Raw genomic sequence first — 115,343 nt, 5'->3', positions numbered from 1 at the left:
TGAGCGCCTGGTCAAGCTGCTCGAAGCCAACCCTGCGCGCGAGGCAGGCATGCCGCTGCCCAAGCCGACCGGCGCCATGAGCGTCGAAGGCGTAATGGCGGCGCCGCCCGGCCAGAAAAGCCCGGTACTGCGCAACGTGAGTTTTGCCATCAATGCCGGCGATGTGCTGGGCATTATCGGCCCTAGCGGCTCGGGCAAGTCGACCCTGGCGCGCCTGCTGGTGGGCGTGTGGCCGACCATGGCCGGCAAGGTGCGCCTCGACGGCGCCGACATCTACACCTGGAACAAAGGCGAACTGGGGCCGCACCTGGGCTACCTGCCGCAGGACATCGAACTGTTCGGCGGTACCGTCAGCGAGAACATCGCCCGCTTCGGCGAAATCGACGCCGAGAAAGTCGTGCTGGCCGCCAAGCGCGCCGGTGTGCACGACATGATCCTGCATTTCCCGAACGGCTACGACACGCTGCTCGGCGACGGCGGCGCCGGCTTGTCGGGCGGCCAGAAGCAGCGCCTGGGCCTGGCCCGCGCAATGTACGGCGACCCGTCGGTGATCGTGCTCGATGAACCGAATTCCAACCTGGACGATGCCGGCGAAGCGGCGCTGACACAGGCCGTGCGCGACTTGCGCGAGCGCGGCAAGACCATCGTGCTGATCACGCACCGCACCAGCGCCATCAGCATCACCACCAAGCTGCTGTTGATGCGCGAAGGCACCGTGCACATGTTCGGGCCGACCGACAAGGTGCTGGCGGCAATGAACGAGGTCAACCAGAAGCAATTGCAGGCCCAGAAGGCCGCCCAGGCGCAGCTGGCGGCGCAGCAACCGGCGCGGGCAGGCAATGCCGGCGCCGACAGCAACCCGGCGACGACGGAACAGGGAAAATAAATGAAAGCACTTGAAGATAAATCGCAGGCGCATCAGGTCATCACGCACGACGTGACGCCGCTGACCGTCAACACCGACGCTGGCGCATACAGCAAGCTCGGCTGGATTATTGTCGTGCTCGGCTTTGGCGGATTCTTGCTGTGGGCGTTGCTGGCGCCGCTGGACAAGGGCGTGCCGCTGCCGGGGACCGTGACCAAGGAATCGCACCGCCAGGCGGTCCAGCACCAGACCGGCGGCACCGTCCAGGACATCCTCGTCAGGGACGGCGACCGGGTCAAGGCCGGTCAGACCCTGGTGCGCATGAACCCGGTCATGGCCAAGTCCGCCGCCGACATCACGCGCGGCCAGTACCTGTCCGCGCGCGCCACCGAGGCGCGACTGCTCGCTGAACGCGACGGTGCGAAACAAATCACTTTCCCTGCCGAGCTGGGCAGCGGCTTGCTCGATCCGCGCGTCGTCGAAGTCAAGAGCCTGCAGGCGCAGCTGTTCACGTCGCGCCAGATGTCGCTCCAGAGCGAACTGAGCGCTATCGATGAAAACATCGCCGGCCTGCAACTGCAGATCACCGGGCTGCAAGAAGTGCGCGACAATGAAAAGGTCCAGCTCAAGCTGCTCAAGGAACAGCTCGACGGCATGCGCGACCTGGCCAAGGAAGGCTACATCGCGCGCAATCGCCTGCTCGACGTCGAGCGCACCTACGCCCAGGTCAACGGCTCGATCGCGCAGAACATCGGCCAGATCGGCCGGTCGCAGCGCCAGGTCGCGGAATTTAAACTGCGCCGCCTCCAGCGCGTGCAGGATTACCAAAAGGAAGTGCGTACCTTGCTGGCCGACGTCCAGCGCGAAGCTGAAGCGCTGGGCAGCCGCATGGCGGCGCAGGACTACGAACTGGCCAGCGTCGAGGTCAAGTCGCCTGCCGACGGCGTGGTCGTCGGGCTGGCGGTGTTCACCAAAGGAGGGGTGGTGCCGCCCGGCTTCCGCCTGATGGACATCGTACCGAGTGGCGATCCGCTGATGGTTGATGGCCGCCTGGCGGTCAACCTGATCGACAAGGTGCAACCTGGACTGCCGGTCGAAGTGATGTTCTCGGCGTTTAACGCCAATACCACGCCGCATATTCCGGGCGAGGTGAGCCAGGTGTCGGCCGACCGTACCGTCGACGAGCGCACCGGCGAGCCGTACTATCTGGTGCGGGTCAAGGTGACGGCCGAGGGTGAAAAGCTGATCGCCAAGAACAAGCTCGATATCCAGTCCGGCATGCCGGCCGATCTGTTCGTGAAAACCGGCGAGCGCACGATGGCCAATTACCTGATCAAGCCGATCATCGATCGCGCCAAATCAACCATGAGCGAGGACTGAACGATGGCGACCAAGCATGTCACCGCCAGGCGCCTGCGCGCTGTCGCGCTGTGCGCCGGCCCGCTGCTGTGGATGCTGGCTGGCAGCGCCAGCGCCATCACGCTGCAGCAAGCCTACGCAGCGGCGCTGAAGAACGATCCGGCGTTCCGCATGAATTTCTATGAAAACGAGGCGGGTCAGGAAAACCGCATCATCGGCCGCTCGGCGCTACTGCCCAATATCATTGGCAACTACAGCTACACGCAGAACCGGACCGAGCTGACGCAAATGATCGGCCCGCGCGAAGTTGTCACCCATCCCGACTACACCAGCCGCAGTGGCGTAATCCAGTTGCGCCAGCCGCTGTTTAGCTGGGAAGCGTACGCGCGCTACCGCCGCGGCGTCGCGCAGGCCGGTGAAAGTGCCGCACGGTTCGAGTACGGCAAGGATCTGGTCGCGCTGCGCGTGGTCGGCGCTTATGTCGATGCGCTGTATGCCAGCGACCAGCTCAATCTCGCGCGCGCGCAGCGCGAGACCTTTCTCGAACAGATGAAGGTCAATGACCGATTGTTTGAAAAAGGCGAAGGCACCCGGACCGACATGCTGGAAACGCAGGCCCGGCTGGACGTGGCCGAAGCACAAGTGATCGAAGCGCAAGACAACGTGGTCGCGGCCCGCAACACGCTCGAGGGCGTGGTGGGCATGCCGGTCGATAAGCTCGAACCGCTGTCGGCCGATTTCAAGGTTGATGCAGGCGCGACCGCCTCGTTCGACGAGTGGAGCCGGATCGCGCTGCAAAACAACCCCGACCTGCAGGCCGCACGGCTGGCGATCGAGGCCGCGCAGCAGGAAGTCAACCAGGCCCGCTCGGCGCACACGCCACGGCTCGACCTGGTGGCCACTTACAGCAAAAACGATTCCGAGTCGCTGACCACGCGTGGCCAGGAAGCGCTCAACCGCGCGGTCGGCTTGCAGCTGAACGTGCCGATCTATTCCGGTGGCCAGGTCAGCGCCGTGGCGCGCCAGGCCGTGGCAGCGCGCGAGCGCGCCAAGGCCGACCTCGACCGCCGCATCAGCCTCGTTATGGTTGAGTTGCGCAAAGCGCACAGCATTGTGCTCAGCAGCGTCGCGCGGGTCAATGCGTTGGTCAAGGCCGTCGACTCGGGCTCGCTGCTGAGGACCGCCACGCAGCAGAGCATCAAGGGCGGCGTGCGCATCAACCTCGATTTGCTTAACGCCGAACAGCAGCTGGCAGCGACCCAGCGCGACCTGGCGCAGGCGCGCTATGGCTACCTGCTTGGCCTGTTGCGCCTGCGTGCAGCGGCCGGCACGCTTACTGATGAGGACGTTTACAAGGTGGCCAAATATTTCGAATAGTGTGGCTTGACGGCCTGGCCGGCATCAGCGGTGGGGGAGCCCGGCTCGTCCACCGTGATTGCGGTTAAGCCTGCTGCTGATCGGCTTGCTTTTCCTGTGCCGGCGCCACATAGCAGTGCGGGCACGACACCTCGTACACATATTCCGGCGCCAGTTGCTGGCGCGGGGTGACGATGGCGCGGCAGGCGAAGCATTGGACCGTCGTCGACGGTTCGAGTTTCGGGTTCAGCGCGGTGCGGTAGTCGAACACGAAGCAGTCGCCGTTGTAATGGTCGCCGCCCACGTCCTCGAAATATTTCAGGATGCCCCCTTCGAGCTGATATACATGCTCGTAGCCGATATTCTGCATATGGATCGCCGCCTTTTCGCAGCGGATGCCGCCAGTGCAGAACGTCACCACGGTCTTGTCGCTCAACCCGTCCTTGGCCGCCGCGATTACTTCCGGAAACTCGGTGAACTTGTCGATGCGGTAGTCGATCGTATTGTCGAAGGTGCCGACGTCCACCTCGAACGCGTTGCGGGTATCGACCATCACGACCGGGCGGCCGCTGTCATCATGCCCCTGGTCGAGCCACCGCTTGAGCGTGGTTGGCTCGACGGCAGGCGCGCGCCCAAGTTCCGGCTGAATCAGCGGCATGCGCATCGTGATGATCTCCTTCTTGATCTTCACCAACATGCGCTTGTGGGACTGCTCTTCCGACAAGCTTTCCTTCACTTCGATATCGGCGAAACGCGGATCGCTGCGCAGCCAGCCCAGGTAGGTATCGATGTTCTCGCGCGTGCCCGACAAGAACATGTTGATTCCTTCCGGCGTCAGCAGGATGGTGCCTTTCAGGCTCAGGTCAGCGCAGATGGCCTGGTATTGCGGGCGCATCTCTTCAGTATTGTCAAAAGTGACAAATTTGTAGGCGGCGATGTTTACAAAGGAGGTAGCGGCTTGCATGGTATTCACTTGCATTTGGACAGCCGACATTATAAAGCAATGGCCTGCGTAGCTTATTCTCCCACAGGATCTGGTGAGGAACCGGGGGAGGGTGGACCCCTCCGGATCGGCTCTCACGGGTGCGGCGCGCGGACTTCCATTGGTTCAGCTTATCCTGGTCTTTCAGGACGCAGCCTTCGCTGATCCCGCCCAGTCATCGACGACGCAGCCTGGTTTAGATCTTGAAATCGTCGAACGCTACGCGCTCTTCGCTCACACCCAGCTCCTGCAGCAGTGCCCGCGTTGCCTCCAGCATCGCCGGCGGCCCGCACACATAGAAGTCGCAGGCATTGAGGTTCGGGTGGCTACGAAGCAGGACGTCGCGCGCTGCTTCGTGCACGAATCCCTTCGCCGCGCCCGCGCCGCCATGTTCATCCTCCGACAGCACCAGCTGCCACTTGAAGTTCGGGTGCTTCCCGGCGAACGCCTGCATCTCATCGACATACGGCGCATCGCGATGGCTGCGCGCGCCGTACCAGAAGTGCACCGGCTCGGACGCGCCCGACTGCAGCAGCGCGCGGATCATCGCGCGTAACGGCGCCATTCCCGCACCGCCGCCGATAAACACCTTTTCGCGTCCGCCCGGCTTGATCGCGAAGTCGCCGAAGGCGCCGCTGAAGCGGACCGTATCGCCTTCCTTCAGCGTGTACATGTAGCTCGAACCTCTGCCTGGCTGCTGTCCCGGCATGAAGCGCACCAGCAGCGTCAGCTGGCCGCCCGCCTGCTCGACCGGTACCGCCAGCGAATACGAGCGCCGCAGCGGCGCCGGATTCACCAGCCTGGCCGGCAGTTCGATGTTCTTCCAATCCTCGCGGTGATGCTCGGGCGTTTCAATATGGGCCGCATCGCGCGCGTAATCGGGCACGTGGACCTGGATGTAGGCGCCCGGGCGGCAATCGAACGGTGCATTCGGGCGGATCGTCACCTCGCGCAGGAATGGCGTCACCGCATGCACGCTGGTGACGATCGCCTGGTATTCGGTGGCGATGGCGGCGGCTCCGGCCACCTCCACATCCACTGTGCCGTTGACCGGCAGATTGCAGGCAAGCCGATAGCCCGCCGCCAGTTTTTCAGCCGACAGCAGGGCGCGGTCGGCGCTGGTCGGCGCGGGCGCCTTGCCGAGGCAACGCACTTCGCACAGGCCGCAGCTTTGTCCGCCGCCGCAGTTCGATGGCAGCTGCAGGCCGCCGCGCGCCAGCGCCTGGAATACGGTGTCGCCCTGCGCTGCGTCGACAGCGCGCAGCTTGCTGCCGTCGTCACCAAAAACGTTGATGCTGCGTTTGCGGCGCCAGCGCTGCGGAATGAACTCGGCCAGGCGCAAACTGGTGAACAGCAGCCACACGCCGGTCAGCGCCATGAACAGGCCACCGATCGCGCTCGTCACGAGCAAGTTGTTGTTGAAGTTCTCGCGTTCCGCGTAATCCATAATGTGCAGCATCCAGAAGAAATCGAACAGGCGCCACGTGCTGTTGCGGTGCTCGAGGACCTTGCCGGTGCTGGCCGAGACGTACACGGTGGTCTCGTCGCTGTCATTGAAGTCGATGCCCCACGCCGGGTCCTTGTGCTTGCGGGTCTCCAGCGAATATTTGAGCAGGAGCGCACCCGCCGGCGCGCCGCTGCCCGAGTACGATGACTGCGCAATGCGCGTTGCCAGCGCGGCATCCAGCACCAGCGGGGTTCCCGTCAGCGCATCGACTATCCAGGTCGATTTGTCGTTCACCAGCTGGTAGACCGGCTGGTTCATCACCCAGGCAGACGAAATGGTCATCACCTGCGCGCTGGTTCGGGCCAGCACCGCGTCAACCGAAAGCGCGCTCGCTGGCCACGCGGCGCTGGCGGCGGGCTTGACGCGGAACTCCCTGCCAGCGACTTTGCCCGCATCGAGAAGGCTCATCATCACGCCGCTCGTCATCCACAGCACGAACTGGATGGCGATGATCACCCCCACCCATTTATGTATCTTCCTCATCCACGGCGTCATGCGCGCTTCCTCCGCGTAAAGCTGTACAGCAGCAGCCAGGCGCCGCTGAGGGCGAAGGCGAAGCCGGTGATGGTGGCGATGCGCAGCAGGGTGTTGTTGACGTTATCGCGGGTGTCGTAGTCCATGATGTGGAGCATCCAGACAAAGTCGAAGATGCGCCACAGGTTGTGGCGCCGCGCCACCAGGTCGCCGGTATGCGGCGAGAAATACAGGGTGGTGTCGCCGGCTTCATCGTAGTGGACGGCCCAGAGCGGCACTGGGCGCGCGCCCACCTCGGACGGTGCCTTGGTCACCCACTCGATGCCGCTGATGTCGCCTTCGCCGACGTGCGATTCTTCCGCCAGCGCCTTGATGGTGTCGCGCTCCAGCGGACTCAGTTTGACGCCGCTGGCGGCGTCGACCACCGAGGCTGCCGCACCTTGCCTGATTTCATAGACTTCCTTGCCGAGCATGGTTTTCAGGCGAACCGACGTGATGCCTGGGTAGAGCTGGTTCAGTGTCGCTTGCGCGACGCGGGGAGCGCCCGGCTTGAGCGGTTCGGGGAAGACGTGGGCGAGGTGATCGCCGTGGACGACGTCGAGTGGAACGACCACCATGTACAGACCGCTGATCATCCACAGCAAGGCCTGGACGCCGACGATCAATCCGATCCATTTATGGGCGCGGCGGACCCAGAACGATACTTGCATTGTGATTCCGTATTAACGTCGTTCCCGCGCAGGCGGGAACCCATACTTCGCCAGCTGAAACGCGCAGTATGGATTCCCGCTTGCGCGGGAACGACAGTGTATGTGGTGCGATTAGAAACGGTACCCGGCGCGCACATGCCAGCGGCGGCCGAGCAGATCGTAGGTCATCGTGTCGGTATTGCCATCGGTCCAGCTCTGGATGAACGGCGGCGCCTTGTCAAACAGGTTGTCCACGCCAAACGACAGCGTGATCGCTTTGCTGAACGCATACTTGACGCTGGCGTTATGGTACGCCACGCTCGGCGCGCGCGCGCCAATGTCGGCGGGCGCCGCGTTGATATCGTCGGCCGATCCGATGTACTGGATATTATACGAGCCCGACCATGGACCATTGGCCGCGGTCAGCCCGGCCGCGCCGCGCCACTCGGCATAGCTGCCGCGACCGCCGGTGATCTTGCCGGCGTATTCGATCGTATCGCCGCCCGGGAACGGGGTGACGTCGTATCGGCTCAGCCGCGACACGTCCCCGGTCAGCGCCATGTTCCAGCCGAACGCGCGGAAGTCATACATTGCGCTGAGGTCGATACCGGACACGCGCTGCTGGGCCGCGTTGGCCGGCTGCGACGACAGGAAATTGATCTCGCCCGTCGCCGGCTCGCGCGTAAAGCTCGATGGGCCGCAGAAGATATGCGCCAATCCCGGCGAGTTGTAGCACACCGCCAGCTTGGTCGACCCCGGCACCGTCTGGATCGCATTGTCGATCTCGATATTGAAGTAGTCGAGCGTCACGGTAATGGCCTTCGACGGCATCCACACCGCGCCGACGGTGAAGGTGTCGGCGTCTTCCGGCTCAAGGTTGACGTTGCCGCCGCCGGTGGTCAGGATCGACGGGCCGAACTGCCGGAAGCCGACCGGCACGCGCGAGGCCTGGCAGTTCTTGTAGATGTTCGAGTTCGGATCCTGCGTATTCCAGTTATTGCAAGGATCGGTCGTCGTCAGGTTGCCTTCGGAGACGCCGCCGAACAGCTCCGGCACGGTCGGCACGCGGAAGGCGGTCGAGCGGTTGGCACGGATCTTCAGCGCCGGGATCACTTGCCAGTCCAGCCCGGCCTTGTAGGTGCTCTTCGCGCCGAACAGGCTGTAGTCGGAATACCTCGCCGCGGTATTCAGGTTGAGCGACTGCACCAGCGGCAGTTTGGCCAGCAGCGGTATCGACAGTTCGGCGAAGACTTCGCGCGCGCTGTACTCGCCCGCGATCGGGTCCTGGCGGTTGGTGTTGGCCGCGCCGGAAACGATCAGGCTGTCCGGATCGCGCCAGCCTTTTTCGCGGCGGTACTCGAAGCCCGAGGCGAATCCGACCGCACCTGCCGGCATATTGAACAGCTCGCCGCTGACACTGGCGTTGAAGCTCTTCTGGTCATTGCCGCCGTGGTCCCGGGTGTCGAAGTGGATGTAGTCCAGCACGGCAGGCGTCAGGTTGCCATAGCCAAGGTAGTTGCCGCACGGAGCCGAGGTTGGCGTCTTGCCGCAATTGGCCGCGTCGAGGGTGGCGTCGACGCGGTCGAGATTCATGATGTTGGTCATGCCATCGACGCCGGTATTGCGGCCCCAGTTGACCGATGCCGACCAATCCCACTTGTCGTTGATCTCGCCCTTCAGTCCGCTCGCGATGCGGAAGGTGTTGGTCTCCTGGAAGAAGTTACGCGGGCCCACTTCGGCCACGCGGCGGCGTTCCAGCACCAGGTTCTGGCCGGTTGGATTGGTTGGGTGCGAGGCGGCGATATTGACCGGGCGGTTGGCGCCGATAGTGCCAGGCGTTGCCAGCTGCTCAGACTTGCGGTTGGTGAACATCAGTTCGGTGAACAGGTCGACGCTGTCGCTCAGGCGCGCGTTGCCGAACGCCGTAAAGCCGACCCGCTTGATTGGGTTGACGGCATTCAGGAGCGGGTTGCTGTTGTAGCCGTGTTTTGCCGCGGAATAGGTTTCAAAGCCGCGCGGATTGCCGCCCAGCTCCTGGTTGAAGTTGACGCGGCGGCCATCGGCCAGGCGTGCGCGTCCGCCGATGGTCGACGAGCTGCCTGAACAGACAAGTTGTCCGCCATCTTCAAACAGCGCGCATGGCGCACGCGAAGCCAGGTTGACCTCGCCGCTTTCGGAATAGTTGAGGGACGCCATCAGCGAACTGCGCTCGCCGCGCGTGCCCCAGACCAGGTCGGCGGATTGTTCGTCGCCATCGCCGCGCTCGGTCTTGCCGTAGCGAACGGACATCTCGACGCCATCGATGGCTTTTTTCGTGATGATGTTGACCACGCCGGCGACCGCGTCGGCGCCGTAGATGGCCGATGCACCGTCCTTCAGCACTTCGACCCGCTCGATCATGGCGACCGGAATCATGTTCAGGTCCACCGAACTGTTGGCGCCGGTGCCGCCGGCGACGACGCGGCGGCCATTCAGCAGCACCAGGGTGCGGTCGATGCCCAGGCCGCGCAGGTTGACCTGGGTGGTGCCGTAGCCGTTGCTGGTCCAGTAGGCGCTGCTTTGATTGCCGGCGGTGCCGGCCGATGCGGGCAGGCGCTGCAGCAAGGTTTCAATCGAGACCGCGCCCGAACGCTGGATGGTTTCGGCATCGATCACGGTGACCGGACCGACGCCTGACAGCTGTTCCTGCTTGAGATTGATGCGGCTGCCGGTAATTTGCACCCGCTCCATCGGCGCCGCGTCGAGCGTGTTGGCGCCGGCGGGTTGCTGCGCATAAGCACCATGACTGAGAAGCAAAAGGCCGAGGGCGGTTGCTGTTGGAACGTTCTTGTAAGACATCTAATCTCCGCTTTCTTGTTTCGACCGCAAACAGCGCCCCAAAAAGGTGCGCCGCGCCAGGAAATTGCTGAGTTGTGTGTGAGGTACTGCAGATAATCACGATAAACGTTGATTTGCGTCAACGCAAGTGCTCGCTGCGGCGCATGCTGTTGTGGAGATCAATAACCGGAACTGTCGCGTCTCCACAACGTCTGCACGTCGTTCCCGCGAAGGCGGGAACCCATAGCGACGGTCCGATGCTCAGACAATCTTCATTCCCGGTCGAACCCGGTATAGGTTCCCGCCTACGCGGGAACGACGAAGTGGTGCTGGTAAAATACCGTCCTTTGCACAGCAGGAAACCGGAACATGAGCATGGATGTCCTCGAAGTCGGCAATGACGCGCAGCTAGCGCCCGCCAAGCCAGTCGCGCCTGCGTTCGTCCACCTGCGCGTGCACTCGGAATACTCGATCGTCGATGGCCTGGTGCGCATCGACGACGTCGTCGCGGCGGCCGCCAAGGACAAGCAGCCGGCGCTCGCCGTTACCGACCTGGCCAACCTGTTCGGCATGGTCAAGTTCTACAAGGCCGCGCGCGGCAAGGGCATCAAGCCGCTGATCGGCGTCGACGCCTGGATCTCCAACGACGACAACCGCGATAAGCCAAGCCGCCTGCTGCTGCTGGCCAAAAACCGCATGGGTTACCTGCAGCTGTGCGACCTGCTGTCGCGCGCCTGGCTCACCAACCAGAACAAGGGCCGCGCGGAGATTCGCCCTGAATGGCTCGAAGCGCTGGCCACCAGCGAATCGACCTTGTCGCCCGGCGAAGACCAGCGCAATGGCCTGATCGTGCTGTCCGGCGCCCACTTCGGCGATGTCGGCACCGCCATCGAAAACGGTAACCTGGCGCTGGCCGAACGTTGCGCGCAGCGCTGGGCAGCGGTGTTCCCGGGCCACTTCTACATCGAAGTGCAGCGCGCCGGCCAGGCCAATCAGGAAGCCCAGGTGCGCCAGGCAGTCGCCCTGGCCGCCAAGCTTGGCCTGCCGGTGGTTGCCACCCACCCGATCCACTTCCTCTCGCGCGACGAATTCATCGCCCACGAAGCGCGCACCTGTATCGCCGAAGGCGAAATGCTGGCCAACGCCAAGCGGGTCAAGCGCTTCAACGAAGAGATGTGCTTCAAGTCGCAGGCCGACATGGCCACGCTGTTTGCCGACATGCCGGCCGCGCTGCAAAACTCGGTGGAAATCGCCAAGCGCTGCAACGTCGTGCTCACGCTCGGCAAACCGCAGCTGCCGAACTTCCCGACGCCGCCGGGCATGACCATCGACGAATTTTTGGTCGCCGAATCGAAGGCCGGCCTGGAGCAGCGCCTTGTCCACCTGTACCCGGACCCGGTCAAGCGCGAAGCCGAACGCCCGCGCTACGAAGCGCGCCTCAAGTTCGAAACCGATACCATCTGCAACATGAAGTTCCCGGGCTACTTCCTGATCGTGGCCGAGTTCATCAAGTGGGCCAAGGAAAACGGCGTGCCGGTTGGACCGGGGCGGGGTTCGGGTGCGGGTTCGCTGGTAGCGTATTCGCTGCTCATTACCGACCTCGATCCGCTGAAATACAACCTGCTGTTCGAGCGCTTCCTCAATCCAGAACGCGTCTCGATGCCCGACTTCGACATTGACTTCTGCCAGGAAGGGCGCGACCGCGTCATCCAGCACGTCAAGGACCTGTATGGCAAAGAGGCGGTTTCGCAGATCGCCACCTTCGGTACCATGGCCGCCAAGGGCGCGATCCGCGACGTCGGCCGCGTGCTCGATTTCGGCTACAACTTCTGCGATGGCGTCTCCAAGCTGATCCCGTTCAAGCCGGGCAAGCCGGTGACGATCGCCGACGCGATCGAAGAAGAACCGATGCTCAAGGAGCGCCTCGAAAACGAGGAAGAGGTCAAGCAGCTGCTCGACCTCGCGCAGCAGGTGGAAGGCATCGCCCGAAACATCGGCATGCACGCAGGTGGCGTGCTGATCGCACCGGGCAAGCTGACCGATTTCTGCCCGCTGTACACGCAGGGCGGCGATTCGGGCGTGGTCTCGCAGTACGACAAGGACGACGTCGAAGCCGTGGGCCTGGTCAAGTTCGACTTTTTGGGTTTGACGACCCTGACCATCCTCGACCGCGCGGTACGCTACATCAAGCAGCTCGACCCGGCGGCCAACGCCGACTTCGCGCTCGAGACGCTGCCGCTGAACGACAAGGCCTCGTACGACCTGCTGACCAAGGCGAAGACCGTCGCGATCTTCCAGCTGGAGTCGCGCGGCATGCAGGGCATGCTGAAAGACGCGCGTCCCGACCGCTTCGAGGACATTATCGCGCTGGTGGCGCTGTACCGCCCGGGCCCGATGGACCTGATCCCGGACTTCTGCAAGCGCAAGCACGGCGAGAAGTTCGACTATCCTGACCCGCGCACCGAGTCGATCCTGTCCGAAACCTACGGCATCATGGTGTATCAGGAGCAGGTGATGCAGATGGCGCAGATCGTCGGCGGCTACTCGCTGGGCGGCGCCGACATGCTGCGCCGCGCGATGGGTAAAAAGAAGGCCGAAGAGATGGCGGAACACCGCGAGATCTTCCGCGCCGGCGCCGCCAAGGATGGCCTGTCGACCGAAAAAGCCGACGAGATCTTCGACTTGATGGAGAAATTCGCGGGCTACGGCTTCAACAAGTCGCACGCGGCCGCGTACGCGCTGCTGTCGTACCACACCGCCTACCTGAAGGCGCACCACACCGCGGCCTTCATGGCGGCCAACTTGTCGCTGGCGATGGACGACACCGACAAGATCAAGATTTTGGTGGAAGACAGCCTGGATGTCTGTCACCTGACCTTGCTGCCGCCGGATATCAACCACTCCGACTACCGCTTCACGCCGGAAGGCCCGCCGCCATCGGTGACGGGCAAGCGCGTGACCAACATCCGCTACGGCCTCGGCGCGGTCAAGGGCTCGGGCCAGTCGGCGATTGAAGCGATCATCGCGGCGCGCACCAGCGGCGGACCGTTCAAGGACCTGTTCGACTTCTGCAAGCGGGTCGACCGCAAGCAGATCAACCGCCGCACGATCGAGTCATTGATCCGCGCCGGCGCGATGGACTGCTTCGGCGTCGATCGCGCGATTTTGCTGGCATCGGTCGGCTTTGCGGTTGAAGTGGCTGATCAGGCCCAGGCCTCGATCAACCAGGTCAGCCTGTTTGGGGGCGACGACAGCGACCTGGTCGCGCCGCCGGAATACGTCAAGGCGGTGCCCTGGACCGACAAGCAGAAGCTGTCGGAAGAAAAAATAGCGCTTGGGTTCTACCTGTCGGGGCACATGTTCGACACGTACGCGGGCGAAGTGCGGCGCTTCGCGCGCACCAAGCTGGCCGACCTGGATCCATCGCGCGAGCCGCGCATGCTGTGCGGCGTGATCACCGGGGTGCGTCCGCAGATGACGCAGCGCGGGAAGATCTTGATTGTCACGCTCGACGACAAGACCGCGGTGGTGGAAGTGACGGTGTACAGCGAAGTGTTCGAGGCGAACAAGAACATCTTCAAGGAAGATGATTTCCTGCTCGTGGTTGGCAAGGTATCGGAAGACCGCTTCAACGGCGGCCTGCGCATCACGGCGGAGAAGGTGTACGACCTGACCGCGTCGCGCATCCACTACGGCCGCCAGGTTGGGCTGTTCCTGCCGGCTGCGGTGCCGACCGCGAAGATCGCCGAGGTCCTCAAGCCGCATCGCGCACAGGAAGGCTTGCCGGTGGCGCTGAGGCTCAAGCCGGAAGGCGTCGAGTGCACCATCCAGCTGGGAGACGACTGGCTGGTGGCGCCGTCCGATGCATTGACCCTGGCGCTGGAGCAGGTGCTGGGCGCGAAGGAAGTGGCGATCGAATACTAGCGACGTCGCACGTCGTTCCCGCGAAGGCGGGAACCTATAGCAACGTCGTCGTCGTTCCCGCGAAGGCGGGAACCTATACTTTGTATGTGCTTGCTACGCATGGATTCCCGCCTGCGCGGGAATGACGTGGACGTTTGATCCGCCTCTCGTCGCTTTTGCCTGCTTGAGCAACCATTCCGACATGGAGAAGCAAAGCTACGTCTATCTGCTTGCCAGCAGGCGCTACGGGACGCTGTACATAGGCGTAACGTCCGACCTGATCAGGCGCGTCTGGCAGCACCGTGAAGGCTTGGCTGACGGGTTCACCAGGAAATACGGTGTGAAAATACTGGTGTGGTACGAAACGCACTACGACATAGTAGAGGCGATCACCCGCGAAAAGCAGATCAAGAAGTGGAATCGTAAGTGGAAGATCGAGTTGATCCAGAAAGCCAATCCGCTTTGGAGCGACCTATACCCCGGCATAGTCTGATCGGTGTCATTTCCGGCATTGCGGGAAATGACTTCCCGCGATGGCGGGAATCCATGCTTGATCGAATTGACGGCAAAGTATAGGTTCCCGCCTGCGCGGGAACGACGGGGTTTAGGGATAGGTTCCCGCCTGCGCGGGAACGACGGGTTTTGGGTTAGGTTCCAGCGCGCGGGAACGACGTCACTGCGGATGCTCCGCCAGCCCCCGCACCGCGCGCACGGTTCCATCCTTCGAGCGCGCCACCACAATTTGCTTGTTGCTCGACTCCTGGTCGCGTTTGGCCTCGTGGTGCCACAAATGAAACACCTCGGTCGCAAACGCGCCTTCCTTGCGCATCACGCCGGCGTTGAACAGCCTGACCACCAGGTCCGAGTCCTCGTGTCCCCAGCCGGTAAAGCTCTCGTCGAATCCATTCACCTTCTCCAGGTCCGACTTCCACACCGCCAGGTTGCAGCTCTTGATGCGCCGCCACGAGAAGCCCTTGCGGTGCCGCCCGATATCCGGCCAGCGCACCAGCAACTGCGCCACCTTGTTGATGTGCCCCTTGAACCGGTAGGCCAGCTTGTCGCCCGCGCCGGCCTGGTGCAGGTCGATCCGCTCGGACAGCAGGCGCGTGGTCAGCGCAGGGCTAAGCAGCACCCGGCTGCCCGACACCAGATACCCTGGCCGCGCCAGCTTGCGGTGCTGCGAAATGAAGTCGCGCTGCGGAATGCAGTCGCCGTCGATAAAGACCACGTACTGGCCGGCCGCTGCCAGCGTCCCGCGGTTGCGCGCCATCGCCGCGCGAAAGCCGTCGTCCGGCTGCCAGACATGGTGCAGAGGCACCGGCGAGCGCGCTTTCAAGGCGTCGATGCAGTCCTTCGTGTTGGCAGCCGAGCCGTCATCAGCGATAATGATTTCGAAATTTTTGTCATCTTGGCCAAAACACGCTTCCACCACCGCCTGCAGGGCGTCGGGACGGTTGTAAGTCGTGATGACGACGGAAATTGTTGTTGCTTGCTGCATGGCTGACATAGTGCTTTCAGTTGCTGAAGGTAGCAGAATATCCCACCTAAGAATGAATGAACAATAACTTGATCAAACAGGCGGACCCAAAACAGGCGGTAATTGGCGTCCTGATCTTTTTGTTCCCGTTTCTTAGCCTGGTGACCCCCTTCGGCATCGGCCTGGCCAGCTTTTCGCTGCTGATTGCCGCCTTGTTTTTCCTCAAACCCGGTTTTGCCGCCCTGCGCACGCACTGGACGGCGATCCGCTGGGTCGTGCTGTTGTTCGGATTTAATTTCCTATATACAGCTGCGTGCCTTGTGCTGCGCGACCAGTCCATCGGTGACCTCGAAAAGCCGGCCAGGATGCTGTTTGCGTTGTCTGCGCTGATGCTGGTTTTGGCCGCAAAGCCCGATCGCAAGGCATTGTGGTGGGGCGTGATCGGCGGCGCTTTCCTCGGCATGCTGCTGGTCGGCTACCAGCGCCTGGTGCTGGGCGAGGAGCGCCCAGGCGGCCTGCTTAACGCGATCACCTTCGGCGATATCGCCTTGTCACTCGGCCTGATCGCACTGGCGGCGATGGTCGACGTGCGCTCGGTGCGCAAAGTGTTCTGGCCGGCCATCGGCGCGCTCGCCGGCCTGGCCGCGTCGACCATGACCGGCACCCGTGGCGGCTGGCTTGGGCTGGTGCTCTGCGGGCTGCTGTTCATCCAGCACAGCCACGTGTTGAACAACCGCCGCGTGCGCGCGGTCGTCGCCTTCACTTTCGCGTTCATGGCTGCGATGTATTTCATCCCCGAGACCGGCGTCAAAGAGCGGGTCCGCCAGGGCGTGCTCGATATTTCAAGCTACTTCTCGGGCGGCAGCGCCTTCACCAACGTCGGCGTGCGCCTTGAGCTGTGGAAGGCGGCCGGCATCCTGATCGAGGACGCAGCGCTGCTGGGACGCGGCGAAGACGGCTACCGCGAGGTGCTCGAACCGCTGGTGCGCAAAGGCGAACTCGATCCGGTGGTGCTGGAGATGCCGCATTTTCATAATGAAGCGGTGCAGGCGATGGTGACCGGCGGCGTGATCGGCCTGGTCGCGTGGTTCGGCATGATCCTGGCGCCGTTCGTGTTCTTTACGCGCGCGATGAGCGTCAGGAACGCCAGCCGGCAGGAGTTCGCCACCGCGCTGGCCGGCATCCTGCTGGTGACCAGCTACTTCGGCTACGGCCTGACCGAGGTGATTTTCTGGTCGGTCAAGGGTGCGATGTTCTACGCCCTGATGGTGTTCCTGCTGATGGGCTTTTACCTGAACGCGAAAGAGGCAAACCACAAGCCTGGCCCGGTTTGACAGTATTGACGATAAAAAGAGATACTTGGACATGCCAAATACGATCAATGTAGTCGAGCCAACCCTGACCACCGCAGCGGGACACTGCTATAGTTTCATCACCGCGCTGTGCCGGATGGGCGACGATTCGCGCACGCTGCGCCTGTGGGCCAGCCGCAAGGTCGAGGTGACGTTCAGCGGTAACAACGTCGAAGTCAGGAAAACCTTCTTCCGCCGCATCCGCAAGGTACAAAGCTATTTCGTCTACAAGTCGCTGCTGGGCACCCCGGGTAAATTGTTCATCTCGACCGCGCGTTATGCCGACCTGCTGATGGTCGACTGGGCAGCGCGCGGCACCGTGATCCCGCCCAAGAAAGTCTTTTTGTATGTGCACTGGTTTAACGCCAGCGACAGCAAAATGGGACAGCTCAAATCGATCGCGCGCAGGCAGCCCAACCTCGAAATCTACGGCCCGACGGCGTCGGTGATCAAGGTGTTCGAGGAAGCCGGCTTCGCCAACGCGCGCGTGGTGCCGTATCCGATTTCAAAGCCATGGATCGCCGCCGCCGCGCAGGCGCAGCCGTTTCGCCATGTGCTGTTCGCTGGCGCGGCGCGCGCCGACAAGGGCTTCTCGCATGTCGTCGACCTGGTCGAGCAGATGCACAAGGACGGCGTCCGCATACCCGTTGTGCTGCAGACGTCGCCCGAGCAGGCCGGAAAATACGACCCGGCCATCCGCGCCGACCTGAAACGCTTGTCCGAGATCGGCTATCCGCACCTGCGCATCCACGGCGAGACGCTGTCGCCCGAACAGTACGCGGACTTGTTCCGCGGCGCCATCTGCCTGCAGCTATATGACGCGGCCGCATTCGCCGACCGCATCAGCGGCGTGACCCTCGACGCGTTCTCGCACGGCAGCCCGGTGATTTCAACGCCCGGTTCCTGGATTGCGCGTATGGTGGACCGCTTTGGCGCCGGCACCACAGTCGCCGATACATCCGCCGCGACGGTCCTGCTCGCGGTGCAGCAGCAGATCGCCGGCTACACCAGCTATGCGCAGCACGCCGTCGCCGCGGGCGCCGTACTGCAGGAAGAGAACAGCGCGCAGACCTTGTTTGACTTACTGACTACACGCGCTTGACGCAGGCATGAAGAATAAATGAATAACCAGACAGTGGCCTCGCGCCTGTTTAACCTCGTAAAGCCGTACCGCGCGCGCGCATTGCTGTCGCTGGTGGCGATGGCCGGCACCGCGGCCACCCAGCCGATGCTGGGCAAGGCGCTTGAACTTTTGCTCGACAAGGGCTTCGGTCCAAACAAGGTCGAATTCAGCCTGTGGCTGATCCCGGCCATCCTGATGACCATCTTCATCATGCGCGGCGTGTTCACGTTTTCGACCGCCTACCTGAACAACTGGATCATGAGCCGCGTGCTCAACGACCTGCGCCGCATGGTGTTCGACAAGCTGCTGCGCCTTCCGGTCGCGCGCTTTCACGAGGAATCGACCGGCAAGGTGATCAACACCGTCATCGGCGATGTGCGCCAGGTGGTCGACATGATCAACTCCGTGTTCCTCGCCTTCGTGCGCGATTCGCTGGTGATCATCGGCCTGTTGGTGGGGCTGCTGTACCTGAACTGGAAGCTGACCCTGATTGCGCTGGTGGTGATTCCGCTGACCGCGCTGATCGTGCGCACCACCACCAAACGCCTGCGCCGCCTGAACCGCGAAAACCAGCGCGTCACGGCTGAAATGACGCAGGTGGTGGAAGAGGCCGCGCGCGGCCACCAGGTCATCCGCGTGTTCTCGGGCGAGCGCTACGAGAGGCGCCGCTTCGAAGAGCGCAGCACCGCGCTGCGCGGCTTCACCCAGCGCGCCACCGTGGCCGCCGCCGCGACCGTGCCGATCACCCAGGTCGCCACCGCGCTGGCGGTGTCGATCGTGATCGTGATGGCGATCCGCTCGGACATGACGGTCGGCGAATTCACCAACTTCATCACCCTGATGCTGATGCTGCTGCAGCCGCTCAAGGCGCTGGTGGAAGTCAACGGCCCAATGCAGCGCGGCATGGCCGCCGCCGAAACCGTGTTCGGCATGATCGATTCCCCGGTCGAAGCGGACACCGGCACCAAGGTGCTGGGCCGCGCAAAGGGACACCTGAAGCTGGAAAACGTCTCGTTCCGCTATTCCGAGCAAAACCCGCTGGCGCTGGATAACGTCAATCTTGAGATCCTGCCGGGGCAGACGGTGGCGCTGGTGGGCGTGTCGGGCGGCGGCAAGTCGACCTTCGTCAACCTGGTCACGCGCTTCTACGCACCCAACGCGGGCCGCATCACGCTTGACGGCGTGCCCTACGACGAGATCGCGCTGGCCAGCCTGCGCGAGCAGCTGGCGATGGTAAGCCAGAACGTGGTGCTGTTCGACGACACGCTTGGCGCCAACATCGCCTACGGCGTCGAGACGGTCGACCATGAGCGGCTGGCCGCGGCGATCAAGGCCGCCCACCTGCTTGACGTCGTGGCGGCGCTGCCGGAAGGCGTCAACACCCAGATCGGCGAGAACGGCATGCGCCTGTCCGGCGGGCAGCGCCAGCGTGTGGCGATTGCGCGCGCGATCTACAAGGACGCACCGATCCTGATCCTCGATGAAGCCACGTCCGCGCTAGATAACGAATCCGAGCGCGCCGTGCAGGCCGCGCTGGATACCTTGATGTCCGGCCGCACCACGCTGGTGATTGCGCACCGCCTGTCGACGGTCGAGCGGGCCGACCGGATTGTCGTGATGGAGCAGGGCCGCGTGATCGAAGCGGGCCGCCACGACGAGCTGCTGGCCGCCAACGGCATGTACGCCAACCTGTACCGCCTGCAGTTCACCAAGGCCGACGAATGAGCAAAGAACGCACCCTGATCATTTCCCCCAACTGGATCGGCGACGCCGTGATGGCGCAGCCGCTGCTTCAACTGCTCAGTAAAAGGCATCCGTCGCGGCCGATCGATGTGCTGGCGCCGCCGTCGGTGGCGCCGGTCTGGCGCGCCATGAAGGAAGTCGACAGCGTGCTGGTAACGCCGTTCCGCCACGGCGCGCTGCAGCTGCGCGAACGCTGGAACTACGCGCAGGTGCTGCGCGCGCGCGGCTATGCCGATGCCTACGTGCTGCCCAATACGCTCAAATACGCGCTGATCCCCTGGCTGGCTGGCATTCCACACCGCGTCGGCTACAAGGGCGAGATGCGCTACGGCCTGCTCAACCAGCTGCACCACGATGACCAGCCGCCGCGCGCGATGGTGCCGTTCTACGCCGCGCTGGCCGATGCGCCGCGCGACCGGCTGCGCGCCAACCTGCCGCGCCCCGAGCTGACGGTCAGCGGCGAGCAGGCCGGCCTGGCGCGCGGCGCGCACGGGATCGCGCTCGACAAGCCGCTGGTGGTGTTCGCGCCGGGTGCGGAATTTGGCTCCGCCAAGCGCTGGCCAACCGCGCATTTCGCGGCGCTGGCGCGCGAGATCGTCACGGAGAATCCGGGCTCGCAGGTTGCGCTGCTTGGGTCGCCGAAAGACAAGGACGTGTGCGACGAGATTGTCGCGCTGGCGCTGGCGGACTCGGTAAAGGTGATCAACCTGGCCGGGGCCACCAGGCTCGATGACGCGATCGCGCTGATTGCCGGTGCGGACGCGGTGGTATCGAACGACTCGGGGCTGCTGCATGTGGCGTCGGCGCTGAACCGGCCGGTAATTGCGATCTATGGGCCGACCGACCCGGATCACGCGCCGCCGTTTTCGGACATGGCGAAATCGATGTCGCTGCGGATCGAATGCGCGCCGTGCAGGCAGCGCGAGTGCCCGCTGGGGCATCATGCCTGCATGCGCAACCTGGCCACCGGCATGGTGTGGCGCGAGTTAAGGCAGATGGTGGGGTAAGTGTGCGGAGCCCGCATCCGCGTGCGCCACGTTGGCGCCTGCCTGTTGTACGATCAAACCTCCCGACAGAAAGGAAACTGGCGATGTACATGGTGTACTGGACGGAAGTCGACGACGGCACCGACACGCCGCATTCGCAGCCCTTCGACACCTCCGACATGATCGCGGCCATGACCTTCATGGAAGGCCTGCGCAAGCGCCAGCGCGAAGGCGAGGGCGTCTGCTTCGTCACGATGGCGTCCGAGCACCCCGACTCGGTCGGCCACCCCGGCGTCGACGTCACCGGCCCCGACTACAACTGGAAGAAGCGCCGCCGCTAACTTGCCTTCGGCGATCCGAACGCTTCATCAAGCGTCAGGATGCGGCCAGTATCGGCCGCGTCATATCCGGTCAGCTTGTCCACCACCTGGTGATACTCCGGCAGCTGCAGCACGCTGATCAACTGCTGCATCAGCGGCTCCTGCAGCGCCGCTTTCGACAGCGCGAAGAAGTAGCGCTCGCGCACCAGCGGAATGAAATCCAGGTTAAACCGCTGCGCCGCCGTGCGCACACCGATGCCCACGTCTGCCATGCCGCTGGCGATATAGGCGGCGACCGCCGAATGGGTGAACTCCGCGTTGTGGAACCCGGTGATGCTCTTGCACGAGACCCCGGCCGCATTGAGCATCAACGACAGCAGCGTGCGTGTTCCCGATCCGTTCTGGCGATTGACGAAGCGCACCTCCGGCCGCGCCAGGTCTTCAACGCCCTTGATCCCAAGCGGATTGCCGGGGGCGGCAAACAAGCCCTGGTGGCGTACCGCCACGTGGATCAGGCAGTGCTGCCTGGGGTCGAGCCAGCGCATGTACACGTCCAGCATCTCCTGCTCGAATTCGCCGGTGGGCACGTGGAAGCCGGCCAGGTCGCATTCGCCGCGCGACAACGCGGCTACGGCGTCGGTGCTGTTGCGGTAGCGAAGTTCGACCGGTAGCTCGACCTTGTTCAAGTGGACCATCAGCGCCGCTACCGCAAAGCCGTGGCTGGCATCCATGCGGATCATGTGCAGCTTTTCGGCGGTGACTTTCCCAAGCTCGCTTTCAAGTTCCGAGGCCAGGCTGTCGAGTGTCGGCGACAGGCGCGCGGTAATGCGCCGGTCCGCCCACACCAGCTTCTGCGCCAGCGGCGTGAGCTGCGTCCCGCGTCCGCGTCCGGTCGTCAGCAGGCTCTCGCCGAACAGCGTCTCGGCCTCGCGCAGCACGCCCCAGGCGTAACGGTAGGACAGCTTGACGAGCTTGGCCGCCTGCGCGATCGACCCGGTTTCCTGGATGCCCAGCAACAGCCCAAGCAGTGCGGCAGTATCGAGCGCCGGTTGCGCGCCGAAACTAATTTCCCAATGAGGGCGGATGTTTACTTTGAGCATATGCTTTAAATAGCCTATTTTTATCCCCTAACCACCATGATACCCTCCGAAAACAATAAAAGTTGTACAAGGTATATGCTATTTAAAGCATATTCGAAGTCAAAATAAAACAGGAGTGAGACAATGGCTTTTCTGGATTTTCTAGACAAGAAACACACGATTGCGGGGCCGGGTTTTAACCGCTGGCTGGTCCCGCCCGCAGCACTGGCAATTCACTTGTGCATCGGCATGGCCTACGGTTTCTCCGTATTCTGGTTGCCGCTGTCGAAAGCAATCGGCATCACCGAGTCGCTGGCCTGTTCGGCCGACATGGGCTTCATGGCGCAAGTTATGTCCAGCACCTGTGACTGGAAAATCTCGATGCTCGGCTGGATGTACACGCTGTTCTTCGTTTTCCTCGGTTTGGCTGCGTGGCTGTTCGGCGGCTGGCTTGAGCACGCAGGTCCGCGCAAGGCTGGCCTGGTGTCTGCGGTCTGCTGGTGCGGCGGCTTGGTCATTTCGGCTTTCGGTATTTACACCCACCAGATCTGGCTGATGTGGCTCGGCTCGGGCGTCATCGGCGGTATCGGCCTTGGCCTCGGTTACATCTCGCCGGTCTCGACCCTGATCAAATGGTTCCCGGACCGCCGCGGCATGGCGACCGGCATGGCCATCATGGGCTTCGGCGGCGGCGCCATGATCGGCGCCCCGCTGGCCGACAAGCTGATGAAGCACTTCGCCACCGCCACCTCGGTCGGCGTGTGGGAAACCTTCCTGGCCCTGGCCGCGATCTACTTCGTATTCATGGTTGCCGGCGCGATGACCTACCGCGTGCCTGCCACCGGCTGGAAGCCGGAAGGCTGGACCGCGCCTGCGCCGACCTCCAACACCATGATCACCCAGCGCCATGTGCACGCCAGCCGGGTCTGGGGCATTCCGCAGTTCTGGCTGATCTGGGGCGTACTGTTCCTGAACGTCTCGGCCGGTATCGGCATCCTGGGCATGGCTTCGCCACTGCTGCAGGAAGTGTTCGGCGGACGCCTGATCGGCATCGACCTCGGCTTCAATGACCTCGACGCATCGCAGAAGGGCCAGATCGCCGCGATCGCCGCCGGCTTCACCGGCTTGCTGTCGCTGTTTAACATCGGCGGCCGTTTCGCGTGGGCATCATGCTCCGACTACATCGGCCGCAAGGCAACGTACTTCATCTTCCTGATCCTCGGGTTTATACTGTACGTATCGATTCCGTCGATGGCGCACGCTGGCCAGCTGGCCCTGTTCGTCGGCTTCATCTGCATCATCCTGTCGATGTATGGCGGCGGTTTCGCGACCGTTCCGGCTTACCTGGCTGACCTGTTCGGCACCCAGATGGTAGGCGCAATCCACGGCCGCCTGCTGACTGCCTGGGCCGCGGCCGGTGTACTTGGTCCGATCCTGATCAACTACATCCGCGAGTACCAGATCGCCAACGGCGTGCCGAAGGCGCAAGCCTACGACGTGACGATGTATGTGCTGGCCGGCCTGGTCGCGGTAGGCGTGCTGCTCAATGCGATGATCCGTCCGCTGGACGAAAAGCACTTCATGACCGATGACGAACTGAAGGCCGAGAAGAAGCTGGCCCAGGAACGCGAAGTGACCGCAGCCACCGGCCCGCGCGTCGATGGCGGTGGCGGCGTGGGCGTCGGCAGCAACCCTGTCGTGACGGCGTTTGCCTGGGCGGCAGTGGGCATTCCGCTGATGCTCGGCATCTGGATCACGCTGCAAAAAGCCTCGGTACTTTTCAAGTAACCGAGACGACGGCGCGGGGCGGCCACGAGCCGTTCCGCGCTGCTGATACAACCCAGGATTTCAAACATGAACCACCCCATCATCCCGATCGCAGTGCAGGGCGCCAGCCGTGAACGCAAGCGCCAGGCCCCCAAGGGCCGCCGCGTAGAGCCGCAGGCGCTGCTTGACGTGCAGGCGCTGCTTGGCGAAGAATCGCGCCAGTCCGATCTGCTGATCGAGCACCTGCATAAAATCCAGGACCACTTCGGCTGCCTGTCGGCGCAGCACCTGGCCGCGCTGGCGCAGGAAATGCGTCTTGCGCAGACCGAGGTGTATGAGGTGGCGACTTTCTATCACCACTTTGACGTCGTCAAGGAAGGCGAGGATGCTCCCGCCGCCCTGACGGTGCGCGTGTGCGACGGCCTCTCATGCGAGATGGCAGGCGCGCGTGACCTGATCGACAGGCTCCCGGCGATTCTCGGGCGCGATGTCCGCATTGTCCCGAGCCCGTGTATCGGCCGCTGCGAGCAGGCGCCTGCCGCCCTCGTAGGCCAGCATCCGGTGCCGTTCGCGACCACCGAAACCATCGCCGCCAAAGTGGCGGCTGGCGAAACCACACATATACCCGAAGGATTCATCGACCTGGCCGCCTACCGCGCCGCGGGTGGCTATGCGCTGCTGCGCGACTGCGTCGCCGGGGTGCACGACGTTGAATCTGTTATCTCCACGATGGAGGCATCGAGCCTGCGCGGCCTGGGTGGAGCAGGCTTCCCGACCGGGCGCAAATGGCGCATCGTTCGAAGCGAGCCTGCGCCGCGCCTGATGGCTATCAATATCGACGAAGGCGAGCCCGGTACCTTCAAGGACCGCTTCTACCTCGAACGCGACCCGCACCGCTTTATCGAAGGCGCCTTGATCGCCGGCTGGGCGGTCGACGTCGAGACCATTTTCATTTACCTGCGCGACGAATACCATGGCTGCCGCGCGATGCTGGAAGCCGAGCTGGAAAAGCTGCGCGCAGATCCGCCGATGCCGGGCATGCCGAAGCTGGTGCTGCGCCGCGGCGCAGGCGCCTATATCTGCGGCGAAGAATCCGCGATGATCGAATCGATCGAAGGCAAGCGCGGCATGCCACGCCTGCGTCCGCCGTATGTGGCGCAGGTTGGCCTGTTCGGCATGCCTACGCTGGAGCACAACTTCGAGACTTTGCACTGGGTGCGCGACATCCTCGAGAAGGGGTCCGACTGGTTCGGCAGCCATGGCCGCAACGGCCGCAAGGGCTTGCGTTCGTTCTCGGTATCGGGGCGGGTCAAGGAGCCCGGCGTCAAGCTGGCGCCAGCCGGCATCACGATCCAGGAACTGATCGACGAACACTGCGGCGGCATGCTCGATGGCCAGCAGTTCTACGGCTACCTGCCGGGCGGCGCGTCGGGCGGCATCCTGCCTGCCTCGCTGAACAAGATCCCGCTCGACTTCGACACCTTGCAGCAATACGGCTGCTTTATCGGCTCGGCCGCGGTAGTGGTGCTGTCGGACCGCGACACTGCGACGTCGGCCGCCATCAACACCATGAAGTTCTTCAAGCACGAGTCGTGCGGCCAGTGCACACCATGCCGCGTCGGCACCGCCAAGGCACTCGACCTGATCCAGCAGCCGGTCTGGAACGTGGCGCTGCTCGACGAGCTGTCGCACGTGATGCGCGACGCCTCGATCTGTGGCCTGGGACAAGCCGCGCCCAATCCGATCGACTGTGTCGTCCAATACTTCCCCCATGAGCTGACAACATGAACGTGACCGCCCTCAAGTTCGAAATCAACGGCCGCGAAGTCGACGCGTTTCCTAACGAAACGCTGATTGCGGTGGCCGACCGCGAAGGCATCGACATTCCGCGCCTGTGCTACAAGCCTGGCATGGAAGAAGTCGGCAACTGCCGTTCCTGCATGGTCGAAATCGACGGCGAGCGCGTGCTGGCGCCATCGTGCTGCCGCTACCCGACCGCCGGCATGAAGGTCCGCACTGACAGCACCCGGGCAGTAGCGGCCCAGAAGATGGTGCTCGAACTGCTGATGTCGGACATGCCGGAGACGGAATACACGCGCCACAACGAGCTCGATTTCTGGGCCGGCAAAATGGCGCTTGGCCGCCCGCGCTTTGCCGCGCGCGCGCAGGTAGCGCGCGACGCTTCGCACGCCGCCATCACGGTCAACCTCGACGCCTGCATCCAGTGCACCCGCTGCGTACGCGCCTGCCGCGACGAACAGGTGAACGACGTGATCGGCTTCGCCTTCCGCGGCGAGTCGAGCAAGATCGTCTTCGACATGGATGACCCGATGGGTAACTCCACCTGCGTGGCCTGCGGCGAATGCGTGCAGGCCTGCCCGACCGGCGCGCTGATGCCGGCGCGCGACGCCGCGCTGGCGGTCCCGGACAAGAAAGTCGACTCGGTTTGCCCGTACTGCGGCGTGGGCTGCCAGCTGACATATAACGTCAAGGACAACAAGATTCTGTTCGTCGAAGGACGCGATGGCCCGGCCAACCACGGCCGTTTGTGCGTCAAGGGCCGCTACGGCTTCGACTACGCGCACCACCCGCACCGCCTGACCAAGCCGCTGATCCGCCGCGCGGGCGTGCCGAAGACCGGCGACTTCACGATGGACCCGGACCGCGTGATGGACGTGTTCCGCGAGGCGACCTGGGAAGAGGCGCTGGAAGCCGCCGGCGGCAAGCTGGCGCAGATCCGCGACACCTTCGGCAAGCGCTCGCTTGCCGGCTTCGGCTCGGCCAAGGGCAGCAATGAAGAAGCCTACCTGTTCCAGAAGCTGGTTCGCACCGGCTTCGGCAGCAACAATGTCGACCACTGCACGCGGCTGTGCCACGCATCGTCGGTAGCGGCGCTGCTGGAAGGGATCGGATCCGGGGCGGTATCGAATCCGGTCATGGACGTCACGCTCGCCGACGTGGTGATCGTCATCGGCGCCAACCCGACGGTGAACCATCCCGTGGCAGCGACCTGGATCAAGAACGCCATCAAGAACGGCACCAAGCTGGTGGTGTGCGACCCGCGCAAATCCGACCTGGCGCGCAGTGCCCACCGCTACCTGCAGTTCAAGCCTGACACCGACGTGGCACTGCTGAACGCCATGATGCACGTGATCGTCACTGAAGGCCTGGTCGACAAGGACTTCATCGCCAGCCGCACGATTGGCTACGCCGAGCTGGAACAGAACGTCGCGGGCTACAGCCCCGAACTGATGGCGCCGATCTGCGGCATCGACGCGGAGACCATCCGCTACGTGGCGCGCCTGTACGCGACCTCGAAAGGCTCGATGATCTTGTGGGGAATGGGCATCTCGCAGCACGTCCACGGCACCGACAACGCGCGCTGCCTGATCGCGCTGGCGCTGATGACCGGCCAGATCGGCCGTCCAGGCACCGGCCTGCATCCGCTGCGTGGCCAGAACAACGTGCAGGGCGCGTCCGACGCTGGCCTGATCCCGATGATGTTCCCTGACTACCAGCGGGTCGACAACGCAGCGGCGCATGCCAAGTTTGAAAAGGCATGGGGCGCGACGCTGGACGACAAGCCGGGCCTGACAGTGGTTGAGATCATGCACGCGATCTTGCGCAAGGAAGTGCGCGGCATGTACATCATGGGCGAGAACCCGGCCATGTCCGACCCCGACGCCAACCATGCGCGCGAGTCGCTTGCGGCGCTCGACCACCTGGTCGTGCAGGACATCTTCCTGACCGAGACCTGCTACCTGGCCGACGTGATCCTGCCAGCATCGGCGTTCCCGGAAAAGACCGGCAGCTTCACCAACACCGACCGCCTTGTGCAGATCGGCCGCCAGGCCATCCAGCCGCCGGGCGACGCGAAGCAGGATTTGTGGATCATCCAGCAGATGGCGCAGAAGCTTGGCCTCGACTGGCAGTACACCCACGTGTCGGAAGTGTTCGATGAGATGCGCCACACGATGCCTAGCATCGGCGGCATCACGTGGGAGCGCCTGGAGCGCGAGCACGCGGTCACCTATCCATGCATGGCGGAGGGCGACCCTGGCCAGCCGGTGGTGTTTACCGAAGTGTTCCCGCGCGACTCCGGCCGCGCGCGCTTCGTACCGGCCGATATCATCCCGGCCAACGAGCGGCCCGACGCCGAGTACCCGATGGTGCTGATCACCGGCCGCCAGCTGGAGCATTGGCACACCGGCAGCATGACGCGCCGCGCCACGGTACTCGACGCGATCGAGCCGGACCCGGTCGCGCTGGTTCATCCGCTCGACCTGTCGGCCATGGGCGGCCAGCCGGGCGATGTGATCACCATCGAATCGCGGCGCGGCAAGGTGACGCTGTATGCGCGGGCCGACGACAGCTCGCCGCGCGGCGCGATCTTTGTACCGTTCTGCTACTACGAGGCAGCCATCAACAGGCTGACCAACGCGGCGCTAGATCCGTACGGAAAGATTCCTGAGTTCAAGTACTGCGCGATTCGTGTCGCGCTGGGCGGGCAGGTCGAGGCCCAGGGTTCGTACGGTGGGGGACAGATACTGGAAGACATGGCACAATCACCAGCATGACAAATTCGCCATTCCGGTACAGGCCGCAACTGTCGGAAGCCGCTGCCAGCCTCACGCATGACGTCGAGGTGGTGGACGAGCGCGGGCGCCGTTCGCTGATTGCGATTCCCGCCGAACGCCCGCTGACCGTGTATGTCGACAAGCGCGAGCTGGTGACCCTGATGACCCTGGGAGGCGCGCCGGAAGCGCTGACCCTTGGCTACCTGCGCAACCAGCGCCTGGTCAAATCGATCGAGGACATCGTTTCGGTGCAGGTTGACTGGGCGGTTGATGCGGTAGCGGTCGTGACGCGCAACGGCATCGCCGATGTCGAAGAGCGCACCTCGAAGAAGGTGGTCACCACCGGCTGCGGCCAGGGCTCGGTGTTCGGCGGCCTGATGGACGACATCGAACAGATCTCGCTGCCGCCCGATGCGCGCCTGCGCCAGTCGACCATCTACCGCATCGTCGAGACCATCCGCACGCAGCAATCGATCTACAAGCAGGCAGGATCGGTGCACGGCTGCGCGCTGTTCGACAAGGACGGCGAGCTGCTGCACTTCGTCGAAGACGTGGGCCGCCACAACGCGGTCGATGCCATCGCCGGCAGGATGTGGCTCGAACAGCTCGAAGGCGGCGACAAGGTGTTCTACACGACCGGTCGCCTGACCTCCGAGATGGTCATCAAGGGGGCGCAGATGGGAATTCCCTTCCTGCTTTCGCGCTCGGGCACGACCCAGATGGGCCACATGGTGGCCGGCAAGGTCGGCATGACGCTGCTGGCGCGCTGCACCGGCAAGCATTTCCTCTTACTGACGGGGCACGACAAGATCGATTTCGAGCCGCAACTGCTCGAGGTAGCGCCCCGCATCGCCTGATGTCGCTCGCCGACGCAACCGCTGCCGCATTCGGGCTGCTCGTATCGGGCGACGCGGTGCTGTGGCAGATCATCTGGGTGTCCGTGAAGACCAGTGTGGTCGGGCTGTTGTTCGCCACGCCGGTGGCAGTGCTGATCGGGTACGGCATCGCCAGCTATCGCTTTCCCGGGCGGCGCATTGCGATCTGGCTGGCGCAGGCCGCGCTGTCGCTGCCGACGGTGCTGATCGGGCTCCTTCTCTACTTGCTGCTGTCGCGCCAGGGACCGTGGGGCGCGTTGCAGTGGCTGTTTACACAGCCCGGCATCATTCTCGGCCAGTTCATCATCGCGATGCCGGTGCTGGTCGCCTTTACGCTCGCTGCAGTGCAGGCAGCCGACCCGCGCTTTGCCGAAACGGCGATTGCGCATGGCGCCTCGCCGTGGCGCGTGATGGCGACGGTGCTGCACGAAGTGCGCTTCGGTGTGATGGCCGCGGTGATCAGCGGTTTTGGCCGCGTGATTTCGGAGGTTGGCTGCGCGCTGATGGTCGGCGGGAACATCGCCGGCGAGACGCGCACCATCACCACCGCCATCGCGCTGGAAACCAGCAAGGGCGAGTTCGCCCAGGGGATTGCGCTGGGCATTGTGCTGGTGTCGATTGCGCTGCTGATGAACGGTGCACTGATGCTGCTGCAGGGCGACGCGCATACCGCGAGGGGAAGGGCATGAGCGCCCTGATCCGCATCGAACGCCTGCGCAAACGCTTTGGCGAGCGGCTGCAGTTCGACATCGAGCAGCTTGCGCTCGACACCGGCCGGGCCTACGTGCTGACGGGCGTGAACGGCGCGGGCAAGAGCACCTTGCTGCGAATACTGGCCGGTCTTGAACCCGCCGAGGCGCACGGCGTGTTGTTTGAATCGCAGGCGACGACGCTGTCGCCGTACCCGGCCGCGATGCGCGCGGCGGTGGTGTACGTCCACCAGCATCCGGTGATGTTCTCGACCAGCGTGGCGGCGAACATCGGATACGGCCTGGTGGCGCGCGGCATGCCGAAGGCGCAGGTGACGCGGCTGGTGGACGAGGCGATGGCGTGGGCCGGCGTGGCACATCTGCGCGACAGCGACCCATCGCGTCTGTCGGGCGGCGAGAAGCAGCGCATTGCGCTCGCGCGTGCGCGGGTGCTGGAGCCGAAGCTGCTGCTGCTGGACGAGCCGACGGCGAACCTGGACGGCGCGGCGCGCGAGCAGGTGCTGGCGTTGATACCGCAGCTGGTCAAGGAAGGCACGAGCGTTGTGATGGCGTGCCATGACCGCGACCTGATCGGGTTGCCCGGAGTAGGGCGCCTGAAGCTACGCGACGGCAAGCTTGAGCGGCGCAATGCGGATAGTGACGGACCGTCGATTGCGCTGGTAACCTAACCCCTCCGTCGTCCCCGCGCAGGCGGGAATCCATCGTTCGTCGGCTTTGCCAGCGCGCCATGGGTTCCCGCTTTCGCGGGAACGACGGGTTGGAGATAACGAAGATGAACTTCAGTGCCCTGATTATCCTTGCGTCGCTTGCCTTCGCGCCCCTCGCCAACGCCCAGCAAGTGATCCGCCTGTCGACCACCACCAGCACGGAAAGCTCCGGCCTTCTTGCCCACCTGCTGCCGGCCTTTGAAGCGAAGACCAACACCAAGGTCCACGTCATTTCAGTCGGCACCGGCAAGGCGCTTGAGCTGGCAAAGAATGGCGACGTCGACGTCACCCTCGTCCATGCGCGCGCAGCGGAGGACAAGTTCGTCGCCGACGGCTACGGCATCGACCGCCGCGACGTGATGTACAACGACTTCATCGTGGCCGGGCCGGTCGCCGATCCAGCGCGGGTCAAGGGTGGCAAGGACGTCATCGCGGCCTTCAAATCCATCGCGGCAAGCGGTGCGAAATTCATCTCGCGCGGCGACAATTCCGGTACCGACGTGATGGAGAAATCGTACTGGAAGCAGGCCGGCACGCAACCGGCGCCGGGCAGATATATCTCCGCGGGCCTGGGCATGGGCGAGGTGCTGACGATGGCCGCTGAACTGCAGGCCTATACGCTGACCGACCGCGCCACCTACGCCACCTACAAGGCCAGGACCGGGCTTGCCGTGCTGGTCGAGGGCGACACCCGGATGCATAATCCCTACGGCGTCATTGCGGTCAATCCCGCACGCCATCCGGGCGTGAACTACAAGGGCGCCAAGGCGCTGATCGACTGGCTTACCTCGGCGGAGGGGCAGCAGCGAATTGTGACATTCCGTCCTGCCGGGCAGCAGTTGTTCCATGCTTCAGCGAGAGTGACGACCAACTAGCTACTACTGAGTATCGCTAAGCATTTACGCGGTGTTGCAAGGCGCAAGTCAGGCAGGAAAAATTTGTTAAATATTCCCTGTTCGCGCCTATACTTGGTGGACATTCACCTGCCGGATCCTGCGATGACGTCACCCGATCCACTCGCCTACGTACTCGTCATCGAAGACGATGAACACATCAGCAGCCTGCTCAGGCTATTGTTAAAGCGCCAGGGCTACAGGGTACAAATCTGCCGTGACGGACGCGATGCCGGCGTCGTCATCGATACCGCCGACGTGCCCCCTGCGTTGATACTGCTTGATGTGATGCTGCCGTATGTCGGCGGCTTCGAGCTGGTGCACGTGATCCGCGCGCGCGCCGACTGGGACGCGGTGCCGATCGTGATGCTCACCGCACAGTCGACCGAATCTGACATCGTGCGCGCGCTCGACAAAGGCGCCAACGACTACATCATCAAGCCGTTCCAGCCGAATGATCTGATGGCGCGCCTGGGCCGCTTCCTGGAAATTACCTTATGACTTTCCCAGCAGCCGCAGCACTTCGCGCGCGGCCGGCTCTGACGAGGCCGGGTGTTGACCTGTCACCAGGCGGCCTTCGGTAACCACATACGGTGCCCAGTCGGGCCCCTTGCTGTAGTGGCCACCGTGCTTCAGTAGCGCATCTTCGAGCACGAAGGGCACGATGTTGGTCAGCTGAACGCCTTCCTCCTCGCTATTGGTGAAGCCGGTAAACGCGCTTGTCACGCACCAGCGGCCGGCCGTCGGGGGCATTGGCGTTCAGCAGGGCGGCTGGCGCGTGGCAGACCGCGGCAACAATCTTGCCTCCCGCGTACATGGTTTCAATCAATGCGATCGAGCGCTGGTCAGTGGCCAGGTCCCACAAAGGACCGTGGCCGCCCGGATAGAACACAGCGTCAAAATCTTGATCGGAAATGTTGTCGAGTGGCGTGGTGGTTGCCAGCGCCGCCTGCGCATCCTTGTCGGACTTGAAGCGTTTGGTCGCCTCGGTCTGCGCATCGGGCTCATCGCTCTTGGGATCGAGCGGCGGCTGCCCGCCCCTGGGGGAGGCCAGCGTGATCTTCGCCCCCGCGTCCTTGAAAACGTAATAGGGCGCGGCGAATTCTTCCAGCCAGAAACCCGTTTTCTTTCCGGTATCACCGAGCTAGTCGTGTGACGTCGCACCATCAGGATATGCATGTCGTACTCCCATGTTCGCGAATGGTGGGCTTACTCTGAAACGGGCGGAACGCCGGTCCTGTTGGCGGCGCGAAATTTCTGCGTCAGGATGAATCCAAGAAAATTTGTTCCGACCCAAACCAGCACGAATGGGAAGAGGATCAGCGCAAAACCGTAGCTGGTCAGTACCATCGGCAGCAGAATCAAACAGCCAACGACGAAGTTTGTGCCGACGAAAGCGGCTGGATGGCGTTGAACCCAGCTGCACCAGCCGGCGACGAAACCGAGCGCTATCCCCATCCCGGCAAGGCTGAAGCGGCCACTGATGAGCGAAGCGCGTCCGAGAAACGCTTGATAGCTCGTCACAAGGATCGTCATGCTGACGATGAAGGTGATAGCGACGACGGCAAATGCGCGCATGGTGACCCTTGCGTTAGCGTACGTTCTGGATCAAGAAGGTCTCTTGCCGGCAGCTGCTGTACGACCGTTTGACCTGGCCTTCGCTGCAACTGCGCGACGTCCCGCGTTTGTCGTAGCAAACATGGACTTCACGCAAGAAGCGACCGCCGGCGGCGCAGAACGGCAACACCGAATATTGCTGCATCCTTGGATTGGCGGCCTTGAAGGCCTGGACGAATTCGCCGTACGATACGCGAAGCGGTGCGGAAGGCTGCTGGAATGGACGCGGGATCGCAACCTGGTTCTTCAACTTGCCCGAAAGCGTGAAGTAGGCGGCCGGGTCGAGGCCGGAACAGGTGCCGTGCTTTTTCCACTCATGCTCGGCCAATCGCGCCGAGGGAAACAGCGCGCTGTATTGGTTGCGCACTTGCGGCGACAATTTTTCGGTCGAGCAGCTTTCGGGATAGCCGCGTTCGTACTGCGGCCACAGGCCGTGCAGTACAAAGCCAAGCCGGCGGCCAACGGCGCACTGATCGGGGTCGTTGCGGGTGGCGCAGTACGATGGCGACCAGCTGAGCGCGACGGCGTAATAATCGAAGCGCCCAGGTTCGCCACCAGGGCGCTTGGCTTGAGACGCGCCGCACATGGTGGCGAGCGCTATAAGGAGGATTGGCCGTAGCATGATTTCAGGAGTTCTTGATAAATTGAATGCCCCAGGTGCCTGCTGCGACGAACGTCATCGTCCACACCACGATCCCGGCAGTCAGTGCCAATAGCGTCTTCCCTCGCGGCATACCGATGCTGGTGGCTAATGCCGCAGTGAGTGTCGATCCGAGCACGAGCGGCCCCAGAAGTCCGACGGCCCAAACGCCGTTTTTCACCAGCCACCCGGCGGCGCCGGTTTGGCCAAAATCCTTGCGGTACTGAATGATGATTTTGTACAGGGCGTTACCGGACAGCAGTGCGATACTTGCTCCGGCGAACGCGCCCGCGATCACGCAAACGGCGAGGGGGACAGCCGTCATGCCGAATTTGAGGCCCAGCGGAATCGCCGCCCAAAGCTCAACGGCTGCCAGTAAGAAAACCGCGAGGTAATCGCTCATCTTGATTTCCAAAGAAAATTGAATGATAACTCTTCCTTGGAGTGTCAATTCGCAATATTTCTGTCACATCAAGATGACGTCGTACTGTTCCTGGTGGTAGCCAGTCTCAACTTGCAGCGAGATGCGCTTGCCGATGAAGTCTCCCAGCATGGCCAGGTGCTGCGACTCTTCCTCAAGGAACAGGTCAACGACTTCCTGCGACGCCAGGATGCGGAATTCACGCGGATTGAATTGCTTCGCTTCGCGCAGCAGCTCGCGCAGGATCTCGTAGCAGATCGTGCGGCTGGTCTTGACCTGGCCTTTGCCCGCGCAAGCAGGGCACGGCTCGCACAGGATATGCGCCAGCGATTCGCGCGTGCGCTTCCTCGTCATCTCCACCAGGCCCAGCGCCGAGAAGCCCGACACCGACACCTTGGTGCGGTCGCGCGCCAGCGCCTTCTTCAGCTCCGCCAGCACCGCGTTGCGGTGCTCGTTGTTATCCATGTCGATGAAGTCAAGGATGATGATGCCGCCGAGGTTACGCAGGCGCAGCTGGCGGGCGATGGCGTGCGCGGCTTCCAGGTTGGTCTTGAAGATCGTGTCGGCAAAATTGCGGCCGCCGACAAAGCCGCCCGTGTTCACGTCGATGGTCGTCATCGCCTCGGTCTGGTCGACGATCAGGTAGCCGCCGGACTTCAGGTCCACGCGGCGGCCCAGCGCGCGCAGGATCTCTTCCTCGACGCCGTACAGGTCAAACAGCGGGCGCTCGCCGGTGTAGTGCTGGAGGCGCGACAGCACGCCTGGCGTGTACGCCTGCGCGAATTCGACCAGCTTGACGTGGTTCTCGCGCGAGTCCACCTGGATGACCGACGTTTCATCATGTACGAAGTCGCGCATCACGCGCTGCGCCAGGCTCAGGTCCTGGTACAGCAGGCTGGTGGCAGGGCGGGTGCGTGCGCCATGCACGATTGCCGCCCAGGTCTTGCGCAGGTAGTCGACGTCGGCGGCCAGGTCGGCGTCGGGCGCTTCCTCGGCCATCGTGCGCACGATGTAGCCGCCTTTTTCTTCAGGGGGCAGCAGGCTTTGAAGGCGGCTGCGAAGCGCTTCGCGCTCCGATTCCTTTTCGATCTTTTGCGAGATCCCGATGTGGCAGTCTTGCGGCAGGTAGACCAGCATGCGCCCGGCGATCGAGATCTGGGTGGACAGGCGCGCACCCTTGGTGCCGATCGGGTCCTTGATCACCTGGACGGTCAGCACCTGGCCGTCGAACAGGATCTTTTCGATCGGTGTTGGCGGCACGGTGGCGCCATCGTGGCCACGGGCTTCCCAGATGTCGGCCACGTGCAGGAAGGCGGCGCGTTCCAGGCCGATGTCGATGAAGGCCGATTGCATGCCGGGTAAAACCCGTACCACTTTGCCGGAGTAGACATTGCCAGCCAGGCCGCGCGTGAGCGTGCGCTCGATGTGCAGTTCCTGTACGGCGCCTTGCAGGATCAGCGCGACGCGCGTTTCTTGCGGGGTGATGTTAATCAGGATGTCTTCGTTCATGGGGCACGGGCGGCAGCGGGGAAAGCATGATGATACACGGGCGCGGTGTACGCCGGGGTGCAACGGAGGGGATGGGTGCATGGTGCGGATCCGCGCACCTTGCCGTTTCGTCGTTCCCGCGAACGCGGGAACCGATACCGCGTCCGGTCAGCGGGTAATTAAAATTACGAATACCGGACGCTGGCGCTATAGGTTCCCGCCTGCGCGGGAACGACGGTCAGGCTAACCGTCGCTTACGCCAGCGGTATGCCAGCCCTGCGCAGCATGTTCGCCGTTTCGTACAGCGGCAAACCCATGATGCCCGAGTGGCTGCCTTCGATGTGCTCGACAAACAGCGCAGCGAGGCCCTGGATGCCGTAGCCGCCGGCTTTGTCGTACGGTTCGCTGGTGGCGCAATAGGCCTTGATCGACGCGGCGCTCAAAGTGGCGAAGCGCACGTCGGAGACCTGCGTGATCTGCTCGGCCAAGTCGGTGTAGTGCACGGCCACCGACGTCAGCACCTGGTGGGTGCGGCCGGACAGCTTTTCGAGCATGGCGATGGCTTCTGCCTGCGAGGCAGGCTTGCCGAGGATTTTGCCGTCGATGGTCACCGTGGTGTCGGCAGCCAGCACCGGGCGGATCTTCATGCGCCGGTGGTGGACCATGTTCCAGGCGAATTCGGCTTTTTCGTTGGCGACGCGGGCGACATAATCGGCGGGCGATTCGTCATCCAACGCTTCTTCCGTCACATCGGGTCCGCGTACGGTGTCGTTGCGCAGCATGAGCAGTTCAAACTCGACGCCAATCTGGCGCAGTAGTTCCCGTCTGCGCGGGCTTTTGGAAGCCAGGTAAATTTTTCTGTCGAGCGGTTTCATCGAATCTTCCAGCGGTTTCTCAAACGCGATGATAAGGGTGATTCTGCGTTATCGTCCACGCCCTATACAATTGCTCGGCAAGCATAACACGCACGATGCCGTGCGGGAGTGTCATGCTGGAAATTCTTATTAGCATTTCGGCACGGGCCTTGAGGGCCGGATCGAGGCCGTCGGCCCCACCGATGAGGAAAGCGGTGTCGCGGCCGTCCTGCTGCCAGGTTTCGAGCTGTTGCGACAGGCCGACACTGGTCAGGTCCTTGCCGCGTTCGTCGAGGGCGATGATGCGTACATTCTTGGGGAGGGCGGCTTCGATGCGCTCGCGTTCGAGCGCCATCGCGGTGGCCGCGGTCTTGCTGCCGGAGCGGTCCACCGGCTTGATTTCCTTGAGCACGATGCGCAGCTCGGGCGGCATGCGCTTCGTGTACTCGGAATAGCCGGTCTCAATCCAGGCCGGCATCTTGTGGCCAACCGCAGCGATGATCAGCTGCATCGGCCTTACTCAGCGTCTTTTTTGACGGCGCGCTTGATGACCTTCTTGGCCGGTGCCGCGTCAGCTGGCGCTTTTGGCGCTGCTGCCTTGCGCGGCTTCGGCAAGGCCTTGAGCGCCTTGACTGCGGCAGTCTCGGTCTTGGTCGGTGCAACCTTCACGACTTTACCAGCTGGAGCGGCGGCCTTCTTGGCTGCGGCTTTCTTCGGCTTGTCGTCGGCAGCGGCCTTCTTGGCAGGCGCCTTGCGTTCGCGGACCGGCTTGACTTCAGGCGCTTCCTGGGTCGAGGCGAGGTGCTTCGAGCGGGTTTTTGGCGCGGCTTCAGCAGCTTCGGTGGTCGACTTGCGCTTGGCGGCGCCCAGCTTGACCGGCTTGTCGCCCCAGATTTCTTCCAGGCGGTAGTACTGGCGGATCGGCGCTTGCATGATGTGGACGATCATGTCGCCCAGGTCGACCAGCACCCATTCGCCGGTGTCTTCACCTTCGACGCCGATGACGTCGCCGCCGGCTTCCTTGACCTTGTCGCGCACCGACGCGGCAAGCGCCTTGGTCTGGCGGTTGGAGGTACCCGAGACGACGGCGATGCGGTCGAACAGGCTGGTAAGGTGGGTGGTGTCGAAGACCATGATGTCCTGGCCCTTGATGTCTTCAAGGGCGTCCACGACGATCGCTTGCAGTTTTTTGATATCCATTAGCTTTTGTATAAATTATGTTGTTGAATATAGTCTAGCACTACCGGCGAGATAAGCGAGTTTGGCTTTTCTCCCCGTTGTAATGCGGTTCGTATCTGAGTGGCGGATATATCGACCGCCAGCGCTTCCGCCAGGTACACCTTGCCCGACGGCGCAGAGCGGAGCTGCTCGATGCCGCTCCGGCGCTTTTCAAGTTCCTCGGCCACCGCGGCGGGGAGGGCGGCATTGGCCAGGTCGAAACCGGGCCGCGCGCCCACGCCGATGTGGGCGTAGTCGAACAAGTGGCGCCAATCGCGCCAGCTGTCCAGTTGCTGCAACTGGTCCGCGCCCATCAGGAACACGATCGAGGCATCGGGTCCGAGTTCGGCGCGCACATTGCGCAGCGTGTCGATGGTATAGGTCGCCGTGGCGCGCTCGACCTCCTGCAGGTCGAACGCCACCTGCAGCCCGGCTTCGCCAAACGCCAGTTCGAGCATCGCGATGCGATCCTCGGCACTGGTTTTCAAGCCGTTCTTCTGCCACGGGTTACCGGCCGGGATAATGCGCAGCTGGTCGGGCTGGAGCAGGGTGTTGAACAAAGTGGCCAGCGCCACGTGACCATGATGGACGGGGTCGAAACTGCCTCCCAGCAGTGCGACGCAGAATGTCACGTAGCCAGCCAGTCGCGATGCACCAGGAAGTCGGTGTACAGCTTCGCTTCCGGGCTGCCGTCGGCGGGCTTCCAGTCGTAGCGCCATTTGACGATCGGCGGCATCGACATCAGGATCGCCTCGGTGCGGCCGCCCGACTGCAGGCCGAAATGGGTGCCGCGGTCGAACACCAGGTTGAATTCGACATAGCGCCCGCGCCGGTAGGCCTGGAAATCGCGTTCGCGCTCGCCGTATTCGATGTCCTTGCGGCGGGTCAGGATCGGCAGGTAGGCTTCGATGAAGCTGTCGCCGACGCTTTGCGTCATCGCGAAGCTTTGCTCGGCGCCCGCCGAATTGAAGTCATCGAAGAAGATGCCGCCCACGCCGCGCGGCTCCTTGCGGTGCTTGAGGTAGAAGTAGTCGTCGCACCAGGCCTTGAAGCGCGGGAAGTGCTCGTCGCCGAAAGGCGCCAGCGCGTCGCTGCAGGTCTGGTGGAAGTGGCGCGCGTCTTCCTCGAAGCCGTAGTACGGGGTCAGGTCCATGCCGCCGCCGAACCACCACACCGGCTCCTGGCCTTCAGCGTGGGTGGTAAAGAAGCGCACGTTCATGTGCACGGTCGGCGCGTACGGGTTGCGAGGATGGAGCACCAGGGACACGCCCATCGCCTCCCATCCGCGGCCGGCCAGTTCAGGACGGCTCGCCATCGCCGACGGCGGCAGGCTGGCGCCGGTCACGTGCGAAAAGTTGACGCCGCCGCGCTCAAACACATTGCCTTCCTCGACCAGGCGCGAGACGCCGCCGCCGCCTTCCGGGCGAGTCCACTCATCGCGCAGGAACGGCTTGCCGTCGACGTCTTCCAGCGCATTCACGATGCGCGACTGGAGGTCGATGAGCCAGGCTTTGACAGCCGCGGGGGTGGGTGAAGACATCGGGATAGGGGCCGGGGAATAAAAAAGTGAGGACAGATTGTACACTGTCCGGGTGTTCTATGGTATGCGGCGGGCCCATTGAAGTCCTGCGGATATCAGATTGCCAAAGGCCGTAGGGCGGATAAGCGCAGCGCATCCGCCGAACTGACCTTAGTGCTTCAACCCGCGCCAGCCGATATCGCGGCGGAACTGCGCGCCGTTGAAGTGGATCTGGTCGACCGTCTCATACGCCTGCTTCTGCGCCATCCGCACGCTGTCGCCGAGGCCAACCACGCACAGCACGCGCCCGCCGTTGGTCACCACCTGGCCGTCGACCAGCCTGGTCCCGGCGTGGAAGGTGACGCACTCGGGCGTCTCGGCCGGAATACCTTCGATGACGTCGCCCTTCTTCGGATCGTCCGGATAACCGGCGGCCGCCATCACCACGCCAACAGCGGTACGGCGATCCCAGTCCAGCTCCACCGCGTCGAGGGTGCCGTTGACGGCGTGCTCCATCACTGTCACCAGGTCGCTCTTGAGGCGCGCCATGATCGGCTGCGTTTCAGGGTCGCCCATGCGGCAGTTGAATTCCAGCGTCTTCGGATTGCCGGCCGCGTCGATCATCAAGCCCGCATACAGGAAGCCGGTGAACGGAATGCCGTCCTTGGCCATGCCGTTGATGGTCGGGTTGATCACCTCGCGCATCACGCGCGCATGCATCGCCGGAGTGACGATAGGCGCAGGCGAGTACGCTCCCATGCCGCCGGTGTTCGGGCCTTCGTCGTTGTCCTTCAGGCGCTTGTGGTCCTGGCTGGTGGCCAGCGGCAGGACGTTTTTACCGTCGCACATGACGATGAAGCTGGCTTCTTCGCCGGCCAAAAACTCTTCGATGACGACGCGCGCGCCGGCGTTGCCGTGGCGGTTATCGAGCAGCATGTCGTCGACCGCGGCGTGCGCTTCTTCCAGCGACATCGCCACCACCACGCCTTTGCCGGCGGCCAGGCCATCGGCCTTGATCACGATCGGGGCGCCGTTGGCGTCGATATAGGCGTGCGCCTGGGCCGCGTCCGAGAAGGTCTGGTAGGTAGCGGTCGGAATGCCGTGGCGCTGCATGAACGACTTGGCGAAGTCCTTCGAGCTTTCCAGCTGCGCCGCTTCTTTCGTTGGGCCGAACACTTTCAGGCCGCGCGCGCGGAACAGGTTGACGATGCCGGCCGCCAGCGGCGCCTCCGGGCCCACCACGGTCAGCCCGATGTTCTCGGCCTCGCAGAAATCGGCCAGCTGCGCCGGGTCGGTGATCTCGACATTGACCAGGCGGATATCGCGCGCGGTGCCGCCGTTGCCAGGGGCGACATACACCATCTGGATGCGTTCTGACTGGGCCAGTTTCCAGGCCAGGGCGTGTTCGCGGCCGCCCGAGCCGATTACCAGGATTTTCATAAGGTGCTTACTCTTCGATGACGGCGTTGGTAAAGACATCCTGGACGTCGTCCAGGTTCTCCAGCGCGTCAAGCAGCTTCTGCATCCTGGCTGCGTCGTCGCCGGTAAATTCGGTTTCGGTGGCGGGCTTCATGATGATCTCGGCGACTTCGGCCTTGAAGCCGGCCGCTTCGAGCGCATCCTTGACGGCGGCGAAGTCGTGCGGGCCGCACAGCACCTCGAAGCCGCCCTCGTCATCGGCCACCACATCTTCGGCGCCGGCTTCGAGGGCCGCTTCCATCAGCTTGTCCTCGTCCACGCCGGGAGCGAACAGGAACTGGCCGCAATGCTTGAACATGAAGGCCACCGAGCCCTCGTTGCCCATGTTGCCGCCGTTCTTGTTGAAGGCGTTACGCACTTCGGCCACGGTACGCACGCGGTTATCGGTCATGCACTCGACGATGATGGCCGCGCCGCCGATGCCGTAGCCCTCGTAGCGGACCTCTTCATAGCTGACGCCTTCCAGGCCGCCCGAGCCGCGCTGGATCGCGCGGGTGACATTCTCCTTCGGCATATTCGCATCGGCAGCCTTGTCGACGGCCAGGCGCAAGCGCGGATTGGCGGCGATATCGGCGCCACCCATGCGCGCGGCGACGGTGATCTCCTTGATCAGGCGCGTCCAGATCTTGCCGCGCTTGGCATCGGTAGCCGCTTTCTTATGCTTGATGTTGGCCCATTTACTGTGTCCAGCCATGTCGACTATTCCTTAGAGACGGTATGCAAAGTGGCCGACATTTTACCATAGCGACACATCCTAAAATCGTCCCCCCCAGCCAGAAATAGTTCCAAAATCGGGGACAGACCACCATTTTGGAATGTTCCAAAATGGTGGTCTGTCCCCGATTTTGGAATCTTTTGCTGGGGAATAATTGGCGGCGCCAGCGGGGTTGGACGTTTGCTTCTACAATTGCCCTATGAGTAAAAACGCAATGGCCGCGGCGCCGACGTCGATCCCACGCCCGGCCCTCGTGGCCGGCCTGGCGATCGCTATCGGCGGTGCGGTGCTGTTCTCGACCAAGGCGATCGTCGCCAAGTTGCTTTACCGCTATCACATCGACGCCGTCACCCTGATCGCGTTCCGCATGCTGTTTTCGTTCCCGTTCTTCCTTGCCATCGCACTGTGGAAGATGCGTACCGAGGCGCCGCTGCCCGTCATCGACCGCTGGCGCATCCTCGGCCTCGGCCTGATCGGCTATTACTTGTCCAGCTTCCTCGATTTCCTCGGCTTGCAATACATTAGCGTCGGCCTCGAGCGCCTGATCCTGTTCCTGACCCCGACCTTCGTGCTGTTGATTACGTCGGTTTTCCTGAAGCGCCATATCGGCCGCCTGGAATGGGCCGCGCTGGCCGTCTCGTATTGCGGCATCGTGCTGGTGTTCGTGCATGACCTGCAGGGCGGCGCCGGCAACGCCGTGCTGGGCTCGACCCTGGTGCTTGGCTCGGCCATCTCGTATGCGCTGTACCTGCTGTTTTGCGGCGAACTGGTCAAGCGCATCGGCACGCTGCGGCTGGTGTCGTACGCGATGTGCGTCTCCAGCGTGGCCTGCATCGCGCAGTTTTTCGTGCTGCGCCCGGCCGCATTGCTTATCCAGCCGTCCGAGGTGTACTGGCTATCGCTGGTGAACGGGATTTTCTGTACTATCTTCCCAGTGTTCATGACCATGTACGCGGTCCGGCGTATTGGCGCGGCAACCGCGTCGCAGGCCGGCATGGTCGGCCCCGTGTCGACCTTGTTCCTCGGCGCACTGGTGCTGGGCGAGCCGATCACGGCCGTCCAACTGGCCGGGACCGGACTGGTGCTGGGGGGAATCTACATGTTGTCGAGGAAAAAATAGCGGGACCGATCAACCATAACCGGGAAGTGCAGGACATGAAAACGCGTATCGCGCTCATTGCGCACGACATGAAAAAAGACGACATGATCACGCTGGCCGCCCAGTACATCGATTTCCTGCGCGGCTGCCACCTGATCGCTACCGGCACCACCGGCGGGCGCCTGGCCAACGAGCTGGGCCTGACCATCGACCGCAAGCATTCCGGCCCGTTCGGCGGCGACTTGCAGATCGGCGCCCACCTGGTCGACGGCCAGGTCGACGCCGTGATCTTCCTGCGCGATCCGATGACGCCGCAGCCGCACGAACCCGACATCAACGCGCTGGTACGCGCCTGCGACGTGCACAACGTTGCCTGCGCCACCAACCTGTCGACCGCGCATCTGGTGCTGACCCAGCTGATGCTGGCGGCAACCAAATAACACTTCACAAGGAGAACTGAGCATGTCCAAGGCGATTCGCATTCACCGCAACGGCGGTCCGGAAGTCATGGAGTATGTCGATGTGGAGGTGGGCGAGCCCGGTCCCGGCGAAGCGCGGGTGCGCCAGCACGCCATCGGCATCAACTTCATCGACGTCTACTTCCGTACCGGCCTGTACCCGCATCCGCTGCCGGCCGGGCTGGGCAAGGAGGGCGCCGGCGTGGTCGAGGCGGTGGGCGAGGGCGTGCTGGACGTGAAGGTGGGCGACCGCGTCGCCTATGCGGGCGGCCCGAACGGCGCGTATGCCGAGCTGCGCAACATGCCGGCGGCGCTGCTGGTGCGCCTGCCCGAGACAGTGTCGTTCGATACCGCCGCCGCGATGATGCTGCAAGGGCTGACGGTGCAGTACCTGTTCAACCGCACCACGCAGCTTCAGCGCGGCGACACCATCCTGTTCCATGCAGCGGCCGGCGGCGTCGGCCTGATCGCTTGCCAGTGGGCGCGCGCGATGGGGGTGAATATCATCGGCACCGTGGGCTCGGATGCAAAGGCGGAACTGGCGCGCGCCAATGGCTGCACGCATGTCATCAACTACAACACCGAAGATTTCGTCCAGCGCGTCGCCGAGATTACCAACGGCGACAAGGTGTCGGTGGTGTATGACTCGATCGGCAAGGATACCTTCATCGGCTCGCTCGACTGCCTGCGTCCGCGCGGGTTGATGGTCAGCTTCGGGAATGCGTCGGGTCCGGTGGAGCCGTTTGGCATGAATGAACTGGCCTCGCGCGGGTCGCTGTTCGTCACGCGCCCGAGTTTGTTCTCCTACGCAGCCACCCGCAAGGACCTGGAAGAGATGTCGGCCGACTTGTTCGGAATGGTCGAGAGCGGGAAGGTGAAGATCGAGATCAACCAGCGTTACAGCCTGGCCGATGCGGCGCGGGCGCATGTCGAGCTGGAGTCGCGCAAGACGACGGGGTCTTCCATTTTGCTGCCGTAGTCAAATCGGCGGATAGAAGGAGTGTCGGCTTGCAAGCCGACACCGTTCCGCAGGCAAATCGCTTTGCGATTCGAAACCCCTGCTACACCGTCCGCCGTTTTTGCCCGATTTACTTCGGCTCGCGCTTCAGTTCCACCGTGCGCGCCACACCGCTCACACCGGGAAACTCGGCAAACGCGCTTTGCACCAGCGCCGGCATGATGTCCGGCGTCGACATGTTCCGGCTCATGTTATTGACGGTCACATCGAACAGCCGCTTGCCGTCCTTGATCGACTTGATCCCCACGTGCACCTGGCGCTTGTAGTGATGCACGATGGTTTCCTGGTACGACGGCGTGCCATACCAGAACGGGTCGTAGAACGGGCTGTAGTAGCCGCGCCAGTAGCCGTAACCGTACCCGCGCCGATAAGGCCGCATGAACGCGGTGCGCGGCATCCAGTAATGGTCAAAATGCGAAAACACCGGCTGGATCACGCGCACCGGCACGTCGGTGGTCATGAACCGCATCGATACCGCGAGCGACGGCGTGCCGGCCGCGCCGGCATCCTGGAACCCAAGCCGGGTCAGCTCGCCGCGCACCATGTTCTGGTACGTACGCCATTCCAGCGTGTCGTCCTGCACCGGCGGTGCTTCAAACACATAGGTCTTGTCCGGCAGTTGGTCGGGCCACTGGTGGAAGGTGGTCACATTGCTGCGGATGGTACTGGCGCAACCGGTCAACAGAAGGGCCAGCGCGGCGGTGGCGGCAATCATCAGGGGTTTCATTTTGTCTCTCCGTCTCGTGGGCGCAGTCCACCCAAACTAACTTTATGGTCTTGTCCACATTCTGGCAGATAATTTACAGAATGTTACCCTGTGCACATGCCGTTACACTGAATATTGTGAGTCGCGCATCTCGCAGGTGTTGGTAGAATAGCCGCCTGTCCACCTGCCAAAGTCCGATTCCCCATGCGCACAGATACCCCCCAGACTATCTACCGGAAAGACTATACGCCGCCAACTTACCTTGTCGACACGGTCGAACTCGGCTTTGACCTGGACCCGGAGCGCACCATCGTCGCCAGCCGCCTGGTGATGGTTCGCAACCCGGACAGCGTGAGGAATGGCATCGAGCTGCACGGCGTCAACCTCCAGCTGGTGGCCCTGCGAATGAACGGCAGGCTGCTGCACGCGGGCGACTACGATATTTCGGGCGACATCCTGCGCATTCCCGCCGCGCCAGACGATGTCACGCTGGAAATCGAAACCCTGACCGCCCCGGTCAAGAACACGACACTGAACGGTCTTTACGTTTCAAACGGCAACTTCTTCACACAGTGCGAGGCGGAAGGCTTCCGTTCGATCACGTATTTCCCCGACCGCCCCGACGTGATGGCGAAGTTCACCGTGATGCTGCGCGCGGACAAGAGTAAATACCCGGTACTGCTGTCGAACGGCAACCTGGTCGAAGAGGGCGACCTCGGCGACGGCCGTCATTACGCCAAGTGGGAAGACCCGTTCAAGAAGCCGTCCTACCTGTTCGCGCTGGTGGCGGCCAAACTGGTCTGCCAGGAAGAGACCTTCCGCCTGAAGGATGGCCGCAATGCCTTGCTGCAGGTGTGGGTCGAGGACGGCAATCTCGACAAGACCGACTACGCGATGCAGTCGCTTAAGAACAGCATCCGCTGGGACGAGGAGCGCTTCGGCCTCGAGCTCGACCTTGACCGCTTCATGATTGTCGCCGTCAGCGACTTCAACATGGGCGCGATGGAAAACAAGGGCCTGAACATCTTCAATACCAAGTTCGTGCTGGCCAACCCGCGCGTGGCTACCGACGTCGACTACGCCGGCATCGAAGCGGTGGTCGGCCACGAATATTTCCACAACTGGACCGGCAACCGCGTCACCTGCCGCGACTGGTTCCAGCTGTCGCTGAAGGAAGGCCTGACCGTGTTCCGCGACCAGGAATTCTCGGCCGACATGATCGGCACCGACACCGGCCGCGCGGTGACCCGCATCGAGCAAGTGCGTACCTTGCGTCAGGCCCAGTTCCCCGAGGATGCAGGCCCGATGGCGCACCCGGTGCGTCCCGATTCCTTCGTCGAGATCAACAATTTCTATACGGTCACCGTGTACGAGAAGGGCGCCGAAGTGGTGCGCATGTACCAGACCTTGCTGGGCCGCGATGGTTTCCGCAAGGGTATGGACTTGTATTTCGAACGCCACGACGAGCAGGCGGTCGAGTGCGATGACTTCCGCGCCGCGATGGCGGACGCCAACGGCCGCGACCTGGCGCAGTTCGAGCGCTGGTACAGCCAGGCCGGCACCCCGGTCGTCACCGCCACCGGCCGCTACGACGCCGCGGCCGGCACCTTTGAACTGACGCTGTCGCAAAGCTGCCCGGCGACGCCTGGCCAGCCGAGCAAGCTGCCATTCCACATTCCGGTCGCGCTCGGCCTGCTGGGCGCCGATGGCAAGGATCTCGCGCTGATCGTCGATGGCGCCAATGCGGGCACGACCGCGGTGCTCGAATTGATGAAGCCGAAGCAAACCTTCCGCTTTACCGGCGTCAAGGAAGAGCCGACTCCGTCGATCCTGCGCGACTTCTCCGCGCCAGTGGTCCTCAATTATCCTTACACCGACGCGCAATTGCTGCACCTGTTCAGCCACGACAGTGATCCGGTCAACCGTTGGGAAGCTGGCCAGCGGCTGGCGATGGCGCGCCTGCTGAAGATGACGGCGGCAGTCGGCGCCGGCGACAAGCTGGCGCTGGACGACACCTTCATCGATGCAATGCGCAAGATACTGGCCGACGAATCGCTCGATTCAGCCTTCCGCGAGAACGCCTTGCTGCTGCCGTCCGAGAGCATGGTTGCCGAGCAAATGGAAGTCGTCGACCCGCAGGCGATCCACCTGGCGCGGCAGGCCATGCGCAAGACGATAGGTTCGGCCTTGCGCAAGGATCTGCTGGCGCAGTACGAGGCCAACCAGACCCCGGGGGAGTACAGTCCGGATGCGATCTCTGCGGGCAAGCGCGGGCTGAAGAACCTGGCGCTGGCTTACCTGTCGGCGGCCCCGGACGACGCCATCTACGCGCTGGCGCAGCGCCAGTTCGACCTTGCCGGCAACATGACCGACCGGGTTGCCGCGTTGACCGCCCTGATCCATTCCGCAGCCCCTGGTGCGGCCGATGCGCTGGAGCGTTTTTATGCCGAATTCGACAACGAGGCGCTGGTGATCGACAAGTGGTTTGCGATCCAGGCCGCGGCGCCGGTCACGGATGTGGCCGCGGTGCGGGCACTGATGCGGCATCCGGCCTTTAACCTGAAGAATCCGAACCGCGCGCGCAGCCTGCTCTTTAACTTCTGCAACGGCAACCCGGCACAGTTCCACGCGCCCGATGGCAGCGGCTACGCGTTCTGGGCCGAGCAGGTGACCACGCTCGATGCGCTGAACCCGCAAGTGGCCAGCCGCCTGGCGCGGTCGATGGACCGCTGGCGCCGTTATGCGCCGGCATTGCAGGCCCAGATGAAACAGGCGCTGCAGAAAGTGTCGGGATCAGGGAAGTTGTCGAGCGACGTAGGCGAAGTGGTCAGCAAGGCACTGACCAACTAAACTACACCACCGTCGTTCCCGCGAAGGCGGGAACCCACGCAGCGGCTGCATGCATGCGAGGTCTGGGTTCGCGCTTGCGCGGGAACGACGCTGAATAATTCAAACAAAACGAAGGAAGTCCATGAAGCGCGTCAGTCTTACGCAGTACCTGGTTGAAGAACAGCGTCACAACAATTCAATTCCCGCCGAACTGCGCCTCCTGATTGAAGTCGTCGCGCGCGCGTGCAAGACCATCAGCCATTCGGTCAGCAAGGGCGCCCTCGGCGATATCCTCGGCAGCGCCGACACCGAGAACATCCAGGGCGAAGTGCAAAAGAAGCTCGACGTCATTTCCAACGAGATTTTGCTGGAAGCGAATGAATGGGGCGGCCACCTGGCAGCGATGGCGTCGGAAGAAATGGAATCGATCCACCCGATCCCGAACCGCTACCCGATGGGCGAATACATGCTGCTGTTCGACCCGCTCGACGGCTCGTCCAACATTGACGTGAACGTATCGATCGGCACCATTTTCTCCGTGCTCAAGGCGCCGGACGGGATGGGCACGCCGACCGAGGAGCACTTCATGCAGCCGGGCAGCTCGCAAGTAGCCGCCGGCTACGCCGTGTATGGCCCGCAGACGATGCTGGTGCTCACCACTGGCAACGGCGTCAACTGCTTTACGCTGGACCGCGAAATGGGCTCATGGGTGCTCACCCAGCGCAACATGATGATTCCGGAAACCACCAAGGAATTCGCGATCAACATGTCGAACCAGCGCCACTGGCATCCGCCGGTGCAGCGTTATGTCGATGAAATGCTGGCCGGCGCGACCGGCCCGCGCGAGAAGGACTTCAACATGCGCTGGATCGCCTCGATGGTCGCCGACGTGCACCGCATCCTGAACCGCGGCGGCATCTTCATGTATCCGGCCGACATGCGCGACACCTCGATGCCCGGCAAGCTGCGCCTGATGTACGAAGCGAACCCGATGGCGATGATCGTCGAGCAGGCCGGCGGCGCCGCCACCGATGGCCGCCAGCGCATCCTCGACATTCCGCCGCAAAAGCTGCACCAGCGCGTGCCGGTTTTCCTCGGATCGAAGGGCGAAGTGGAGCGCGTCACCAGCTATCACGACGCGTAAATCACTGTTTTGTTCAGAAAATAGCAAGTTTCGCTGATTCGGGGTAGCAAGAGTCAATGAAACTTTGCTAGAATATCGGTCTTCGCCGCTTTAGCTCAGTTGGTAGAGCAGTTCATTCGTAATGAAAAGGTCGCCAGTTCGATTCCGGCAAGCGGCACCAAAATTAGTAGTAAGATGAAAGGGTTATCAGCGTCGCTGGTAGCCCTTTTTTCTTTTGTGCGCAAGATCTGGCATGCTTGGGGCGGCAGCCTCCGCGTGCGGCGACGCTACAACCATGTTGGCGAAGATGATGTCCGGGTCCGTGCGCGGGCCTCTGGTTTTTGGTGCGATAATTATTCGGCGAAGGTCGGCAAAGGTTTACCACTTAGCGAGCATGACTATGCATACGCCAATCCTTCCTCCCAGCCATGAGGACGAACGCGATACCGCGCGTGCCCTGCGCCTCATACGCAAGATCGAGGAGCGTTATGGGCTGGCGTCGGCGCAAGAGACTGCAAGCCATCCCGAGGGCGGCGCCGCCGGCGATCTGTCCGACCCATCCCTGCCTGCCGCGCAAATGCTCGTCAACGAGGCATTGGTCGCCAAAATTTTCCAGTGCGAACGTGCCGAATCGGCGCTGCGCGAATCCCAGCAAAACCTGCATGACCTCCTGATCCACCAGTGGCAGCTCAAGGAAGACGAGCGCAAGCGCATTTCGCTGGAAATTCACGACGCCCTTGGCCAGAACCTGCTGGCCTTGCGGCTCGATGTGGCCACTCTGCCGCAGGTTACCGGCGACAGCCATGCGCAGCTCAAGGAATGGGTCGGCGGGGCGCTCAGCAATATCGACGGCGCCATCGTCACCGTGCGCACGCTGATCGCGGCGCTGCGTCCTTTTGAAATTGAGCTGGGCCTGGAAGCGGCCATCGAGTACGAACTGAGCCAGTTTCGCCGCACCAGCGGCATCGCCTGCCAGGTTGGTTTTGACACGCAGGTTGGCAAGCTGGACTTGAGCGACCAGCAGATACTGACGATGTACCGCGCCTTGCAGGAATGCTTGAGCAATGTGGCGCGCCATTCGCGCGCCACGCGGGTTGACGTGGTCGTGCGCGCGCCGCAATCGACGCTGACCATGGTGGTATCCGACAACGGTGTCGGCATCGAGCGTGGCGGCCGCAGCAAGGCGGGCTATGGCTTGCAGGCCGTGCGCGAGCGGCTGGCGTCGCATGGCGGAAAGATGCTGCTCAAAAGCGTACGCGCGCACGGCACCTCGGTCTCGGTGTCAATTCCGCTGGCCGCGCCGGCGCTTGCGACCGCGGCGCCACTATCGGATAAAATGCCTATATAAAAACCATTTCTTCGGGACAGAATAGTGAAAGCTTTGCCGTCAGCGCATGATGCCGTTCTGGTGCCCGTGAAAGCGCAATCGTGCCAGTAAGCGCGCAGCTTCTGTCCGATATCACCGGGCCGCTGCGCGCCGCCTCTGCCGCTGAGACGGCGAATGAGGCGACGATTATCTGGCAGCGCCTGGCGTGCAAGTTCGTGCCGCTGATTGGCCCCTCCAGCGTGCAGATGATCGTCGGACGCAGCCTCGACGCATGCCAGGACCACTACCCATGGCTTGGGCGCGGTTCCGATCCGGCCTTGTGCGCGCCGCCTTACGATGGCTTGCGCGCCGCGTTCAAAAGCGCTGACAGGGACGCGGTGCTGGCGGCGACCACCGCCATGCTCGCGACCTATGCCAACCAGCTCGATACCCTGATTGGCGCGCGACTGGCCGAGCAGTTCCTGCGCGCCACATTCCCGGCTCCCGCCGACGCTACAGATACTAGGAGTAAGTCTGAATGAACGAGCAATTTAAATTGCCGCTGATGCAAACCGGCGTGCCCGGCCTGGACACCATCCTCGGCGGCGGGCTGCCGGAGCTCTCCTTCAACATCATCGGCGGTGCGCCAGGCAGCGGTAAAACCACCTTCGCGCAGCAGATCATGTTTGCGCTGGCGAACCCGCAGCGCAAGGCCTTGTTCTTTACCGCGATGGGGGAGCCGCCGATCAAGATGCTGCGCTACCAGCAACAGTTCAGCTACTTCGATTTCGACAAGGTCGACAGCGCGATCCAGTTCATCAGCCTGGCCGCCGAGGTGGAGGGCGGCAACTACGACGAGGTGCTGAAACAGATTTGCGAACAGGTGCGCCAGCACGCTCCGGCGCTGGTGTTCATCGATTCGTTCCGGTCGTTTGTCGAGGGCGCCAGGGGGCCGGACCGAGAAGTCGCCGCGCTGCAATCGTTCGTCCAGAAGCTGGTGACGCAGATGACCGGGTGGCACGCCACCACCTTCCTGATCGGTGAATACCTGGCCAACGAGACCGACCGCAATCCGATCTTTACCATTGCCGACGGCATGATCTGGCTGACGCAGAATGTCCACCGCAACGCGATGGTGCGCAAAATCCAGGTGCTGAAGATGCGGGGCCAGAAGCAACGCCCCGGCCTGCACACCTTCCGCATCAATGAGCAGGGCATTGAAATATTCCCGCGCATCCTGCCCGCGCCCGAGCCGTCCGGCGATCCCAACCGCGCACGTGGCCGCGAGCGCGTGTCGATGGGGGTGCCCAAGCTGGATGAGATGCTGGGAGGGGGGATCCCGACGGGCTACTCGATGTTGCTGGTCGGCCCATCGGGCTGTGGCAAGACCATGCTGGCAACCGAGTTCCTTGCCGAAGGAGCGCGCCTCGGCGAAACCGCGGTGCTGGCGCTGTTCGAAAAAAGTCCAAGCCAGATGATGAACGACTTGCTCGACTCGCTGGTCAGCGACGGCAGTGTCGAGTTGCTCAACGTGCGTACGCTCGATGTATCGGTCGATGAAACCTTGCATGAACTGGTGAGGATGATCGACCGCACCGGCGCCAGGCGCGTGGTACTCGATTCGCTGTCCGGCTTCGAGCTCGCGCTGGCCCCGGAGTTCCGCGAAGACTTCCGCGAATCGCTGTACCGCATGACCACCGTGCTGAGCGAAAAGGGCGTCACCCTGTTGATGACCAGTGAGCTGGAAGACCGGTTTACCGACTTTCGGTTTAGTCCATATGGAAACGCCTTCCTGGTCGATGCGATTATTGTCCAGCGCTTTATCGAAGCAAAGGCACAGCTCAAGACCATCATCTCGGTGGTCAAGGTGCGTGGCAGCGCGCACAGCCGCGACTTGCGCACCTTCGAGATCACCGACGACGGCATTCTGATCGGCGACGGCCCGGCGCCCTATGCCGACATCCTGCTGGGCGGGCCTGGCACCGCGCGTCCGACGAGCGGCTGAGCCAACCCATGGCGGAACCAGCCGATGCGCGCCGGCGGCGCGCATCGGCTGGCGTCGACCGCGTCGTTCCCGCGCGGCGGAACACGCCCGAAATTTCCTTCAGAAATCTTCCAATTCCTCTGCTCTATTTTTTCAAAGAAACCCACGACTGGGCATTTCTTTCATGTCATTGCTCTGTTAGTCACCGCACAGTGAGCATCTTCTCGACGTTATATTTTTAGTATTCGCTCACCCGAATGCATTTGCTGAACATCGCAACTGTTCGCGGCTGCTCATGGACTGCTTCCCGTCATCACGCGACGCGGCCATTGACGCAGCGCAGGCAGCGCAGCTACCTGCGTAATGTTCCAGCCAGATTCGGAAAAGAATGTAGAAGGGTCGATCGCTTCACGCCGCATTGGTATAACTATTTAAAGGGAATGGATCATGGATAATCAAAAGTCGAACGAGGCTACGGGCAGCAACATCGGTAAAGACTCCACGCAGAAGGGCATCAGCGGCTCCCAGTCGAGCAGCGGTTCGCCAAGCGTGGCGGGCACCGGCAACATGGGTGCAAGCGGTTCGGGCAGCATGGGCTCGGCAAAGAGCGACAACGCGCAGAGCAGCAGCCTGAACAAGGATTCCCTGTCCAGCGGCAGCAGCTTGTCGAACGCCAGCTCGGCCAACAGCCTGTCCGGCAACAAAGGCACCTCGTCGAGCGGCAACCTGGCAAGTGGTTCGCCAGGCAGCAGCGCATCGTCGAGCAGCGGCAGCATGGGCAGCGGCAGCATGGGCAGCAGCGCCGGCTCGATGGGTTCGAGCGCATCGTCGTCGATGGGCAAGGACATGACGCCCAAGAGCGCTGATAACATGCACAAGGCCATCGACAAGGCAGGCGATTCGGCGCAGCCAGTCGTCGACCGCCTGGTCAGCGGCGCACACGCCGGCGTCGACAAGATGTCGGATATGTTCTCGGGCGCTTCGGGCTCGATGGAAGAGCGCAAGCGCCAGGTGACGGACGCGTACAACAACTTCACCGTAACCGGCCGCGAATATGTCCGCAACAGCCCAGGTACCGCAGTGCTGGGTGCGTTGGCTGCCGGCTACCTGCTGTCGAAAATCTTTGGTGGCCGTCGCCACTAATTGAAGCGCAGCGCCTGCCCCGTTTCCGAGGCAGGCATCGCTTTCAGGCTCCGGTCGCCCTGGTGTGGCCGGAGGCTTCTGCACGTCCAGACATCCCATCCCCAATTTTCAGAGGTACCACATGGCCACACGTAAAAAGAACGGGCAGTCAACTGACAGCGCCGGTTCCATCCTCAGCACGGTTTCCGGTCCTTCCGGCGCACAGCCGCCTTCCAGCCTTGGCATGAAGAACGACACAGCCGAGCAACTGCGCGAGAACAAAGTCGCGGGGATGAAGCTGGCGGCGGACATGCCGTTCAATCCGAACAAGCCTGGCGAACATGGCGAGGCCGCGCGCACGCCGCAGCCGGGCGCTACCGCCGAGCCGGCAACGCCGGGGGCAACCGGCAGCACCAGCACCGAAAGCGCGGTCTCCGACAAGGTCGGCAGCGGTGTTCCGTCACTCGGCAACAACCCAACCGTTGGCGCGCTCGACCGCGTCCGCGTCGACAGCTCGGGACAGGTGCTGACGACCAACCAGGGCGTCGCGATAGCCGACAACCAGAATTCGCTGAAGGTCGGCCTGCGCGGACCCACCGCCATGGAAGATTTCATCCTCCGTGAAAAGCTGACCCATTTCGACCATGAGCGCATCCCCGAGCGCGTGGTGCATGCACGCGGCTCAGCCGCGCACGGCGTCTTCGAAGCCTACAAAGATTTCAGCGACCTGACGCGCGCCGACCTGTTCTCCCAGGCGGGCAAGCGCACCCCGGTGTTCGTGCGCTTTTCCACGGTCGCCGGCGAACGCGGATCCGCAGATACGGTACGCGATGTGCGCGGCTTCGCCGTCAAGTTTTATACCCAGGAAGGTAACTGGGATCTGGTCGGCAACAACATCCCGGTCTTCTTCATCCAGGACGCGATGAAATTCCCCGACCTGGTCCACGCCGTCAAGCCAGAGCCGCATCACCAGATGCCGCAGGCATCGAGCGCCCATGACACCTTCTGGGACTTCGTCTCGCTGATGCCTGAATCGGCGCACATGCTGCTGTGGCAGATGTCCGACCGCGCCATTCCGCGCAGCTACCGCACCATGCAGGGCTTCGGCGTGCATACCTTCCGCCTGGTCAATGCGGCGGGCGAATCGCGCTTCTGCAAATTCCACTGGACGCCGTTGCAAGGTACCCACTCGCTGGTCTGGGACGAAGCAGTAAAAATCTGCGGCGCCGACGCCGACTACCACCGCCGCGACCTGTGGGAATCGATCGAGGCTGGCGCGTTCCCTGAATGGGAGCTCGGTGTGCAGGTATTCACGGAAGAACAGGCTGAAGGTTTCGGTTTCGACGTGCTCGACCCGACCAAGCTGGTGCCGGAAGAACTGGTCCCGCTGGTCCCGCTGGGCAAGATGACCCTGAACCGCAACCCGGACAACTTCTTCGCCGAGACCGAGCAGGTCGCCTTCTGCACGGCGCACGTGGTGCCGGGCGTCGACTTCTCCAACGACCCGCTGCTGCAGGGACGGATTCACTCCTATCTCGACACCCAGCTGTCGCGCCTTGGCGGCCCGAACTTCCACGAGATCCCGATCAACGCGCCGGTCAACCAGGTCCACAACAACCAGCGCGACGGCATGCACCGCCAGGCGATCCATCGCGGCCGCGTCAACTACGAGCCGAACTCGCTCGCAGGCGGCAGCCCGGCCCAGGCTGGCATGGACAAGGGCTTCACGTCGTTCCCGGAGCGCGTCGCCGAAGACAAGGTGCGCGGCAAGCCGGAACTGTTCGCCGACCACTACTCGCAGGCGACCATGTTCTTCAACAGCCAGACGCCGGTCGAGCAGGCCCACATCGCCGCCGCCTTCCGCTTCGAGCTGACGCGCGTGCAAGTGCCTGCGGTGCGCGAGCGCGTGCTGGCCCTGCTGGCCAATGTCGACCATACGCTGGCTGAAACCGTCGCCAGCGGCCTTGGCATGGACGTACCGGCGCCGCTGCCGCTGGCGACATCCCTGCCGACGCCGGAATACGCGCCATCGCCAGCGCTGTCGCTGCTAAGCCGTCCTGGCGAAACCGGCATCAAGACGCGCCGCGTCGCGATTCTGGTGGCGCATGGCGTTGATGCCGCGATGGTCCGCACCATCTACGATTCACTGTTGGCCGACGGCGCGGTGCCGCGGGTGGTTGCCGGCACGCTGGGCAAGGTCAAGGCCATGGCCGGTGAGATGCTCGACGTCGAGATCACGCTCGAAGCTGGTCCATCGGTGCTGTACGACGCGGTCGTGGTGCCGGACGGCGAAGACTCGGTCAATGCGCTGAGCCGCGACGCCCATGCGCTCGACTTCGTGCGCGAGCAGTACCGCCACTGCAAGCCGATCCTGGTGCTGGGCGCCGGCGCGGGGCTGCTGGCCAAGGCCAGTGTGCCGCCGGCGCTGCCGGATGGTTCGGACGATCCGGCGCTGCTCGGCGCGCACGGCGAAGACCTGAAGCAGGCGCTGGGCGCGTTCAAGGAAGCGTTGGCGTCGCACCGCTCGTTCGCGCGCGAGACCGATCCGCCGATGGTGTAAGCAGTACGCAGCAAATGAAACGCCGGCTCGCGCCGGCGTTTTTTTTCTGGTGTTGGGCGGCTGACGCGCTTGGCGCCGTGGTTGCGCGGACCCGGACTGCGTCCTTATCCGCCCTGCGAGGCGGCGGTGGTCGCGCCGGATTTTTTCCGCGACCGCATCTTCGCCATGCCGCGCTTGAGCAGATGCTCGAGATCGTCGATGTAGGTAAACACCGCCGGCACGACCAGCAAACTCAGCAGAGTCGAGGTGATCAGTCCGCCAATCACCGCCACCGCCATCGGCGAGCGGAAGCTCGGGTCGGCGCCCCAGCCCAGCGCCAGCGGCATCATGCCGGCGCCCATCGCGATGGTGGTCATGATGATCGGCCGGCTGCGCTTGTGGCACGCGTCCACCAGCGCATCGAAGCGGTTCATGCCCGCCTCGCGTGCCAGAATCGCGTAATCGACCAGCAGGATCGAGTTCTTGGTCACGATCCCCATCAGCATGATCAGGCCAATCATGGTCGGCATCGACAGCGCTTTCCCCGTCAACAGCAGCAGCACGAAGGCGCCGCCAATCGACAGCGGCAGCGCGGCGAGGATCGTGATCGGCTGCATGAAGTCCTTGAACAGCAGCACCAGCACGCCGTAGATGCACAGCACGCCGATCGCCATCGCCACGCCGAAGCTGGCGAACAGGTTGGCCATCTCCTGGGCGTCGCCCAGCTCCGCCACGGTGACCGACGGCGGCAGGCTGTTCATGGACGGCAGCGCACGCGCTTCGGCATTGACTTCGCCCAGCGAGCGGCCCGACAGCTCGACGTCGAGCGTGACGTTGCGGCTGCGGTTCAGGCGGTCGATCTGCGCCGGCCCGCTTTCCATCGTCACCGTCGCGACGTTGGCCAGCATGACGGGGCCGCTGGTGCCCGGTACGTTCAGCCGTTCGATGGCCGACAGGTCGGCACGCACGGCGTCCGGCAGCTTGACCCGGATCGGTACCTGGCGCTCGGACAGGTTCATCTTGGTCAGCGCGAGGTCGTAATCGCCCGCGGTGGCCACCCGCACCGTTTCGCCGATCGCCGCGGCGGTCACGCCCAGGTCGGCGGCGCGCGCGAAGTCGGGCCGCACGATAATCTCCGGTCGCACCAGCGAGGCGCTGGAGCTGACATTGCCGATGCCCTTGAGCGTGCGCAGTTCCCGTTCCACGCGCTGCGCCGCGGCCGTCAGCGCCACCGGGTCTTCGCTCTGCAGTACCAGCTGCATCTTGACGCCGGTGTCGGCCGGGCCGACATTGAAACGGGCGCCCGGAATCTGGTCCAGGCGTGCCCGGATCGCCGACTCCAGCTGGTCCATCGATTCGTCGCGGTCATCGCGGTGCACGGTGGTCAGGGTCAGCACGGCGCGGCGCGCTTCCGCCGCGGCGCCCGGCGCAAAAGCGTCGCCGCTGGAGCCGCCGCCGATCGAACTGAACACGCCGGTCACGCCTGTTACCTGCATCGCTGCCAGGCGCGCCTGCTCGGCCACCACGCGCGTCTCGGCCAGCGTCGAGCCGGGCGGCAGTTCGAGGTTGATCATGGTCTGGGCACGGTCCGCCGGCGGCACGAAGCCGGTCGGCAGCAGCGGCACCAGCATCAGCGAGCCGATGAAGAACAGGCCCGATGCGATCGCGGTGGCAAGCCGGTGCCGCAGGCACCACTTCATCGCGCGCAGGTAGCGCTGCATGATCCAGCCATCCTTTTCCTCGGCGTGTTTGGCCGGCTTGAGGATATAGGCGGCCATCATCGGGGTCAGCAAGCGCGCCACCACCAGCGAGGCCAGGATCGCCAGCACGGCGGTCCAGCCGAACTGCTTGAAGAACAGGCCGGGAATGCCGCCCATGAACGCGGTGGGCAGGAAAACGGCCACCAGCGCAAACGTGGTGGCGATCACCGCCATGCCGATTTCGTCAGCCGCCTCCATCGCCGCTTCCATCGGCGACTTACCCATGCGCAGATGGCGCGAGATGTTCTCGATTTCGACGATGGCGTCGTCCACCAGCACGCCGACCACCAGGGCCAGCGACAGCAGGGTCACGGTGTTGAGCGTGTAGCCGAACCAGTACTGGCCGAGGAAGGCCGGGATCACCGACAGCGGCAGGGCCGCGGCGGCGACCAGGGTGGCGCGCCAGTCGCGCAGGAACCACCATACCACCAGCACCGCCAGCAGCGCGCCTTCATACAGCAGCTCCATCGAGCCCTCGAAGTTCTCCGCCACCGGCTGTGCGTTGTCGATCACCTGCTTGAGCTCCACGTTGCGGTGCTCTTCGCCCAGTTTGGCGATGGCCTCGCGCACGCCCTCGGCCACCGCGATCTCGCTGGCGCCCTTGGTGCGGAATATCTCGACACCGACGACCCGCTTGCCATTGTATTCGGCCACCGCGCGCGGCTCGGCCACGGTGTCGGTGACGGTGGCGATCTGCTCGAGCCGCACATGGCGCCCGTCGGCCAGTGGAATATCCAGCGCGGCCAGTTGCGCCGCCGTTTTCACCGTCGCGATGGTGCGCACCGATTGTTCGGCGCCGCTGACATCGCCGCGCCCGCCCGGTTCTTCGCGCTGCACCAGCCGCAGGCGCCGCGAGACATCGATGGCCGACACCCGCAGCGCGGCCATGCGCGCCTGGTCCAGCTCGACCCGCACTTCGCGCGAGACGCCGCCGACCCGCTTGACCGAGCCGACACCCGGCACGCTCAGCAGGCGCTTGGCCACGGTATTGTCGACAAACCAGCTGAGCTCCTGCGCATCGAGCGGCACGCCGCCCTGGCCCGGCGCCGCGGCGGCGACCAAGGTCAGCACCACGCGGCCGGCGGTAGACGCCTTGGTCACGGCCGGATCGCGCATTTCCGCCGGCAAGTCGGCCTTGACGCGCGAGACGGCGTCGCGCACCTCGTTGACCGCTTCCGAGATGTTCTTCTCGAGGATGAACTCCACGGTGATGTTGGCCACCCCGTCGAGTACCTTGGTGTAGATGTTCTTGACGCCTTGCAGCGTGGCGACCGAATCCTCGATCTTGCGCGCCACTTCGGTTTCAAGCTGCGCCGGCGCCGCGCCTTCCAGCGTGGCGGTGACGGTGACGATCGGCAGTTCGATGTCGGGGAAATCCTGCACGGCGTTGGCGCGGTAGGCCAGCAGGCCGGCCAGCGTCAGCAGCACGAACAGCATGATCGCCGGGACCGGGTTCTTGATCGATAGGGAGGAGAAGTTCATTGCTTACCCGCGGCTTGGGCGGCCTGCACATTGCGTACCAGGTCGCCATCGTTCAGGAAGCCGGCTCCGCTGACGACGATTTGCGCATCCGGCGCCAGGCCTTCGGTCACTTCGATGCGGTCGCCCAGGCGGCGCCCGGTCTTGACCTTCAGCTGGCTGACCCGGTTATCCGGCTTGAGCGTGAACACATACGAAAAGCCGTCGCGCACCGCCACGGCCTGCTGCGGTACCGTCATTGCCTGCGACGTGCCAAGCTCGAACTGGCCGCTGGCGAACATGCCGGCCTTGAATGGTGCGGACGAACCCATCGCGGGCGGCAGGTCGACGTAGACCAGCGCCGAACGGGTCTGGGCATCGACGGTCGGCGCGATCATGCGCACGCGGCCCGTCAGCTCGCTGCCGTTGGCGGCGACCACGCGCGCCGCGATGCCTGGCTTGATGCGGGTCAGTTCCGTGGCCGTCACCTCGGCGCGCCATTCGAGGCGGCCCTGGCGGATCATGCGGAACAACTCGGTGCCTACGCCGACCACCGAGCCGACCGTGGCGGTGCGTGCCGAGATGACGCCGCTGTCGGGCGCCACCACCTGCGTGTACTTCAGGCGCAGCTGCTGCGCCGCCACGCTGGCGCGCGCCGCGGCGATACGCGCGTTGGCGGTTTGCTCGGCGGTGATGTACTGGTTGATCTGCTGGGCCGACAGCGCGCCGGAGTTCTGCAGGCTGCGGGCACGCTCGGCGTTGGCCGCGGCGTCGGCGGCGCTGGCCTGCGCTTCGAGCAGCGCGGCGCGCGCCTGGGCCACGTCGGCGTTGACGGCGTCCGGCGAGAACACGGCCAGCACTTCGCCCTTCTTGACCACGTCGCCGACGTTGACGCGTACCTCGGTCAGGCGCAGGCCGCCCGACTCGCTGCCGATCACCGCTTCCTGCCAGGCCACGACGTTGCCGGTCGCCGCCAGTTTGATCGGCAGGCTGGCGCTTGACGGCCGCGCGGTGGTGACGGTCAGCGCCGGTTTCGGCGCTGCCGCCCTGGCGTCGGCGGCCTGGTCGCTGTCCGGGCTGCCGGTCATGCTGTAGGCGATCAAGCCGAGCACGATAACGGCGGCGACGGTGAGGGCGATCTTCGCCGCGGGAGTGAGTTTGAGGTTTTTCATGGGGCCTTGAATCAGGTAGTCGGTTCGGTTTGCGCGGCGCCGGTCCAGCCGCCGCCGGTGGCGCGGTACAGCGCGATCCATGCGGCGTTGCGCTCGCGTTGCAGTGCGATGACGGCGTTTTCAGCGGCCAGCCGGGTGCGGCGCGCGTCTTCCAGTTCGAGCAGGCTGCCAAAGCCGCCCTTGTAGCGGTCTTCGGCGGCCACGAAAGCGGCGCGGTAGCCGTCCAGCGCGGTCTGGGCGTCGCTGGTGCGCGCCGCCGCGCTGTCCAGGCGTACCAGCGCTTCCTCGACCTCGCGCACGGCCTGGCGTGCGGTGGCGCGGTAGCGCACCACCGCGTCGTCGTAATTGGCGCGCGCCGCGGCGACATTGGCGCGGCGGGTGCCGGCATCGAAGATCGGCACGGTCAGGGCCAGCGGCCCGATCGTCCATGCGGTCAGTTCGGTGTTTTCGCCGCCGCTGCGGAAATTGGCCGCGCCGACCATGCCCTGCAGCGACAGGCGCGGATAACGTTGCGCCTGCGCGCTGCCGACCTCGAAACTGGCGGCGGCGACGTCGCGTTCGGCCGCATATACGTCGGGGCGCTGCGCCAGCACCTGCGCGGGCAGGGCGGCGATGGCGATTGGCGCCGGTTCCGCCGGCCGCGACGCGGCCAGCCGCTTGCGCAGTTCAGGCTCCGCAACGGCCGTCAGCGCCACCAGCGCCTTGACCTCGATGTCGCATTGGGCGCGCTGCTGGGTGGCGCGGTTGCTGGCGTCCGCTGCGCTGGCACGCGCCAGCGCGGCGTTGGCCGGGGCCTGGAAGCCTGCTTCGGCGGCCATGCTGGTCAGGCGCGCGCTGTCGCGCCGCGAGACCGCGTCCTGGCTGGCGACGTTCAGCAGCTGCTCGCAGGCGCGCAGGCTGTAATACTGGTTGGCGGTTTCGGCGGCGACCGCCACGCGGGCGTCGTGCCATTGCGCGCCGGCGCCGAGCAGGCGCTCGCCGGCGGCATTGCGGCCGGCGCGGCGCGCGCCGAACACGTCGATTTCCCAGGCCGTCTGTACGCCCAGTTGCGAGGTGGTCCCGCTTGGCATCGCGCTTTGCTGGCTGGCGCGGTTGACGCTGGCGAAGCCGTCCAGCGACGGCAGCAGCGCGGCGCCGGCCGCTGTGCGCTGCGCGCGCGCGCTGGCGATGCGCGCCGCGGCTGCGGAAATGGTCGGACTGGCTTGCTGGCTGGCGTTGACCAGCTCGACCAGCAGCGGGTCGCCGTGGCTGGACCACCAATGCGCCAGGTCGGCCACGCTGCCGTTATGGGCCAGCGGAGCCTGCCAGGCGGGTGGCAGCGGTGCATCTACTTTGGAAGGGGGAGGAGCCAGCGCGCAGGCGCCCAGCAGCAGCGGCGCGGCGGCCGAGGTAAACCATCGCATCATCATATTGGATCAACGTTTCGTTTTAGCTCAATTGCACGAAGTATATCGTTGGATGATGAAAAGTGCCTGCCTGCTAGCTGGCCGGACCAGGCGCGGAGCCTTGTTAAAACTGCAAGGGGAGGGAGGCGCGGGGCGGGATGCGGCTGTTGCGGGCGGCGGAAACAGGGTATACAGTATTTTTACTGTATTGCGGTGCACCATTTCAGCGACTATATTGGACTTGTCTCCTCCAATCTTCGCATTGGATTATCGCCCGCCCGCCGAACTGGCCTGCGGGCGTTTTTTTTGGGCGATGTCACCGCTTCGGCAATGCAGGCCAACGTCGCCCCTGCGAAGGCAGGGGCCCATACGCAACATGCCGAGTATGGACCCCTGCCTTCGCAGGGGCGACGTTGGTAGCCGACCGGGGTCTCGCGGTTCCAGCATCCCTGGTATGGGTGCCCGCCTTGCGCGGGCACGACGGGACGGCGGTAACGGCGACCTAGCGTTTTTTTGTGCCTGGTCAGGCCGGATGCAGCTGCTTGACTTGCGCGCCGGAAGGCCCCGGCACGGAGATGGTCTCGACCATGCCCTGTTCGATGGCGCGGCCGAAGTCCGTTTCGAGCGCGGCCATGGCCGCGTCGTGGTCGCCGGAGAGTCCGGCCACCGCCACGGCGCGGTTGCGCCCTTGCTGCTTGGCCAGGTGGAGCGCCTTGTCGGCCAGGCTGACGACTTTTTGCCAGTCGAATGTAAACTCCGGAATCCCGGCGAACGGCAGGTGGGCCAGGCCGACACTGATGGTGACAGGGATCGAATGGCCGTCGACCTGCACGGGCGTCGAGCCCACCGCTCCCATGACGCGCTCCAGCATTTTGCGCATCTGCTGCGGGTGGGCGTCAGGCGAGAACACCAGGAACTCCTCGCCGCCCCAGCGCACCAGCATGTCGGAATCGCGCACCACCTTGTGCAGGCGGCGGCCGATTTCGGCCAGCACCGCGTCGCCCACGTCGTGGCCGAGGCGGTCGTTGACCAGCCTGAAATGATCGATGTTGATCAGCGAGATGCAGTCGGTGGCAGTCCGGTTGAGCGGCATCGACTCGGCCCGGTCGGCCATTTTATCGACGAAGGCGCGGCGGTTCTGCAGGCGCGTCAGCGGATCGCGCCGCGCCTGGTCGTTCAGCACGCGGTCCAGTTGCGCCAGCCGCTCGCTCTTGTCCTGCGAGCGCCGGTACATGATGAATGCCGCCCCGGCGAGGGCGGCAGCGGCCACCGCCGCCAAGGTCGTGGCCAGCAGGCGCAGGCGCTGCGCGCGCGGCATCGTGGCGGCAGCGCGGGAGCCGCCCGGCTGTGCGCCGTGCAGGCCCGGCGCGCGCGCCGGCGTGGTGCCGAAGGCGGGTACGCCAAGTGCGGGCTTGCCGACCGCGCGCACTTCCGACGGCGCCCCCGGCGTTCCCTGCGCGGCGGCAGCGGCGGCGAGGGCCGCGGCGGCGTTCATCGCGCCGGGCGCCGCACAGCCGGTCACGCGCGCTTCGATGTTTTCCAGTTCGCGGCGCAGCAGGGGCGAGGCATCCGGCGGCAGCGACAGGCGCACCATCGCGATGCGGCGTGCCGCTTCGGTGTCGGCATGGGCGGTCATGGCGCGGATCGCCTTCAGTTCGGCGAGCGCGCTCGCTTCGTTGGCCAGCGCGACCGGCGGCGCGATGAGCAGGGCGGCGATCAGGCCGGGAACGGCGCGTCGGCGCAGGGGGGCTGGATATTTGAGCATCGTGAGACGGGCGTCTGGCCCCGTATTGTCAAATCAAAACCCCGTCACATTAGCGCAATTTTCAGTGCTTGTGGGAATCATTTAACTGCAAGTTAGACTTTTATCAGGACGGCCGGTTATACGGCGTTGTGGAACTCGCGCGTTGGGATGGTGAGTGTGAAGGTGCTGCCGTGGCCGAATTCGCTGGTGAGGGTCAGCTTGCCGCCCAACAGGCTGGCCAGGTTCTGGCACAGGTAGAGCCCGAGCCCGGCGCCCTCGACGTTGCGGGTCGAGGTCGAATCGAGCTGCGAGAACGCCTGGAACAGCTTGGCCTGGTCTTCCGGGCGGATGCCGCTGCCGGTGTCCTGCACCGAGATAACGGTTACCGAGCCGCCATCGCCTGCGCGCTGCGACAGCGCGAGCCTGATCGTGCCCTGTTCGGTGAATTTGATGGCGTTGTTGACCAGGTTGATGACAATCTGGGTCAGCGCGCGCCGGTCCGAGGCGATCACCAGCGGCGTTTCCGGCAGGTCGAGCACCAGCGCCAGTCCTTTTTGCGAGGCCAGCGGGCGCAGCGAATCGGCGGTTTCGCTGAGCAGGTTCTGGCAGTGCACGCGCTCGGCGGCCAGCGTCACCTTGCCCGACTCGATCTTGGCCACGTCGAGGATGTCGTTAATGAGCGAGAGCAGGTGGCGCGCGCTGGTGCGGATCGTGTTGAGCTGCTTGTCCTGGTCGAAGGTCAGCGGACCGGCAAGCTTCATCAGCAGCGCGCCGGTAAACCCGATGATGGCGTTGAGCGGAGTGCGCAGCTCGTGCGACATATTGGCGATGAAGGCAGACTTCATGCGGCTCGCTTCGGCCAGTTCGAGGTTCTTGCCGGCGATCTCGCGGTTGGTGTTTTCCAGCGCGGCGGCGTGGTGCGCCAGCCGCATGTTCAGTTCGATGACCTGGCGTTCGCGCGCCTGCAGTTCGCCGTTGACGTGCACGGCCTGCTCGTAGGTCGAGATCAGCAGGTCGAGGATCTGCTGGCGGCCTGCGTTGATGAAGTGCTTCTGCTCGCCCAGGTACAGCGCCACCCCGGTTTCCACATTCGCGTCGCGGCGCAGCAGCTGGTTGGCCAGCATCTGGCTGATGCGGGCCAACAGGTACTCGTCGGCGTAGGGCTTGCGCACAAAATTGTCGGCGCCGCACTCGATGCCGCGGATGATATCCCGGGCGTCGTTGAGCGCGGTGACCAGGATTACCGGAATGTCCAGCAGTTGCGCATCGGTCTTGATGGCGCGGCACAGGTCATAGCCGTTCATTTCGGGCATGATGATGTCCGACAGGACCAGGTGCGGCTTGCGCTCGCGGATCGCTTCCAGCGCCAGCCGGCCATTGGCCGCGACCCGCACGCCGTAGGCGCGCGACTCGATCAGGCGGCGCAGGCGTTCGGCCTGGGTCGGGCTGTCCTCGACGATCAGGATCTCGAACTGCTGCTGTGTGTCTTGCGTTGATTCCAAAAACCGCTCCTTGCTGCGCGCTTCGCCTGTCAAGACTATCCCACAGTGCGCCAATGGTAAAGATGAAATTGCGTGACAAGTAAAGTCACATTACGGCGCGTGCTCGCCCTGGAAGCCGGCGGCGCGCCACGTCAGCACCAGCGTATCGCGATGGCCGTTGGCGCCATCGGGCTGGATCGGCGTCGACTCGTGAATGACCCGCGCATCGTCGAGCAGCAGCAGCGTCCATGGCTCCAGCATCGTGAAGCGCTTGCCGTTCGGGCCCTCGGCCTCGAACAGGCGCGTCTCGCCGCCCTTGATATGGCTGCGGCCCACCAGCAGCACGGCGACAAAGTCGACCCCGTCGCGGTGCGCGCCTTCCGGGGTCGGGCGGCCGATGCCTTCGAGCGTATCGATGCGGAACTGGTGCGCTTCCACGTGCCAGCGGTGCACCCCTGCCGCCCAGGAGCACACTTCGCCCAGGCTGCGCAGCAGGCGCTGCCAGCCCGGCTGGGCGACGGTCGACGGTTCAATCGGCTCGAACAAACGGTGCATGCCGCCATGGAGCGCGTTGTATTCGACCGGCTGCCAGTGAGCGCGGTGCGGCGCTTGCGCGATCTTGTCGCCGTCCTGGATGAAGCAGGAGTGACGCCGGCGCCGGTAGCGGCCCGCGTCCTTCAGGTAGTTGTCGAGTTCTAGGTGGTCCCAGCTGGGCGCCAGCGCAGCCAGGTCTGCGGGTTCGCAGCCCGCCAGCGCGCAGACGTCGCGCGGGTGCAGGACAGCGTAGCCGTCGTCTTTCAACGCGGCGGACAGCCGCGCGGGATCGGTATAGGGTGGTTCAACATGGTTCATGGCGCAAGCCTACCATTTTTCGCGCCTTCAGGCGAAGCCGTGCCTACCACTGCAGGATGGCGGAGAGGCGGAAATTGCGCGGTTCGAGCGGATGGAAGTGGACGTCGTCCCGTGCCTGGCTTTCGCCCGGCAAGCGCGAAGAATAGTAGTACGAAATCGCCGCATCGCGCCGGTCCAGCAGGTTGAAGCCTTCCAGCTCCAGACGCAGGCGGCTGTCGACGCGGTAGCCGATGCGCCCATTCAGGGTGGCGCCGCCGCCGCGGCGCACGCTGTTGTCCTCGACCAGCGGGCGCGGGCCGGCATAGCGCAGGTTGGCCGAGCCGGACCACGCGCCGCGGCGGCTTACGGTGACGCCAAGCTGGCCCACGCCTTCGACGGCGCCGGCGATATGCGCCTGCCCTGGCGCCGCGCCGCGCGAGCGCGCATGCGCGTAGGCCAGGTCCAGGTCGATCGACAGCCACTTCACTGGCTTGTACGAGTTCGACACCTCGACGCCGTGGCGCACGCTCGGCAGTCCGGCTTCGGTGGCGCCGGCGTCGCCCAGGTAAGTCAGCTCGGAGTCGAACGCCAGCCGGTACACCGCCACGCCGGTCTGCAAGGACTGCACCGGCTCGATGCGCAAACCCGCTTCGATGCCGCGCGAGCGCACCAGGCCGGGCGCGGGCTGGACGGCATCGCCGCTGGCCGGGTCGAACGCCGCTGTGGTGCCGCGCGCATCGTTGCTGTGAAAGCCGGTGCCCATGTTGAAATACAGTTCAGCCGTGCTGGCCGGGGCCAGCACGATGCTGAGCGAGGGGCTGGCGAGATGGTCGCGCACGGCGCCGGAGTTCGCGGCGCGGTCGCTGCCTACCTTGAAACGGTAGTGATCGCTGCGCAGCCCCGCGGTCGTGCGCAGCATCGGGTTCCATTGGGTGGACGCTTCAATGAACATACCGGCGCTGCTTTCGACGACATGGTCTTCGCGCGTCGCCGACAAGCGCCTGCGTTCGCGCGTGTTGAGCAAGCCGTTGAAGATATTGTCGTTCTGGAGCTGGACGCCGGCGGTGATGTCGGTCGCGCGCCGCGCGCCATGCAGGTGCCAGCTGTGCGTCGCATTGAGCCCGCTGGTGACGCGCCGGTCCGGCTGGGCGAACTGGTCGCCGTTGACCGGATCGTTCAGGAAGTAGGTGAAGTTCGAATACAGGTCGGTGCGATTGCGGATGACGAAGGCATTGACCTTGGACGCCGAGTCGGTGGCGGTGCGCCGCCAGGTGCCGGACACGCTATAGCGCTGCGCGTCGCCGCCGTCGCTTGCATCGACCGTGTCGAAGCGGCCGATCGTCCCGGCATCGACGGCGCGCTGCGGAATCTGGTCGCTCGCATTCCAGCGGCCCCGGTAGGCCATCGCCGCGACGCTGAAGCCGTTGTTGGCGTAGCCCCGGCTGTAACGCAGCACGGCGTTGACCTTGCGGTAGTCTTCCGGGGTGGTAAATGGGCCGTCCTTGTGCAGCAGTTCCAGCGCGTACAGCAGGTTGCCGCCGAATGCTTCGGGCGACGCCGCCGTCATGGCGCGGCGGTAGCCGTGCTGCCCCGCGGCGATACTGGCGATACTGCGCGCCAGCCGGTTGGCGTAAATGACCGACGCGCTGCCGGCCGATGCGAAGTCGCCTTCGCGTGCCGAGTACGGCCCCTTTTTGTAATCGAGGCGGGCCGCCAGTTCGGGCATCAGGAAATTAAGGTCGGTCCAGCCCTGGCCATGCGCATGGCTGCGCTGGTTGACCGGCATATCGTCGACCGTGGTGCGCAGGTCGGTCCCGTGGTCGAGGTTAAAGCCGCGCAGGAAAAACTGGTTGGCCTTGCCCTCGCCGCTGTGCTGGGTCACCAGCACGCCGGGCGCCGCTTCCAGCAATTCGCCGGGACGGTAGACGGTGCGCGCTTCGAGCTGCTGGCGCGAGACGCTGCCGGCGCTGGCCGAGTCAAGCCGTCCCAAGCCGCTGTCGCGCGCGCCGTGAATTAGTACCGCCGGCAGCATCGGGTCGGCGTAGGCTGGGACCTGGCAGCACCAGGCGCCGATGGCCGCCGCCAGCAGCCGCGTTCGCAGCCGGTTCATGGATTCTGGCGGACGCTGTCGCGCTGGAAGGTAAGCGAGCGCACCACCCCGCCCGGCGCGATATTGACGGTGTTGACCTGGCCGGGCAGGAAGTCGATCAGCACTTCATCGTGGATGGCGGCGATCTTGTCGAACGGCGTGCCCTCGGCCTCCTGATAGATGATCACGCTTTGCGGGTCGACGGTGACGCCGACCCAGCGCAGCGGCAGGCGCGTTTTGTCGGGCGCGAGCAAATAGAAGCGCTGTTCGAGGTACTTGCGCAGGATTGCCTCATCCTCGGGATCCTGCAGGTCGAACTGGCGCTGGTACAGGTTCGACAGCAGCGCTTCGACATCGTGCAGCATGTAGGTGTGGACGATCTCGGTGCTACCGGTGCGGGCGTTGAACGACATGTCGGTGATGCCGGCGTGGTAGCGGTGCGCGTGCGCCGCCGCGCTGATGCAGACCAGCGCGGCGGCGGCGAGGAACTTCAGGCGATGCAAGGCGATGGCTTACTCCCCGGCCTTCTCGGGCGCGGCCGCCTTGTCCTGCTCCTTGGCCTTGGCCTTCAATGGCGTGTTGAAGTCCTTCATCATGTCGCCCTCGCCGCGCTTGGTCTTGAACAGCTCCAGGCGCGACGGGGTGACCTTGCGCGGCCAGCTGTTGTTGGACACGTCGATGTCGGCCGTCTCCCAGTAAGGGTCCTGGGTCAGGCCGACCATCGGCTCGTCGGTGACGATCAGCTTGGTGATCTTCTTCGACGACATGCGCCACACTTCGGCAGGAATGCGCTCGATGGTCTTCTTGCCGCTCTTGAGCTCCACTTCGAGCACCAGCGGGGTGACCAGTCCGCCGACGTTGGTGAAGTCGACCAGGTACAGGTGCTTGCCCTGCGCAAGCAGCGCCTTTTCCCAGTCTTCCAGCGATTCCATCGTTTCGTTGTACTTGTTACGGTCCTTGTTGGTGACCGTGAAGTCGTCGTTCTCGTTATAGAAGTCCTTCAGCTCCGGCTGCGCATCGACGCGGCGCGGCATGCCCTTGTTGCGCTGGGCAGTCACCGATACCGGCTCTTCGGCGCGGCGCGCGCGCTGCAGGGCCTTCTCGGTATCCGGATTTTTGCTGCTGATGCCGTACTCGGTGATGCCGTCGACGCTGACGTCGACCGCGTCGGTGGTGTAGAACCAGCCGCGCCAGAACCAGTCGAGGTCGGTGCCCGACGCGTCTTCCATGGTGCGGAAGAAGTCCGCCGGGGTAGGGCGCTTGAACTTCCAGCGCTGCGCATATTCGCGGAACGCGAAGTCGAACAGCTCGCGGCCCAGCACCGTTTCGCGCAGTACGTTAAGCGCGGCGGCCGGCTTCGAATAGGCGTTGTTCCCGAACTGGAGCAGCGACTCCGAGTTGGTCATGATCGGCACCTGGTTGCGGCTGCGCATGTAGTCGACGATGGCGCGCGGCTCGCCGCGCGACTGCGGATAGTTCTCTTCCCACGCCTGCTGCGCCATGTACTGCACGAAGGTGTTGAGGCCCTCGTCCATCCAGGTCCACTGGCGCTCATCGGAGTTGATGATCATCGGGTAGTAGTTGTGGCCCACTTCATGGATGATGACGCCGATCAGGCCATACTTGGTGCGCTTCGAATACGTGAGCTCGCCGGTCTTCTTGTCCTTGGTCGGACGCGGTCCGTTAAACGAGATCATCGGGTATTCCATGCCGCCCACCGGGCCGTTGACCGAAATCGCAGCCGGGTACGGGTAGTCCAGCGAGTACTTGTTGTACTGCTCGATGGTATGGATGATCGCCTGGGTCGAATACTTCTCCCACAGCGGGTTGCCTTCCTTCGGGTAGTACGACATCGCCATCGTGTTGGTGCCGCCCTTCTTGTAGCCCTGGGCGTCCCAGATGAACTTGCGGCTGGTGGCAAACGCGAAGTCGCGCACGTTCCTGGCCTTGAAGTGCCAGGTCTTGGTGTCGGTGGCGCGGCGCTTCTCGGCCGCCTCGGCTTCCTTCTGGGTGACGATGATCACCGGCTTATCCGAGGTGCGCGCGCGTTCGAGGCGGTCGCGCTGGGTTGCCGTGAGCACCGCGCCAGGGTTCTGCAGCTCGCCGGTGGAGGCGACGATGTGGTCGCTCGGGACCGTCAGCTGGACGTCGTAGTCGCCAAATTCGAGCGTGAACTCGCCGGCGCCAAGGAACTGCTTGTGCTGCCAGCCGTAGACGTCGTAGTAGGCCGCCATGCGCGGGAACCAGTGCGCGATCTCGAACAGGTCGTTCTTGTCGTCGTCGAATTTTTCGTAGCCGGTGCGGCCGCCCATCACCTTCGCTTCATTGATGTTGTAGCTGAAGTCGATGTTGAAGGTAAAGCGCGAGCCCGGCTTCATCGGCTGCGGCAAGTCGATCCGCATCATGGTCTTGTTGATCGTGTACTTCAAAGGCTGGCCGGACGAGGTCTTGACGGCGCCGATCTTGAAGCCGCCATCGAAGGTGCGGCTTTCCAGGATGCTGCGCATGCCTTCGAACTTCATGCCTTCTTCTTCGCCGCGCGCCTTGGCCCAGGCGTCGCGCGAGGCGACTGTGGCGGTGGTGCGGGCGTCCGATTGCGGATGGAAGATGTTCTGGTCCAGCTGGATCCACAGGTAGGGCAGGCTGTCCGGCGAATTGTTGTGGTAGGTGATGGTCTCGGTGGCCGAGATCGCGCGGTTCGCTTCGTCGAGGCGGGCGCGGATGGTGTAGTCGGCGCGCTGCTGCCAGTAGGCGTGGCCGGGCGCGCCCGAGGCGTTGCGGATGGTGTTCGGCGTCGGCAGTACTTCTTCCAGTTGTCGGAACTTGTCGTCGAACGGTTCCGCCGCGATCGCGGACATGGCAAGGAACAGCGCCGCAACGCCGATTGGCAAACGTCTCATAGTGACCCGTTGTTGTTTTGGAAAAGGGAAGCTGCATTCTAATCGTTACTTTTGGGATTGTTTTGCCGGATGTGTAAAAAACCTGAAACATGAAGCCAGCCCGGCGGTATGATGGTCCGACCGCAATTCGGGAGGTAAATACGCATGCAACAGCGGCTGACGCGCACCTACGGCTACCTCGCGTTCGCGCTCGGAATTTGCCTGACCATCTGGACCTGCCTCCTGGTCAGCAACGCGCAGGACGCCCGCATCCGCAACAACTTCCAGCGTGATGCCGACAAGGTCGCGAACGACACCCAGGTGCGCCTGCAAACCTACTTCGACATGCTGATGAGCCTGAAGGGCATGTTCGCCGTCAACGACCAGGTCACGCGCAGCCAGTTCGCCCAGTTCATCGGCGAACTCAATCTGGCCGAGCGTTATCCCGGCTTCCAGGCGATCCAGTTCGTCCGCTACGTACCGGGCGCCGCGATCGGCAGCTTCGAGGAATCTGTGCGGCGCGACACCTCGCTGGTCGCGCGCGGCTATCCCGACTTCAAGGTGGCGCCGGCGCCCGGACGCGATGATCACTACATCATCGATTACAACGAACCGATGGCCGGCAATGAAATTGCCTTTGGGCTGGACCTTGCCACCTTGCCGCCCCACCTGGCCGCGCTGGAGCTCGGCCGCGACACCGGCATGATCGTGGCGACCGAGCCGATCGCCCTGATCCAGATGGCCAACGGCGGCGCCGGGTTCGTCGCACGCACGCCGGTGTACCGCCAGCGCATGCCGCTCAATACCGTGGCCCAGCGCCGCGAGGCGCTGGTCGGCATGCTCGCCATCGTCGTCAGGGTCAACCACCTGATGCGTGAAGTGATCGACCCGGCGCTGGCGGCCCACCTGGCGGTGCGCGTTCACGATGCCGGCATCGGCGGCAAGGCTGCGGGCCGGACGCTGATCTACGACAGTCGCGTGGCGGGAAATCCCCCTTTGCCTGGGCTGGCATGGGAGACCACGATCGAGGTGCAGCCGCGCCAATGGGTGATGAGCTTTAGCGCCATCAACGGCGCCCGCTACAGCCGCAACGCCACCGACATGATCCTGGTCGCCACGGCGGGCTTCATCATCAGCGCGCTGGTGGCGGCGCTGATGATCGCATCGCGCCGCAGCCGCAACCTGGCGCATCGGCTCAGCACCTCGCTCGATGAACAGCGCGCCTTCCAGGACAGCGCCAGCGTCGGCATCGCCTTGTTCTCCGGCGGGATCATCTTGCGCTGCAACCGCGGCATGGAGGAAATCATGGGTTACGCGCCGGGAGAGCTCAGCAATCAGCGCACCCGGATCCTGGTGGGCGGCGGCCCCAGCCCGTTTTCGGGGCGTGCGAAGCATTCCCGCGCCGAGCTGGAGGCGGAGCTGGTGCGCAAGGACGGCGAGAAAATCTGGTGCCTGATCAACGGCAAGGCGCTGGACGGAGCGGACCTGGCCGGTGGCGGCGTCTGGGTGGTGCAGGACATCAGCGACCGCAAACGTACCGAGGCGACCTTGAAGCAGGCCGAGTCGGACCTGATCACATCCGAAAAAATGGCATCGCTGGGCGCGCTGGTGGCCGGCATCGCGCACGAACTGAACACCCCGATCGGCAACAGCCTGCTGACGGCCACCGCGCTGTCGGATATGGCGGCCGAATTCGAGGCCCGCTACGCCGAGGGTGGCTTGAAGCGCTCGTCGCTGGAAGCGCACCTGGCCGATACCAAGCTGGCGTGCGGGATCATGGCCAGCTCGCTGCGCCGCGCGGCCGACCTGATTACCTCGTTCAAGCAGGTGGCGGTCGACCAGACCAGCGACCAGCGCCGCCGCTTCGACCTGTGCGACGTGGTGCGCGACACGCTGGCGACGTACTCGGCGCAGTTCAAGCGCGCCAGCTGCGATGCCGAGATCGACGTCTGCGCGACGCTGGTGATGGATTCGTATCCGGGCAGCGTCGGGCAGGTGCTGTCGAACCTGATCAACAACGCGCTGCTGCATGCCTTCGACGGCGACAGTGCGGCGCGCGTCACGGTGCGGGTGCATCCGGTCGGCGACGAGCAGGTGCTGATCCTGTTCGCCGACAATGGCGTGGGCATGCCGGCGCGGGTGATGCACCAGGTATTCGATCCCTTCTTCACCACCAAGATGGGGCAGGGCGGCACCGGCCTGGGCATGAATATCGTCTACAACATCGTGACCGGCATGCTGGGCGGGACCGTGGAGGTCGACTCGGCCCCGGGCAAAGGAACCACGGTGACGATCCGGGTGCCGAAACGGGCGCCGGACCGCGGCGTGACGCCTGCCGGGTATGAAAAGGTGCAGCCGCGCTTCGCGGCCGAAACGCACGGACGCTAGTACTTCGTCAGTGCCTCTTCGAGGTCTTCTCCCAGCTTCGCCGCTTCCACCAGCACGCCGCTCATCGCCGCGGTCGGGAAAACGATCGCATTGACTGCCTGGGCCGACATGGCCGGCAGCCAGTCGTCGGCAAAGTCAAACACGTCGATTGCGGCAGGCGTGCCGTCTGCCCATTCGCCGGCCGCACAGGCGAGCGCGTACGCGGGATGGGGCCACACCGGCATTCCTTCGGCGCCGGCGTCATCGCAGGCGGACACCCATCCCTCTTCGGTGCGCAGGCCGTAGACGACCTGGGTGTCGGCGATGCGGGCGATGAAGTGCTGGTAGCGCTGCGGTCCGTCCAGCGCGCTCACGGCGTCGTGCTGCTGGGGCGAGAGTTCGTATGGCGTCGTCATATCGATGGCGGTGTCGGTTACGGCAGGAAGCCGCGCGCAGGCAGGGTGCTGTCGCGCTGGATCCAGTTGTGCGGGGAATAGGCGGTGCGCGCGTCGGTCACGTGCAAGGTGTAGGCGTGGCGCGACACCGGCGAGCGGTTCGGGGCGCTGTAGTGGGGCAGCAGGCCGTGGAAGCATACCAGGCTGCCAGCCTTCGCTTCGAGCGGCACCGCCACGCTGTCGTCGGGCCACGGGGTGGCGTCGAGCTGCTCCATGCGGATGTCGTCGCCATGGCGCAGGAAGCGCTCGCGCAGCGGGCCCAGGTGGCCGCCCGGTTCGACCCACAGGCAGCCGTTATCGACGGTCGCGTCTTCCAGCGCGAACCAGAAGGTGGTGACGCTGATCGGATCGGTGTCGAAGAAGGTGGCGTCCTGGTGCCAGCGCACCTCGCCGCCGATGCCGGGCTGCTTGAATATATACATGGACTGCCAGATTTGCGGTTTGGCCAGGCCAAGCCCGCGCGCGACCGCATCCAGCGCAGGGCCGCGCGAAAAGGCGTCGAACACCGGGTCGAGGTCGTGCATCGCATGGCCGATCTTGTTGATCGACAGCGCCTTGGCCTGGCGCAGCTGGCCGGCCGCATCGAAGGCTTCTTCCTCGAAAAAGCAGCGGACCGTGTTGTCCGAGCCGAGGAACCAGGCGTCGGTGGCCGTGGTCTGGTTCTGCGTGGTGAAAATCGACCGGCTCTGGCCGGGATCGAAGGCCTCGACAATCTGGCCGGCACGTTCGCGCAGCCGGGCGATGTCGTCTGCGCTCTTAAATCCCGGGATAACAAGATAGCCGTCGCGCTGGAATTGTGCGCGTTGTTCTAGGAGTAACATTAGTTGCTTTCGAATGTCGGAACTTCTTACACTTCAGAATTTATTTTTCTCGATTATTTCATAACTCTTTGATTTTAAACAAGCTGAAACAGCTGGCACGGTTCCTGCTATACCACCCGTAGGAACACTCCTACAATAATGCCACAAGGAAAAAATATGAAAATCGTCCAAAAACTGACCTTCGCCTTACTGACCATGTTCGCCCTGGGTACCGCAAGCGCCACGCCAATCGCGTTCGACATGACCGTCGGCGGCGAAGTAGCGCCTCCTGTATCGCTGAGCGCCAACAATCTGAGCCACAAGTATGATCACAGCTTCCTCAACATCACGAACCCATTCGCTGTCGGCATCGACACCATCACCGGCGGTACCCTGACCATCACTCTGGACGATACCGGCAACTCATCGAGCGTTGAAAACTTCAAGTTCCTGTTCGGCGGCCAGACCTATGCCGGCAGCAACGTGCCAAACAGTGGTTCGGACTACATCATCCAACTGCAACAAGCGGCCATCGACAGCATTAACGCAAGCGGTTTCCTGAGCATCGAGATCCTCACCACCTCGCTCAGCGCCAACAGCAACACGTTCGGCACCTTCCGCCTGAAGGCATCGAGCCTGCAGATCGTCGGGACCCGTGGCGAAGTCGTCCTGCCACCAACCGAAGGCGAAGTTCCTGAGCCACTGAGCATCGCCCTGATGGGCCTGGGCCTGGCTGGCTTGACCGCAGCGCGCCGCCGCAAGTAATCCACTGTACTGCAATGCAAAAGGCCCGCGCAAGCGGGCCTTTTGCTTTTCCGGCGCGGCTTATACCACCCAGTGTCCATCCTTGTAGACCTGACGCTCGTCGAGCCAGACCGCGTCGGTCACCGCGAAGATATCGATGTGGTAGCGCGCGTCCTTGCGCTTGAAGCCCGGCTTCTGGTACACGCCATGCTTGGCGCCCAGCGACAGGTGGATGCCGCACATGCGCTCGTAGGTGCCGATGTCGTTGACCCGGCGCTCGATGGTGAAGGCGCGGTTCATGCCGAAGCCAAGCTCGCGCACCCACACCTCGCCCTCGTCGGCGCGGATCATCGCCAGCACGTGCTCGAAGTCCGGGGTCGCGTCGCGCGTGCCGATCACCCGCCCGCGTTCGATAACCAGCGTCACCGGCACGGCAGGGCGGTTGACCATGTAGGCCGTGTCGCCGAACACGTGCACCCGCACTTCGCCGTTCACCGCTTCAAGGTCCTGCGCTTCGGTGAACACCTCGCCGATCGGGAACTGGCCGCCGACGTTGTTCATGTCGCTGTAGTCGCCGATATTGAGCTTGGCCGGCTCCAGTCTCGATGCGAACACCAGCGGCTTGGCGCCGCCGCTGAACACCGTCGCCGAACCCGCGCCATCGATCAGCGCCTTGAGCGCGCGCCCGGTGCCGCGGTAGTAGCCAGCGTCGTAGGCCAGCGACTCGATATAGTGTTCGCCCTGCGCGCCGGGCATGCGCGACAGGTGCACATGTTCGATCACCTTCAGGCCAAGCTTGAACAATTCCACGCGGATACGGAATGCATCGATGCGGAAATTGGTCGACTGCACCAGCACGACCAGGTCGGACGCCTGCATTTGCCTGAACGCGGCCAGAACTTCGTCCGGCCCGGCAGTGTCGAAGTCGAGGAAGTCGGCGTCAGGCAAATTGCGCCGGTAGCCCTCGGCCAGCGCGCGCGCCAGGTCGCAGCGGGTGTCGAACACCACCAGCGCGCGGTGCGCCGGCCCATGTTCCACCACAGTGGACAAGATGTCGCCCACATGCTGCGTGGCGGAATCAACAACATGGCTTGGAATGGTGCCGAACTCGGCAGCGGTGGCGGCGGTGGTCATGGTTCTGCTCTGCGAAGGAAACAACCCGTCATTATACGGTTGGGGCGTCCCATCCCCGTTGCGGCAGTAGCGGATTTCGCACCCGCCGGGTTCGCTTGATAGTACCGGGCAATTAAACCGCCCGGAGTTTCCAGTTGCGCTATGATTTATCAAGCAACAGCGCCCCATTGCGGTGGGCATCGTTGCGTATATTCATACATATATCAGGCGAGCGAGATGGCATACCGATGGGAAGCGCCAGCCAGCGTCTGGCTGGAGGACGACAAGAGCGGGCAATTTGAACTGGTATCGAGCGAAGGCTTGAGCCGGATCGATTGGCATGCCCAGGAGCGCGGCCGCGTGCCCGACTGCGCCCAGCTGCTTGGCGCATCGCTCCCGTTGTCGTGCGACTGCTCGGCGATCTACCCGGAAGGCTTCGCGTTCTGCCCCAACTGCGGGCGCGCGCTCGACAAGCTGGCGGGCCAGCTGAAAAGCCAGCCCGACTGGTGGGGGCCGTCGTCCGATCAGTTCCTGCCGCGCCACGTGCCGCACGGCCTGCCGGTGACCATGCTGCCGCTCGGCGACAGCCTCGAAGAACGGCCCGCCGCACCCGAGGTGGGCCGCCCCGAGCTGGCGATGCCGGTGCCGCCCAACGCCCACTGCATGTTTGCCGCCGGCACCTATGGCTTTCCGGTGCAGCGCCTGCTGGCGCTGGCCGGCGCACGCGGCGTGCTGCAATACTGGGACCCGATGGCGCAGCTGTGGCATGTGATGGCCGCCGAAGACGGCGCCGCGTCGCTGGCCTTCAGTGCATCCGAGTACGCGTGGCTACCGGCACTGAACCCGACCCGCGGCGAAGTCGCGCTGCTGCCGACAAACGACGGCTTGCAGCGGCTGTGGATCAACCCGGTCAGCGAAACCTACCGCACCGAATGCCTGCTCAACGCGCCGCTGGCCAGCAGCCCGGGCATGATCCGGCGCCATCTCGCCTGCCTGTTCAACAGTGACGGCGCCACGCAGCTGTGGACCGCCCATGCCGACGGGCGCGAACCGCGCGTGTTCGATTGCAGCGGCGTTCCGGGCGCCGGCTGGAGCCGCCCGGTGGCCTACGACGAGCGCCTCACCTGGCTGCACGCGCAGGGCCAGTTGTCCTGGCGCGCGGGCGCGGTACCGCAATGGCTGCCATGGCCGCGTGGCTGGACCCCGCGCCTTGAATTCGGCGGCCCGACACAAAGCCGCGACGGCCGCCTGTGGCTCATCGGGCATGGCGCCGACGGCTACTCGTTCCTTGAACTGGGCACGGCGACGCCGCAATCGGAGCCGGTCAACGGCGCGCGCCTGGGCTTTGCCAGCCTGATGTTCCGGCGCGGCCACGCCGTGGTCGGAGAACCCTGGGACCCCGAGCACGTCGAGGACCCGCACGACGACGACACGCTGGTGCTGCCGCTGCTGCGCGGCTTCAACAACAACCGCAGCCAGCCAAGCGGGCTGGTACTGCGCTTTCACAAATACACCGGCAGGGCGGAAGACGCGCTGTCGGGCCGCACGATTGCACGCACCACCGCCGAATGGATCGGCAAGCGCAACGTCATCCTCGATGACATCGTGCGCCTCGCGCGGCCGCTCGAATGCGTGCCGTTCGTGTACGACAGCTGCCTGTGGCTGCACCATCCCGACTGGAACCAGATGCGCGGGTGGCGACTGGAAGAACTGTCGTGAGGCGCGCTGGCATCCACCTGGCCGCGGCCGCGGCGCTGGCCGGCGCCTGCCTGCCCGCGCTGGCCGTGTCGCATGTGTTCCTGGTCCAGAACTCGGGCTGGATGGAGCCGTTTTACGCTGACCCGGCGTCGCAGTTCAAGCCTTTGGTGATTGAACTGGCCGCCGCCGTGACGCGGCCGGGCGACCTGATGGTGCTGGCCTCGTTCAACCAGAGCCGTCCCGGCGCACCGTCGCCCAAGGCGCTGCTGTCGGCGCGGGTCGCCGGCGACGGCGCGCGCGCGCAGGTGCGCGGCGCGATCGCTTCGCTGCAGCCTGCGCGCAAGCCTGGCAGCGGCGCGCTGGCCGACACCGATCTTGGCGAGGCGGTACAGGCGGCGACCGGCAAGGCGCTCGGCGGCAAGCCCGGCCTGGTATGGCTGGTGACAAACAACCGCAACAGCCCGAACAACGACCAGGCCACCGCGCTGCGCAACCGCGAGTTTTACCAGCTGATCCATGCCGGCGGCGGCATCACCAAAACGCTTGCATGGCCGTTGAAAATGCCGGTGCAGGGGCAGCAGTTCCGCGCAAACGGCCTGATGGTGTACGTGTTTGCGGTCGGCGCGCAGGGAGCGAGCGAACTCGATGCGCTGCTTGCGTCCGGCCGCATCGCCAAGGTGATCACCGAGCCGCCCGCGCGCCTCAAGCCGCTGGACCGCGCCACCGTGCGGCTGGTGCCGCGCAAGGTGGAAGACGCGCCCGGCGTGTCGTTTTCGATGGCCGCCAACGGCATGCTGCGCGCCGACGTGTCGCCCGACGCCAAGACCCCGCTCGCCAAGATCGGCTGGAACCTCGAAAACACGATGTACCCGTACACCATCGCCAGCGCGACGCTGTCCGCGCGCTCGGTGCTGGGCGGCGAAGAGCGCCCGATACGGCTGGCGAATGGCGCCGTCGACAGCCTTGCGCCGGGCGAGAGCGTACCGCTGGCGTCGGTGATGCAGTTGCCGGTCGCGCAGCTGCCGTCCAAATGGTCGTTCCAGGCGCTCGGCTCGGCCGGTTCGGCCTACGTGCTGCCGGGCCGGATCGAACTGACACTGACCGGCCAGCGCCTTGTATTGTCGCGTGCCTTCCGCGAGCGCATGGCGGCGCTGTTCCCGGGCGACCCGCTGCCGGATATCTTCATTCCGCCCTCGAACATCGACGGCTCGCACGCGGTGCTGCCGATCGAGGTCCGGGTGCATTACGGCGTCGGCCCGCTGCTGGCCGTGATGGCGGCGGCGCTTGGCGCGCTGGCCGCGGCGGCAGCCGGAGCGTACGCGCTGGGCCGCCCGCGCAAGGCGCTCGTCACGGTGGAGGGCGAACAGCGCACGATGATGGCGCGCGCCGGCACCACGCAACCGATTTACGACAAGGCCGGCACCAAGGTCGCCAGCCTGAAGACAACACTTTTCGGCCACCAGCTGACCGACCTGCGCGATGGCGCGCAGGTGCGGCTGGGCCGCTGACCCACGAGGAAACCACGCATGCAGAACGACCAGACTCCAGCGACGCCAACCGACGATCCGGGCTTCAAGCTGCCGGGCGAGACCGGCGCCGAGCCCACCACCGGCGCACCGGCGGACACGCCGGCCGCCAGCACCGGGCAGGTTGAAGTGGTGCCGTCGACGGTGGAGGGCGCGCCCGTCACCGACACCTCGACGCGCGACCTGGCGGTCGGCGCGGCGGTGTTCGCGGTGCTGCTGCTGGTGTACTTCTTCGTGCGTAACGCCTACGTGCACCACCTGGTGGTGCGGCGGGTGGCGCCGTCGTCGGCCGGCAGCGCCGGCTGGCTGCTGTTCGTCGGCCTGGCGTTCATGAGTGCCGCCGCGGTACTGGCGATCATCAACGCCAGCAAATTCCTGACCTTCGCGGTCACCGCACCGCTGGTCGCGGTGGGCCTGGTGGCGCTGGCCGCCGCCTTTTTCGTCGGCCGCCGCTGACCTCCACCACACCGAAAGAACAGAACATGGCAGATTTCCCAAGCACAGAGAAGAAGGCGGAGCTGAAGGTCGACTTGCGCCCGACGCTGTTTATCGGCGCCGGCGGCACCGGCATGGAGGTGATGCTGCGCATCCGCCGCCGCATCCTGTCCGCGGTCTGGAACAAGCAGGACCCGACCCGGGTCGAATCGATCGGCCAGTTCCCGGTCGCGCGCTTCCTCCATTTCGACCTCGACAACAGCGCCATCATCGACGAGGGCAAGTCGCAGCGCACCGACCCGTGGTACGAGCTGGTCAAGCTGTCGGACGAAGAACGCCTGGTCGAACCGATCGACCTGCCGCAATACCACGAGTCCGACGACAGCCTGGCGCGCTTCCCGCTGATCGAAAACTGGATGCCGCTGCGGCCCAAGAAACTGCGCTCGCTGGGGATTGACCCTTCCAAAGGCGCGGGGCAGATCCGCGCGGTGGCGCGGCTGTACCTGTTCGACAAATACCCCAAGCTGCGCGGGCGCATCAAGGGCGCGCTGAATTTCCTGAGCAGCAACGCCGGCAACGAGCGCAAGGAAAACTACCAGCGCCTCGGCCTGCAGGTCGACACGTCCAAGTTCCGCATCGTCGTCATCGGCTCATGCGCCGGCGGCACCGGCGCCGGCACCGCGCTCGACCTGGGCTGGATCTCCAAGGCCATCGCGCGCCAGGAAGTGTCGGACAGCCAGGTCGACCTGGTGATGTTCCTGCCGTCCGGCTTCGCCAAGGCCAACAAGGAGCGCACCGAGGCAAACGCCTACGCCACGCTGATGGAACTGGAAACCGCGATGCGCGACATGAACGCGCAGGTTCGCTGGGCCGATCCGGATGCGCTGGTGGGCAAGGGCGCGCCGTTCGACGACGTGTACTTTGTCGACACCGCCAACCTCGCCAACAAGGCCACCGGCGACATCAAGGACATCTACCAGATGGTGGCCGACACCCTGTTCGAAGACTTCGCCTCGGCCGATTTCGCCAACCGCAAGCGCTCGGTGGCGGTCAACCAGCAGCAGCACAAGCTGGGGCCGTACAACCCGCGCGTGCCGGAGCAGCGCTTCGGCGACATGCGCCTGTCGTACTCCAAGGTGTATTCGGCGTTCGGCCAGGCGGTGCTCGACACCCAGCAGGGCCTGCGCGACGACATCCGGGCCTATGAATTGGCGGCGCTGATGGTCAAGGCATTTTTCGGCCTGGTGGGCCGCGACGGCGCCGCCGCGCGCCGCGCCGGCGACCAGGAACGCGACATCTTCATGCGCGAGCAGATGCAGATGAACGAGCATCCGTTCAACGAGTTCCCCGATTTCAAGAAGGGCACGGCCGACCTGACGCCGTTCCAGGAATACGCGCTGACCGACCAGCTGTTGATGGACAAGGACCAGCGCTCGCTGCTCGAACGGGTCGAGAGCAAGGTGCAGGTCGAGATGGACCGCATCATGGCGTCCTACGACGTCAGGCAATGGCGCGAGAAAGTGGCCGAGCTGCTGCCGCACCTTGAACGCGACGCGATCCGCGAGGCCGGGGCCACCGCCGAGACCAGCGAAGACCGCATCAAGCGCCACACGGTGGAACTGACCGGGCGCCTGAAAGAGCGCGCGCGCAACCAGCTATACGCGCTGCTGGACGACCGCAAGCAGGGAGGGCTCGAGTTCGTGCTGTCGCTGCTCGAGCAGGTCAAGGCGCGCCTGCTGCAGCGCGACCTCGGCAACGCGGACCGCAACGGCAAACGCTATCGCGACATTCGCGATGCGCTGCGCACGCGCCAGGTCGAGGAATCGCTCGGCAACCTGGCGCAGGCATCGACGCGCCTGATCGGCAAGGAGGCGCAGGCGCGCGAAGTGATGGGCCACCTCAAGCGCGATATCTCGGACTACCTGCGCTTCCACCTGCTGGCGGTGGCGGCGTCGCAGTCGATCGAAGTGATGCGCGCGCTGTCGGCATGGCTGGGCGATCCGCAGTCGACCGACGAGCAAGGGCAGCCGGTGTGGAGCGGCATCGCCGGCGAATTCCAGGAAGGACGGCGCGCCGTGCAGGGCATGCTGGGCGCAGTCGACCGCCGCATCGAGCAGCTGCGCGCCGACGCCCAGCAAGAGCACGCGACCTACATCAAGCTGGCCGGCGACCTGGAACCGGAACCGGTCAGGCTGACCGGCGACGTCAGCGCATGGAGCGAGGAAGTGTTGCTGGAGTTCGGCGGTTCGGCGCGCCTGTTCCCGCAGCTGGGCGACGACCGCCTGCGTTCCAGCTTGCTGCTCAAGCTGTTCCGGCGCGCCCAGACCCAGCTCTCGCGCGAGCACCTTGGCGAACAGGCGCCGCAAGATCCGCTGCTCGAACGGCTGGCCGCGATGTCGCCTGCCGAGCGCCATCGCATCTTCGGCGAGTGGATCAAGAGCGCGATGCCATGGATCAGCGCGCGCTTCTCGGCCGAGTTCACGCCGCGCGCCGACCAGTTCAAATGCTTCATCGGGGTTGGCGACGTCAATGCCTGGCGCCGCATGGAAGCGGAGATCCGCGCGGCGGTTCCCGCGGGCTACTTCCATGGCGACCTGGTCTCGATCGTCAACACCGGCATCACCGGGAAGGCGGTGTGCTACATCGAGCTGTCCGGCTATCCGATGACGGTGCTGCGCGGCCTGCCGACCTGGCGCACCTCGTACCAGATCGAGAATCCGAAGATTCCGACGCACCTGCATTTCGACTCGACCCGCTTCCGTCATCCGATCTCGCCGTCGATGGATGAACTGAACCGGCTGGCCGACGACTATGAATGGTTCCTGCAGGCGAACGCCCTCGGCGTCATCCGGCGCAAGGCCGACCTGGGCGACCGCGAAGCGTCGTTCCAGCCGCGCGGCCAGTACCTGTTTGAAGTCGAGCCGGGCTCCGGCGAGTGGCTCCAGATCGGCAATGAGTTTGCGATCCGCTCAAACGGCCTGCCGGCGTATTACCGCGAGCAGGTGATCGAAGGCGTGCGCCGCAAGCTGGCCGGCATGGGACCGCGCCAGCTGACGCTGCTTGCGGCGCTGATGCGCCACTATCAGCAGCGGGTGTACGAGCCGCGCCTTGAAGTCGACGAGACCGGCGCCCAGCTGCCGTCGCCATCGCTGCCGACCATCACCGCGCGGCGCCTGTATGAAGAATGGTTCAAGCGTGCGCGCGCGCTTGACCCCGCGGTCGGTCCGCGCCACATCGACACGGCGTTTGCCAGCATCGGCGCGTGGACCGAAACGGTGCCCGGTTCGTCCAGCGACGCTTATGCGTGGGAAGTCGAGCGTCCGGTCGACAAGCGCATCATCAGCGCCGACTACCTGGCCAGCGAAGACGCCGCAGCGATGCTGATGGAGAAACCCGCCGCGGCGGCGCCAGCGCCGTCGGGTACGCGCTTCAAGCTGTTCCTCGATGGCGCGCAGGCTGGCCCGTTCACGCTCGGCGAAATCGCCCAGCGCATCGCGCGCGGCGAGGTAAGCGCGGCCACCAAGGTGTGGAACATGGCCTGGAACCCGAAGGCGGACAAGTGGCAGGGCGCCGCATCGCTCCCCGAACTGGCGCGCCTGTTCGATAGCGCGCAGGCGATTCCCAACCCTGACGACGACATTCCGGATCCGGATTAAAGGCCTTACGTGCAAGAGCAAGTGTACCGTTGTATCCATGCGGCCTGCGCGCGTCCTTTGCCGCGCAAGGTCGACTTTTGCCCATACTGCGGCACCGGGCAGCACCCCGGCGTTGACAACCCGGCCCACACGCGGCCGGCGGCTGCCCCATATATTCATCCGGCGCCGCCGCCGGCGCCCGTGCGCATGCCAGAGCCCGCGCGTGCACCGGCGCCCGCGCCAGCGGCCGCGGCAGCCACGCCGGCGGCCGCTGCGCCTGCGCCGGCAGCGGCGCCGCCCGCGCGAGGCTGGGGCCGCAAGGCCGCTCCCGCGCCAGCGCCGGTCAAGCCCGAACGCGGCCCGGTCAAGCTGCGCTGGTGGATCGGGCTGCTGGCCATCGTGCTGGGCTTGTGGATGTGGGATAAGCCGCGCAAGATCGAGGCGCGCGTCGACCGCGCGCTGGCGCTCGGCGCCGAGTGCAAGCTCAATGAAGCGCAGGCCGAACTGATCGCACTGCGCTCGACCCGCGCCACGCCGGAGCAGCTGCAGCGCCTCCAGCAAGGGCTCAACAAGGCGTCCAGCGCCTGCGAGCGCAAGCAGCAGCGCGCCAGGGCGTGGCGCGACACCGTCGCCGAGGTCGACCGTGCGATCGACGACGCCACCTTCATCAAGGCGCAGCAGCGCTTGCAGGGTTTTGTGCGCAACTGGGGCGAGGATGGCGACACGCGCAGCCTGAAGGAGAAGATCAGTACGGCGCGGGTCGCATGGCAAAACAGCGACGCCGGAAAGCTGGAGAAGGAAAAAGCCGACTGCCGTGCCCGCGGTGGCAGGTGGCTGGCGGGAAGCTGCTGGTAGGCGCCGGGCGCCTCGCAGGGAGGGCCACCAAAAAATGTAGAGGAAAATTATAATTTAGTCTACTATTTAAGCTATCTGACGGAGGACTCCTCATGAAAGCTTCGCTGAATTTCGCCTTGTTCACGCTGGCCTGTGCAAGCGCGCCGGCGCTGGCCTCCAGTTTCGACTGCGTCGCGCCGGACATCCCGAGCCGCTCAGTTACCAGGGAGGGCGTGCACCGCGTCCAGAAGCAGATCAAGACCTGGCGCGCGTGCTATGCCGGGCAGGAGGCGTCAGGCCATGCCCGTTCCGACGCCCAGAAACTCGACGCGCAGGTTGACGCCGATATCCAGAAATGGATGGACGCGACGCGCTCGGCATCGTCCAACCCCGCCAACGCGGCGGTGCTCGCCCACATCGAGCGCGAGCGGATCCGGTACATGCAGGCGCGCCACCTGCGCTGATTCGTGCCGTTCCCGCCTGCACAGGTGTATGCTACGAAGCAATATCATCAGGGGAACCTAACCATGAACACCACGATCATCGCCCGCGCCACCCTGGCGCTCGCCATCCTTGCCGGCCTTGCCGCCTGCACCCCGCGCGAAGACGATGTCGGGCCGGCGCAAAAGGCCGGCGCCGCGATCGACAATGCCGGCGACGAGGTCGCGCGCAAGATCCAGGAAAAGCTCGACAAGGCCGAGGAAGCGGGCGAGAAGATGGCCGAGGCCGCGCGCAGCACCGGCGACAAGATTGAAGACGCGACCAGCGACGCCAGCCGCGGGCTGGAAGAGGCGACCAAACAAGCCGGCAAGAAGGTCGAACGCGCCGGCGAAAAAATCCAGGAAGCTGCCGAGCCGGATTAATCCAGCCAGCGCTTATTTCAAGACCGCTTGCACGTCGACGATGTCGACACCCTGCAGCTGGCCGAGCCAGCCGTCGAGCCACGGCTTGTGCGCGACCCCGACGATGGAGACCACGCGCGCGCCGGGACGCTCGCGGAAGGTTTCGCGGATGTTGGCCACCATGCGCAGGTTGCGGATTTCCCAGCCGCCGACCCAGATCCGCGGATACCCTTGCGGCGACTTCGCGCGCATCGCCGGGCCCACGTTGGCTTCGGCGTACACCGCCAGGCCTTGCGGCTGGTTCAGGTAGCGGTACAGGGGCAGCAAGTCAGGCGCTTGCGCCAGCACCTGCTGGCGCTGGTCGCGCTGTTTCAACAACGCGCCTCCCTCGGCCCAGGCCGCCTCTATCTCCTTGACGAAGGCTTTGATGTCGGGCACGTCGATGCGGTCGCCGGTATGGTTGTCGACGGCATGGACCCGTTGCAAACCGAGCCGCGCTGCCAGCCGGGCCGCTACCTGATAGTTCTCATTGTTGCGCTTGGCGATGTTGCCGAGCTGGCCGACCAGCGCCGCGTCCAGGCTGTCGGCAGGGTGGCGCTCGGCCTCCGCCAGCTGCAGCCACTGCACGTAGGCCGAGGCGCGGTCCTGCGCCGCCAGGAACAGCGCGACCAGGCGCCGCCGCTGCGCCGGCGTCGCTTGCGCGGGCCAGGCCTTGAGGGTCTTGTCGACTTCCGCGATGGCCGCCGGAACATCCAGGCCGGTGGCGGCCCTGGCGGCATCGGCTGGTGCGCAATAGTCCGCGCCGTACTTTGCCGGGTGGCGGGCCGCCAGATCGCATTCCTCGCCGGACTCGGCTTCAATGGTGACGATGTCGGGCCTGAACGCGGCCAGCTTGTCCAGGACGCCGTCCAGTGCCGCCGGGTTGAAGCCGGCCGGCAGGGCGTTCAGGTGGATCGTGCCCAGTACCAGCACCTGGGCGCGCGCTCCGTACATGCCGCGGTCGAGCGTGGCCAGCTGGCCTTGCGCTTGCACGGCGAGCGGCGCCGCCGCCAGTAACGCCAGGATCCACTTGGCCGATGTCGTCATGTCGTTTCCCGATCCGCGCTGATTGTTGAGTAGCTGCACAATGTAAGGAAATCAGGACGGCGGCGCAACGGCAGGCCGGACGAAACGCGCATTTCGCCGCCCAGGATGTCGCATACGGGGAGTGGTTTGCGCGCGATGCCGCGTCAGTTGATGGTGGCGCGCTGCTCGGCCTGCACGTCGGCCTGCGGCCATGCCGCTTTGCGTGGCGCGGGCGTGTCGCCCAGCACCACCGTCATGTCGACGAAGCCTTCGCGCCAGGCGCGTTCGAGGTCTTGCTCGATATTTTCCATCGAGGTCTTGTCGAAATTGGCGAAGCCGCGCACGCCGTAGGCGCGGTTGCGGCCGTGTGCCTTGGCCAGGTACAGCGCCATGTCGACCAGGTTGACGGCGCGCTCCCACGATAGTTCGGCGCTGCCGGGCTTGAGCGGGAACGGCGCGTAGCCGACCGAAACGCGCACCGGAATCGTGCTGCCCTGGTAGACGATGTCCTGCGCCGCAACGCCGGCGAGCAGGCGCGCGGCGATCTCGTCGACGCCGCTGCGTGGAATCGCCGGCAGGAAGGCCAGGAATTCCTCGCCGCCCCAGCGCACGATCATGTCGGTTTCGCGCAGGATCACGCGCAGGTGATCCGAGATCATCTTCAGCACCATGTCGCCGGCGGCGTGGCCGTGGCGGTCGTTGACATGCTTGAAGTGGTCGACATCGAGCAGGAAGATCGCGCCGATGACTTCCTCGCCCGAGGTGCCGGAGCCGCGCTGCTCGGTGTGCACATGGTTGCGCATGAACTCCTGGAAGTGGCGCCGGTTGTACAAGCCGGTGAGCGGATCGCGCGAGCTTTGCTGCTTGAGTTCCTGGTTCTTCTCTTCCAGCCGGGCGTTGGCGCTGCGGACCTTGCGGTACAGGGTGCCGACAATGACCGCGGCCATCGCGAACACCAGCGCGAGAAGCCACCAGACCCGCTGCTGCAGGCGGCGGTTGTCGATCTCGGTGGTCTTGAGCTGGTTCTCGCGGCTAAGCAGTGCGATCTGGCGCTGTTTTTTTTCGGTTTCGTATTTTGCCTGCAGCTCCAGCAGCGCCTTCTGGCGGCTATCCTTGAACAGGTCGTCGGCGATGGCGCGCTCGCGGTGGTAGGCCGCCACTGCGCCAGCCATGTCGCCCGCGCGTTCCAGCGCCTCGCCGTATTCCTGCAACACGGTGCGGAGTTCCGGCTTGTCGCCAGACTGCTCGAAATAAGCCAGGCCGATGTCGAATTCGCGCTTGCCCTCGGCCAGCTGGCCACGGCCCAGGTGGGCCTGTCCCAGGTTGATGCGGGCGATCGCTTCGTCGCCATCGCTGTGCACCTTGTTCGCTGCCGTGATGGCCTGGCGCGCATAGCTTGCCGCGCGGTTGAAGTCCTGCCGCTTCAGGTAGTTGTCCGACAGATCGACCAGCGAACCGACGATCATCGTCTCGGCGCCGATTCTGCGCTGCAGCGCGAGCGCTTCGAGCAGGGCGTTGAGGGCGCGGTCGGCCTGGCCGGTTTCGAGGGCCAACCCGTATTCGGTGTTCTTCAGCGTGGCCATGCGGCCCGGCGAGTTGGTCTTGACGGCGATGGTCGACGCTTCGGCCAGCGCCTCGAAACCCTTGTCGTACTCTTTCAGCCTGCCATACTGGGACGCCAGCGCGTTCAGGGCCATCACCTGCGGGATCGGCGCGCCATGGCTGCGCGCCAATGCGACCGCTTCCTGCAGCTTGCCCAGTGCGGCCGGCAGGTTGCCTTCCTCGGCGTAGGCGGCGCCCGAGGTGATCGCCGCTTCGACGCGCAGCGGCATGTCGGCGGTGCCGCCGGCCATGCGCTCGGCTTCCCAGATCAACTGGTGCGCCAGCTCGTTCTGGTTCTTTCGCGACGCGACATACGCTTTCGACAGCAAGCCCTTGGCGACCAGGACCTTGTCATTGTGCTTCTTTCCGAGGACGACCAGTTCGTCGGCCAGTGCCAGCGCAGCGTCGTGACGGCCGATCGCGCGTTCGGCGAGCGACAGCACGTTGAGCCATTCGCCCTTGGTGGCCGGCGGCGCGGCGCGCGCGCCGGCTTCGATCTGGCGTAGCTGGCCCACCGCCTTTTCCGGCACGAAGCGGCCAACCTCGCGGATCTCGGCCAGACGCCGGTCCAGGTCACTCACTTGTGCCATGGCCATGGACGAGACCAGGCAAAGCGCTGCCAGCATCGCAGCGCCCTTGCGTTTGTGGATTGTCCCGATCATGTCGCCAGTTGGCATCACGTCCCTCTGAGTGGATCTGTGCACAATTATATTCGTGTTGCAAGACGGAAAAATCATGGCAAGCCCAGATTTTTTCGAATACTGCACACTAACACCGTATTTACTTGCCGGATACGCTGTCGTGGCGGGATCTGTCAAGAGGGTACAGCCGTTGTGAACGAGCAACGGTTTTAAAATGCCCGTGGGTATAATTCCGGCTTCCTGCCCGGGCTCCCCAGCCCCAGCACCGTGCTTTCCTTCCTCATTGGAGTTGTATGCATCTCATCCGGAAACGCCCGGGCTTGCGGCTGGCCGTCGCAGCCACCCTCGGCCTTTGCTGCAGCGCAGCGATCGCCGACGACCAGGACTTGCCCTCGCTGTCGCTCGAACAACTCAGTGAAGTGGTGGTCACGTCGGTGTCGCGCCAGGAGGAGCGGCTGGCCAATGCGGCTGCATCGATCTACATCATCAGCGCCACCGACATCGCGCGCAGCGGCATCCTCACCCTGCCTGAAGCGCTGCGCCTTGCGCCCAACCTGCAGGTGGCGCGGGTCGATGCGCGCAACTACGCGATTACCGCGCGCGGCTTCAACACCCCGTTCCAGAACAAGCTGCTGGTGCTGATCGATGGCCGCAGCGTCTACTCGCCGCTGTTCTCGGGCGTCTACTGGGATGCCCAGGATGTCCTGATCAGCGATATCGAACGCATTGAAGTCATCAGCGGCCCGGGCGCGACGATCTACGGCGCCAATGCGGTCAATGGCGTCATCAACATCATCACCAAGTCGTCCAAGGATTCGCAGGGCGGCCTGGCGGCTGCGGCCGCCGGCGATGACGTGCGCACCGGGGGCATGCGCTTCGGCGCCAGGATCCCGAACGGCCATTACCGCCTGTACGCCAAGGCGATCGAGGTCGACGACACCCTGACCGCATCCGGCGTCGACACCAATACCGGCTTCCGGCGCCAGCAGGCGGGCTTCCGCGCCGACTGGGACCTGGGCGGCTACGGGCTGCGCGTCTCCGCCGACGCCTACGAGGGCCACCTCGGGCAGACCGGCACCCGCAACATCGCCATCAGCGGCGCCAACCTGACCACCGCCCTCGACATGCGCCTGGCGGGCGGCTCGGACCTGCATATCGGCCTGATTCTCGACCACACCGAGCGCAACCAGCCGGCCGCGTTTTTCGAGCGCCTCGATACGGTAGACCTGTCGCTGCAGCACAATGTGCGCCTCGGCGAGAGCCACCGGCTGTCGTGGGGCGGCGGCTATCGCAGCGCCAGGGACCGGGTCACCAACGGTCCGGCGTTCGGATTCCTTCCCGAAGAGCTGCGGCTGGACTGGACCAACCTGTTCGCCCAGGATGAGGTCACCCTGTCGCCGACGCTGAAGGCGACGCTCGGCCTCAAGCTGGAACGCAACCACTACACCGGCCTGGAACACCTGCCCAACCTGCGCCTGGCCTGGACGCCCGGTGCGCGCCACCTGGTATGGGGCAGCCTGGCGCGCTCGGTGCGGGCGCCGTCGCGCATCGACCGCGACCTCTATGCGCCGACCGTACCGGCCGTCGTCAACGGCGTGCCGCAGTATGCGATCGCGGGCGGGCCGGATTTCGTGTCCGAAGTCGTCAAGGTGGCCGAGCTGGGCTACCGCTCGCAGATGACCGATACCTTTTCGTACTCGGTGACCGCCTACCGCGCCGACTATGACAGGCTGCGCACGCTGGAGCCGCGGGCGCAGGGCGGATCGGAGTTCAGGAACCTGGGCGAAGGCGCCAGCAAAGGGATTGAAGCATGGTGGCGCTGGCAGCCGCGCTCCAACTGGCGCCTGTCGGGCGGCGTGGTGGTCCAGGATGTCGAGCTGGGCTTCAGCCCGGACAGCCGGGACGCCAGCGCAAGCACCGGCCTGGCCAACAACGATGCGCGCCGCCAGTGGTTCCTGCGCTCGTACTTCGACCTGACCGACGCCCACAAGATCGACTTCTCGCTGCGCTATAACTCCGGCCTGCCCAATCCCGCGGTGCCGGCATACACCGAGCTCGACGCGCAGTGGACCTGGAGCCTGGGGGAGAACCTCGACATCGCGCTGATCGGCAAGAACCTGCTGCATTCGTCGCATGCCGAATTCGGCAGCGCGCGCACGGCCAACATGTTCCAGCGCAGCGCCATGATCAAACTGGTCAAGCGCTTCTGAAGCCGCCGATGCGACCTTTTTTCCGGATGATGTCGCTGCCGCGGCGGTACGGCAAGGCCGCCGTGCTGGCGCTGGCCGCCGCGCTGGCGCCCGCCGCCGCGGCCGACATCGGCAGCGAGCGTGGCATCAAGGCGGCGTTCGTGTCCAAGTTCATCGGCTATGTCGATTTTTCCGGCCACGCCGCCCCGGCGCCGCTGGTGATCGGCGTGGTCGGCGCCGACGACATCGCGCGCGAACTGGCGCGCATCGTCGGCGCGCGCGGCATCAATGCGCGCCCCGTCGGCGTCAGGACGCTGGGGCCGGGCGACCATCTCGACGCCGTCCATGTGCTGTTCGTCGGGCTGGGCGAATCCGAGCGCGCCGAGCGGCTGCTGCGCGCCGCGGCCGCCGAAGGCATTCTGACCATCACCGAATTCGACCACGCGCTGCGACATGGCAGCGTGATCAACCTGCGCATCGTCGACCAACGGGTGCGCTTCGAAGTGTCGCTGGCCGCAGCCGAGAAGGCCGGGCTCAAACTGAGTTCGCGCCTGCTGTCGGTGGCCCACTATGTCGATAAGGGCGAGCGCTAGGCTTCCAGCTGCTGCAGCAGGTAGAGGCGCTGGTACAAGCCGCCATCGATGCGCATCAAGTCCTCATGCGCGCCGCTTTCGGCGATCCGTCCATGGTTCAGCACCACGATGCGGTCAGCCTCGCGGATGGTCGACAGGCGGTGCGCGATCGCGATGATCGTCACCTGGCCGCGCAGCTCGTTCAGCGCGACCTGCACAATCTGCTCGGTCTGGCTGTCGATATGCGAGGTCGCCTCGTCCAGCAGCAGGATGCGCGGCTTGCCCGCCAGTGCGCGCGCAATCGCGATCAGCTGCTTCTGCCCGGTCGACAAGCGTCCGCCGGCTTCGCCAAGCGAGGTGTCGTAGCCTTGTTCCAGCGCCGCAATGAAGTCGTGGGCGTGGGCCGCGCGCGCCGCCGTTTCGATGTCGGCCTGGGTCAGGCCGCGTCCCATATCGATGTTTTCGCGCGCCGACGCCGCCAGCAGGAACGGGTCCTGCGGCACCAGCCCGACTTCGGCGCGGAAGCGCTCGTTGTCGATGCCGTCGAGCGCCTGGCCGCCGATCTCGATGCTGCCGTGCGGGCTTGGATAGTAGCGCAGCATCAGCGACAGCAGGGTCGATTTGCCGCTGCCGGTATGGCCGACAATGCCGATAAAGGCGCCATGGGCCACCTCCAGCGACAGGTCGTGCAGCACCGGCTGGCCGGGGGCGTAGCCGAAAGTCAAATGCGAAATTTTCACCGCCGGTGCGCCTTCGGCCGGCGCCGCCGCCGGCAGGCCGCTGCGGCCGATCGCGTGTTCCGGCGCACCTGGCTCGTCGAGCAGCGCCTTGACCCGCGCGCTGGCCACCACCGCCTGTTGCAGGCCGCTGAACTGCATCGTGATCTGGATCAGCGGCTCCACCACGCGCGCGATATAGCTGATGAACGCGTACAGGATGCCCACTTCGATCGCATTCATCTGGCGCTGGCCAAAGCTGTAAATCACCACCGCCAGCAGCACCACATTGAGCAGGTCGAGCGCGGGGCGCAGCAGGAAGGCGTTGGCGCGCAGTTCGGCCACGCGGGCCAGGTAGTGGTCATGGTTGGTCGCGGCGAAGCGTTTTGCGAAGCGCGCCTCGGCGTTATTCGCCTGTAGCACGCTCATGCCGCCGATGGTCTCCGCCATCTGGCCGTTGATGTCGCTGCGCAGCGCGCGGGCGCGCGTGACGGCCGGCGCCGACAGGCGCTGATACAGCCAGACGATGCCCAGCACCGCCGGCAGCAGGGCCAGCACGATCAGCATCAGGCGCCAGTCCAGCCACGCCATCGCGACCATGGTGCCAACCAGGACGATGCTGCTGTCGAGCATGACGAACAGTACCTGGATGTACAGCGTCTTGACCGCTTCGGTGTCGTTGGTGACGCGGCTGATCAACTGGCCGGTGATGGCGCGGTCGAAGAACGACATCGGCAAGCGCAGCACGTGGGCGAACACCCACTCGCGCAGGCGCTGCACCGAACGCATCGCCATGCCGGACAGGCGCACCAGCTGCAGGTAGCGCAGCCCGGTGGCGATCCAGCCGGTGACCAGGAAGCCGCCCAGCAGCAGCGCCATGCGCGGCAGGTCGAGGTCGCGCGTGAGCAGGTGGTCGTCGATCAGCGCCTTGCCGAGGATCGGGCCGGACACTTCGAAGGCGGCGGCGATCACCAGCCAGAACGTGGCCCAGCCAAGGTGGCGGCGGTCCGGGCGTGCGGCCAGGCGCAACAGCGCGGTGGCCTGGGCGGCGTTCTCGCGCATGTTTTTTTGTTTTGTATCAGGTTGCATCGAGGCTGGCCTCCAGTTGCTGGTAACGCCACTGGCTGGCGTACCAGCCGTTTTGCGCGAGCAGGCTGTCGTGGGTGCCCGATTCCGACACGTGGCCGTCGCGCAGTACCACGATATGGTCGGCATTGACCACCCCGGAGAGGCGGTGGCTGGCGATGACGACGCTGCGTTCGGGCCGTTCGCGGCGCAGCTCCTCGAGGTGCTCGAGGATACGCGTCTCGGTGCCGGTGTCGACCGCCGACAGCGCATCGTCGAGCAGCAGCAGGGTGCTGTCGGCCAGCAGCGAGCGGGCGATGGCCACGCGCTGGCGCTGGCCGCCCGACAGCGTGATGCCGCGCTCGCCCACCGGCGTGTCGTACCCTTGCGGGAAGCGCAAGATGTCGTCGTGGATGTCGGCCATGCGGGCGGCATGCTCGACGTCGGCGCGCGACGCGTCGGGGCGGGCCAGCGCGATGTTCTCGGACACCGTGGCCGAGAACAGGAACGACTCCTGCGGTACCCAGCTGATTGCCGCGCGCAGGGTCGCCAGCGTGTACTCGGACAGTTGGTGGCCGCCCCAGGTCGCGCTCCCGGCCTGCGGGGTCGACTGGCGCAGCAGCACGCGCAGCAAGGTCGACTTGCCCGAGCCGGTCGGGCCGACCAGGCCAAGCGTCTGGCCCGGCTGCAGCGCCAGGCTGATATCGGAGAGGGCAGGGACGGTCTGGCCGTCGTAGGCGAAGGTAACGCCCTCCAGCGCCAGGGTGCCCGGCGCCAGCTGTCCGAGCGTGCCGTGGTCGTCCACGCTCAGGGGCGCGTCGAGCAGCGGCTGCAGGCGCGCCAGGCCGGCGCGCCCGCGATTGATCAGGGACAGCACCCAGCCGGCCGCGAACATCGGCCAGATCAGCTGGCCGAGATACATCGTGAACGCGGTCAGCGCGCCGATGGTCAGCATATCGTTCCACACCAGGTAACCGCCCAGGCCCAGCGTCAGCACGCTGGCGGCGGTCAGCGTCAGGCCGACCGCGGGTTCATACGCGGCTTCCCACTTTTGCGCGCTCAGGCTGGCCTCGGCCGCGCGCGCCGCCAGTTCGCTGAACTGCTTGGCGTTGCGTTGTTCGAGCCCCAGCGCGCGCACGGTACGCACGCCCGACAGCGATTCCTGCACATGGTCGTTGAGCGCCGCGAAGCGCTTGAGCGAGTCGGACGCCGCCACGTGCATGTGGCTGGAGATGCGCCAGAACGCCAGTCCCATCAGCGGGAACGGCAGCAGGGCGATGGCGGCCAGGCGCCAGTCGACGCCGAGCGTCATGATCCCGAGCACCATCACCAGGGTCAGGGTGCCGTCGAAGCCGGCCAGCAGCGCTTCGCCGGCCGCCATTTCAATGGCGTCGATGTCGTTGGTCCCGAGCGCCATCAGGTCGCCGGTGCGCTGCTTCTGGTAAAACGCCGGTCCTTGCGCCGCCAGGCGGGCGAACAGGCGGGTGCGCAGTTCGACGCCGAGCTGGTAGGCCGCCGAGTACAGGCGCAGGCGCCATGCGACGCGCAGCGCGTAGATGGCCAGGCCCATGCCGAGCAGTTGGGCCAGGCCGATCAGCAGGTCGTCGCCGGACAGGCGCTGCGCGGCCATGCCGTCGATCATCGCGCCGATCTTGCGCGGGATAAGAATGGTCAACAGCGCCACGCCAAACAGCATCACCGCCGACGAGGCGTAGGCGCGCCAATGCCGGCGCACGAAACCGCCGATCAGCCTTGATAAAGTCATGCACAATCCCTGGAGGCTGGCCCGTAAACCAATAAACGGGCCGAAGCCCGTCAATGTACACCGTTTGGCAGGCGGGCGCAGCGGCACCCGCCATGCCGGGGTCAGCGTTTCTTGCCGCGCTTTGGCGTCAGCAGCTGCTGGTCGAACACGGCCGGCGGCGGGCTGGCATCGACCGGCTTGACCTGCGGCGCCAGCTTGGCGCCAGCGGCCGCGATGGTCGCGCCGGCAGGCTTGACGCTCACCGGCTTGCCGGCCGCCTTGCTGGCCGCCTTGGCGATCGGTTTGACTTCGGCAACCGGGACCGGCGCCGGCTCCGGCGCCAGCGCGACCAGCGGCTGCTTGCCTGGCTTGAGCGGGCGCGCCTGCGCGGCGCTGATGTCGGGCGCCGGCGCTGCCGCCGGCACAGGTGCAGGCGCTGCCGCTTGCGCAGGCGCTGCTGCTTGCTCAGGTGCCGGCGCTGCCGCTGGCGGCGGCGTCACTGGCGCGGACTGGCGCGCCGCCGCTGGCACGGCAGCGCTCAGCAATCCGGCCTGGACATCGGCCACGATGCTCAGCCACTGGCTGCCGTATGCCATCACCGAGCCCAGGTCGGGGGCGGTTTTGCTCAGTGCGAACAGGTCGCGCGGGTCGCGCATGGCGGCCAGTTCCTTCAGCGCCGTTGCCGAGTGGTCGACGGCGCTGCGGCCGGTTGCCATGTTCAGGGCGATCAGGCGGGCGGCGCCGTCGAAGGCGCGCGCGCCGAACGATTCGAGGAAGTCGAGCTGGGCCTGGATCTGCGACTTGCCTGCTGCGGAAAACTGTTCTGGAAGTGTACTCATGTGGTTCCCTTAGGTTCGTTATGACGCGCTGCAATATTTACTAGTGTATCCATGATGGGGCGGGTTGAAAAGCCCTATCCCGACGAATGTGGCTTGGTAAAATCTTGCATTGCAGCATCAATGATTTTGGTCAACAAATTGCGCCGCGTGATTGGCGGTAAATCGCTACAATCGAGCCAGTCTCCCAGCCCCGGAAAGCCATATGGACCTCGTTATTCGCAATGCCACACTGCCGGACGGCCGCCAGGCCGATATCGCCATCGAAGGCGAACGTATCGCCGGCGTCGGCGCGCAGCTGCCATGCAAGGGCGCGCGCGAAATCGACGCCGAAGGCGACCTGGCGACGCCGCCGTTTGTCGACGCCCACTTCCATATGGATGCCACGCTCAGCTACGGTTTGCCGCGGGTGAATGCCAGCGGCACGCTGCTCGAAGGGATTTCCCTGTGGGGTGAGTTGAAGCCCCAGCTGACCCAGGATGCGCTGATCGAACGGGCGATGCAGTACTGCGACTGGGCCGTCGCGCGCGGCCTGCTGGCCATCCGCACCCATGTCGATGTCTGCGACGACCGCCTGCTGGCGGTCGAGGCGCTGCTCGACGTGCGGCGCCGGGTGGCGCCCTACATCGACCTGCAGCTGGTGGCGTTTCCGCAGGACGGCCTGCTGCGCAGCCCGACCGCGTTCGCCAACCTGAAACGGGCGATTGCGATGGGCGTCGATGTGGTGGGCGGGATTCCCCACTTCGAGCGCACCATGGCGCAAGGCGCCGAGTCGGTGCGCCTGCTGTGCGAGTTCGCCGCCGACAAGGGGCTGCGCGTGGACATGCATTGCGACGAGTCCGACGATCCGATGTCGCGCCACATCGAGACACTCGCGGCCGAGACCCACCGCCTCGGCCTGCACGGCCGCGTGGCGGGGTCGCACCTGACATCGATGCATTCGATGGACAACTACTACGTCAGCAAGCTGCTGCCTTTGATTGCCGAAGCGGGCGTGGCGGCGATCGCCAACCCCTTGATCAACATTACCTTGCAGGGCCGTCACGACAGCTATCCGAAACGCCGCGGCATGACCCGCGTGCCCGAACTGCTGGCCGCCGGCGTCGATGTCGCTTTCGGTCACGATTGCGTGATGGACCCATGGTACGGCCTCGGTTCGGGCGACATGCTCGAGGTGGCGCATATGGGCCTGCACGTGGCGCAGATGACCGGCAGGGAGGGGATGCACCAGTGCTTCCTGGCGGTGACGGAGACGCCGGCGCGCATCCTGGGGCTGGAGGGCTACGGACTGGCGCCGGGCTGCAACGCCGACCTGGTGCTGCTCGACGCCGGCAGCCCGGTCGAGGCGATCCGCCTGCGCGCCGCGCGCCGGCTGGTGCTGCGGCGCGGCCAGGTGATCAGCGAGGCGCCGCGCGTGCGCGCCGCGCTGTCGCTGCCGGGCCGGCCGGGCCACATCGATTTCAGGCTCGGGCGCTAGCGCGGCCGCGCCGCGGTGCTAGACTTCCCGGCTGTACCCACAACTTTCGCCGCCCCATGAAGATCCTCGAGACCGAACGCCTGCGCCTGCGCACCCTGGACCGCAACGACGCCGTGTTCTACCTAGCGCTGGTCAACACCCCCGGCTTCATTGAATTTATCGGCGACCGCGGCATCCGCACGCTCGACGCGGCCGCGCAGGCGATTGCCGACGGGCCGATGGCGATGCAGGCCAGGCTTGGCCACTCGATCTACCTGGTCGAGGACCGGCACAGCGGCGAACCGCTCGGCATGAGCGGCTTGATCAAGCGCGACACGCTCGACCATGTCGATATCGGCTACGCCTTCCTGCCCGAGCACTGCGGCAAAGGCTACGCCTGCGAAGCCGGGAAGGCCGTGGTCGAGCACGCACGGCGCGATATCGGGCTCGAGCGGCTGCTGGCCATCACTTCGCCGGGAAATGCCGCCTCGATCAGCCTGCTCGAAAAGCTTGGACTGCGGATGGAAAAGACCATTTTCCTGACGCCGGAAGACCGCGGCACCAAGCTGTTTTCAATGGCGTTGACGAGATGATCGTTGTGTCAACAATACGATTCAATTGTGCAACAGTTGGTCGACTTGTCCGCTATACTGACGGGTTGGCAGTAGTGATATTTCCTACGTCTAATTTATTTCCCGAATGCAAATGTTTTTCCACGACAAGGACCCCCTATGAGCAACGATACAAGCGTTCAATTAGCAGCAATCATCGCAAAACACGAAGCTGAGCTGCTCGAGGGCTGGTTCTCGGGCATGATGTCTCGCATGATTCGCCGCGACAAGAACGCCGAATCGGAACTGCGCCAGCAGGGCGCGGCGTTTCTCAACGTGCTGGGCGACGCGCTGCGCAGCGGCGCCAGCATCGATATCGAGACGTCCGGCTGGAACGAAACGCGCCGCATGCTGACCGAAATCTCGCAGGCGCGCGTGCGCCAGGGCTTTTCGTCGATCGAAACGGCGCACTTCATCTTCGCCCTGAAAGAGCCGCTGTTCGGCTACCTGCGCAACGAACTGGCCTCCGAGCCTGCGGCGCTGATTGAAGCGATGTCCACCACCAGCGCCCTGTTCGACCGCCTTGGCCTGTACACCATCGAGGTGTACCAGAAAGTGCGCGAGCAGGTCATCCTGCGCCAGCAGCAGGAACTGCTTGAGCTGTCCACCCCTGTCGTGCAGCTGTGGCAAGGCATCCTGGCGCTGCCGCTGATCGGCACCCTCGACAGCGCGCGTACCCAGGTGGTGATGGAAAACCTGCTGCAGAAGATCGTCGAAACCGGCGCATCGATCGCGATCATCGACATCACCGGCGTGCCGACCGTCGACACCCTGGTCGCCCAGCATTTGCTCAAGACGATCGCCGCCGCACGCCTGATGGGCGCGGACTGCATCATCAGCGGTATCCGTCCGCAGATCGCGCAAACCATCGTCCACCTCGGCGTCAACCTGGAAGATGTACTGACCAAGGCGACCCTGGCTGATGCCTTCGTGGTCGCGCTCAAACGCACCGGTTCGACCATCAGCATCGGCCAGGACGGGCGCTAAGACCATGGATCGCATACCAATTCTGAGAATGGGCCGACTGCTGCTGGTCACGATCCAGGTCGACATGCACGACCGCCTGGCGATGACCTTGCAGGACGACCTGACGACCCGAATCGTCAAGGATCGCGCCACCGGCGTACTGATCGACATTTCGGCGCTGGATATCGTCGACTCGTTCATCGGCCGCATGATCAGCAATACCGCGGCAATGGCGAAGATCCTCGATGCGCGCACCGTGCTGGTGGGGATGCAGCCGGCCGTGGCGATCACCCTGGTGGAGCTGGGCCTGACGCTGGAAGGCGTCAGCACGGCGCTTAACGTCGAGCGCGGCGTCAAATTGCTCCAGCAGGAAAGCGAATGGGACTGAACCGGCACCGTATGGTCTACCGTGCCGGCCTCGGGGTGCGCTCATGAACGCCGCAATGACGGGTGATATCGTCACGCCGCTCGGCTCCGACGAGGATGTCGTGCGGGTACGAAAACTGGTCCGCGACCAGCTGGTGGCGCTCGGCTTTTCGCTGATCGACCAGACCAAGATGGTGACCGCGGCCAGTGAGCTGGCACGCAACACGCTGCGCTATGGCGGCGGCGGACGCGCCGAACTGTCACTGGTCCACGACGGCGGCCGGCGCGGGCTGTCGATCAGCTTTATCGATGAAGGCCCCGGCATCGTCGACATCGCCAAGGCGCTCACTGACGGCTATACCACCGGCGGCGGCATGGGCCTGGGCCTGTCCGGCGCGCGCCGCCTGGCGGACGACTTCGAGCTCGATTCTGCGCCTGGCAAGGGCACCCGCGTCACAATCACGAAATGGAAACCGTTTTGACCCAATCCGCAATACATTCAACTTTCCATGTCGGGGAGTTGAGCGAGATAGCGGCTGCCCGGCGCGCCGCTGCGGAAATGGCGCGCCGGCTCGGTTTCAGCGAGACGCGCGCCGGCAGGCTGGCCATCGTGGTCACCGAAGCGGCAACCAATATCGTCAAGCATGCGCGCGAGGGCGAGATCCTCATGCGTCCAGTCGACGTCAACGGCCAGTGCGGCGTTGAGGTGCTGGCCATCGATACGGGTCCCGGCATGGCCAATCTCGACCTGCTGATGGCCGACGGTACCTCGACCGCCGGCACCTACGGCGTGGGTCTCGGCGCGATCCAGCGCCAGTCCGACAGTTTCGATATCTATTCCGCGCCTGGCAAAGGCACCGTCGTCATGATGATGGTGTGGGCGCTCGACGGCGCGGCGCCGCAGACCGGCTGGGAGGTGGGCGGCGTATGCCTGCCGATCGCCGGCGAGGATGAGTGCGGCGACAACTGGGGCGTGTCGTATCACCAGAGCGGCATTTGCGTGGTGGTGGCCGACGGTCTCGGCCACGGACCGGAAGCGGCTGTCGCCTCGACCGCGGCGGTCGGCGCATCGCTCGACTTCGATAGGGGGCCGCCGGGCGCGCGCACCACCGACGCGCACGCCGCGCTGCGCTCGACGCGCGGCGCCGCCCTGGCGGTGGTGGATATCGACTCCTACGTGGGCAAGCTGGTATTTTGCGGCGTCGGCAATATCGCCGGCAGCATCGCCGGCGGCAGCACGCGCCGCCACCTGTTGTCGCACAACGGCATCGTCGGCAGCAACCTGCGCAAGGTGCAGGAATTCGAACAGCCATGGGACAGCGCGTCGGTGCTGATCCTGGCGTCCGACGGCATCAACACCCGATGGGAGCTAAGCGCTTATCCCGGCTTGGTGTTCAGGCATGCTTCCGTCATCGCCGCTATCCTGTACCGCGATTTCTCGCGCGGGCGCGATGACTCAACCGTTGTCGTGGTTCGCGAGCACGCCCTCCCATGAGCCTGCGCATCGTCACGGTCAATATCGCGGCGGAGGTAGACGTCGTCAACGCCCGCCAGCGTGCGCGGGAAGTAGCGCGCATCAGCGGTTTTGGCGTGCAGGACCAGGTGCGCATCGCCACCTCGGTGTCTGAACTGGCGCGCAACGTATTCAATTATGCAGGCGCGGGCAAGGTTGATTTTTCGATCGAGCAGGACGGAGCGCGACAGCTGCTCCAGATACGCATCGAAGACCGCGGTCCTGGCATTCCGCATCTCGATGTGGTGCTGTCGGGCCGCTATCATTCGCAGACCGGCATGGGCCTTGGCATCCTGGGCGCGCGGCGCCTGATGGACAGCTTCGCCATCGACACCGCGCCCGGCAAGGGCACCTCGATCACGCTGCGCAAGCTGCTGCCTCCAGAGGCGGGCCGCGTCACGTCCGCCACGCTCGGCGAGCTCAGTACGGCAGCCATGTCGCAGCCGGCCGATATGCTCGGCGAGCTGCGCCAGCAAAACCAGGAGCTGCTTGGCGCGCTGGACGAACTGAAAATCCGCCAGGAAGAACTGATCCAGCTGACCCGCGAACTCGAAGACACCAACCGCGGTGTCGTCGCGCTGTACGCGGAACTGGACGAGAAGGCCGAACACCTGCGCCGCGCCGACGAAATGAAATCGCGCTTCCTGTCGAACATGAGCCACGAGTTCCGCACGCCGCTGAGCTCGATCCGCGCACTCGCTACGCTGCTGCTGAACCGCGTCGACGGTGAGCTGAGCGTGGAGCAGGAGAAGCAGGTCAACTTTATCCTGCACGGATCGCTGGCGCTGAACGACATGGTCAACGACCTGCTCGACATCGCCAAGATCGAAGCCGGCAAGGTCGATGTGCACGCCGACGAATTCGAGGTTGGCGAGATGTTCCGCGCGCTGCGCGGCATGCTGCGCCCGCTGCTGGACGAAAACGGCGCCGTGGCGCTGATTTTCGACGAGCCGCCCGAGGGCCTGAAGATGATCTCCGACGAGGGCAAGCTGTCGCAAATCCTGCGCAACTTCATTTCCAACGCGCTGAAGTTCACCGAGCGCGGCGAGATCGTGGTGCATGCCGAAGCGCTTGAAGACGAGGGCCAAGTGCGGTTTTCAGTCAGCGATACGGGCCTGGGCATCGACCGCGAACACCTCGAGATCATTTTCGAAGAATTCGGCCAGGTGGCGAACCACCTGCAGGCCAAGACCAAAGGCACGGGGCTGGGCCTGTCGCTGTGCCGCAACCTGGCGACACTGCTGAATGGGTCGGTGAACGTCGAAAGCACGCCCGGTAAGGGGTCGGTCTTCTGTGTGACGATCCCCGTTGTATATACTGCAAGGCATGGCGACCAACACGCGCCTGTGCCAACTTAATCAGCCACGAGCCAGTCCATGCTATCGAATCTACTCAATTCCGTTATTCTCATCGTCGATGATAGCGATGCTGCACGCTATGCGCGTTCGCGCATCCTGATACGGGCTGGATTCAAGGTGATCGAGGCGGCGACCGGCAACGCGGCGCTGACGATGGCGCGCGAGAACCTGCCCGACCTGGTCCTGCTCGATACCAAGCTCCCCGACATCAACGGCATGGATGTCTGCCGCAAGCTCAAGGCCGACCCGGAGACCAAGGCGATCCTGGTGCTGCAGACGTCGGCGTCGTACATCGCCGTGGCCGACAAGATCCGCGCGCTGGACGGTGGCGCGGATAACTATTTGTTCGAGCCGATCGAGCCGGAGGAACTGGTTGCCAACGTCAAGGCGCTGCTGCGCCTGGCGATCGTCGAACGCGAACTGCGCGACGTCGACCGCCGCAAGGATGAATTCCTCGCGACCCTGGCGCACGAGCTGCGCAATCCGCTCGGGCCGATCCGCAGCTCGGTGGAATTGCTGTGCAAGCTGGAGCCATCGGTACCTGACTTGCAGGACCGCGCGCGCCGCACCATCGCGCGCCACACCGACCACCTGGTACGCCTGGTGGACGACCTGCTCGACGTCGCGCGCATCTCGCAAGGCAAGATCACGCTGCACCAGGAACGGGTTGAGTTGAAAAGCGCGGTCGCCAACGCGCGCGAGTCGGTGGAAGGCATCATCGAGAGCCGTAAACACGTGCTGAATGTGTCGCTACCGGAGAATGAAGTCTGGATCAAGGGCGATCATGTACGGATGTGCCAGATTATCGGCAACCTGCTGCACAATGCCGCGAAGTTCACGCCGCCTGGCGGTGTGGTCGGCCTTGCGCTGACGGTGGAGGGCGACGATGCGGTAGTGCGCATCAGCGACAACGGCATCGGCCTGGAAGAAGCCAACATCGAGTTTATCTTTGGCCTGTTCGCGCAGGACGGGCATTCCGGCGACCGCGTGCAGGACGGGCTTGGCATCGGCCTGTCGCTGGTGCGTTCGCTGGTGGCGCTGCATGATGGAACGGTCACGGCGACCAGTCCGGGCCTCGGCAAGGGCAGCGTGTTCGAAGTGCGGCTGCCGGCCTATCCTTACGACCGTAGCAACGACGAACAGGCGCTCGATCAGAACGCCGGCATGGCGGCGACGCGCATCCTGGTGGTGGACGATAACGCCGACGCGGCCAATACGCTGGCCGAACTGCTCGGCATCGACGGGCACGATGTCGTCACCGCTTACTCGGGCCGCGACGCGCTGGCCCGCGCAGCCGAATTCCAGCCGCGCTTTGTATTCCTCGATATCGGCTTGCCCGACATGACTGGCTACGAAGTGGCCGCGCAGATGCGCAAGCTGGCGGGAATGGACAGCGCGGTGCTGATCGCGCTGACCGGTTATGGCCAGGCGCGCGACCGCGAGCTGGCGATGGATGCGGGCTTCGACGAGCATGTGGTCAAGCCGATCGACTTCGCCAAAGTCACTTCGCTTAACCTCCACACGCGCTGACGCCAATCCCGCGCGCGCTGCTATCGCAACATTGAGACTTGGAATGCAGGATTCAAGGTCCCCCCTGTGAAGGCAGGGGGGCCATATTCGGCATGTTTAGTATGGGCCCCTGCTTTCGCAGGGGCGACGTGTGCGAACGCGCGGGAACGGCGTCAGTTGGCTTTCAGGATCCGCACGCCATAGATATCGACCCGGTTCCACGGCCCGTGCGTGCCGCCAGCGGCGCTGAACGTGCTGTTGCTATCCAAATAGCTCATGTTGTAAAAGTCGCTGAGTTCAATCCGGTATGAGCCTGCCGCCAGGTGCGCCTGCAGCGGGGTGGAATACACCAGCGGCGTGTTCTCCTTCTCCACGCGCGCATGCGGCAGCTGCACAACCCCCTGTGCGACAACGCGTCCCGCCGCATTTTTCAGCATCAGCCATTTGACCCCGCCGCTGATGCCCAGGTTGATCTGGTTGGCGCCGTTGTGATACTGGATCTGTACCCGGTACTGGCCCGCGCTGTCGATACGAACCGCATCGACGGCGAAGCGGTCGCCCGGCTTGCCCCAGTCCTTGAGGTGCGGCGCGGCGAATCGGACGCTGGAGGGCTGGATTCCGAGATTCGATTTCACCCGCGCGTCCGTCACCGGCACCTGCAGGCCCGCCCCGGTGCAGCGCGGCGCGCTGTGATGGCTGCGATTGCCCGACTTCTCGAACTGCGCCTCGACGGCGTAGCAGCTGCCCGCCATCGCACGCGCATCGCGCCAGGTTCCCGCGGCGACCCTGGCGGCGACCAGCTTGCCGTCGCGGTAGACGTTGTACACGGTGCCGGCCGGGTTTCCTCCGGCGCCGATGTCGAGCGCCACTGCGGCGCCGTCATGCGCCAAGCGCGTGATGACCGGCTCGCGCGGGCCAAAAACGTCCGGCGACTCGGCATACGGATCGGCGCTGACGCGGCGAATCGCCTGTTGGCCAGCGCGCAAAGCGCCAAGGGTGACGGTGATCGTGTTGTTGGCTTTCAGCTGGTCGAGACGTATCTGCTGCTGCGCCGGAACGCCGTTCAGCGTCACTTTGTCGATGTCGTAATAGCCGGTGGCGCTGGACGCGGGCGGCAGTTCGACCCGCACATCGACCTGCTTGCCGTGCAGGCGCAGGCGGCGCAGCGTAATCGCCTCGGCTGTGCCGAACGCTTCGCGGCGCAGCTTGGCGGTGATGAAGGGCCGCAGGCGGATGCTGTCCGCTTCCAGCGTCACCCCGAACACATTCTCGACCACCATCCCGAGATACGCGCCGACCGACCAGAGCTGGCGGCGCGAGTTGATGACGGGCCCGATCAGCGACGGATTGGCTTCGTCGAGCAGCAGCGGCTGTCCGGACAGCCATTCGAGGTTTTCCATGTTGGACAGGTTGACCGCCGCCCCGCGCATCAGGGTGTCGTAGGCGGCGTCGGCCACGCTGGCATTGCCGCCGATGGCCGCGGCCTTCAAGCCATAGGCTGTCACGAACGGCCACATGGCGCGATTGTGATACACCGGAATGCCTGGCTGCTGCGGATAGATCACCGGCGCGCCCATTGGGCCGTGCGGATAGCGGGACAGGATGCTGCGCGCCTTGGCTTCATCGGCGATGCCGGTGACGATTGCCAGCGATTGTCCGAGCCAGTCGAACTTGTGCATCGCCGCGCCGTCGAAGTGGCCCGCGCTCAAGCTGCTGTACATGCCTTCGCCCGGGAGCCACAATCGCGTGTTGATGGCTTTTTTGAGGTCGCGCGCCCAGGCCTTGTACTTGCGGGCGCGCGCGTCGTCGCCATGTTCGGCTGCCAGCGATGCCGTCAGGGTCAATGCCTTGTAGTGGCCGACATTGGTCGACAGCGATTTGGAGCTCGCCATCGAGGACAGGTCGTTGACGATCCATGCGGCGTAGCTCTGGTCGCGCCAGTCGAGGAATGACTGTTCGCCGGTGTACAGGCCCGATTCCTTGTCGAACGCGGCGATTCGGTCGTTTTCAATCGTGTTGGCCAGCGCCTTGAGCGCGCGCGCCGCGAACGGCTTGCGCTCGGCCGCTGGCAGCGATTTGAGCGCTTCCTCGGCGCCGAAGGCCCAGGTGACGCGGTCGGTGCTGACCGGCCAGCTGCCGCCGCTGCCGGTGTCCTGGATGATCTGCAGGCCGTCCTGGCTGCCGGCGACCTGCGGCGCCTTGACAACGCCTTTGCGGAACGGCGACAGCTTGAAGTCGAGCGAATTGCGGGTGCGCGCAGGATCGAGCATCGCCAGCCCAAGATCGGCGGCATACGACAGGTCGCGCGTCCACACGTAGTGCCATTTTTCGCCGGTTTCAAAACACGCGCAGGCGATCGCCGCGCCGCCGTTGTAGTTGCCGTCCTTGATTTCGCTGACCGAGTTCTGCTTCATCTCGAAGCCGGCCAGCGCAAACAGCGCGTCGAAGGCCAGGTTGCCGGTGCGGGCCACCGGCAGGCCTTCCGGCTCGCTATAGAGCGCGTACTGCGGCCCGGGATCGCGCAGCTGCATCGTGGTCGACTGCGCATAGGTGCGCTGCGCCGCAGCCGCATCCTGGACCGAGAACCGCACGGTCTCCTGCTTGCCGTCGAAGGTAGGCCAGGCCTGCACCACCTGCTGCTGGTGGCCCTTGTGCGGATCGATCGCGGCAACCGCCGGATTCGGCAGGCGCGTCACGCGCAGGCGCGGCGCCTTCGGGTCGGTCACGTCCACGCTGAACTTGTAGGGCGCGGTGGTTTTGACGAACAGGTAATCCTCCGGCCCGGCGCTGGTGTCCATCCGGTAGTCGGTGTCGGTGGCCACCTTGATGCTGGCGTTCGGGTCGATCACCCACTCCGCGCTCCAGTCCTTGCTGCCGACCTTGAACGCATGGTTGCCCGGGCTGATCAGGATATCGGCCTCGTACACGCCCTTGCCCTTGTAGACCATGGCGTTATCAAGGCCCCAGCCGTTGAATGCGCCGCGGATGAACAGGTCTTTGCCGGCCGGGCCTTGCGCGCTTGCCGCGCTGCCGCTGACGAGGAGGGCGGCCAGCAGCCAGTGTGATGTAGCGGTCATGGCGGCGCCTTCAGATTTCAAGGATGACGGCGGTCTTGGCGGGCAGCGCCAGCGCGCTGTCGAGCGCGTACGTTTTACCGCTGATGACGTCGATACCGGACTTCGCGCCCTTGAGCATCTCCTGGAAGCGCGCGGTCGGCAGCACGGCATCCTTCGCCCCTTTGTTCAATGCGACCATGACCTTGTTCTGGCCGTCATAGCGGAAGTACACATAGGTGCCGTTCTCGGCGCCGAAGTGCATGGTCTTGCCGTGATGGATGACCGGCTGCGACTTGCGCCAGTTGGCCAGCTTTTTGACGAACGCCTGGGCGTCGCGCTGCTGCGCGCTCAGGCCTGCGCCGGTGAAGGCATTGACCTTGTCGCCCGCCCAGCCGCCGGGGAAGTCTTCGCGGTAGCTGGCGTCATTGCGTTCGCCGGTAGCGCTGGTCATCAAAAGCTCGGTACCGTAGTAGAACTGCGGGATGCGCGGCATCGTCATCACGAACGCCAGGTTGATCTTGTACAGGCCAAGGTCTTCGCCGACGACGCTGAACAGGCGCGCAATGTCGTGGTTACCTTCGAACAGGACCAGGTTGCCGGCGTTCGGATACAGGTAGTCCTGCGACAGCGTTTCGTAGACATCGGTGAAGCCGGTATCCTTGTTGGCGAGCGCGCCGCGCATCGCTTCGGCCAGCGGGAAGTCCATCAGGCTGGGCAGGGAACTGGTGTAGCCGTCGAAATTGACCTTCCCTTTCTGCCAGCGCGACACCACCGCCGGCGACTTGTGCCACTCCTCGCCCACCATGTTCAGGTTCGGATACTCGGCCATCAGGCGGCGCGTGTACTCGGCCAGGAAAGCCGGATCGGAGTAGCCATAGGTGTCGATGCGCAGGCCCGACAGGCCGGCATACTCGATCCACCAGATGTTGTTCTGGATGAGGTAATTGGCGACCAGCGGATTGGTCTGGTTCATGTCCGGCATCCCGTTCGAGAACCAGCCGGTGGTGAAGTTGGCCGCGTCCTCCTTCGACGCATACGGGTCCTGCACGGAGACGCGGTGGTGCTGGGTGGGCACGAATTTGCCGGCGTGGTTGGTCCAGTCGGGCGTCGGCATGTCCTTCATCCACCAGTGGCCAAGGCCGATGTGCGACAGCACCACGTCCTGGATCATGCCGATGCCTTTTTTGCGCGCTTCCTGCGTCAGCTTGCGGTAGTCCTCGTTGCTGCCGTAGCGCGGATCGACCTTGTAGTGATCGGTGGCGGCATAGCCGTGATACGAGTAGGCAGGCATGTCGTTCTCGACGACCGGGGTTGGCCACAGCTGCGTGAAGCCCATCGCGGCGATGTAGTCGAGGCTGTTCAGGATTCCCTTCAGGTCGCCGCCGTGCCGCCCGCCGCCGTTGGCGCGATTGAGCTTGTCGGCCATCGGCGAGAGGCTGTCGTTGGATGGGTCGCCGTTGGCGAAGCGGTCCGGCATGATCTGGTAGATCGCATCGGTGCTGTCAAAGCCCGCGCGCGCTGCCGAGCCTTGTTCGCGCGCCAGCAACTGATATGTGTACCTGGCGCTGTCGGCGCCATTCCGGAAGCTGATGTCGAATTTGCCGGGCGCGGCGCCAGCGTCGACGACCAGATCGATGAAAAGGTAATTCTTGTTGGCGACGCGGGTCACCGACGCGATGCGCACGCCCGGATAGCTGACGGCAGGTTCCAGGCTGGCGATCTGCTTGCCGTGCACCATCAGCTGGACCTTCTTCTCCTGCATGCCGGCCCACCAGAACGGCGGCTCCATGTGATCGATGCGGTAGTCCTTGGCAGCCGCTGCGCCCGGAAGCAGGAATGCACTTGCGGCAAGCAGGGAAAGGGTGATGCTCTTCATCGCGGTCTCCGTCGATTTGTTGTGTCAGCCGCCGCTTTGCATCGCGGCTCGTAATTTCACTACATTGCTATTTTGGCTTTTAAGCATACTACAGAAGGAAAACGGCCTCAACGCAGCGGCCTTACACCCTGGGTGCGATGGAATTTTCCACCCTAGTTTTAGTACAGGACATCGCGATCGATCAGATTTCAACGGGCGCCTGCCAAATTGTCGCTTATAAATATTCCCGTGCAGCACTAATTTCGCACTGCGTCGGTGCATTTCAGCTACGTTTCGGTGCAAAAACGCCAAAATGTAGTCGTACTACATCGTGCATATCCGAGCTTTGTACCCTAAATACAACGTGTTTGCCCTGTGGCTACGGGTGCTACGAGAAATTTGTGGCATTTTGGTAGTGCGACACAACTGTCGTTGACAGTGCATCTAGTTTTAGTACAAAATTATTATTAAGCATGTTGGAACGCTGGGTAAAAGGATCCCGTAAATAAGCTGCCAAGAAACGGGAAATTGTGTAGTACTGATGAACGAGGGGACACATGAATAAGTTAACAACGAAGGCTGGCCAGGTAGCATTCCGGTTGAGCCCAGTGGCAGCCGGTTGCGCCATTTTCGTATCCGCAATGGCCACGTCGGCGTTCGCGCAAGAAGCCGCGCCAGCAGTTCCGGTCGCGCCAGTGGCCGCCGAGGCAGCTGTCGACGCACCACCAGTGGTCGTCGTTACCGGCATCCGCCGTGGTATCGAGGCAGCGATCTCGATCAAAAAGAACAACAGCTCGATCGTCGAGGCGATTTCCGCCGAAGACATCGGCAAGCTGCCGGACCAGAGCGTTGCCGAGTCGATCTCGCGCCTGCCAGGCGTCTCGACCCAGCGCGGCCGCAGCTCGGGCCGCGCGGCCGAGATTTCCGTGCGCGGCCTGTCGCCAAGCTTCAACGGCACCCTGCTCAACGGCCGCGAAATGGCCTCGACCGGCAATGCCCGTTCCCCTGAATTCGATCTGTTCCCAGCTGAACTGATGGGTTCCGTGGTCATCTACAAGACCCCTGACGCGAGTGTCGTCGGCCAGGGCCTGGCATCGACCATCGACCTGCGCACCGTCCAGCCGCTCGACTTCGGCAAGCAGACCATCGCGGTCAGCTACAAGAAGAGCCGCCTTGGCGTGAAGCAGAAGGATGGCCTGCCAGAAGGCGATGGCGACCGCTACACCCTGTCGTACATCGACCAGTTCGCCAATCGCACCATCGGCGTGGCAGTGGGCTTCACCCGCTACGAAGAAGTGGGCGGCGGCCAGTCGAAGTTCAATTCCTGGGGCGTGGCGACGCTGCCGTACAACGGCGTTGACGTCAAAGTGCCAGGCGGTTTCGGCTACGACACCGAAGTCAGCTCGCATGAGCGCGATGGCGCTTTCGCCTCGCTGCAATTCCGTCCTAACCGCAATTTCAAGTCGACCGTCGACCTGTTCTATTCGGCTGGCGAGACCGGCCTGAAAAAGACCGGCTTCGAAGGCGGCGTCGCCTACAACGCCGGCGGCGCGTATGAGCGCCAGCACGTGCTGAGCCAGGCCACGATCGCCAATGGCGTCGCCACCAGCGGCACCCTGACCGACTGGAAGGGCGTGGTCCGTAACCACTACGAAGGCGCTGAGGATGACCTCAAGACCATCGGCTGGAACAACGAACTGAAATTCGGCGAGTGGACCACCTCGGCCGACCTGACCTGGTCGAAAGCGACCAAGCTCGGTTCGCGCTACGAGACCTACGCAGGTATTCCAGGCCGCACCCAGGATACGCTGGGCTTCTCCGGCTTTGATGGCGGCAATGTCACCCAGGTGAAGTACACCCCGGGCTCGAACTACTCCGACCGCAACGTCGCCCGCCTGACGGACGTGATGGGCTGGTCCGGCGGCGAAGCATCGCCGCAGGCTGGTTACCTGGCGCAGCCGTACGTGGAAGATGAAGTCAAGGCGATCCGCCTGGTCGGCAAGCGCGCAGTGGAATGGGGCCCAGTGATCGGCACCACCTACGGCTACAACCACACTGCGCGCGACAAGGCGCGCACCGGCGACGAAGGCCGCCTCGTCATCAAGGGCGGTAGCGGTCCATACGCATCGGTGGCGATGCCAGGCAGCGACGTTGCGCAAGCAGGCTCGTCGGGCTTCTCGGTCGCTTCGTGGGATCCGCGCGGTTCGCTCGGCAATATCTACGAGCTGGCGCCAAAAGTCGATGCCGACATCTACAACAAGTACTGGGACGTTCAGGAGCGCATCTCGACCCTGTACGCAATGGCTGACCTGGAAGGCAATATGTTCGGCCTGCCGTACCGCGGCAACGTCGGCCTGCAAGCCATTCACACCGACCAGACCGGCGGCGGCTTCGTCATCGACAAGGCCCGTTGCACCGGCAATACCGCACAGACCTGCCCGGCACAGCGTGTCACCGAAGGCGACAAGTACTGGGACGTGCTGCCAAGCATGAACCTGTCGTTCGACCTGGGCAGCGACCAGATGCTGCGCTTCGGCCTGGCCAAGGTGGTATCGCGCGCTAACCTGGACGACCTGCGTGCTGGCCAGAACTTCGGCCTGGCAACCCAGGGCGTGTCGATCCTGACCGGCAGCGGCGGCAATCCACAGCTCAAGCCGTTCCGCGCCAAGGCGCTCGACCTGTCGTACGAGAAGTATTTCGGTAACAAGGGCTATGTCAGCGCCGCAGTCTTCTACAAGAAGCTCGACACCTACATCCTCCGTGCGCCACGTGCTTACGACTACGCCGAGTTCGTCACGCCGACGACCCCGCTGCCACTGACCGGTCCGTTCGCAGGTTCGACCCAGGGCCTGTTCACCCAGCCAACCAATGCCGAAGGCGGCAATATCCATGGTTGGGAACTGGCGGCGAACATTCCGTTCTCGATGGTCAGCAAGTACCTCGACGGTTTCGGCATGATGGTCAACCACTCCGATACCAAGAGCGGTATCGAGCTGCCGGAAATCGGCTTTGCCAACGTGGCCGGCGATTCGATCAGCATTCCGCTGCCAGGCCTGTCGCGCAAAGTCAGCAACCTGCGCCTGTACTACGAAAAGGCCGGCTTCCAGGTCGCCGCCGCAGCGCGCAAGCGTTCGAGCTTCCTGGGCCAGGTATCCGACTTCCAGGATAACCAGCAGCTGACCTTCATCAAGGGCGAGACCATTGTCGACCTGCAGGCATCGTACGAGATCCAGAGCGGCTGGCTGAAGGGCGTGAGCCTGTTTGCCCAGGCACAGAACTGGAACAATGCGCCATTCCTGGAGTTCACCACGGACGAGAACAACCCGTCCAACCGTGTCGACTACGGCCGTACCTACCACTTTGGCGCGAGCTACAAGTTCTAAGCTGAACTTGGCAAAACTGCGGTAAAGTAACGACCCCTGCCGGGCTAACGCCTGCCAGGGGTTGTTTTTTTGTAGAGCATTCACGGCATACGATCATGAACACTGAACCAATCAAGGACATCGTCATCGTCGGCGGCGGGACCGCCGGCTGGATGACCGCTGCGGCGCTGTCGACCATGCTCAACGGGCGCTATAACATCCGCCTCGTCGAATCCGACGAGATCGGCATCGTCGGCGTGGGCGAAGCGACGATCCCGATGATCCAGCGCTTTAACCGCGTGCTCGGCATCGACGAGCACGAGTTCATGCGCGAAACCCAGGGCAGCTTCAAGCTGGGCGTGGAGTTCGTCAACTGGGGCAAGCTGGGCGAGCGCTACATGCACGGATTCGGCCGCCTCGGCCAGGACCTGGCGACTGTGCCGTTCGACCAGTACTGGCAAAAGATGCGCCGCGCCGGCAAGGCCGCGCCGCTGGAGGAGTACTCGATTTCGCGCATGGCCGCCAAGGCCAACAAGTTCATGCCGGCCCGCCACGACGTACCCAATTCGCCGCTGCGCGACATCGCCTACGCCTACCATTTCGACGCCAGCCTGTATGCGCGCTACCTGCGCAAGCTGTCCGAATCGCGCGGCGTGATCCGCATCGAAGGCAAGATCGCGCACGCCACCCAGCGTGAAGGCGACGGTTTCATCGACGCCGTGGTGCTGGAAAGCGGCCAGCGCGTCGAGGGCGAGCTGTTCATCGACTGCTCGGGCTTCCGCGGCCTGCTGATCGAGCAGACCTTGCAGACCGGTTACGAAGACTGGCAGCACTGGCTGCCGGCCGACCGCGCGCTGGCGGTGCCGTGCGAATCGGTCGCCGCGATGACGCCGTATACCCGCGCCACCGCGCACCAGTCGGGCTGGCAGTGGCGCATTCCGCTGCAGCACCGCACCGGCAACGGCCATGTCTACTGCAGCCGCTTCATCAGCGATGACGAAGCCAGCGCGACTTTGCTGGCTAACCTGGACGGCAAGGCGCTGGCCGAACCGCGCCTGATCAAGTTCCAGACCGGCATGCGCAAGCAGGCCTGGAACCGCAATGTGGTGGCCGTCGGCCTGGCCGGCGGCTTCCTCGAGCCGATCGAGTCGACCAGCATCCACCTGATCCAGTCGACCATCCAGCGCTTGATCGACTTCTTCCCGGACCGCCGTTTCAGCGCCGTCGACCGTGAGGAATTCAACCGCCAGTCGCGTTTCGAGTACGAGCGCATCCGCGATTTCATCATCCTGCACTACAAGCTCAACCAGCGCACCGACTCGGCGTACTGGACCGAATGCGCCAACATGGCCATTCCCGAGACCTTGCAGCGCAAGATGGACATGTATCAGTCGCACGGGCGCATCGTGCGGGTCGACAACGAGCTGTTCTCGGAAGTGGGCTGGATCCAGGTGTTCGAAGGGCAGAACATGCCGATCGACGGCTACCATCCGCTGGCCGACTCGCAGTCGGACGCCGATATTGCCGACTACCTGGAAAGCGTGCGCAGCGTGATCGCCCAGTGCGTCAAGGTAATGCCGACGCATGACGAGTACATCGCCAAGATGTGCGCCGCGAAGAAGATGTAAACGGCGGATGAGGGCCTTCGGCCTTTTCCGCCCTACGCGCAAAGTGGACTGTAGGGCGGACAAGGCCAAAGGCCGCCTCCGTGTGCGCAGTGTTGCAATAATTGCACTTCCCGACAGCATCCCTCTATAGTTATCGCACCGCCCAACCCCACAACAGAGTAAACTGGAGGTTTAGCACCATTTAGCGAGTACCTCCAATGTCCGACACCCCCCTTCCGTTGTTTTCCGACCTGAACCTTTCCGCCGCTGTCCTCAAGGTGATGAAAGAGGTCGGCTACGAAACGCCATCGCCGATTCAGGCCGCCACCATTCCATTGCTGCTGGCAAATCGCGACGTGCTCGGACAGGCCCAGACCGGTACCGGTAAAACCGCGGCGTTCGCGCTGCCGATCCTGTCGAACATCGACATCAAGCAGCAGACGCCTCAGGCGCTGGTGCTGGCGCCGACGCGCGAACTGGCGATCCAGGTCGCCGAGGCGTTCCAGAAGTACGCCACCCACATCAAGGATTTCCACGTCCTGCCGATTTACGGCGGCCAGAGCTACGGCCCGCAGCTGCAGGCCTTGCGCCGCGGCGTGCACGTGGTCGTCGGCACCCCGGGCCGCGTCATCGACCACCTTGAAAAAGGCTCGCTCGACCTGTCCAAGCTGAAGACGCTGGTGCTCGACGAAGCCGACGAGATGCTGCGCATGGGCTTTATCGACGACGTCGAGCAGATCCTGCAAAAGACCCCGGCGTCGCGCCAGACCGCGCTGTTCTCGGCCACGATGCCGGCGCCGATCAAGCGCATTGCCAAGACCTACCTGCGCGACCCGCAGGAAGTGACCGTCGCCGCCAAGACCGGCACCGCCGAGAACATCAGCCAGCGCTACTGGCTGGTAAGCGGCATGCAGAAGCTCGAGGCGCTGACCCGCATCCTTGAAGCCGAGCCGTTCGACGGCATGATCATTTTCGCGCGCACCAAGCTCGGTACCGAAGAACTGGCCACCAAGCTGCAGGCGCGCGGATTCGCCGCCACCGCCATCAACGGCGACATGCAGCAAACGCAGCGCGAGCGCACCATCGAGCAGCTCAAGAACGGCAAGATCGACATCCTGGTGGCCACCGACGTCGCCGCGCGCGGCCTTGACGTCGAGCGCATCAGCCACGTGATCAACTACGACGTGCCGTCGGATCCGGAAAGCTATACCCACCGCATCGGCCGTACCGGCCGTGCCGGCCGCAGCGGCGAAGCGATCCTGTTCGTCACCCCGCGCGAGCGTGGCCTGCTGAAGGCGATCGAACGCGCGACGCGCCAGCCGGTGACGCTGATGACGCTGCCGACCATCAAGGCCGTCAACGACGTGCGTATCGCGAAGTTCAAGGACCAGATCGCGGAGACCCTGGCGCTGGGCGGCCTGGACGTGTTCCGTTCGCTGATCGAGGAATACGAGAGCGAAAAGAACGTGCCGGCGATCGAGATCGCCGCGGCGCTGGCCAAACTGGCGCGCGGCGATATCCCGCTGCTGCTGGAGAAGCAGGACCGCGAAGCCAAGGCGCCGCCTGCATGGAAAGAAGAGTCGTCGCCGCGCGCGCCGCGCTTTGAGTCGTCGACCGGCGCCGCCGCGCCGTTCAAGCGTGACCGCGAACGGGTCGCGCGTCCGCAGGAAGAGGGCATGGGCAGCTTCCGTATCGAAGTGGGCCACTCGCATGGCGTCAAGCCGGGCAATATCGTCGGCGCGATCGCCAACGAAGCAGGCATTGAGTCGCGCAACATCGGCCGTATCGAAATCTACGACGACTACAGCACGCTCGACCTGCCGGCGGACCTGTCGCCTGACCTGATCGAGCACCTGAAGAAGGTCTGGGTCGCCGGCCAGCAGCTCAACATCACCCGCGACGGCGAAAAGCCTGCGGTGAAAAAGCCAGCCGGTCCACGCAAGGAAGGCGGCCCGAAGCCGGGCGGTCCTAAGTTCAAGAAGCCGCACCGTAAAGGTCCGGACGCGTAAACGCACGTCGCTCCCGCGCATGCGGGAACCTATACGCCGCTTCAGCTATCGGCTCAGCATAGGTTCCCGCATACGCGGGAACGACCCTAAAAAAGGGTCTCCAATGTTGAAAAAGGTCGCGCTCCTCGCGCTGCTGATGCATGGCGCTGTCCTGGCCGCCCCGCCAAGTGATGTCGCCCTTGCCACCGGCAAGTACGCGCGTGGCACGTACGGCGACCAAGTCATCGCCAGCCTGGCCTCCATGGTCAGCTACAACACGGTCGCCGATCCGCGCGTTCCGTTCGCCAGCAATCCCCAGCAT

88 protein-coding genes, 1 tRNA gene and 1 pseudogene (2 of these 90 cut by a window edge) are annotated in these 115,343 nt (G+C 64.5%); 52 read left to right on the top strand and 38 right to left on the bottom strand.

Going from position 1 to position 115,343, the window contains the following annotated elements; translation table 11 throughout:
* The 3 genes in view from I4X03_RS18750 to I4X03_RS18740 are tightly spaced (at most 3 nt apart) and all read left to right on the top strand, a layout consistent with a single transcriptional unit that may run on beyond the window.
* Window positions 1–886, top strand: partial view of a type I secretion system permease/ATPase gene (locus I4X03_RS18750; protein WP_223469772.1) — the final stretch only. 917 nt of this gene lie to the left of the window's left edge; the window shows 886 of its 1,803 coding nt (coding positions 918–1,803); its start codon lies beyond the left edge, outside the window; the stop codon is at window positions 884–886.
* Window positions 887–2,245, top strand: coding sequence for an HlyD family type I secretion periplasmic adaptor subunit (locus tag I4X03_RS18745; RefSeq protein WP_223469771.1), 1,359 nt, complete (start codon window positions 887–889; stop codon window positions 2,243–2,245).
* A gap of 3 nt (window positions 2,246–2,248) precedes the next feature.
* Window positions 2,249–3,601, top strand: coding sequence for a TolC family outer membrane protein (locus I4X03_RS18740; protein ID WP_223469770.1), 1,353 nt, complete (start codon window positions 2,249–2,251; stop codon window positions 3,599–3,601).
* 64 nt (window positions 3,602–3,665) lie between these two features.
* On the opposite strand, the gene I4X03_RS18735 is transcribed toward I4X03_RS18740, so the two are convergent.
* From I4X03_RS18735 to I4X03_RS18720, 4 genes are all read right to left on the bottom strand, one after another.
* Entirely contained in the window at window positions 3,666–4,544 is an 879-nt protein-coding gene (locus I4X03_RS18735; protein ID WP_223469769.1) for a sulfurtransferase, read from the bottom strand.
* A 214-nt stretch (window positions 4,545–4,758) separates the two neighbouring features.
* Entirely contained in the window at window positions 4,759–6,552 is a 1,794-nt protein-coding gene (locus I4X03_RS18730; protein WP_223469768.1) for a 2Fe-2S iron-sulfur cluster-binding protein, read from the bottom strand.
* An 8-nt stretch (window positions 6,553–6,560) separates the two neighbouring features.
* Complete coding sequence (locus tag I4X03_RS18725; protein ID WP_223469767.1) at window positions 6,561–7,253, bottom strand: PepSY domain-containing protein; 693 nt, start codon at window positions 7,251–7,253, stop codon at window positions 6,561–6,563.
* Between the two features lie 111 nt (window positions 7,254–7,364).
* Window positions 7,365–10,070, bottom strand: a complete 2,706-nt coding sequence (locus tag I4X03_RS18720; RefSeq protein ID WP_223469766.1) for a TonB-dependent receptor — start codon at window positions 10,068–10,070, stop codon at window positions 7,365–7,367.
* 354 nt (window positions 10,071–10,424) lie between these two features.
* Between I4X03_RS18720 and dnaE the strand changes: the two genes are divergently transcribed.
* On the top strand, window positions 10,425–13,973 hold the full coding sequence (dnaE, locus tag I4X03_RS18715; RefSeq protein ID WP_223469793.1) for a DNA polymerase III subunit alpha: 3,549 nt from the start codon (window positions 10,425–10,427) through the stop codon (window positions 13,971–13,973).
* A gap of 181 nt (window positions 13,974–14,154) precedes the next feature.
* Entirely contained in the window at window positions 14,155–14,445 is a 291-nt protein-coding gene (locus I4X03_RS18710) for a GIY-YIG nuclease family protein (RefSeq protein WP_223469765.1), read from the top strand.
* A gap of 180 nt (window positions 14,446–14,625) precedes the next feature.
* Here the strand turns inward: I4X03_RS18710 and I4X03_RS18705 are convergent, their stop codons facing one another.
* A complete protein-coding gene (locus I4X03_RS18705; protein ID WP_307735378.1) occupies window positions 14,626–15,459 on the bottom strand; it encodes a glycosyltransferase family 2 protein in 834 nt (277 codons plus the stop codon).
* Between the two features lie 47 nt (window positions 15,460–15,506).
* Here I4X03_RS18705 and I4X03_RS18700 point away from each other — a divergent pair, with 47 nt between their 5' ends.
* The 5 genes from I4X03_RS18700 to I4X03_RS18680 all read left to right on the top strand — a co-directional run bounded on the left by I4X03_RS18700 (window position 15,507) and on the right by I4X03_RS18680 (window position 20,974).
* A complete protein-coding gene (locus tag I4X03_RS18700; RefSeq protein WP_223469764.1) occupies window positions 15,507–16,763 on the top strand; it encodes an O-antigen ligase family protein in 1,257 nt (418 codons plus the stop codon).
* 31 nt (window positions 16,764–16,794) lie between these two features.
* Entirely contained in the window at window positions 16,795–17,883 is a 1,089-nt protein-coding gene (locus I4X03_RS18695; protein WP_223469763.1) for a glycosyltransferase family protein, read from the top strand.
* A gap of 18 nt (window positions 17,884–17,901) precedes the next feature.
* Window positions 17,902–19,629, top strand: a complete 1,728-nt coding sequence (gene msbA, locus I4X03_RS18690) for a lipid A export permease/ATP-binding protein MsbA (protein ID WP_223469762.1) — start codon at window positions 17,902–17,904, stop codon at window positions 19,627–19,629.
* Window positions 19,626–20,654, top strand: a complete 1,029-nt coding sequence (gene waaF, locus I4X03_RS18685) for a lipopolysaccharide heptosyltransferase II (RefSeq protein WP_223469761.1) — start codon at window positions 19,626–19,628, stop codon at window positions 20,652–20,654. Before msbA ends, waaF begins: the two co-directional genes overlap by 4 nt.
* Window positions 20,655–20,743: 89 nt before the next feature.
* On the top strand, window positions 20,744–20,974 hold the full coding sequence (locus I4X03_RS18680) for a hypothetical protein (RefSeq protein ID WP_370660529.1): 231 nt from the start codon (window positions 20,744–20,746) through the stop codon (window positions 20,972–20,974).
* Here I4X03_RS18680 and I4X03_RS18675 read toward each other — a convergent pair.
* The gene (locus I4X03_RS18675; RefSeq protein ID WP_223469759.1) at window positions 20,971–22,053 is read right to left on the bottom strand and encodes a substrate-binding domain-containing protein; all 1,083 of its coding nucleotides are present in this window, start codon (window positions 22,051–22,053) and stop codon (window positions 20,971–20,973) included. The two genes, I4X03_RS18680 and I4X03_RS18675, sit on opposite strands and share 4 nt — an antisense overlap.
* A gap of 123 nt (window positions 22,054–22,176) precedes the next feature.
* Between I4X03_RS18675 and I4X03_RS18670 the strand changes: the two genes are divergently transcribed.
* From I4X03_RS18670 to I4X03_RS18635, 8 genes are all read left to right on the top strand, one after another.
* Window positions 22,177–23,820, top strand: a complete 1,644-nt coding sequence (locus I4X03_RS18670; protein ID WP_223469758.1) for an OFA family MFS transporter — start codon at window positions 22,177–22,179, stop codon at window positions 23,818–23,820.
* Window positions 23,821–23,886: 66 nt separating this feature from the next.
* The gene (locus tag I4X03_RS18665) at window positions 23,887–25,587 is read left to right on the top strand and encodes an NAD(P)H-dependent oxidoreductase subunit E (RefSeq protein WP_223469757.1); all 1,701 of its coding nucleotides are present in this window, start codon (window positions 23,887–23,889) and stop codon (window positions 25,585–25,587) included.
* Window positions 25,584–28,376, top strand: a complete 2,793-nt coding sequence (gene fdhF, locus I4X03_RS18660) for a formate dehydrogenase subunit alpha (RefSeq protein ID WP_223469756.1) — start codon at window positions 25,584–25,586, stop codon at window positions 28,374–28,376. The genes I4X03_RS18665 and fdhF overlap by 4 nt, the downstream gene beginning before the upstream one ends.
* Window positions 28,373–29,233: a formate dehydrogenase accessory sulfurtransferase FdhD gene (locus I4X03_RS18655; RefSeq protein WP_223469755.1), complete on the top strand. Its 861-nt coding sequence runs from the start codon at window positions 28,373–28,375 to the stop codon at window positions 29,231–29,233. Before fdhF ends, I4X03_RS18655 begins: the two co-directional genes overlap by 4 nt.
* Entirely contained in the window at window positions 29,233–29,940 is a 708-nt protein-coding gene (locus I4X03_RS18650; RefSeq protein WP_223469754.1) for an ABC transporter permease, read from the top strand. Before I4X03_RS18655 ends, I4X03_RS18650 begins: the two co-directional genes overlap by 1 nt.
* A complete protein-coding gene (locus I4X03_RS18645) occupies window positions 29,937–30,629 on the top strand; it encodes an energy-coupling factor ABC transporter ATP-binding protein (RefSeq protein ID WP_223469753.1) in 693 nt (230 codons plus the stop codon). The genes I4X03_RS18650 and I4X03_RS18645 overlap by 4 nt, the downstream gene beginning before the upstream one ends.
* Before the next feature lie 104 nt (window positions 30,630–30,733).
* A complete protein-coding gene (locus I4X03_RS18640; RefSeq protein WP_223469752.1) occupies window positions 30,734–31,543 on the top strand; it encodes an ABC transporter substrate-binding protein in 810 nt (269 codons plus the stop codon).
* A gap of 123 nt (window positions 31,544–31,666) precedes the next feature.
* Window positions 31,667–32,062, top strand: coding sequence for a response regulator transcription factor (locus I4X03_RS18635; protein WP_223469751.1), 396 nt, complete (start codon window positions 31,667–31,669; stop codon window positions 32,060–32,062).
* Here the strand turns inward: I4X03_RS18635 and I4X03_RS18630 are convergent.
* From I4X03_RS18630 to I4X03_RS18575, 12 genes and pseudogenes are all read right to left on the bottom strand, one after another.
* Window positions 32,057–32,740 (bottom strand): annotated as a pseudogene (locus I4X03_RS18630) (type 1 glutamine amidotransferase domain-containing protein). The gene I4X03_RS18635 and the pseudogene I4X03_RS18630 overlap by 6 nt on opposite strands.
* A 30-nt stretch (window positions 32,741–32,770) precedes the next feature.
* Entirely contained in the window at window positions 32,771–33,139 is a 369-nt protein-coding gene (locus I4X03_RS18625) for a hypothetical protein (protein WP_223469750.1), read from the bottom strand.
* 13 nt (window positions 33,140–33,152) lie between these two features.
* Complete coding sequence (locus tag I4X03_RS18620) at window positions 33,153–33,800, bottom strand: ribonuclease T2 family protein (RefSeq protein ID WP_223469749.1); 648 nt, start codon at window positions 33,798–33,800, stop codon at window positions 33,153–33,155.
* 4 nt (window positions 33,801–33,804) lie between these two features.
* Window positions 33,805–34,221 carry a hypothetical protein gene (locus I4X03_RS18615; RefSeq protein ID WP_223469748.1) on the bottom strand — a complete coding sequence of 139 codons (417 nt, stop codon included), beginning with the start codon at window positions 34,219–34,221 and terminating at the stop codon, window positions 33,805–33,807.
* A 63-nt stretch (window positions 34,222–34,284) separates the two neighbouring features.
* On the bottom strand, window positions 34,285–35,748 hold the full coding sequence (gene rng / locus I4X03_RS18610) for a ribonuclease G (protein WP_223469747.1): 1,464 nt from the start codon (window positions 35,746–35,748) through the stop codon (window positions 34,285–34,287).
* A gap of 233 nt (window positions 35,749–35,981) precedes the next feature.
* Window positions 35,982–36,602 carry a Maf family protein gene (locus tag I4X03_RS18605; protein ID WP_223469746.1) on the bottom strand — a complete coding sequence of 207 codons (621 nt, stop codon included), beginning with the start codon at window positions 36,600–36,602 and terminating at the stop codon, window positions 35,982–35,984.
* 19 nt (window positions 36,603–36,621) lie between these two features.
* Window positions 36,622–37,092, bottom strand: coding sequence for a 23S rRNA (pseudouridine(1915)-N(3))-methyltransferase RlmH (gene rlmH / locus I4X03_RS18600; protein ID WP_223469745.1), 471 nt, complete (start codon window positions 37,090–37,092; stop codon window positions 36,622–36,624).
* Window positions 37,093–37,097: 5 nt separating this feature from the next.
* The gene (gene rsfS / locus I4X03_RS18595; protein WP_223469744.1) at window positions 37,098–37,781 is read right to left on the bottom strand and encodes a ribosome silencing factor; all 684 of its coding nucleotides are present in this window, start codon (window positions 37,779–37,781) and stop codon (window positions 37,098–37,100) included.
* Window positions 37,781–38,431, bottom strand: a complete 651-nt coding sequence (locus tag I4X03_RS18590; protein ID WP_223469743.1) for a nicotinate-nucleotide adenylyltransferase — start codon at window positions 38,429–38,431, stop codon at window positions 37,781–37,783. Before I4X03_RS18590 ends, rsfS begins: the two co-directional genes overlap by 1 nt.
* On the bottom strand, window positions 38,428–39,339 hold the full coding sequence (gene hemF / locus I4X03_RS18585; RefSeq protein ID WP_223469742.1) for an oxygen-dependent coproporphyrinogen oxidase: 912 nt from the start codon (window positions 39,337–39,339) through the stop codon (window positions 38,428–38,430). The genes I4X03_RS18590 and hemF overlap by 4 nt, the downstream gene beginning before the upstream one ends.
* A 150-nt stretch (window positions 39,340–39,489) precedes the next feature.
* Window positions 39,490–40,758 (bottom strand): phosphoribosylamine--glycine ligase, encoded by a 1,269-nt coding sequence (gene purD / locus I4X03_RS18580; protein ID WP_223469741.1) that lies wholly within the window; start codon window positions 40,756–40,758, stop codon window positions 39,490–39,492.
* A gap of 7 nt (window positions 40,759–40,765) precedes the next feature.
* Window positions 40,766–41,491: a YebC/PmpR family DNA-binding transcriptional regulator gene (locus I4X03_RS18575; protein ID WP_223469740.1), complete on the bottom strand. Its 726-nt coding sequence runs from the start codon at window positions 41,489–41,491 to the stop codon at window positions 40,766–40,768.
* 220 nt (window positions 41,492–41,711) lie between these two features.
* Here I4X03_RS18575 and I4X03_RS18570 point away from each other — a divergent pair, with 220 nt between their 5' ends.
* Genes I4X03_RS18570 through I4X03_RS18560 form a run of 3 tightly spaced genes read left to right on the top strand, consistent with a single transcriptional unit; the run spans window position 41,712 to window position 44,048 of the window.
* Window positions 41,712–42,632: a DMT family transporter gene (locus I4X03_RS18570; protein ID WP_223469739.1), complete on the top strand. Its 921-nt coding sequence runs from the start codon at window positions 41,712–41,714 to the stop codon at window positions 42,630–42,632.
* 35 nt (window positions 42,633–42,667) lie between these two features.
* Window positions 42,668–43,051, top strand: coding sequence for a methylglyoxal synthase (locus I4X03_RS18565; protein WP_223469738.1), 384 nt, complete (start codon window positions 42,668–42,670; stop codon window positions 43,049–43,051).
* Between the two features lie 22 nt (window positions 43,052–43,073).
* Window positions 43,074–44,048, top strand: a complete 975-nt coding sequence (locus tag I4X03_RS18560; protein WP_223469737.1) for a quinone oxidoreductase family protein — start codon at window positions 43,074–43,076, stop codon at window positions 44,046–44,048.
* Window positions 44,049–44,157: 109 nt separating this feature from the next.
* Here I4X03_RS18560 and I4X03_RS18555 read toward each other — a convergent pair whose 3' ends face one another.
* Window positions 44,158–44,814, bottom strand: a complete 657-nt coding sequence (locus I4X03_RS18555; RefSeq protein ID WP_223469736.1) for a DUF4136 domain-containing protein — start codon at window positions 44,812–44,814, stop codon at window positions 44,158–44,160.
* Between the two features lie 183 nt (window positions 44,815–44,997).
* Here I4X03_RS18555 and pepN point away from each other — a divergent pair, with 183 nt between their 5' ends.
* The 8 genes from pepN to I4X03_RS18515 all read left to right on the top strand — a co-directional run bounded on the left by pepN (window position 44,998) and on the right by I4X03_RS18515 (window position 55,717).
* A complete protein-coding gene (gene pepN / locus I4X03_RS18550; RefSeq protein ID WP_223469735.1) occupies window positions 44,998–47,643 on the top strand; it encodes an aminopeptidase N in 2,646 nt (881 codons plus the stop codon).
* Window positions 47,644–47,764: 121 nt separating this feature from the next.
* Window positions 47,765–48,766: a class 1 fructose-bisphosphatase gene (locus tag I4X03_RS18545; RefSeq protein ID WP_223469734.1), complete on the top strand. Its 1,002-nt coding sequence runs from the start codon at window positions 47,765–47,767 to the stop codon at window positions 48,764–48,766.
* Between the two features lie 84 nt (window positions 48,767–48,850).
* Window positions 48,851–48,926: transfer RNA gene (locus I4X03_RS18540), tRNA-Thr, on the top strand.
* A 219-nt stretch (window positions 48,927–49,145) separates the two neighbouring features.
* Entirely contained in the window at window positions 49,146–50,093 is a 948-nt protein-coding gene (locus I4X03_RS18535; RefSeq protein ID WP_223469733.1) for a sensor histidine kinase, read from the top strand.
* A gap of 80 nt (window positions 50,094–50,173) precedes the next feature.
* A complete protein-coding gene (locus I4X03_RS18530) occupies window positions 50,174–50,593 on the top strand; it encodes a hypothetical protein (RefSeq protein ID WP_223469732.1) in 420 nt (139 codons plus the stop codon).
* Complete coding sequence (locus I4X03_RS18525) at window positions 50,590–52,056, top strand: ATPase domain-containing protein (RefSeq protein ID WP_223469731.1); 1,467 nt, start codon at window positions 50,590–50,592, stop codon at window positions 52,054–52,056. The genes I4X03_RS18530 and I4X03_RS18525 overlap by 4 nt, the downstream gene beginning before the upstream one ends.
* Before the next feature lie 426 nt (window positions 52,057–52,482).
* Window positions 52,483–53,178 carry a hypothetical protein gene (locus tag I4X03_RS18520; RefSeq protein ID WP_223469730.1) on the top strand — a complete coding sequence of 232 codons (696 nt, stop codon included), beginning with the start codon at window positions 52,483–52,485 and terminating at the stop codon, window positions 53,176–53,178.
* 121 nt (window positions 53,179–53,299) lie between these two features.
* Window positions 53,300–55,717 (top strand): catalase, encoded by a 2,418-nt coding sequence (locus I4X03_RS18515; RefSeq protein ID WP_223469729.1) that lies wholly within the window; start codon window positions 53,300–53,302, stop codon window positions 55,715–55,717.
* A 104-nt stretch (window positions 55,718–55,821) separates the two neighbouring features.
* Here the strand turns inward: I4X03_RS18515 and I4X03_RS18510 are convergent, their stop codons facing one another.
* The 9 genes from I4X03_RS18510 to I4X03_RS18470 form a co-directional block, all read right to left on the bottom strand.
* Window positions 55,822–58,938 carry an efflux RND transporter permease subunit gene (locus I4X03_RS18510; RefSeq protein WP_223469728.1) on the bottom strand — a complete coding sequence of 1,039 codons (3,117 nt, stop codon included), beginning with the start codon at window positions 58,936–58,938 and terminating at the stop codon, window positions 55,822–55,824.
* Window positions 58,935–60,086 carry an efflux RND transporter periplasmic adaptor subunit gene (locus I4X03_RS18505; protein WP_223469727.1) on the bottom strand — a complete coding sequence of 384 codons (1,152 nt, stop codon included), beginning with the start codon at window positions 60,084–60,086 and terminating at the stop codon, window positions 58,935–58,937. Before I4X03_RS18505 ends, I4X03_RS18510 begins: the two co-directional genes overlap by 4 nt.
* A gap of 11 nt (window positions 60,087–60,097) precedes the next feature.
* Window positions 60,098–61,495 (bottom strand): efflux transporter outer membrane subunit, encoded by a 1,398-nt coding sequence (locus I4X03_RS18500; RefSeq protein ID WP_223469726.1) that lies wholly within the window; start codon window positions 61,493–61,495, stop codon window positions 60,098–60,100.
* 499 nt (window positions 61,496–61,994) lie between these two features.
* On the bottom strand, window positions 61,995–63,236 hold the full coding sequence (locus I4X03_RS18495; RefSeq protein ID WP_223469725.1) for a GGDEF domain-containing protein: 1,242 nt from the start codon (window positions 63,234–63,236) through the stop codon (window positions 61,995–61,997).
* 116 nt (window positions 63,237–63,352) lie between these two features.
* Window positions 63,353–64,717 carry a hybrid sensor histidine kinase/response regulator gene (locus I4X03_RS18490; RefSeq protein ID WP_223469724.1) on the bottom strand — a complete coding sequence of 455 codons (1,365 nt, stop codon included), beginning with the start codon at window positions 64,715–64,717 and terminating at the stop codon, window positions 63,353–63,355.
* A 90-nt stretch (window positions 64,718–64,807) separates the two neighbouring features.
* Complete coding sequence (locus I4X03_RS18485) at window positions 64,808–65,548, bottom strand: 2OG-Fe dioxygenase family protein (protein WP_223469723.1); 741 nt, start codon at window positions 65,546–65,548, stop codon at window positions 64,808–64,810.
* Window positions 65,549–65,591: 43 nt separating this feature from the next.
* On the bottom strand, window positions 65,592–67,637 hold the full coding sequence (locus I4X03_RS18480) for a TonB-dependent receptor (RefSeq protein WP_223469722.1): 2,046 nt from the start codon (window positions 67,635–67,637) through the stop codon (window positions 65,592–65,594).
* Window positions 67,634–68,119, bottom strand: a complete 486-nt coding sequence (locus I4X03_RS18475) for a DUF6702 family protein (RefSeq protein ID WP_223469721.1) — start codon at window positions 68,117–68,119, stop codon at window positions 67,634–67,636. The genes I4X03_RS18480 and I4X03_RS18475 overlap by 4 nt, the downstream gene beginning before the upstream one ends.
* Window positions 68,120–68,128: 9 nt before the next feature.
* Entirely contained in the window at window positions 68,129–70,516 is a 2,388-nt protein-coding gene (locus I4X03_RS18470; protein WP_223469720.1) for a M1 family metallopeptidase, read from the bottom strand.
* Window positions 70,517–70,660: 144 nt separating this feature from the next.
* On the opposite strand from I4X03_RS18470, the gene I4X03_RS18465 reads away from it, so the two are divergent.
* Window positions 70,661–72,883, top strand: coding sequence for a CHASE domain-containing sensor histidine kinase (locus tag I4X03_RS18465; protein ID WP_223469719.1), 2,223 nt, complete (start codon window positions 70,661–70,663; stop codon window positions 72,881–72,883).
* On the opposite strand, the gene I4X03_RS18460 is transcribed toward I4X03_RS18465, so the two are convergent.
* Together I4X03_RS18460 and I4X03_RS18455 are read right to left on the bottom strand one after the other, a co-directional pair.
* Complete coding sequence (locus I4X03_RS18460) at window positions 72,880–73,278, bottom strand: DUF2750 domain-containing protein (RefSeq protein ID WP_223469718.1); 399 nt, start codon at window positions 73,276–73,278, stop codon at window positions 72,880–72,882. The genes I4X03_RS18465 and I4X03_RS18460 overlap by 4 nt on opposite strands.
* A gap of 17 nt (window positions 73,279–73,295) precedes the next feature.
* Window positions 73,296–74,138, bottom strand: coding sequence for a phytanoyl-CoA dioxygenase family protein (locus tag I4X03_RS18455; RefSeq protein WP_223469717.1), 843 nt, complete (start codon window positions 74,136–74,138; stop codon window positions 73,296–73,298).
* A 156-nt stretch (window positions 74,139–74,294) separates the two neighbouring features.
* On the opposite strand from I4X03_RS18455, the gene I4X03_RS18450 reads away from it, so the two are divergent.
* Complete coding sequence (locus tag I4X03_RS18450) at window positions 74,295–74,882, top strand: PEP-CTERM sorting domain-containing protein (RefSeq protein ID WP_223469716.1); 588 nt, start codon at window positions 74,295–74,297, stop codon at window positions 74,880–74,882.
* Between the two features lie 60 nt (window positions 74,883–74,942).
* Here I4X03_RS18450 and I4X03_RS18445 read toward each other — a convergent pair whose 3' ends face one another.
* On the bottom strand, window positions 74,943–75,995 hold the full coding sequence (locus tag I4X03_RS18445; protein ID WP_223469715.1) for a hypothetical protein: 1,053 nt from the start codon (window positions 75,993–75,995) through the stop codon (window positions 74,943–74,945).
* A 216-nt stretch (window positions 75,996–76,211) separates the two neighbouring features.
* On the opposite strand from I4X03_RS18445, the gene I4X03_RS18440 reads away from it, so the two are divergent.
* The 7 genes from I4X03_RS18440 (at window position 76,212) to I4X03_RS18410 (ending at window position 84,965) form a co-directional block, all read left to right on the top strand.
* Window positions 76,212–77,693, top strand: a complete 1,482-nt coding sequence (locus tag I4X03_RS18440; RefSeq protein WP_223469714.1) for a zinc ribbon domain-containing protein — start codon at window positions 76,212–76,214, stop codon at window positions 77,691–77,693.
* Window positions 77,690–79,180, top strand: coding sequence for a hypothetical protein (locus I4X03_RS18435; protein ID WP_223469713.1), 1,491 nt, complete (start codon window positions 77,690–77,692; stop codon window positions 79,178–79,180). Before I4X03_RS18440 ends, I4X03_RS18435 begins: the two co-directional genes overlap by 4 nt.
* Before the next feature lie 18 nt (window positions 79,181–79,198).
* A complete protein-coding gene (locus tag I4X03_RS18430) occupies window positions 79,199–79,654 on the top strand; it encodes a hypothetical protein (RefSeq protein WP_223469712.1) in 456 nt (151 codons plus the stop codon).
* Between the two features lie 26 nt (window positions 79,655–79,680).
* Window positions 79,681–83,289 (top strand): tubulin-like doman-containing protein, encoded by a 3,609-nt coding sequence (locus tag I4X03_RS18425; protein WP_223469711.1) that lies wholly within the window; start codon window positions 79,681–79,683, stop codon window positions 83,287–83,289.
* Between the two features lie 186 nt (window positions 83,290–83,475).
* A complete protein-coding gene (locus I4X03_RS18420; RefSeq protein WP_223469710.1) occupies window positions 83,476–84,123 on the top strand; it encodes a hypothetical protein in 648 nt (215 codons plus the stop codon).
* A gap of 92 nt (window positions 84,124–84,215) precedes the next feature.
* Window positions 84,216–84,566: a hypothetical protein gene (locus I4X03_RS18415; RefSeq protein WP_223469709.1), complete on the top strand. Its 351-nt coding sequence runs from the start codon at window positions 84,216–84,218 to the stop codon at window positions 84,564–84,566.
* 63 nt (window positions 84,567–84,629) lie between these two features.
* Window positions 84,630–84,965 (top strand): hypothetical protein, encoded by a 336-nt coding sequence (locus I4X03_RS18410; RefSeq protein ID WP_223469708.1) that lies wholly within the window; start codon window positions 84,630–84,632, stop codon window positions 84,963–84,965.
* A gap of 12 nt (window positions 84,966–84,977) precedes the next feature.
* On the opposite strand, the gene I4X03_RS18405 is transcribed toward I4X03_RS18410, so the two are convergent.
* Both I4X03_RS18405 and I4X03_RS18400 read right to left on the bottom strand, forming a co-directional pair.
* The gene (locus tag I4X03_RS18405; protein WP_223469707.1) at window positions 84,978–86,030 is read right to left on the bottom strand and encodes a DUF5694 domain-containing protein; all 1,053 of its coding nucleotides are present in this window, start codon (window positions 86,028–86,030) and stop codon (window positions 84,978–84,980) included.
* 143 nt (window positions 86,031–86,173) lie between these two features.
* A complete protein-coding gene (locus tag I4X03_RS18400; RefSeq protein ID WP_223469706.1) occupies window positions 86,174–88,273 on the bottom strand; it encodes a tetratricopeptide repeat-containing diguanylate cyclase in 2,100 nt (699 codons plus the stop codon).
* A 272-nt stretch (window positions 88,274–88,545) separates the two neighbouring features.
* Between I4X03_RS18400 and I4X03_RS18395 the strand changes: the two genes are divergently transcribed.
* Together I4X03_RS18395 and I4X03_RS18390 are read left to right on the top strand one after the other, a co-directional pair.
* The gene (locus tag I4X03_RS18395) at window positions 88,546–90,462 is read left to right on the top strand and encodes a TOL_0244 family TonB-dependent receptor (RefSeq protein ID WP_223469705.1); all 1,917 of its coding nucleotides are present in this window, start codon (window positions 88,546–88,548) and stop codon (window positions 90,460–90,462) included.
* Window positions 90,463–90,470: 8 nt separating this feature from the next.
* Entirely contained in the window at window positions 90,471–91,034 is a 564-nt protein-coding gene (locus I4X03_RS18390; protein ID WP_223469704.1) for a TOL_0243 family YfiR-like periplasmic protein, read from the top strand.
* On the opposite strand, the gene I4X03_RS18385 is transcribed toward I4X03_RS18390, so the two are convergent.
* From I4X03_RS18385 to I4X03_RS18375, 3 genes are all read right to left on the bottom strand, one after another.
* Complete coding sequence (locus I4X03_RS18385; RefSeq protein WP_223469703.1) at window positions 91,031–92,791, bottom strand: ABC transporter ATP-binding protein; 1,761 nt, start codon at window positions 92,789–92,791, stop codon at window positions 91,031–91,033. The genes I4X03_RS18390 and I4X03_RS18385 overlap by 4 nt on opposite strands.
* A gap of 16 nt (window positions 92,792–92,807) precedes the next feature.
* Window positions 92,808–94,559, bottom strand: coding sequence for an ABC transporter ATP-binding protein (locus I4X03_RS18380; protein WP_223469702.1), 1,752 nt, complete (start codon window positions 94,557–94,559; stop codon window positions 92,808–92,810).
* A gap of 101 nt (window positions 94,560–94,660) precedes the next feature.
* Complete coding sequence (locus I4X03_RS18375; RefSeq protein ID WP_223469701.1) at window positions 94,661–95,377, bottom strand: phasin family protein; 717 nt, start codon at window positions 95,375–95,377, stop codon at window positions 94,661–94,663.
* A 202-nt stretch (window positions 95,378–95,579) separates the two neighbouring features.
* On the opposite strand from I4X03_RS18375, the gene I4X03_RS18370 reads away from it, so the two are divergent.
* The 8 genes from I4X03_RS18370 (at window position 95,580) to I4X03_RS18335 (ending at window position 103,174) form a co-directional block, all read left to right on the top strand.
* Window positions 95,580–96,851, top strand: coding sequence for an amidohydrolase family protein (locus I4X03_RS18370; protein ID WP_223469700.1), 1,272 nt, complete (start codon window positions 95,580–95,582; stop codon window positions 96,849–96,851).
* A gap of 56 nt (window positions 96,852–96,907) precedes the next feature.
* Window positions 96,908–97,423: a GNAT family N-acetyltransferase gene (locus I4X03_RS18365; RefSeq protein ID WP_223469699.1), complete on the top strand. Its 516-nt coding sequence runs from the start codon at window positions 96,908–96,910 to the stop codon at window positions 97,421–97,423.
* Window positions 97,424–97,561: 138 nt separating this feature from the next.
* Window positions 97,562–98,428, top strand: a complete 867-nt coding sequence (locus I4X03_RS18360) for an STAS domain-containing protein (protein ID WP_223469698.1) — start codon at window positions 97,562–97,564, stop codon at window positions 98,426–98,428.
* 4 nt (window positions 98,429–98,432) lie between these two features.
* A complete protein-coding gene (locus I4X03_RS18355; protein WP_131428948.1) occupies window positions 98,433–98,795 on the top strand; it encodes an STAS domain-containing protein in 363 nt (120 codons plus the stop codon).
* 43 nt (window positions 98,796–98,838) lie between these two features.
* A complete protein-coding gene (locus I4X03_RS18350) occupies window positions 98,839–99,255 on the top strand; it encodes an ATP-binding protein (protein ID WP_223469697.1) in 417 nt (138 codons plus the stop codon).
* Between the two features lie 38 nt (window positions 99,256–99,293).
* Window positions 99,294–100,268 carry an ATP-binding protein gene (locus I4X03_RS18345; RefSeq protein ID WP_307735377.1) on the top strand — a complete coding sequence of 325 codons (975 nt, stop codon included), beginning with the start codon at window positions 99,294–99,296 and terminating at the stop codon, window positions 100,266–100,268.
* Window positions 100,265–101,644 carry an ATP-binding protein gene (locus I4X03_RS18340; protein WP_223469695.1) on the top strand — a complete coding sequence of 460 codons (1,380 nt, stop codon included), beginning with the start codon at window positions 100,265–100,267 and terminating at the stop codon, window positions 101,642–101,644. Before I4X03_RS18345 ends, I4X03_RS18340 begins: the two co-directional genes overlap by 4 nt.
* Window positions 101,645–101,662: 18 nt before the next feature.
* A complete protein-coding gene (locus I4X03_RS18335; protein WP_223469694.1) occupies window positions 101,663–103,174 on the top strand; it encodes an ATP-binding response regulator in 1,512 nt (503 codons plus the stop codon).
* 152 nt (window positions 103,175–103,326) lie between these two features.
* Here I4X03_RS18335 and I4X03_RS18330 read toward each other — a convergent pair whose 3' ends face one another.
* Complete coding sequence (locus I4X03_RS18330; RefSeq protein ID WP_223469693.1) at window positions 103,327–106,230, bottom strand: MGH1-like glycoside hydrolase domain-containing protein; 2,904 nt, start codon at window positions 106,228–106,230, stop codon at window positions 103,327–103,329.
* 10 nt (window positions 106,231–106,240) lie between these two features.
* Window positions 106,241–108,085 carry a glycoside hydrolase family 13 protein gene (locus tag I4X03_RS18325; protein WP_223469692.1) on the bottom strand — a complete coding sequence of 615 codons (1,845 nt, stop codon included), beginning with the start codon at window positions 108,083–108,085 and terminating at the stop codon, window positions 106,241–106,243.
* Between the two features lie 536 nt (window positions 108,086–108,621).
* Between I4X03_RS18325 and I4X03_RS18320 the strand changes: the two genes are divergently transcribed.
* The 4 genes from I4X03_RS18320 to I4X03_RS18305 form a co-directional block, all read left to right on the top strand.
* Complete coding sequence (locus I4X03_RS18320) at window positions 108,622–111,447, top strand: TonB-dependent receptor (RefSeq protein ID WP_223469691.1); 2,826 nt, start codon at window positions 108,622–108,624, stop codon at window positions 111,445–111,447.
* Window positions 111,448–111,542: 95 nt separating this feature from the next.
* Entirely contained in the window at window positions 111,543–113,054 is a 1,512-nt protein-coding gene (locus I4X03_RS18315) for a tryptophan halogenase family protein (protein WP_223469690.1), read from the top strand.
* 197 nt (window positions 113,055–113,251) lie between these two features.
* Window positions 113,252–115,042, top strand: a complete 1,791-nt coding sequence (locus tag I4X03_RS18310; protein ID WP_223469689.1) for a DEAD/DEAH box helicase — start codon at window positions 113,252–113,254, stop codon at window positions 115,040–115,042.
* A 103-nt stretch (window positions 115,043–115,145) separates the two neighbouring features.
* Window positions 115,146–115,343: the start of a dipeptidase gene (locus tag I4X03_RS18305; RefSeq protein WP_223469688.1), read on the top strand. The gene runs 1,296 nt beyond the window's last position; the window shows 198 of its 1,494 coding nt (coding positions 1–198); the start codon lies at window positions 115,146–115,148; its stop codon lies off the right edge, out of view.

The organism is Massilia soli (assembly GCF_016809835.1).
GTDB classification, from domain to species: Bacteria; Pseudomonadota; Gammaproteobacteria; order Burkholderiales; family Burkholderiaceae_D; genus Telluria_A; species Telluria_A soli.
The sequence above is the reverse complement of the archived record's forward strand: the minus strand, read 5'-3'. Positions and strand labels throughout refer to the sequence as shown.

Coding starts and splice junctions, on each gene's coding strand:
- I4X03_RS18335 (WP_223469694.1), top strand. CDS start 101,663: ATGCTATCGAATCTACTCAATTCCGTTATTCTCATCGTCGATGATAGC.
- dnaE (WP_223469793.1), top strand. CDS start 10,425: ATGGATGTCCTCGAAGTCGGCAATGACGCGCAGCTAGCGCCCGCCAAG.
- I4X03_RS18745 (WP_223469771.1), top strand. CDS start 887: ATGAAAGCACTTGAAGATAAATCGCAGGCGCATCAGGTCATCACGCAC.
- I4X03_RS18615 (WP_223469748.1), bottom strand. CDS start 34,221: ATGAGCGATTACCTCGCGGTTTTCTTACTGGCAGCCGTTGAGCTTTGG.
- hemF (WP_223469742.1), bottom strand. CDS start 39,339: ATGTCTTCACCCACCCCCGCGGCTGTCAAAGCCTGGCTCATCGACCTC.
- I4X03_RS18465 (WP_223469719.1), top strand. CDS start 70,661: ATGCAACAGCGGCTGACGCGCACCTACGGCTACCTCGCGTTCGCGCTC.
- I4X03_RS18455 (WP_223469717.1), bottom strand. CDS start 74,138: ATGTTACTCCTAGAACAACGCGCACAATTCCAGCGCGACGGCTATCTT.
- I4X03_RS18670 (WP_223469758.1), top strand. CDS start 22,177: ATGGCTTTTCTGGATTTTCTAGACAAGAAACACACGATTGCGGGGCCG.
- I4X03_RS18635 (WP_223469751.1), top strand. CDS start 31,667: ATGACGTCACCCGATCCACTCGCCTACGTACTCGTCATCGAAGACGAT.
- I4X03_RS18645 (WP_223469753.1), top strand. CDS start 29,937: ATGAGCGCCCTGATCCGCATCGAACGCCTGCGCAAACGCTTTGGCGAG.
- I4X03_RS18430 (WP_223469712.1), top strand. CDS start 79,199: ATGCAGAACGACCAGACTCCAGCGACGCCAACCGACGATCCGGGCTTC.
- I4X03_RS18395 (WP_223469705.1), top strand. CDS start 88,546: ATGCATCTCATCCGGAAACGCCCGGGCTTGCGGCTGGCCGTCGCAGCC.
- I4X03_RS18740 (WP_223469770.1), top strand. CDS start 2,249: ATGGCGACCAAGCATGTCACCGCCAGGCGCCTGCGCGCTGTCGCGCTG.
- I4X03_RS18505 (WP_223469727.1), bottom strand. CDS start 60,086: ATGAAAAACCTCAAACTCACTCCCGCGGCGAAGATCGCCCTCACCGTC.
- I4X03_RS18500 (WP_223469726.1), bottom strand. CDS start 61,495: ATGATGATGCGATGGTTTACCTCGGCCGCCGCGCCGCTGCTGCTGGGC.
- I4X03_RS18665 (WP_223469757.1), top strand. CDS start 23,887: ATGAACCACCCCATCATCCCGATCGCAGTGCAGGGCGCCAGCCGTGAA.
- I4X03_RS18675 (WP_223469759.1), bottom strand. CDS start 22,053: ATGCTCAAAGTAAACATCCGCCCTCATTGGGAAATTAGTTTCGGCGCG.
- I4X03_RS18315 (WP_223469690.1), top strand. CDS start 111,543: ATGAACACTGAACCAATCAAGGACATCGTCATCGTCGGCGGCGGGACC.
- I4X03_RS18515 (WP_223469729.1), top strand. CDS start 53,300: ATGGCCACACGTAAAAAGAACGGGCAGTCAACTGACAGCGCCGGTTCC.
- I4X03_RS18460 (WP_223469718.1), bottom strand. CDS start 73,278: ATGACGACGCCATACGAACTCTCGCCCCAGCAGCACGACGCCGTGAGC.
- I4X03_RS18330 (WP_223469693.1), bottom strand. CDS start 106,230: ATGACCGCTACATCACACTGGCTGCTGGCCGCCCTCCTCGTCAGCGGC.
- I4X03_RS18425 (WP_223469711.1), top strand. CDS start 79,681: ATGGCAGATTTCCCAAGCACAGAGAAGAAGGCGGAGCTGAAGGTCGAC.
- I4X03_RS18620 (WP_223469749.1), bottom strand. CDS start 33,800: ATGCTACGGCCAATCCTCCTTATAGCGCTCGCCACCATGTGCGGCGCG.
- pepN (WP_223469735.1), top strand. CDS start 44,998: ATGCGCACAGATACCCCCCAGACTATCTACCGGAAAGACTATACGCCG.
- I4X03_RS18380 (WP_223469702.1), bottom strand. CDS start 94,559: ATGACTTTATCAAGGCTGATCGGCGGTTTCGTGCGCCGGCATTGGCGC.
- I4X03_RS18625 (WP_223469750.1), bottom strand. CDS start 33,139: ATGCGCGCATTTGCCGTCGTCGCTATCACCTTCATCGTCAGCATGACG.
- I4X03_RS18605 (WP_223469746.1), bottom strand. CDS start 36,602: ATGAAACCGCTCGACAGAAAAATTTACCTGGCTTCCAAAAGCCCGCGC.
- I4X03_RS18495 (WP_223469725.1), bottom strand. CDS start 63,236: ATGCTCAAATATCCAGCCCCCCTGCGCCGACGCGCCGTTCCCGGCCTG.
- I4X03_RS18520 (WP_223469730.1), top strand. CDS start 52,483: ATGGATAATCAAAAGTCGAACGAGGCTACGGGCAGCAACATCGGTAAA.
- waaF (WP_223469761.1), top strand. CDS start 19,626: ATGAGCAAAGAACGCACCCTGATCATTTCCCCCAACTGGATCGGCGAC.
- I4X03_RS18705 (WP_307735378.1), bottom strand. CDS start 15,459: ATGTCAGCCATGCAGCAAGCAACAACAATTTCCGTCGTCATCACGACT.
- I4X03_RS18440 (WP_223469714.1), top strand. CDS start 76,212: ATGGCATACCGATGGGAAGCGCCAGCCAGCGTCTGGCTGGAGGACGAC.
- I4X03_RS18375 (WP_223469701.1), bottom strand. CDS start 95,377: ATGAGTACACTTCCAGAACAGTTTTCCGCAGCAGGCAAGTCGCAGATC.
- I4X03_RS18410 (WP_223469708.1), top strand. CDS start 84,630: ATGAACACCACGATCATCGCCCGCGCCACCCTGGCGCTCGCCATCCTT.
- I4X03_RS18415 (WP_223469709.1), top strand. CDS start 84,216: ATGAAAGCTTCGCTGAATTTCGCCTTGTTCACGCTGGCCTGTGCAAGC.
- I4X03_RS18640 (WP_223469752.1), top strand. CDS start 30,734: ATGAACTTCAGTGCCCTGATTATCCTTGCGTCGCTTGCCTTCGCGCCC.
- I4X03_RS18735 (WP_223469769.1), bottom strand. CDS start 4,544: ATGCAAGCCGCTACCTCCTTTGTAAACATCGCCGCCTACAAATTTGTC.
- I4X03_RS18570 (WP_223469739.1), top strand. CDS start 41,712: ATGAGTAAAAACGCAATGGCCGCGGCGCCGACGTCGATCCCACGCCCG.
- rng (WP_223469747.1), bottom strand. CDS start 35,748: ATGAACGAAGACATCCTGATTAACATCACCCCGCAAGAAACGCGCGTC.
- I4X03_RS18470 (WP_223469720.1), bottom strand. CDS start 70,516: ATGAGACGTTTGCCAATCGGCGTTGCGGCGCTGTTCCTTGCCATGTCC.
- I4X03_RS18535 (WP_223469733.1), top strand. CDS start 49,146: ATGCATACGCCAATCCTTCCTCCCAGCCATGAGGACGAACGCGATACC.
- I4X03_RS18720 (WP_223469766.1), bottom strand. CDS start 10,070: ATGTCTTACAAGAACGTTCCAACAGCAACCGCCCTCGGCCTTTTGCTT.
- I4X03_RS18320 (WP_223469691.1), top strand. CDS start 108,622: ATGAATAAGTTAACAACGAAGGCTGGCCAGGTAGCATTCCGGTTGAGC.
- I4X03_RS18370 (WP_223469700.1), top strand. CDS start 95,580: ATGGACCTCGTTATTCGCAATGCCACACTGCCGGACGGCCGCCAGGCC.
- I4X03_RS18480 (WP_223469722.1), bottom strand. CDS start 67,637: ATGAACCGGCTGCGAACGCGGCTGCTGGCGGCGGCCATCGGCGCCTGG.
- I4X03_RS18340 (WP_223469695.1), top strand. CDS start 100,265: ATGAGCCTGCGCATCGTCACGGTCAATATCGCGGCGGAGGTAGACGTC.
- fdhF (WP_223469756.1), top strand. CDS start 25,584: ATGAACGTGACCGCCCTCAAGTTCGAAATCAACGGCCGCGAAGTCGAC.
- I4X03_RS18365 (WP_223469699.1), top strand. CDS start 96,908: ATGAAGATCCTCGAGACCGAACGCCTGCGCCTGCGCACCCTGGACCGC.
- I4X03_RS18355 (WP_131428948.1), top strand. CDS start 98,433: ATGGATCGCATACCAATTCTGAGAATGGGCCGACTGCTGCTGGTCACG.
- I4X03_RS18510 (WP_223469728.1), bottom strand. CDS start 58,938: ATGAACTTCTCCTCCCTATCGATCAAGAACCCGGTCCCGGCGATCATG.
- I4X03_RS18525 (WP_223469731.1), top strand. CDS start 50,590: ATGAACGAGCAATTTAAATTGCCGCTGATGCAAACCGGCGTGCCCGGC.
- I4X03_RS18360 (WP_223469698.1), top strand. CDS start 97,562: ATGAGCAACGATACAAGCGTTCAATTAGCAGCAATCATCGCAAAACAC.
- I4X03_RS18450 (WP_223469716.1), top strand. CDS start 74,295: ATGAAAATCGTCCAAAAACTGACCTTCGCCTTACTGACCATGTTCGCC.
- I4X03_RS18545 (WP_223469734.1), top strand. CDS start 47,765: ATGAAGCGCGTCAGTCTTACGCAGTACCTGGTTGAAGAACAGCGTCAC.
- I4X03_RS18575 (WP_223469740.1), bottom strand. CDS start 41,491: ATGGCTGGACACAGTAAATGGGCCAACATCAAGCATAAGAAAGCGGCT.
- I4X03_RS18400 (WP_223469706.1), bottom strand. CDS start 88,273: ATGATCGGGACAATCCACAAACGCAAGGGCGCTGCGATGCTGGCAGCG.
- I4X03_RS18650 (WP_223469754.1), top strand. CDS start 29,233: ATGTCGCTCGCCGACGCAACCGCTGCCGCATTCGGGCTGCTCGTATCG.
- I4X03_RS18485 (WP_223469723.1), bottom strand. CDS start 65,548: ATGAACCATGTTGAACCACCCTATACCGATCCCGCGCGGCTGTCCGCC.
- I4X03_RS18385 (WP_223469703.1), bottom strand. CDS start 92,791: ATGCGCGAGAACGCCGCCCAGGCCACCGCGCTGTTGCGCCTGGCCGCA.
- I4X03_RS18405 (WP_223469707.1), bottom strand. CDS start 86,030: ATGACGACATCGGCCAAGTGGATCCTGGCGTTACTGGCGGCGGCGCCG.
- I4X03_RS18310 (WP_223469689.1), top strand. CDS start 113,252: ATGTCCGACACCCCCCTTCCGTTGTTTTCCGACCTGAACCTTTCCGCC.
- I4X03_RS18565 (WP_223469738.1), top strand. CDS start 42,668: ATGAAAACGCGTATCGCGCTCATTGCGCACGACATGAAAAAAGACGAC.
- I4X03_RS18730 (WP_223469768.1), bottom strand. CDS start 6,552: ATGAGGAAGATACATAAATGGGTGGGGGTGATCATCGCCATCCAGTTC.
- I4X03_RS18700 (WP_223469764.1), top strand. CDS start 15,507: ATGAACAATAACTTGATCAAACAGGCGGACCCAAAACAGGCGGTAATT.
- I4X03_RS18725 (WP_223469767.1), bottom strand. CDS start 7,253: ATGCAAGTATCGTTCTGGGTCCGCCGCGCCCATAAATGGATCGGATTG.
- I4X03_RS18420 (WP_223469710.1), top strand. CDS start 83,476: ATGCCAGAGCCCGCGCGTGCACCGGCGCCCGCGCCAGCGGCCGCGGCA.
- rsfS (WP_223469744.1), bottom strand. CDS start 37,781: ATGGATATCAAAAAACTGCAAGCGATCGTCGTGGACGCCCTTGAAGAC.
- rlmH (WP_223469745.1), bottom strand. CDS start 37,092: ATGCAGCTGATCATCGCTGCGGTTGGCCACAAGATGCCGGCCTGGATT.
- purD (WP_223469741.1), bottom strand. CDS start 40,758: ATGAAAATCCTGGTAATCGGCTCGGGCGGCCGCGAACACGCCCTGGCC.
- I4X03_RS18695 (WP_223469763.1), top strand. CDS start 16,795: ATGCCAAATACGATCAATGTAGTCGAGCCAACCCTGACCACCGCAGCG.
- I4X03_RS18555 (WP_223469736.1), bottom strand. CDS start 44,814: ATGAAACCCCTGATGATTGCCGCCACCGCCGCGCTGGCCCTTCTGTTG.
- msbA (WP_223469762.1), top strand. CDS start 17,902: ATGAATAACCAGACAGTGGCCTCGCGCCTGTTTAACCTCGTAAAGCCG.
- I4X03_RS18655 (WP_223469755.1), top strand. CDS start 28,373: ATGACAAATTCGCCATTCCGGTACAGGCCGCAACTGTCGGAAGCCGCT.
- I4X03_RS18325 (WP_223469692.1), bottom strand. CDS start 108,085: ATGAAGAGCATCACCCTTTCCCTGCTTGCCGCAAGTGCATTCCTGCTT.
- I4X03_RS18710 (WP_223469765.1), top strand. CDS start 14,155: ATGGAGAAGCAAAGCTACGTCTATCTGCTTGCCAGCAGGCGCTACGGG.
- I4X03_RS18390 (WP_223469704.1), top strand. CDS start 90,471: ATGCGACCTTTTTTCCGGATGATGTCGCTGCCGCGGCGGTACGGCAAG.
- I4X03_RS18560 (WP_223469737.1), top strand. CDS start 43,074: ATGTCCAAGGCGATTCGCATTCACCGCAACGGCGGTCCGGAAGTCATG.
- I4X03_RS18680 (WP_370660529.1), top strand. CDS start 20,744: ATGGTGTACTGGACGGAAGTCGACGACGGCACCGACACGCCGCATTCG.
- I4X03_RS18445 (WP_223469715.1), bottom strand. CDS start 75,995: ATGACCACCGCCGCCACCGCTGCCGAGTTCGGCACCATTCCAAGCCAT.
- I4X03_RS18350 (WP_223469697.1), top strand. CDS start 98,839: ATGAACGCCGCAATGACGGGTGATATCGTCACGCCGCTCGGCTCCGAC.